This window comes from Corynebacterium riegelii, from assembly GCF_016728505.1.
Taxonomy (GTDB): domain Bacteria; phylum Actinomycetota; class Actinomycetes; order Mycobacteriales; family Mycobacteriaceae; genus Corynebacterium; species Corynebacterium riegelii.
The window spans coordinates 2,052,642-2,167,242 of the sequence record NZ_CP068159.1; the positions used below are offsets into that span (position 1 = coordinate 2,052,642).

Below are 114,601 nucleotides of genomic sequence, written 5' to 3' on the forward strand. Positions count from 1 at the left end.
TTTTGCCCTGGTAGTGAATTGCCCCTCCTAATTATCGCGTTTCCCCAGCTCGACGGCTTGATTGCGCAGGTCACTGACATTCGGTCCGTGGCGCAACACAGAACGCGAAACGTTTGGAAACACCAGGTGTGCACGCTTCCCAGCAATGCGGTCAACGTCTGCAAAGGTCGCGCCTTGCGCACCCACACCAGGCATCAGCACCGGGGCATTGAGGGATTCAAGGGCTGGAGGCGTATCGACGGTCGCGCCAACCACCACACCCACATCCCCCACTTCCCCACGCAAAGCGGCATCCGCGTTGAACTTCGCGCACTCATCAGCCATGAACTGCGCAACCGTTACCCCACCGTTCAAGGTGGAGCTCTGAAACTGCTCAGCCTCAGGGTTGGAGTTTGCAGACATCACGAACACGCCCTTGCCGTGTTGCTGTGCAAGCTCAATCGCCGGGGCAAGCGAGCCCACACCCAGATACGGCGTGAGCGTCAATGCGTCTGCCTCCAGCGGTGCGCCTGGTTCCAACCACGCGGCGGCGTAGCCGGCCATGGTGGATCCGATGTCGCCACGTTTGGCATCCGCAATCGTGATTGTTCCCAACTCACGCGCCGATGCAAGGGTCTCCTCCAGCACGGCGAAGCCTTGGGCGCCGAAGCGCTCGAAGAACGCCACCTGGGGCTTGATCGCCGCAACGTGACCGCCGAAGGCTTCCACACACGTCATAGCGAAGGTGCGCAAGCCGTCGACAGTGTTTGCAAGGCCCCACTGCTGAAGCAGCGCCGCATGGGGGTCAATGCCGACGCACAGGCGCCCATGCGTGCGGCCTGCCTCTACGAGACGGTTACCGAACCCCATTGCCAACCTTATGGTCGAGCTCCTGCAGGCTCATCACCGTGATCTCCTTAGCGCGAAGCGCCTCGATGCCCTGTACAGCGGCGGTAACGCCCTGCACCGTAGTCATGATCGGCACACCTGCTGCTACGGCGGCTGCGCGAATGTCATAGCCGTCATGGCGAGCACCCGCAGAGCCAGCAGGGGTGTTGAGCACCAGGTCGATCTCACCGTCGGTGATGCGATCAACCACAGACTTGCCCTCCGCACCCGCGCGGACCTCGGAGGCCTTCAGGACGGTCTCGCACTCGATACCGTTGCGACGCAGCATCTGTGCCGTCCCCTCCGTAGCCAGCACGCGGAAGCCCATGGTGGACAGGCGCTGGATTGGGAAGATCAGGGTGCGCTTGTCACGGTTAGCCACAGAGACGAACACCGTGCCCTCAACCGGCAGCGCACCAAAAGCTGCGGCTTCTGCCTTGGCGTATGCGACACCGAAGGACGGAGCCACGCCCATGACCTCGCCGGTGGACTTCATCTCTGGGCCCAGGATCGTGTCCAGCACAGCGCCTTCCGGCGTACGGAAGCGGCTAAACGGCAGGACAGCTTCCTTCACGGCAATCGGGTGTTCCAGCGGCAGCGAACCGCCGTCGTAATTGGACGGGATCAGCCCCTCCTCGCGCAGCTGCGCAATGGTTGCGCCCAGCATGACGCGGGCAGCAGCCTTGGCCAAGTGCACGCCCGTTGCCTTAGACACGAACGGCACGGTGCGCGAAGCACGCGGGTTGGCCTCGATGACGTAGAGAATGTCATCCTTCAGAGCGAACTGCACGTTCATCAGGCCCTTAACCCCAATGCCGTGAGCAAGCGCCTCAGCGGAGCGGCGCACCTTGGCAATGTCGTCCGGGCCGAGCGTCATCGGCGGCAACGCACACGCAGAGTCACCGGAGTGGATGCCGGCCTCCTCGATGTGCTCCATTACACCACCCAGGTAAACCTCGTTGCCGTCAGAGAGCACGTCTACGTCAATCTCAATGGCGGAATCCAAGAAGCGGTCCACCAACACCGGGTGATCCGGGGAAAGTTCCGTGGCACGGTCAATGTAGTCGTGCAGGGACGCCTCGTCGTACACAATCTCCATGCCACGACCACCCAGCACATACGACGGGCGCACCAGCACCGGGTAGCCGATGTTGTTGGCAACCTCGCGTGCCTCCGCAAAGGAGGTCGCCGTGCCGTATGCCGGGGCAGGCAGGTTGGCAGCCTCAAGCACCTTGCCAAACTCACCACGGTCCTCAGCAGAGTCGATGGCCTCAGGGGTGGTGCCGACGACAGGCACGCCAGCGTCTGCAAGCTTCTGTGCAAGACCCAGCGGAGTCTGGCCACCAAGCTGGACAATCACACCGGCAACGGTGCCGGATGCAGCCTCAGCGCGGTAGATCTCCATGACGTCTTCGAAGGTCAGCGGCTCGAAGTAGAGTCGGTCTGCCGTGTCGTAGTCCGTGGAGACGGTCTCCGGGTTGCAGTTGACCATCACGGTCTCGTAGCCAACGCGCGACAGCTCAAGGGCTGCGTGCACACAGGAGTAATCAAACTCAATGCCCTGGCCAATTCGGTTCGGGCCGGAGCCGAGGATGATGACCTTCTGCTTCTCGCTATCGCTCGAAGCAGAAGCGGGAGAAGCCGCTTCGCATTCTGCATCCGGATCCAGCTCGTACGCGGAGTACAGGTACGGCACCTTCGCTTCGTACATACCTGCGCAGGTATCGACCGTCTTGAACACCGGGTGGATGTTCAAAGACCAGCGCAGGGAACGCACGCCCTCCTCGCCCGCAAGCTCCGGGCGAAGTGCGGCAATCTGTGCGTCCGAAAGACCAAACGCCTTCGCCTCACGCAAAAGATCCGCATCCAACACAGGCGCAGACTCAAGGGTCTTGCGGAAATCAACCAGAGTTTCCATCTCACCCAAGAACCACGGGTCAATACCGGATGCGGCATAGACCTCATCCGCGGTTGCGCCCAGGCGCAGCGCCAACTCAGCGTCGTAAATGCGCTTGTCCGTTGGCACTTTCAGGTCTTCGAGTACTGCGGCAACATCTGTTGCGCGCTCGCCCGCAAAGTACTCATCCGGACGGGTCCAGAAACCGTTCGGCTTGTCCTCCATGGAGCGCATAACCTTATTCAGGCCCTGGATGTAGTTGCGGCCAATACCCATGGCCTCACCCACAGCCTTCATGGAGGTACCCAGCGTCTCATCAGAGCCCGGGAACTTCTCAAAGGCAAAGCGCGGCATTTTGACAATAATGTAGTCCAGCGTCGGCTCTTCAAGCGCCGTAATCGCCCCACCGGTCATGTCGTTGGAGATCTCATCCAGCGTGTAGCCGATGGCCAGAAGCGTTGCCACCTTTGCAATCGGGTAGCCAGTTGCCTTGGACGCAAGCGCCGAGGAACGCGACACGCGCGGGTTCATCTCGATCGTGATCAGGCGGCCATCCTTCGGGTTGATGGCGAACTGGATGTTGCAACCGCCCGTCTTCACACCAACCTCTCGGATAATGGCCTTACCCTGCTCAATCAGGCGGGTGACCTCAGGCTCCGTCAGCGTCAGCACAGGAGCAACCGTGACGCTGTCGCCGGTGTGCACACCCATCGCATCCACGTTCTCAATCGTGGCGATGGTGATGCAGTTGTCCGCCTTATCGCGGATCAGCTCAAGCTCGATTTCCTTCCAGCCAAGGATGGACTCCTCAATCAGCACGTTCGCCTCAGGGCTGGCGGTCAGACCATCACCGGCGATGCGGTGCAGGTCATCCATGTCATAGGCCAGGCCGGAGCCCAGGCCGCCCATCGTGAACGACGGGCGCACCACGCACGGGAACCCAAGCTCAGCAACGGTCTCTTCGACCTCTTCCATGGTGTAGCAGACGCGGGAGCGAGCGGACTCGCCGCCGATCTTTTCCACGATGTCCTTGAACTTCTGGCGGTCCTCACCACGCTCAATCGCATCAATGTCAGCGCCGATCAGCTCCACACTGTGCTTGGCCAAAATACCCATGCGATCGAGTTTGATCGCGGTGTTGAGTGCGGTCTGGCCACCCAGCGTCGGCAGGATTGCGTCAACCTTGTGGCCAGATTCTACCTCGCGCGCCAGAATCTTGTCAATGTAGGCCGGCTCGATCGGCTCCACATAGGTGTGGTCCGCAAACTCCGGGTCCGTCATGATCGTCGCCGGGTTAGAGTTCACCAGCGTCACACGCAGGCCCTCATCCTTGAGCACACGGCAAGCCTGAGTACCCGAGTAGTCAAACTCACAAGCCTGACCGATCACGATCGGGCCAGAGCCGATCACCATCACATGCTTGAGATCATCGCGCTTCATTTAGTTTTCCTCCTTGACTACGAGGGTGGCGACAACGCTTTCGTTGCCGGTCTGAGACAGGTGTCGGACCAGTTTGCGGGTGTCCACCCCGTAGATACCGCTGATGCCTTGCGCGGTCATCGCTTCCTCCAAGGTGCGCACCGAGCGGAAGTTGGAAACCCGTGCGGTGAGATCCCTCACCACGACGGCCCCAACGGTGATGCGACCCTCCGAGTTGGCTACGTCCTCATCGTTCCAACCAGCGTTGCCAACCTGCGGTGCAGCGAAGATAAGCACCTGGCCCTTGCGGGCCGGGTCAGTCATTTCGCGCTCATAAGCGAACATGTTCGTAGTTACAGTGGCGGCGCCAGAGATCTCTGCGGTGGGTGTTGCGCCGAAGAGGTATCCGGGGAAAGACGTGCCGTCGGCAAGCACAAGCTCTGCCTTCTTACGTGCGTTCATAATCGGTTCCTTAAATGTTGGTGTAGGTCGGCGTGCCGCGCAGCCAAGTGGCAACAACGCGGGCGGAAAACTCCATGCCCTCGTACGGGGTATTCGAAGCTTTCGACGCCATATCAGCGCCGCGAGCAGTCCAGGGGTCATTCGGGTTTACCAACGTCAGGTTCGCTGGCTCACCTGCAGCGATCGGGCGGCCCTGATCCGCCAGACGCAGAATCTCTGCGGGGCGCTCACTCATCACCTTGGCCACAAAGCGCCAATCCGCCAGACCAGATTCAACAAAGACCTGGTGGATTGCCGCAAGCGACGTCTCAAGGCCAAGCATGCCCGGCTTCGCGTGATCAAACTCCACGCACTTATCTTCAGAGCCGTGCGGAGCGTGATCTGTGGCAACAACGTCCACGATGCCTTCCAGCAGCGCGTCCCGAAGCGCCACCGCATCTTCGTGCTCACGAAGCGGCGGGTTAACGCGGTAGTTGCCGTCATAGGTAGCAAGCAGCTCATCAGTGAGCAGCAGGTGGTGCGGCGTCACCTCGGCGGTGATCTCAATGCCCTGCGCTTTGGCCCAGCGCAGCAACTCCACCGTGCCAGCGGTAGATGCGTGGCACAGGTGGTAGCGCCCTCCATAGTCGCGGGTCATGATCAGGTCACGCGCAACCACGGATTCCTCCGCAACACGCGGCCAACCAGTCAGTCCCAAACGCGCAGCCTGCTCACCTTCATGGGCAACACTGTGGGCGGTCATGCGGTGATCCTCAGCGTGCTGAGCCAACACCACGTCATACGCCTTGGCGTACTCGATTGCGCGGCGCATCAGCTGCGGGTCGTTGACGCAGCGGCCGTCGTCAGAAAACATGCGGACGTGTCCGCGGCTCATCAGGCCGATCTCAGTGAGCTCTTTGCCCTCCAAGTTCTTGGAGATAGAACCCACCGGGTAGACGTCACACTTGCCGTAGGCCTGGCCCTTGTCCCAGACACCATCTGCAATAAACGGCTGATCAATCACCGGGTTCGTGTTCGCCATGGTGAACACGGCGGTAAAACCACCCTTCGCCGCGGCGTCCGAACCAGTGGCAATAGTTTCGGTATCTTCGCGGCCCGGCTCGCGCAGGTGCACGTGCATATCCACCAGGCCCGGCAGCAAGACCAGACCGCCACAGTCCTTGACCTCATCGGCGCCGCTGATGTCAACGTCTGGACCGACCTGGGCAATCACACCGTCGCGGATCAGCACCGTCGTGACGTCCTCGCCATACGGGCACACATTTGTGAGAGCGGTGGTACTCACTTACTTCACCTTTCCTTCCAACGCGTCCTCACCCGAGGTCAACAAGGTAAACAGCACCGCCATACGGGTGTAGACACCGTTGGAGACCTGGTTGAGCACCACAGTGTTGTCGCGATCAGCCACGTCGAAGTTAATTTCCATGCCTCGCAGCATCGGACCGGGGTGCATGATGAGGGTTTCCGGACCCAGCTGGTCCGCGCGCTGAGCGGACAGGCCGAACAACGTGGCGTATTCTCGGTGCGTGGGGAAGAAGCCACCATCCATGCGCTCAGCCTGGACGCGCAGCATCATCACCACATCTGCACCTTGCGCAATCTCTGCGTCAAAGTCGTAGGAGACGCGCGCCGGCCAGTGCTCAACGCCCATGGGCAGCAGCGTCGGCGGTGCGACGAGCACCACCTCGGCTCCCAGGGTGGACAGCAAGTCCACGTTGGAGCGCGCCACGCGCGAGTGCAAAATGTCACCGACGATCAGGACCTTCTTGCCCTGCACATCACCGATGTGCTGACGCATGGTCACCGCATCCAGCAGCGCCTGCGTCGGGTGCTGGTGCTGGCCGTCACCCGCATTGATGATGGAGGTCTCCGGCAGCCACTTGCGCAGCAGATTCGGCGCGCCCGAGGACGGGTGTCGCATCACAATGGCATCAGCACCGATCGAGGCGATCGTGGACGCCGTATCTTTCAGCGACTCCCCCTTCTTCACACTGGAGGTAGCGGCCGAGACGTTAATCACGTCCGCACTCATCCACTTGCCAGCGGTCTCAAACGAAGACCTGGTGCGCGTGGAGTTCTCGTAGAACAAGGTAAAGATGGTGCGTCCGCGAAGCGTTGGCAGCTTCTTAATCTCGCGGCCATCAAGCGCCTCGCGGAAGCGGTCGGCCTCATCCATCAGGCCAACAATCTCCTCACGGCTTAAGTCTGCAATGTCAATCAAATGCTTCATTGCTTGAGCCTTAGCCCTCTCTGGTCAGGGTCACGCCGTCAACGGCATCAATGGGCGTGAGCGTGACAGTCACGTCCTCCGTCATAGCGGTTGGGATGTTCTTGCCCACGTAATCAGCGCGGATAGGCAGCTCACGGTGCCCACGGTCAACCAAGACCGCAAGCTGGATCGCTTTTGGTCGGCCAATATCTCGAAGCGAATCAAGCGCTGCGCGGATGGTGCGGCCGGAATACAGCACGTCATCCACCAGGATGACGGTGGTGCCATCAATGTTGGCCGGAATGCTGGTGGGCCTCAGCGCCCGGTGCGGCTTATCCCTCAAGTCATCGCGGTACAGCGTGACATCAAGGCTGCCTACTGGGATGGTTACGCCAGCGAATTCTTGGATGGCATCAGCAATACGATGCGCAAGTGGCACTCCCCCGGACGGAATCCCAAGCAGCATGACTGTTGGTGCGTCCTCGCCATCAAGCGCGGTCTTCTCAATTATTTGGTGCGCGATGCGTGCGATCGTGCGCCCGACGTCTGAAGCTGTCAACAGCTCAACCGTCGCGCGGTTCTCGTCGCTCATCGGTCCTCCTTCCCCGCCTCACAGTGCGGAATTTAAAGGTGGTGTCAACGACGCGTCCAAGCGTAGCACCGCGCAAGCCTAGCGGGATAGTGGTTTACCATCGCCTGAGAGAATAAGTACCCCCCGCAAACCCCGGTATCCAAGGAGAATATGGCTGTGACACACCCCGTCCCCATCACGATTGAGGCCGTCGCGGACGTGTTTCGCGGACGCGACCTCAACTTCCAGGTAGAAGACGACAAGCTCCTGTCAGGTTTTGAAAACTGCAGTATCTTCTTCGCTCTCAGTGATGACAGCCTGGTGTTTGAGTCCATCTGGCGTGGCATGGCCCCGCAGGATCTCGCCCCACAGCTGTTGTTCACCATCAACAACCTCAACCAGGCGCGTTTCGCCCCAACACTGCGCATGCTGGAAACCGCCGACGGCATGCTTGCCACCTCAGCCACCCGCACAATTGACGCTGCGGAAGGGTTGACTGATGAGCAGCTGGAGGTCTTTGTTATCAGCACCATCCAGATGACGCTGGAAACGTTTGCCCAGCTCGAGCAGTCCCTGCCCGCCCTTGTTGATTGGACGGATACCCACGATGAGCACCACTAATACCCCAACCCAGGTCACGCTAGATCGAATTATTGCCACCGCGGAAAACTTCGGCATTGAGCTGGAGGAAGCGATTACAGGTCGTTCCGCCCAGGCCAACGTCAACGGCATGCCGCTGTTTTTCGTGCTGTTGGAAACTGTGCTGGTGATCCGAAGCGACTTTGCCACGGATGAGCCCACCCAAAGCGCCCAGGCCAACTACTTTTTGGCCGCGAATCAGGCAAATGCGTCCTACGTACTGGCCCGCCAGCTGGTAGTCACCAACTTTGACACCCTGGTAGTGCGCTCAGAGCATGAACTTAGTGTTGCAGGAGGGCTCACTGATGCGCAGCTTGAGCATGCTTTCCGACGCGGCGTTGACGCCATCACCACCGGTCATCAGATCATGCTCACGCACTTCGAAGAACTCAACGACATGGAAGCTTCACCTGGCTCGGACTAACAGGCTCGGACTAACCCGTCCGCAGCTCATGACGAAGCGCCTCAAGCTCCTCCCCACCAGACATCTGACGAGTGAGCTCATCAATCGTGATAGCTTCACGCGGGGCGTCAAGCTCCTGGCGCCCCAACTTCAAGATGGTGAAGTGGTCACCCACCAGGTAGGCGTGGTGCGGGTTATGGGTCACCAACACCACGGCGACGCCACGGTCGCGGGCAGAGGCGATGAACTTCAGCACCACACCTGACTGCTTCACACCAAGAGCGGCGGTTGGCTCATCCAACACCACCACACGGGCGCCGAAGTAAACCGCCCTGGCAATTGCCACAACCTGGCGCTGGCCGCCAGAAAGGTTGCCAGCCTCAACGTTGACATCTGGGATGTCAATGCCCATATCCAGCAACTGCTCAGAGCAGATACGCTGCATCTCCTTCTGCTTCAGCGTCCCAAGCGGCCCAGTTAGCTCCTGGCCAAGGAAGAAGTTTCGCCACACGCTGAGCTCATCAACAATCGCCAGGTTTTGATACACGGTGGCAATCCCAGCATCGAGGGCGTCGCGGGGGGAAGAAAACGTGGCCGGTGAGCCGCAGATAAGCAGCTGCCCACTGGTTGGTGCGTGTAGACCTGCAAGGATCTTGATCAAGGTTGACTTGCCAGCACCATTGTCACCCAGCACACAGGTGACTTCGCCCTCTTCAATACGCAGGTTTACGCCGCGCAGTGCGTCAAACGTGCCGTAAGACTTGGTGATGTCGCGCAGTTCAATGATGGCCATGGCTTAGCGCCCCTTCGTAATCTTTGCGAATGACGTGTTGGTCAGCACCGCGAACAGCAGCATCGCGCCGAGGAAGAACTTAAACCAGTCCGGGTTCCAGCCGGCGTAGACAATGCCTTGATTGGTCATGCCGAAGATCAGCGCACCGATCATCGTGCCAACCGCTGTGCCGCGCCCGCCTTTCATCGCACAGCCGCCTATCACTGCAGCGATGATGTAAAGGAACTCATTGCCCACACCCTGGCCAGCTTGGATTGAGTCGAAGGCAAACAGCGTGTGCATGCCTACGAACCAGGCGGCAAAACCGACCGTCATAAACAGCACAATCTTGACCATGCGCACAGGCACACCGACAGCGCGCGCAGCCTCCTCATCGCCGCCCACGGCGGTAATCCAGTTGCCAAACTTCGTGCGGAAGAGCACGAAAGACGCAATGGCCACAAAGAGCAGCCACCAGATAACCGTCACGCTGATGCGCACGCTGCCGATGTAGAAGCTTCCCGCGAAAACAGTGCGGGCAGAGGCGAACCCCTCCATGTTCGCAATCGACGGGGTGGCCACCTGGCCGGTCACCAGCTTGGTCACTGCCAGGTTTAAGCCTTGCAGCATCAGAAACGCCGCCAGGGTGATCAGGAAGCTATCGATGCCCGTGCGAGTAACGAGGATGCCGTTCAGTGCACCGATAGCCAGCGCAATGATGAGCGCGAGACCCGCACCCACCCAGGAGTTCAAGTGCAGGTTGTAGTTGAGCATCGATGCCGCCAACGCCGCCGTGGTCACCGCGACACCGGATGACAGGTCAAACGCTCCACCAATCATGAGCAAACCCACCGCCAGAGCAACGATGCCCAGCGTGGAGCTGGCGTACAAAATGGTCGCCATCGCATCGAAGGAGCGAAACGCTGGGGCGACGGCGAGGAACAGGCCCAAAATGAGGAGGAAGCCAAGCAGGCTGGCAAGCTCCGGCCGGCGAATCAGTTTGGCTAACCCAGTGTGGCTACGGAGACGATCATCAGAGCCTGAATCTGTCGACTCATCTTCAATAGCCGTGGTCATCGAAGACCTGCCTTTGCAGCCTCAGCGATTTGTTCCACATTGTGCTTATCAACAAAGCTCGGACCCGTATACACCGGCTGGCCGCCGCCGAAGGTGCCACCGTTGCGCTTAGCCACCCACAACGAATCCACGGCAAGATAGCCCTGCAGGTACGGCTGTTGATCCACAGCCCACGCCACCCGGCCGTCTGCGATAGCGTCGACCAGCTCAGCGTTGGTATCAAAGGTGACCACCTGCGCTTCAGAACCGGACTGCGTGATGGCCTCCGTTGCGCGCATTGCCACTGGGGCCTGGAGCGCGAACACCGTATCAAAGGACTTGTCCTGCGAAAGCTTGGAGTTAATCGTCGACTGCACCGACGTTAGGTCTTGTCCGTTGACGTAGAGCAGTTCCACTTCCCCGCCGAGGCCCTCTTTCACACCGTTGCAGCGCGCCTCCTGGGAAGAATTGCCCTGTTCATGGATAACGCAGAGCACCTTGGATTTACCTTCCTCTTTAAGACGCTCACCCGCAGCGGTACCTGCAACAGTCTCGTCCTGACCGAAGAAGCCTGTCATGCCGTACGTGGTGTATTCGTTCATGCCAGCGTTTAAGCCGACAACAGGAATGCCCGCATCAACAGCGTTCTGAGCCGCTGGCCCGATTGCCTCAGCGTTAGGCAACGTAACGGCAATGCCGTCCACGTTTGCGTCCACGGCGGAGCGCACCAAGTTTGCTTGGTTGGGCGCCTGTGGATCAGAGGAATAACGCAGCTCAATATTGTCTTTCTTCGCCGCGTCTTCTGCCCCCTTACGTACAAGATCCCAATACGTGTCACCCGGCGCACCATGGGTAACCATCGCCACAACATATCGCGGGGTGTCTACCCCACCCGCGGTCTCCCCACTGGCGTCACCGTCACGCGGCGCGCCGCCCGTGGACGAGCAACCCACAAGAGTAAGACCCAACGCGGCCACCATTGCCGCTACTTTGTACAGCTGAGAGATTTTTTTCACCCACCCAGTCTGCCCGTTCAATTGCAGAAACCGGGCATCCGCATCACTCTTTACCGATCAAGTAGCCTGACCTCCCAGCTGGTTTTCCGTCCTAGCTAAGGTCTACGGTGTCTAGGATTCTGCGAGGCGCTTGAGTTCAATGTCGGGATCGAAGTCCGCCTCCGGCCACTCAAGGTCCAAGGCACCAAGAGCGTCTGCAAGCAAGGTCTTGACAACTGCACGGCAGTACTTCTTATTGTCTGAGGGCACGCAGTACCACGGCGCAACGTCGGTCGAAGTGCGCGTCATGGCAATCTGGTAGGCCGCCATAAACTGTGACCACAACTTGCGGTCTTCGATGTCACCGGGGTTGTACTTCCAGTGCTTCTTCGGGTTTTCAATTCGCTTGCGCAGGTTTTCAGCCTGAAAATCGCGGGAGATGTGCGGCATGATCTTAATAATCTTCGTGCCGCGGGCCGCAAGCTCCGCCTCAAAATCCACGATGGCACCGTAACGGCGCTCAATTTCCTCAGGCGGCGCCATCTGCTTCACACGCTGTACCAACACATCTTCATAGTGCGAGCGGTCAAACACAGCTATCTGACCTGGCTTGGGCAAGTGCGGCTCAAAGCGCCACAGGAAATCGTGTGCCGCTTCCTCTTCGGTCGGGCGGCCAAAAGCCTTAACGTGCACGCCCTGGATGTCCATCGTTGCGCCAATGACATGGCGCACAATGCCGCCCTTGCCCGCGGTGTCCATGCCCTGAAGCACGAGAAGCACTGACCCGGCCTGCTCATTGCCGGCACGGCCGTTTGCGTAGAGCTTCTCTTGCAGCTCATCTAGCTCATCGTCTCGGTCGTTGAAAACCTCATCCACATCGTCCGAGTCTGATAGCCCGGGCGTGGAAGCCGGATCAACGTCATCAAGTTGGAAGTTGGGCCCAACTAGGTGCGATTTTGCTTCCTCAACGGTGAGCTTTGCCACTGCTTCTCCTTAGCTTTGGTCAGTGTCTTCAGCCGCATCTCCCGGAGCGTCCGGGGAGTTGGCCTGCACAATGCCATCCAGCATCGCATGAATGTACGGCGGAGCCTGGTTGCCGGAGTACTCCGTAGCCATCTCCAACGCGTTGGCGATAGCGATAGCGGCATCAACCTCGTCGTTAAACAGGATTTCCCACGTAGCTACACGCAGAATCTGGCGATCTACCGCTGGCAGGCGGTAGAGCTCCCAGTCGCGGTCCAAGAACCGCTCAATCTGATCATCAAGATCATCCAGACGCTCAGCGGCACCGCTGATGATGTCGCGCGTGTACTGTGCAACCGGCGCTACAGCGTTGTTGGGATTCCGTGCCAGTTCAACCCGGTCCTCAACAATCGCCACCGGGTCGATATCGCGGGTTTCCGCCTCAAACAGAATGTCTACTGCACGGCGACGCGCACGATAGCGCGCGCCGTGGCGCTTGTGATCAGGCATTAGTTGTTCACGCGGGAGAGGTACTCGCCCGTGCGAGTGTCAACCTTCACCACGTTGCCGGTCTCTAGGAACAGCGGCACCTGGATCTCAGCGCCCGTCTCCAGGGTGGCCGGCTTCGTGCCGCCAGTGGAGCGATCGCCCTGGAGGCCCGGATCGGTGTGCTCAATCTTCAGGTCAACGGAGATCGGCAGCTCACCAAACAGCGCCTCACCCTCGTGGAAGGAAACCTGTACGCGCATGTTCTCCAGCAGGAAACGACCAGCGTCACCGAACGCGTCCGTCGGCAGTTCGTACTGCTCGTAGGTCTTGTCATCCATAACAACGAAGCTGGTGCCATCGTTGTACAGGTAGGTCATATCACGACGGTCAACCGTTGCGGTGTCAACCTTCACGCCAGCGTTCCAGGTCTTGTCCACGGTCTTGCCAGAGACGACGTCCTTGAGCTTGGTGCGCACGAATGCAGGGCCCTTACCCGGCTTAACGTGCTGGAACTCGACGATCTGCTGCAGCTTGCCGTCTACCTTCAGCACAAGGCCATTCTTAAAATCGGCAGTAGTTGCCACGGGTTTTGCCTCCTTGGGACATTGCGATCAAACACCGCAATGCTACAGCACGATCAATTCCTTGGGGTAACTGGTAATGATGCGAGGCGCACCGGAAGTGATGAACAACGTGTCCTCAATACGAACACCGCCCTCACCTGGCAGGTAGATACCCGGCTCAATGGTCAGCGTCATATCTTCGCGCAGCACGCCTTCGCCGGTCTTTGCAGCGGATGGCGCCTCATGCACATCCAGGCCCACGCCGTGGCCCGTGGAGTGCACAAAGTAGTCGCCATAGCCAGCGTCCGTAATCACCTCGCGGCAGGCAGCGTCCACATCAACAAGCGCGGTGCCCGGCGTGGATGCCTTCACACCAGCAAGCTGTGCCGCGAGCGTCACCTCATAGATCTCACGCAGTGTTGCACTGGGCTCACCAATGGCAAACGTGCGCGTCATGTCTGAGTTAAAGCCCAGGCGGTGCATACCAAAGTCAATGGTGACCAGGTCGCCCTTGGCCAGCACACGATCCCCCGCGGAGTGGTGCGGCATCGCAGAGTTCGGGCCCGAGGCCACAATCGTGTCAAAGCTCGGGCGCTCAGCACCCAGCATGCGCATGCGGAATTCAAGGTCAGCGGCGATGTCGCGCTCGCTGCGGCCTTCACGCACGCCGCCAGCCTCCACCATCTCTGTCAGCGCCTGGGTGGCCAGCTCCGCGGCTTCTGCAAGGCGGGTCAGCTCCAAGTTGTCCTTGGTCAAGCGGATCTGCTCAATCACACCGGTGACCGGCACCAGCTCAACGCCCTCAGGGCAGGCAGCCTTCATGCGTTCCAGCTGCGCAACACTGACGTAATCAGCCTCGAAGCCCACGCGGTGGCCCGGCACCACAGGGGCCAAAAGCTCCTTGGCCAGCTGGCGGGTAATCGTCGCCTCGATGTCAGGTACTTCGCTGGCAATCTGGGTGGTGTATCGCCCGTCCGTAGCAATGGCCGCGCTGCGGTCCTTCGACACCAACAGTGCCGCATTCGAACCAGTGAATCCGGAGAGGTAGCGCACGTGCGTGATGTGGGTGACCAACATGTCATCCACACGCTTGCCCGCAAGATCGGATGCCAGTTTGCGCCGGCGTGTTTCAAATCGAGTATCTGCCATTCCCATGGTTATGCCTCCTTATTGGCCCGCGCTACCAAGTGTTCCAGTGCCAGGGTGTAGCCGTGCACACCGAGGCCTGCGATCACGCCGATAGCAATCGGGGAAAGATACGAGTGGTTTCGAAATGCCTCACGCGCATGCACATTGGAGATATGCACCTCAATAAACCCTGCTCCGTCGGCCACCTCGGCCAGTGCGTCGCGCAGCGCCACTGACGTGTGCGTCCAGCCGCCTGGGTTGATAATCACCGCTGCCCCATCATCAGCCGCCTGATGGACCCACTCAATCATCTCGCCTTCGTGGTTGGTCTGCTTGAAGTCCACCTCCGCACCAAGTTCGGCGGCACGAGCTTTCACTTGCTTTTCGACGTCCACGAGACCCACCCTTCCGTAGACCTCCGGCTGCCGCTTGCCCAACCTATTCAGGTTTGGTCCATTGAGCACGACAATCTTTAAAGAATCTGGCATTGGTTTATGCCTCCTCTGCAGCTTGAGCGGTGATCGCCTCGTAGGCGGCGCGCATTTCGTCCACCGTGGCGTCTTCAAGCCTGGTGCACGATCCCATGCCGTTGAGTACTACGAAGCGAATGCGGCCGTCACGGTTCTTCTTGTCACGGCCCATTGCCTGGTACAGCTCATCAAACGCATCAGCGTCGTAGGTAGTGGGCAAGCCAACTGCGGAGAGGATCTCGTGGTGGAGGGCAAACAGGGCCTCATCAATCAATCCCCTATTCTGGGCAAGCTTTGCCGCAAACATCATGCCCACAGCTACCGCGTTGCCGTGGCGCCACGTGTAATCTTCCCGAAGTTCAACCGCATGCCCCAGCGTGTGGCCATAGTTGAGGATTTCGCGCAGGCCTGACTCCTTCAGATCCTGGCTCACCACATTGGCCTTGACTGCCACGGAACGGGTAACCAGTTCCTCCCAGTGCGCGTCGGCGCCGTCGCGGTAAAGCTCCAGAATCTGCGGGTCCGCAATAAAGCCCGTCTTGATCAGCTCAGCGGAGCCGGAGATGATCTCTTCCTCCGGCAAGGTGTGCATGCGCTCAAGGTCAATGAACACGGAGTCAGGCTCATGGAATGCACCGACGAGGTTCTTGCCTGCGTCTGTGTTGATGCCGGTTTTGCCGCCAACCGCCGCATCCACCATGGCAAGCAGCGTGGTGGGCACCTGGATGACCTTGATGCCACGCATCCACGCGGAGGCCACAAACCCAGCCAGGTCGGTTACCGCTCCACCGCCAAGACCGATAACTGCATCCTGGCGCGAAAAGCCACGGGCTCCAAGCATGTCCCACAGCTCACCGGCGACGGTGAGCGTCTTTGCATCTTCAGCATCGGGCACAGGGGCTAAGACGGCCTCAACGCCAAGCGCCTCAATGTCGTGGGCAACACCGCGGGCGACCGCGCTCAGCGGCTGCTGGTGAATAATGGCCACTTTGCGCGCGCCAATGTCTTTTACTCTTCCGGCAACCTCGCCGGTGATGTCATAGCCGATGTGGATGTTGTACGGGCTTTGTCCCGTCACCTGGATCATTGGCATCGCGTTAACCCCAACCTATTGTGTGCTTGTTGTACCTATTCAGTATCGATAAAACTCAAGACTTCAGCCACCACCCGCTGCGGCGGCCGCGAATCCGTCCGTACGCGGTGATCCGCTACTTCACGATAGAACGGTTCACGCGTAACTAGCAGGTTGCGGTAGTGCTCGTGCGGGTCATCTGCCTGCAGTACGGGCCGCGATGTGTCTTCTGCGGTACGGCGGATGCCTTCCTCTGCAGTGACATCGATCCACACCACCGTGTGGTTCTGCAAGAGGGCGCGGGTGGATTCAGTCAGCACTGCTCCACCGCCAAGGCTGACCACGCCGCCCGTAGCCAACGCACGTGCTACGTAGTCTGCTTCAACCTCGCGGAACGCTTTTTCTCCCAGCTCGCTGAAGATTTCGCTGCAGGACTTGCCTTCGCCCTGCTCAATCAACGTGTCCGAATCCACGACTGGCAGGTTCAGGGCACTGCCCAACCTACGACCAATTGTGGATTTTCCTGCACCGGGCGGACCAACCAGGACAACGCGCGGGGAAGAATTCACAACATGCGACGGCTCCGGCGCCGCGAGCGTGCCTTCAGACATCTAGTTCTCTCCCTCTTCGGAGTCGGCGAATGCAAGGCGCGTAGACACGTACTCCTTGTAGGAGTTGATATTGCGCTTGACCTCGTCCAAGCTGTCTCCCCCAAACTTCTCGGTAACAGCGCGGGCGAGCACCAGGGCGACCATGGCCTCGGCGACGACGCCACCGGCGGGCACTGCGCACACGTCAGAGCGCTGGTGGATACCGGTTGCGGCACCACCAGTCGACATATCCACAGTCTTCAGTGCACGCGGCACCGTGGAAATCGGCTTCATAGCTGCGCGGACGCGCAGCTGCTCACCGTTGGTCATGCCGCCTTCCAGGCCACCGGCACGGTTGGAGAGACGACGCAGCTGTCCGTTTTCACGCACCATTTCGTCGTGCGCTGCGGAGCCGCGACGGCGAGCTTCCTCAAAGCCGTCACCAATCTCCACGCCCTTGACACTCTGGATACCCATCAGTGCGCCGGCCAGCTGAGCATCCAAACGGTGATCACCGGAGATGTGGGAGCCAAGCCCGATCGGCAGACCATCCACAATCACCTCAACAATGCCACCGAGGGTGTCGCCAGCCTTCTTCGCTGCTTCAATGCACGCCACCATGTCTGCTTCCGCGTCCTTGTTAAAGGCACGCACCGGGGAAGCATCAATGGCCTCAATGTCCGCAAACGCCGGGGACTGCCCCTCATACGCCGCGGACTCACCAATGGAGACCACGTGGGAGAACACCTCCACCCCCAAGGTCTCACGCAGGAAGCTACGCGCGACCGCGCCCGCAGCAACGCGCGCTGCAGTCTCACGCGCTGAAGAGCGCTCTAGGACCGGGCGGGCAGAGTCAAAGCCGTACTTCACCATGCCAGCGAAGTCGGCGTGGCCAGGACGCGGACGTGTCAGTTTCGCACCGCGGCCAGAAGCCAGTGCCTTGGCAACCTCCGGATCCGATTCATCCACCGGCTCCGCGCTCATGATGGTGGTCCACTTCGGCCACTCAGTGTTGCCAATCTGGATGGCAATCGGGCTGCCAATCGTGCGCCCATGCACAACACCAGTGAGCAAGGTGAGCTCATCAGCCTCAAACTTCATACGCGCACCACGGCCGTAGCCGAGGCGGCGGCGAGCTAGCTGGTGGCCAATCTCGTCCTTGGTCACCGGCACCCCAGCCGGCAAGTTTTCAATAAGCGCTACCAGCGCCTGTCCATGGGATTCCCCAGCGGTAGTCCAACGAAGCATTGCAGCATTGTCTCACACATGCGCTAAGAAAACGCACAGACTGCTACAAGACACCACGTTGAAATAATCATCGACGGTCCATGCGCTACCGATTTACGCCGCAAAACCAACGATATACCTAGGGTGAGCAGGGACGATAGCGCAACAGCCGCAATAACCCCGCCGATGCCGCCCATCGCGGCCACCACCACCCCAAGTGGAACCGCAAGCTTGATGTCACCCCCGCCGATGCCACGCCCAAACGCCAGATAGGCCAACCCCCACAACAACCCCCACGCCCACTGCGGGTGCACCAAGCACGCGCCGAGTGCCAGCACTGCGGCTGGAAGGGTCAGGATGTTGGGAAGGATGTTACGCCATGCGTCGATAAGCAGAAGCCCCAACGACCATACAACAAATACCCCGAACCCCATGCCGGGGATTCTATCAGCGCTGAACGTGTGCGAACAGGGCCTCGCGCATCTTTTCACGCGGGGCCTCAACCCCAGTGAACTGCTCAAACTGGGAGTAAGACTGCCCGGCCAGCATGGATAGCCCGCCAACAGCGTGATACCCGTTGGAAGCGGCGCACACCGCAAGCGGTGTCGGCCAAGGGTCATAGATCACATCCAGCACCGGCGCATGCGCAAGTGCAGGCACATAGGGCTCGATGCCTGCCGACGGCACCGTGGAGACCACCACATCCGCAGCCATAGTGATCTGTGCAATATCAGTGCCCTCAAAAGGAACAAACGCAGCGTCCATCCCCTCAGTCAACCCAGCAAACTCATCTGCGCGGTCAGAGCGGTTCAAGATAGTCACCTGCTTCGCACCGAGCTGGCGCAACGCCCACACAGCAGGGCGAGCCGTACCACCTGCCCCCACCACCACAGCAGTGCGAATCGGCGTGCCACGCATCAGCTCTTCCAAGGCGATCAGCAGACCTTCGCTGTCCGTGTTATCCGCACGCCAAGACTTGTCGCCAATACGTACAAGCGTGTTCGCCGAGCCGATCTCGCGCGCACGATCAGTCACTTCATCAGCAAACTCAAGCGCCGCGAACTTCGCGGGCATGGTCACCGAGAAACCGCGGAAGGACTCGTCTGCCCCACCCACAATGCGTGGCAAATCCTCTGCCTTGCACTCAAAACGGGTGTATTCCCAGTTGTCTAAACCTGCGGCTTTAAAGCCCGCCGAGTGCAGGACCGGCGAAAGCGAGTGCTGAATGGGAAAACCCAGTACGGCTGCGCGCAAGATACTCATCGCCTTGACTCCTAGCGCTGGGAATCCAGCACGCCGCTTTCAATTGCGCGAACCGTATCAGCCATGTGCTGCTCAAACGTGTCGTTGAACACCGTGGTGCCGTCCTTATCCACGGTGACAAAGAACAACCAGTTGCCCTCAGCCGGGTTCTCCATTGCCTCAATAGCCTCGATCGACGGCGACGCGATCGGCGTCTCCGGCAGGCCGTCCTTGGCGTAGGTATTCCACGGGGTCACACGCCCACGGTCCTCATCCGTGGTCGCCACCTCTACAGACGGCAGCCCGTAGTTCACGGTGGAATCAAACTCAAGACGCATCGGAGCATCCAGGCGGTTCAAAATCACGCGGGCAACCTTGTCAAACTCACCAGCTGGGGCCTCGCGCTCCACCAGGGAGGCCGCAATCAGCAACTCATACGGCGACATACCGACTGCTGCTGCGCGTTCGGTGATTCCCGTTGCCTCATACTGTGCTGCAGAGCGGGTAATCAGGTCAGTCAGAATATCTTCTGCGCTTGCACCCGGATCAATGATGTACTCGCCCGGAGCAATAAGGCCCTCGAGGCGCTTTGCATCACCTGCGCGCTGCGTAACCTGCTCACGCGCCCACTCCGGCACACCTAGAGCTGCAGGATCCGCGTTCGCCGCAACCTTGTTCAGCTGCTCAATATCCACGCAGCCGCTCATATTCGTGCCGCCACAGGTGACGTCTTGAATCATGGACAAAATACCGAAGCGGGTCTGCCCACCAAGCACGTTGATGTCCATCAGCGTTGCACCGCCGTAAACCTTCAGCGGGGTGATCTTATTGGCGTCATTCACAAGCGCCGCAACCGCAGCCTTAGCGCTCATCTCACCCTGCAAGCGGTAGAAACCTGGGTGGATGTTGTCCGCGTCAGGGTTGTTCGCCGCCGCGGCCTGGAACGCGCTATTAGAAGCAACAATGCCGCGCTCCTCCAACTCAGGACCAAGAGCAGAGATAGTCGAGCCTTCAGGGATCTGCACGATCTCTTCCACGCCATTACCCTCCCCGGTAAAGTCCCTGGAACCGCTACCTCGTGACACAGCGATCACGGCGATCAGCCCGATAATGAGCAGGATCGAGGCGATAAGCACGGCGATGCTGCGCGTCTTGCGCTGTGCGCTTCGTCGGGTGGTCACGATTCGTTCTCCTTCAGATTGTTGTTGCGCCCATCTAACCAAGATTGGAGGATCTCCACAGCCGCCGCTTGGTCAATAAACTTGCGCCCCTGCTTCTCAGAAGTGCCAGCGGCACGCATTGCAGACGCAGCGACGACGGTAGTGAGCCGCTCATCCGCCATCCGCACTGGCAAACCTGTGCGCCGGCGGATGCGAAACGCGATCTCCTTGGCGTGTTTGACGCTGTTACTGCCGTTGCCTTGCAAGTCACGCGGCAGCCCAACTACCACCTCTACTGCTTCATACTCACTGGCCAGCTGAACAAGACGGTCAATATCTTCACCATCACGGTCCTTGAAGCCAGTGACGCGGGAAACAGTTTCTAGAGGCGTTGCCATACGCGCGTCACGGTCAGAGACAGCCACCCCGATGCGCACCGTGCCCACATCCACGCCTAAACGGCGGCCGGGGCCCGGGTCATCCACACCAGGTGTGTCTGGCTCTACCTTCATCGCATTGATCCTTCAACTGTCTTTACATAGCGCTATTCAGCAGTGCTTGTTGGCAGTGTTTTTACTGGTGTTTTTACTGGTGTTTTTACCAGCGCCTTCCAAGCATTGCTGGTGCATTACCGACGCTAATGCGAAAACACGCCGAAGCGCACCCAGCGCTCGGCGTGTCACGTAATCAATTCGTTATCTTAAGCATCCAACTGCTCGCGCAACGCTGCCAAACCAGCATCGATACCCTCTGGGTTGTTGCCAGAACCCTGGGCCAGGTCCGGCTTACCGCCGCCCTTTCCGCCCACGTGGGAACCAAATGCTGCGACCAGCTCACCAGCCTTGATGCCGGCGTCCACGGCTGCCTCAGTAGCGGCGATTGCGAATGCTGCCTTCCCGTCCGCCTTCGAGGCAAGCACCACCACAGCGTCGGCAGCGCCGAACTTGCCGCGGATGTCACTAGCCATCGTTCGCAGGTCACCGGTGTTAATCCCCTCCGGCAGGTGCACGGCTGCCAGCTTGCGGCCGTTAGCCAGCTCCTGAGCACCAGCAACAATGGCACCAGTGTTGGACAGCAGCTGCTGGCGGTGGAGGTTCTCTACTTCCTTCTCAGCCGCGCGCAAACGCTCAGTCAGCTGAGCAATGCGCTCCGGCAACTGATCAGTTGGGGTCTTCAATTCCGCAGCCAGGCCAGACGCCAACGCTGCTTCCTTGGAGAAGTAACGGAAAGATTCCAGGCCAGAGTAGGCCTCAATGCGGCGCGCACCAGAGCCAACCGATGACTCACCCAGCACTGCAACCGGGCCAATCTGAGAGGAGTGGCTGACGTGAGTACCACCGCACAACTCGATAGAGAACGGGCCACCGATCTCCACCACGCGCACCTGGTCGCCGTAGTTCTCGCCGAACAATGCCATCGCGCCCATGGCCTTGGCTTCTTCCAGGCTGGTCTCAATAGTGTTAACGGCAAAGTCCGCATCCACCGCCTGGTTGGTAATGGTGGCAATCTCTTCCAGCTGCGCATCCGTCAGCTGCTCGGTGTAGTTGAAGTCAAAGCGCAGGTAGCCCGGCTTATTCAAAGAACCAGCCTGGACTGCGGTTGGACCAAGCACCTCACGAAGTGCTGCGTGGATCAGGTGCGTTGCGGTGTGTGCCTGGCGGGCACCGTGGCGCCACGCCTCATCCACCTCAGCAGTGACCGTCTGGCCAAGGTCAAGGCCGCCATTTTGCACCGTCGCCTTGTGCACCCAGAGCTTCTTGCCAATTTTTTGCACGTCGTTGACGTTGAGCACGGTATCGCCCACGACGATGCGGCCACGGTCCGCCATCTGGCCGCCGGCCTCGGCGTACATCGGGGTGACATCCAGGATCACCTCAACCTCATCGCCTGCGGTGACCTCGCCAACCTTTTCGCCGTCACGGACAAGGCCGATCACATTCGCGCTGTGAGTGAGCTCATCAAAGCCAACAAACTGAGTCGGGTTGGCGTCAACCCACTCGCGGTAGAGCGAGTCATCGCGGTTGCCCATCTTCTTGGCCTTGTTGTCAGCCTTTGCGCGGGCGCGCTGCTCCTCCATCGAGGCGTGGAACGCGTCCATATCCACGTCCAGGCCGGCTTCACGAGCCATCTCAAGCGTCAAGTCAATCGGGAAACCGTAGGTGTCGTGCAGCTCAAACGCCTGCTCGCCAGAAATCTGGGTGCCGCCCGCGGACTTCAGCGCTGCCGCGGTCTCATCAAAGCGGTGGGTACCAGACTCCAGCGTCTTAGAAAACGCGCGCTCCTCAGCCATGGCCACGCGCAGAATACGGTCGCGGTTATCAGCAATCTCCGGGTACGACGGCGTCATCGTATCCATAATCGTCTCCATCAGCGGCTGCATCACCGGGCCGGTTGCGCCCAGCAGGCGCGCGGAGCGGATGATGCGACGCAGCAGACGGCGCAGGATATAACCACGGCCCTCATTAGACGGGGTAACGCCATCCAGGATGATCATCATGGATGTACGCGAGTGGTCTGCAATCACGCGGAAGCGAACGTCATCAGCTGGGGTTCCAGCGTCATACTTCGTACCGCTGAGCTGCTCGGCCACGTCAATCACAGGGCGCAGCAGGTCAGTCTCGTAGACGTTGTCTACGCCCTGCAGGATGCAGGCCACACGCTCAATGCCCAGGCCGGTATCGATGTTCTTGTTCGGCAGCTCGCCGAGAATCTCAAAGCCGCCCTTCTTGTCACCAGCGCCGCGGATGGATTCCATGAACACGAGGTTCCAGATCTCCATGTAACGGTTATCGTCCGCAATCGGGCCGCCCTCGTTGCCGTACTCCGGGCCACGGTCGTAGTAGATCTCAGAGCACGGTCCACACGGGCCGGGCACACCCATGGACCAGAAGTTGTCCTCCATGCCCATGCGCTGGATGCGTTCCGACGGCACGCCGATCACGTTCTCCCAAATCTGCGCTGCCTCATCGTCCTCAGTAAACACGGTTACCCACAGACGCTCCGGGTCAAGACCCAGGCCACCGTCTTCCACAGCACCAGTCAGCAGCGACCACGCGTGCTTGATCGCACCTTCCTTGAAGTACTGGCCGAAGGAGAAGTTGCCCGCCATCTGGAAAAACGTGTTGTGGCGGGTAGTAATACCCACTTCTTCAATGTCAAGGGTGCGCACGCACTTCTGAATCGAGGTAGCAGTGCCGTTTTCAAACGGCGGCGTCTGCTGGCCCAGGAAGTACGGCTTGAATGGCACCATGCCGGCGTTGACAAAGAGCAACGTCGGATCATCAAGAATCAGCGAGGCGCTGGGCACCTCAGTGTGTCCGCTCCTCACGAAGTGGTTGGTAAACCGCTCGCGAATCTCATGAGTCTGCACGACGTGCCTGTCCTTTCAACGAGAAAATCTCATAGCAAAATTACGTCCGGCAATACTCTACCCGCGACCCCGCACCATCCTGCGCAGCCGCCCAAGGTATTCACTGATCCGTTTCTCCGCACCGTGGTTTGTCGGCTGGTAGTACACCGCATCTTCCAACCCTTCCGGGATGTACTGCTGCTCGACCACACCACGCGGATCATCGTGGGGGTACTTGTAGCCCACCGCGTGTCCAAGGGCTTTCGCACCCTCGTAGTGTCCGTCGCGCAAGTGCGGCGGCACCGGCCCCACCTTGCCCGCGCGCACATCAGCTTGCGCCGCAGAGATCGCCTCGATAACCGAGTTCGATTTCGGCGCCGTAGCCAAATGGATCGTGGCTTGTGCCAAGGTCAGACGCGCCTCCGGCATGCCGATGAACTGCACGGCCTGGGCTGCGGCCGTTGCAGTCTGCAGCGCGGTGGGATCAGCCATGCCAACGTCTTCCGAGGCGTGAATGACCAGACGACGCGCAATAAAACGCGGATCCTCGCCCGCCTCAATCATGCGTGCCAAATAATGCAGCGCAGCATCCACGTCCGAGCCGCGAATCGACTTAATGAAAGCGCTGGTGATGTCGTAGTGCTGATCCCCATCACGGTCGTAGCGCACCACGGCACGGTTGACGTTGTTGCGGATCACCTCTTCCGTCACTTCCCCACCCGCGGGCACCGCCTCGGCGGCGGCCTCAAGATACGTCAAGGCACGACGTGCGTCGCCTGAGGCGAGGAGGGTGAGTTGGTTCAACGCAGCGTCGTCAAGCGAAATGCTCTTGGCAAGCCCCCGCTCATCAGCCACCGCACGGGTGAGCACCCCGCGGATATCCTCATCGCTCAGCGGCTCAAGCTTCAGCAGCAACGAACGCGACAGCAGCGGGGCAACCACGCTAAACGATGGGTTTTCCGTCGTCGCCGCAACCAGAAGCACCGTACGGTTTTCCACCGCCGCCAGCAGCGCATCCTGCTGGGTTTTGGAAAAGCGGTGCACCTCATCGATAAACAGCACCGTCTTTTCACCACGGGCAAGGTCGCGCCGAGCGGTATCAATCACAGCGCGCACTTCCTTAACCCCCGATGTCAGCGCGGACAGCCCAATGAAGTTCTGCCCCATCGTCGCCGCAATCAGCGAGGCAATCGTGGTTTTCCCCGTCCCCGGCGGCCCGTAGAGGATCACACTGGCGGCGCCAGAGCCCTCGATCAGACGGCGCAGCGGTTTGCCCTCCCCCAACAGGTGACGCTGGCCGGCGATCTCATCGATCGTGCGCGGACGCATGCGCGCAGCCAGCGGCGCGTGCGGTCCAACTTCAAAGAAGCTGGAGCCCCTATTGCTTATCGACGCCCCGCCGACCTCACCATCCCCGAACAAACCCTCCTGTGCCATAGTGCAACCTACTTCAGTTACTACTTCAGTCGCTGCGCAACATCGCTGGCAAACTGGGAAATGACCAGGTAGGCAGTGTCACGGCCAGTGCCGGCGTAAGCAGCAAGAGCGTTGAACGTCTCGTGCAGATCCTCACGGACAATGAGTTCCTCGTGGCTGAACGGACCTTCGCTTGCAGGACGCAACATGTCGCCACTGGAGATGCCAGCATCCGCGAATCCAAGCACGGACTCCGCAACCTCCTCGTTCACGTCCACGCCTGCGGCCGCAAACTCGGCAGCCAGCTCTTCATCCGTAGCCACCACCTCCGCAAGCGCCACTGGGTTGAGCACCGTCAAGCTGGACAGCGCCCACCCGATCATGCCTGCGGTGATACGCGCCTGAAGGGTGTCCTCGTGGTTGAGCAGCGGCCAGGTGCCACGGACTTCACGCAGCCAGGCCTCAATAAACGCACTGACCGCATCCTCGTGGTAGGCACGTGGAGACAGATACAGCGGGAACCCGGCGACCACAAACGCAACATCGAAGGTAGCGTCACGGAAACCGGCCCACTCATAGTCCAGAAACTGCGTCCCTGAATCCGTGTACATCACGTTGTCCGGGCTCAAATCAAACGGCGTAAACGCGCGCACACCACCGCGAAGCAGACGTGACTGCAGGTTTGAGGCAGTCACCTTCACCTCATTTGGCACCTCGAAGCCGGCCTGCTCAAGAATGGCCAGGCCCAAACGGATGCGGTGAGACAGCAGCCGATCACGCAACTGCTGGATCTTCTCCGCACCGGTGCGGGAACGCGTCATCCTTGCAAACAACGCGTTGTACTGCGCTTCCTTATCTGCCGTGCCGGCGTGCATCTTGCCAAGGGCCGTGCCCAAATTGCGCAGAATCTGCACGTGCTGGATGTCGTCAGCGCGTTCCAACATGGTCGCCAGCGTGTCAGCATCGCCAGCGTCCGAAAGAATGATCATCCGGGCGTCCAAGTCATAGCCCAACATCACTGGGCCAGGGCGCACGTCACTGCTTAGCGAGGTTGTGAATTGATAGGCCACGACCTCACGCAAAAACGCAGCATCATCAAACAGATTTCCCGTCTCCGGGGAGTGCTTCACCACTACCGTCCTGTGTTGCAGGAACGGGTTGGTAGCCACCTTCGCGCGGTACACACCGGCAACGCCGGAACCAGACAACGCAGTGACGTCGGTGAGCTTTTGGGCACCCCCGTAGCGCCGCGTGAGCACACTTACCGCGGCGGAAATTACGGCATCGCGATCCATATTGGGTCTCTACCGGCGTTAGGCGTTGTCGCCGTCTGCCTTCTCTGTGGATTTTTCGGTGTTCTTCTTCGGCTTGAAATCCACACCCGTCTCTGCACGCTGTGCTGCCGGAATTGGGGCCGGCGCATCCGTCAACGGGTCAACACCGCCACCGGACTTCGGGAACGCAATAACGTCTCGGATGGATTCAAAGCCACCGAGCAGCGAGACGATGCGGTCCCAGCCGAAGGCGATACCGCCGTGCGGAGGAGCGCCGAACTGGAAAGCATCAAGCAGGAAGCCGAACTTCTCGTCTGCTTCCTCATCGGTGATGCCCATGACCTCAAACACGCGCTTCTGCACGTCGTGCTGGTGGATACGGATGGAGCCACCGCCGATCTCATTGCCGTTGCAGACAATGTCATAGGCGTACGCGAGTGCTTCGCCAGGGTTGTTCTCGAAGTTATCCATAAACTCCGGCTTCGGGGAGGTAAACGCGTGGTGCACAGCCGTCCACTTGGAGTGGCCCAGCGCCACGTCGCCGGAAGCCGTTGCATCCGCAGCCGGCTCGAACAGCGGCGCGTCCACAACCCAGGTAAACGCCCAGTCGCCTTCCTTGATCAGGTCCAGCTTGCGAGCGATCTCACCGCGGGCTGCGCCAAGCAGTGCGCGAGAAGACTTCGTGTCACCGGCAGCGAAAAAGATTGCGTCCCCCGGCTTCGCGCCAACGTGTGCTGCAATGCCAGCCTTTTCTTCATCGGTGATGTTCTTAGCCACAGGGCCGGTCAGCTCACCGTCTTCCTGAATCAGGATGTAGGCAAGGCCCTTCGCACCGCGCTGTTTGGCCCACTCCTGCCAAGCATCCAGCTGCCTGCGCGGCTGAGATGCGCCACCGTCCATCACCACGGCGCCCACGTACTCAGCGTTGAATACGCGGAACGGGGTGTCCTTGAAAAACTCGGTGCAGTCCACCAGCGGGATGTCAAAGCGCAGGTCCGGCTTGTCAGAGCCGTACTTTTCCATCGCCTCCTTGTAGGTCATGCGCGGAATCGGCGTCTGAATCTCGTAGCCAATGAGCTTCCACAGCTCCACCAAGATTTCCTCGGCCAGCTCAATGATGTCATCCTGGTCAACAAAGCTGGCCTCAACGTCCAGCTGGGTGAACTCAGGCTGGCGGTCAGCGCGGAAATCCTCATCGCGGTAGCAGCGAGCGATCTGGTAGTAGCGCTCCATGCCGGAGACCATCAGCAGCTGCTTAAACAGCTGCGGCGACTGCGGCAGTGCGTACCAGGAGCCCGGCTTCAAACGTGCCGGCACCAGGAAGTCACGTGCACCCTCCGGGGTGGAGCGCGTCAGCGTCGGCGTCTCAATCTCTACGAAATCGTGGTTGTCCAGCACGCGGCGTGCAGCCTGGTTTGCCTTTGCACGCAGACGCATGGCATTCGCCTGACGCTCACGGCGCAAATCCAGGTAGCGGTACTTCAGGCGGGTCTCTTCACCGACCTCGGTGGAGGAAGCATCCTCAATCTGGAACGGCAGCGCCGCCGACTTGTTCAATACGGTCAGCTCGGTGGCGTTGACCTCGATCTCGCCGGAAGCCAGGTTCGGGTTTGCAGAGCCTTCCGGACGTGGCTCCACCACGCCGGTGACCTTGACAACGAACTCACTACGCAGGTCGTGCGCAGCCTCCGCCACATCAGATTCGCGGAAGACAACCTGGGCGATACCCGAACGGTCGCGCAAATCGATGAAGATCACGCCACCGTGATCGCGGCGTCGCGCCACCCAACCGGTGAGGGTGACAGTCTGGCCGTCGAGGTCTTTGTTGAGGTTCCCCGCAAGGTGAGTGCGCAGCACGGTGTTTTCCTAGTCCTTCCAAAAGGCGTTAAAACTTATCGCGCAAGAGTCTACCGCGACCGTCTCAAGACATGCGCTTAGGTTGTTTGGCACAATGCAAGCCATGACGTTTAGAGGAGATGCCAGCCAAGGCGCAAGCGGGCGTGTGCAAACCAGTTCAGGTTCCCGTGGCGGACAGCGAGGCGGTTCAGGCGGCCTGCTTGCACTGCCGTTGTTGCTTGGCGGCGGTGGCGGCGGAACCATCATTTTGATCTTGCTAGTGCTGCTCTTCTTCAACGGCGGCCTTGGCGGCCTAGGTCTTGGAGGTGACCAGCAGGGCCAGTACCAGTCGCAGGGCGACTACAACCTGGAGCACTGTGATCAGCCGAATGCGGCTAACGAATACTCCGACTGCCTTGCCGCCGCGACGGTCCTGTCTGTTGATGATGTGTGGTCCCAGGTACTGCCAGAGCAGGCCAACTTGGAGTACCGCCCGGCAGGTATGCACATTTTCAAGGGCGAAGTAGCTTCCGGCTGTGGTTACGCATCTTCTGCAACGGGGCCGTTCTACTGCCCGCGCGATGAGACGGCGTACTTGGATGTGTCCTTCTTCGATCAGCTGCAGCAGCTTGGCGGCAGCGCAGGTCCACTGGCTCAGGCATATGCCACCGCGCACGAGATGGGTCACCACATCCAGCACATCGAGGGCACCCTGGGGTTGAGCGACTACAAGAACCCTGGCGAAGACTCCGCTGCGGTTGCTATTGAGCTGCAGGCGGACTGCTATGCAGGCCTGTGGGCACATTACGCACAGCAGGGTGGGCGTTTGGAGTCTGTTTCGGACGAGCAGCTGCACGAGGCAATCCAAACCGCACAGTCCATCGGTGATGACAACATTCAGCGTCGCTCCGGCGGCGAGGTCGACCCAGACGCGTGGACCCACGGCTCCTCCGAGCAGCGCGGCACCGCTTTTATGGCTGGCTACCAGACCGGCAAGATGTCCGCCTGCGACACCCTCAACCGAGGCGTGTACAACGACTAATTCGCGTACGCTCGCGGTCATGGCTGATTCACCAAATCGCGCCGTTGCATTCCTTGCCGCGTTCAATGACGTGGAGGGGTTTCTGCGCGAGGCGTTAGGCGCGAAGAAAAGCGACTCTTTTAAGTGGATGTGCTCCCAGGCAGCCAAGCGTGGGTTGATTACCTGGGAACAGTCCACTGATCTGAAGGAATACGCTGAGCTGCGCAATGCGATCAGCCACGGCGAGTACCGGGACTTCAAACCAATCGCGGAGCCGTTGCCTGAAACCGTCGCAGCACTCGAGCATCTTCGGGACGTGTTGCTCAAACCCGTCACCGCATTAGAGGTGGTGGGCCAGAACCAAAAGGTGGTCACCTTCTCCCCCGCTGATGCGGTTCGCGATGCGCTGCATGCGATCCGGGAGTCAGGCCACACACAGTTTCCGATTTACGACGGTGGCGTGTGCGTCGGCCTACTGACCACCAATGCCATTGCGCGTTGGATTGCAGTCGTCTTACAAGATGACGACACTATCGGTTCAACGTCTATCAGCGAGGCGCTTAAACTTTCCGGACAACACGACCACCCGGTGTTTCTGCCGCGAACCGCACCGGCAGCCGCGGCCATCGAAGCGTTGACTACACCGCTAAAATCTGGCGCACTGCCACGTGTGGCAATCATTACGGAGCACGGCAACGCTGACCAGCGCCCCATTGCCGTAGTCGGCCCAACGGACATTCCGGCACTTGCTGCCGTTACCTAAGCCCACAACCAACCCACCTTGGAGGAGGAAGTTTCAATGCCAACCAAGTCAGCAACTGTTAGCGTTCTTGATCTGTTTTCTATCGGCATCGGCCCGTCTTCCTCACACACGGTGGGCCCGATGCGCGCAGCCCAGGCGTTTGTGAGTACCCTGCCGCAGCTGCCGGCGAAGGTGCGCGTAGCACTTCGTGGCTCGCTTGCCGCCACTGGTGTTGGCCACGGCACCGACCGCGCGGTCCTGCTTGGCCTTGTCGGATACACGCCGACGACAACCAGCGCAGACATTTCGCCGAAACCCGGCGAAGAAATCCCGCTGACTGGCACCATCTCGGGTCCTGTCGGCAGCGTGGAGTATGAGGTGGAGTTCAACCCCCAGCCGGTGCCAGAACACCCCAACTGCCTGATTTTTGACGCTTGGGATGCCCAAGGCAACCAGCTGGCAGAGAACGTGGAGTACTTCTCCATCGGCGGTGGGTTCATCCTTGACCGTGCGGGCATGTCCGCGCATGAGAACGAAGCTGGCGTGGTTGCTGTCGCGCACGAGAAGACCGTGCCCTACCCCTTTGACACGGGTAAAGAACTGATGGAGCAGTGCGCCACGCACGGTCTAACCATCGCCCAAGTCATGCGGGCAAACGAGGAAGCCTTGCACGGCAGGGACGCTCTCAACGAGCACTTGGACGCCGTGTGGGACGTCATGCAGGAATGCGTTGCCCACGGGCTGAAAACCGAGGGCACACTGCCAGGCGGCCTCAACGTCAAACGTCGCGCGAACCGTCTCCACCGCCTGCTAACCGCGGAATATCAAGCGTCAACGGCCCGCGGGCTTGACGCGATGGAGTGGGTCAACCTGTATGCGCTTGCGGTCAATGAGGAAAACGCTGCTCACGGTCAGGTGGTTACTGCCCCGACGAATGGTGCGGCAGGCATCATCCCGTCGGTGATGCATTATTGCCGTGACTTCACCGACGATTTTGACCGCGACCGCGTGCACGAATTCTTGCTCACGGCAGGCGCTATCGGCGTCATTATTAAAACCAACGCCTCGATTTCGGGTGCGGAGGTTGGCTGCCAGGGCGAGGTTGGCTCGGCGTCATCCATGGCTGCCGCTGGTATGTGCGCCATCCTTGGCGGCACCCCGCAGCAGGTAGAGAACGCCGCTGAGATCGCACTCGAGCATAACTTGGGGCTTACCTGCGACCCTGTCGGCGGGCTTGTGCAGGTTCCCTGCATTGAGCGAAACGCCATCGGTGGTGTGAAAGCCATCAATGCGGCGCGTTTGGGCAAGCTTGGCGACGGTACCAACATTGTCACCCTCGACGACGTCGTTGAAACCATGGCCTCCACTGGCCGCGACATGATGACGAAGTACAAGGAGACGTCTATGGGCGGCCTCGCTGTGCAGCTTGGTCTGCCGGTCAACATCATCGAGTGCTAGTCCAACTGGGCTCTACAAAACCTGCTCAATTTGCTCTTTTGCGTGCGTAAAGCGGTCCTCCATGACCGCCATACTGAATGCGTCCGCACCATGTGCGGTGGCTAATGCCGGCGCTTGTTCTAGGACGCTGCGCACCTGACGGAGCCATTCTGTGGTTTCGATATCGAGGGATACGCCGAAGAGGTCGAGTACTGCCGGCTCTGTGAAGTCTTCGAGGGATAGCTGCGACTTGCCGTCGAGTGTGAGCTCGTAGGCATCGCCGTCCCCAGGCGGGGTGGGGTTGACATCGAATACCGGTGATAGGACCCAGGACCCGCCATTCCGAAGAAAACCGTGGTTGCGGAGATGGTTGTCTACGTTGCCAACGAGGACCCCGAAAACGGCACGCCGACAATGACGGTGGTAACCGCAATCTTACTGTCGCCCACTACCTTCTCCCCTAGAAATCCGGTTTCGGGGTTCGAACCCGTTCGGGCAGCTGCTCTGCGGCCCGCAAGCGACCCACGTCTGTGAGATAGGGATCGCTTGCCGTGACCACGCGGTCGAGCAGTCCCAGCACGTTGAGGACCGCAAGCGTCGCGTCCAACCCGGCGCCCTGCCCGTTTTCCAGCTTGCTCAGCGTGGTCGGCGAAATGCCAGCACGCTCAGCAACCATGCTGCCGGTGAGCCCCAGCAGCTTGCGTTGAATGCGAACATGCTCACCTATCGCGCGCATTCCGCGGCGAACGGGCGTCGGCGTGTATCTCATGCGCTTGATTTTAGCAACAGAAACCTAACAGGAAAACCAGGTATCTTACAGATTTCTGTTACTTAAAAGTGTGCTAGCACTGTACAGCCGCAGCAACCGCCTCCGCGTTCAGAGCAACCGTCACCTGGGAGTGGTCCGCGAGGTTCTTCACAGTGACCTCCCCGGCCTCCAGCTCGCGATCCCCCAGCACGAGTGCAAACTTGGCGCCAGCGCGGTCAGCGCCCTTCATAGCGCCCTTGAGCCCGCGGCCGCCGTAAGCCATGTCAGTGGAGATACCAGCAGCGCGCAGCTCATTGATCAGCAGCGCCATCCGCTCTTGGGCCTTTTCGCCAATGCCAACGCCAAAGACGTCCACGCGACGCTCAACTCCTTCAAGCGTTACACCCTCAGCTTCAAGCGCGAGCACCGTACGATCCACGCCAAGGCCAAAGCCGATACCGGAGAGGTCCTGGCCACCGATCTGGGCCATGAGCCCGTCGTAACGGCCACCGCCACCGATGCCGGACTGCGCGCCCAGCCCGTCGTGGACGAACTCGAAAGTGGTCTTGGTGTAGTAATCCAAACCACGCACCATGCGTGGGTTGATCACGTATTCCACGCCCATGTTGTCGAGCATTCCGGTGACGGCCTCGAAGTGGGTGCGACAGCCCTCACACAGGTGGTCCAGCATCAGGGGCGCATCCGCCATCATCGCGCGGACGTCTTCACGCTTGTCATCCAGCACGCGCAGCGGGTTGATCTCCGCACGGTGGCGGGTCTCCTCATCCAACGGCAGTGCGAACAGGAAGCTCTGCAGCTTCTCGCGGTAGGCCGGGCGACACTCACGGCATCCCAGGCTGGTCAGCTCCAAACGGAAGCCGGTGAGCCCAACGGCGCGGTAGCACCGATCTGCAAGCGCGATAACCTCAGCATCCAAGTACGGGTCATCCACGCCGATGGCCTCTACACCCACCTGCTGCAGCTGGCGGTAGCGGCCAGCTTGCGGGCGTTCATAACGGAAAAACGGACCGTAGTAATTCAGCTTTACTGGCAGGTAGCCACGGTCCAAGTTGTGCTCGATCACCGCACGCATGACACCTGCGGTGCCTTCCGGGCGCAGCGTCACGGAGCGGTCCCCGCGGTCAGCAAAGGTGTACATTTCCTTGCTCACCACGTCCGTGGATTCGCCCACGCCGCGTGCAAACAGGGTCGTGTCCTCAAACACCGGCAGCTCAATGTGCTGGTAGCCGGCCTGGCGCGCCTGATGCGCAAACTCATCGCGCACACGAATGAACGTGGCGGATGCCGGGGGTACGTAGTCGGGTACGCCCTTAGGGGCAGACAGGGCCTTAAAAGAGTTCTGCTCAGTCACGGTTTTTGAGCTTAGCGCCCCGCATTGGCCCGCAGGATAAATGGGTTGGTTGCCCGCTCGTGCGCCATGGTGGTCACCGGCCCGTGCCCCGGCAGCAATGTGAGTGCATCATCAAGCTCCCAGACACACCCGCGTAACGACGCCACCATGTCCCCCTCATCCGAATAATCCAAATCAGTACGCCCCACTGAGCCCCGAAACACCACGTCACCACTAAAAGCGAACTCCTCGCCCACCACCAAAACGCTTCCCGGCGAGTGGCCGGGAGCATGGCGTACGTGAAACGTCTCCCCTGCAACGGTGATTGCTTCCCCGTCTTCCAGGTGGTGGATGGTGTCTGGGAGGGGGAGCGTGTGGGCGTCGAAAAGCAGCCGCGACTGCTGCGGGATACCTTCACTGAGCATGAACTCATCCGCCGGGTGAATGTAGACGGGTGCACCTAGCTCGGCGGCATCACGGATGTGATCAATGTGGCCGTGGGTCAACACGACTGCCTCAAGCTCAGAGTTGTTCTCCTCCAGCATCTTGCGCACAACTGGCGCAGCTCCCATACCTGGGTCTACAACAAACCCGCGGCGGGTTTCCTCATCGATGCAGACGTAGCAGTTGGTGCCGTACGGACCGGCGGCGAAACCCTGGATACGCAAAGTGCTCATGCGTACGAATCCTAGGGGTTGTCGTGGGAGCTGTTAGGATTTGAGCGAACTTTTACTCTTTTTAAGAAACGAGGCGATGGTGGCAAGCAACGAAGAGCGCGGCAAGCAGGCGCTGCAGAACCTGGAGAAGGAACTGGCAGCGCGCGACCGCAAACAGGCACGCAGCCCGTGGATCACCGCAGCTGCATCGCTGGCTGTAATCGCAGCGTTGGGCGGCGGCATCTACTTCATGGCCAACCAGGACAGCAGCGATGACGTGGACAATACTGCGTCCGAATCAGAGACGACCACGCAGGAAGCTGAGGAGTTTGACGCAACTTCCTACGAGGCGGTTGCTACCGCTCGCGCAACTGCCCTGCCTGCGACGGTGGACTGCGTCTACACCGAGGACGGCCGTGATGAGTACTTCAAGGGCCTGCCGCAGACCGAAGGCGTGTCCACTGAGGGCACCGTCATGGTCAACCTGGATACTTCCGCCGGCCCGATTGGCATGACGCTGGATCGCTCCGTGTCGCCGTGCACGGTCAACGCTATTGAGTACCTGGCGGAGGACGGCTACTTCAATGACACCGTCTGCCACCGCCTGACTACTTCTGATGGCCTGAAGGTGCTGCAGTGTGGTGACCCGTCTGGCACCGGCGCTGGTGGCCCGGGCTTCCAGTTCCCAAACGAGTTCCCCACCGATGAGGCGCTTGACGGCGTTGACCTGACGCAGATGGGCATTCCGGAGGACGCAAGCGATGAAGAAAAGCGCCAGTACGCCTCGATGATGCTGCAGGATCCGCAGCGCTATGACCGTGGCACGATCGCCATGGCACACGCTGGCATTGACACGAATGGTTCCCAGTTCTTCTTGAACTACGGCCCGTCCGTGCTGCCGCCGCTGTACACCTACTTCGGCCAGATTGATAACGCTGGCTTGGAAACACTTGACGCTATCGCCGAAGCGGGCGTTGAAGGCGGTGCCCCGGACGGTGCGCCTGCTAAGGAAGTGAAGATTAACAGCGCAACCGTTGAAAAGTAGATCTATTGCTAACGGTTGAATCCCTGTTACTATACTTCCCGTCACAATAGATATCCGTCACAGATTGGATTTTCGCATGCAGTTCCGTAAGGGCATCATCGCTGCCGCCACCGCCGCCGCTGTTCTGACCTCTGGTGTTTCCGTCGCCGCCGCTGAGGATGGCAAGACCGGCACCACTTCGCCGACCATCAACGATGGCAAGACGAAGAAGCCGACGGAGCCGAACCAGGCTTCTCCGGCAAAGAAGGACAGCTCCTCCAACGACAGCTCCTCCAAGGAGGGCGGCTCTTCTGCAAAGGACATGAGCCCGAAGGAAATCCAGGACTGGATCGCCGTGATCACCGCAGTCATCAGCCTGCTGGGCACCCTGTTCGCTTTCGGCCAGAAGTTCATGAAGCCGTAAGACAGCCCTGCTGCATTCATCACCGCCTTACCCTTTCGGGTGAGGCGGTTTTGATTTCTCTGGCCTGTCTAGAAGCGCCTGCAGCGGGCCATTGACCAGTGAGTGAACCCGTCACGTCCCGTGAGAATCCAATACGGAATGCTACCCTCTTTGTTGACACATCACTAAAAGAAGGGGTATCCAATGAAAGCTTTCGGTTTCTTGAGCTTCGGGCATTATGCCGTCGGCGGCCAGCGCGGGCCGTCTGCGGAGAAGATCGCCAAGATCCACCTGGAGATCGCCCAGGCTGCGGACGAGATCGGCGTGAACAATGCCTCCTTCCGCGTCCACCACTTCGTGCCACAGGCGTCCGCGCCGATGCCACTGCTTGGTGCGGTTGCCGCCACCACCAAGCAAATCGAGGTGGGCACCGGCGTGATTGACATGCGCTACGAAAATCCGCTCTACCTCGCCGAGGAGGCCGCATCCCTGTATCAGCTCTCCGGCGGACGTGTGGCCTTGGGAGTCTCCCGCGGCGCGCCCGAGGTTGCTGAGCGCGGCTGGGAGGCCTTCGGCTACAAGGGCGAGGCCCCCAACGGTGCTGACGTGGCGCGCGCCCATCTTGAGACCTTCATGGCTGCTGTCGACGGCACCGGGTTCGCCACCGCCGCACCGCTGGAGCGTCAGTACCCCAACATGTTCCAGCCCGGCTCGGCCCTGCCCGTCTTCCCCATGGCACCCGCGCTGCGCAGGCACATCTTTTACGGCTCGGGCACCCACGCGTCTGCGGAGCAGACTGCGAAGGACGGGCTGAACCTGATGTCTTCCACCCTGGTCTCCGAAACCACTGCTGAGACTCTAGGCGAGATCCAGGCTGACCAGATACGCCGCTACCGTGCCGTGTGGAAGGAAGTTGGTCACGATTGGACCCCGCGCGTGTCGGTGTCCCGCTCCATATTCCCCATCGTCGACGGTGCGGATATGCAGATGTTCGGCATGCACGCCTCCGGTTCCGATCAGGTGGGCGCTCTGCCCGACGTTGGCTCCACTACCTTCGGCCGCACCTACGCCGCCGAGCCGGACAAGCTCATTGAGCAGCTCAAGGCCGACCCTGCGGTCATGGCCGCCGACACGCTGCTCATTACCATCCCCACCGGAATGGGCGTGGACGTCAACGTAAAGATCTTGGAAAACTTCGCCACCCACGTCGCTCCCGCGCTGGGCTGGCAGCCGAATACCGAAGGCCCAGTCACCGGCTATCCCATCGACTAAGTCCTTCCGGTCGCCCATTGTCGCGTTGGCGCGCAATGCGTAAACCGCCGCCTCATGGCGAGGCGGCGGTCAGGCTCTCTGGCGTAGCACTAACGCAGTACTAGCGGGTTAGCCCAGGTAAGCCAGCGGGCCGAGGATCTGGTGGATTGGGAATGCGAACGCCAACGCCAGCAGGCCAAGGACGCCTACCAGGATGCCTACGATCGGGCCAGCGCCCAGGCTGGAGCCTTCAGGCTGCTCAGGTGCAGCCGGACGCTCCACACCATCAACGATCTCCTGCGGGACCGTGATTTCGGTACCTGCATCGGTGGTAATCACCAGCGGCTCGTCCTTGTAGGTGTCTGCCGGCAGATCAATGGTCACGGTCGCGCGGCCCTGTTCACCCAGGCCCTTATCTGCCTCAGTAACAGCGTTGTCCACGTCTGCGGTCACCTCGGTCTTACCAACCTTGACGGTGACAGTCTTGGCCTGCGGCTCGCCCTCGCTGGAGTAGCTCAGGGAGCTCAGCGCGATGGTGTTTGCCTGACCAGCCTTCAGACCGCCCTCCGGCAGCACAACGCCGACGTCCTTCTGGCCAGTGCGAACCTTTGCATCGCCGGTCTTCAGGTAGTCCACAAACGCCTCAAGGTCGTTGTAGCCAACCGTGTTGCGGTTGGTCACCTTCATCGGGTCAATGAAGGCGTCGCCGCCATCAAAGAGGAAGGAGGACGCTGCTACGCGGTACTCTTTGTCCATCTCCATCGGCTTGCCATCAATGGTGACGTTGGTGATCTTCTCGCCGCGCTGGGCATCCGGGTTGTAGGTGTAGGACACGTTGTCGGACAGGCCCATGTCCAGACGCGGACGACCAGACTTCGCCTCATCTTCTGCAGTCTGCCACTGATTCTCCAGGGCTTCCTTGATAGCAGCGCCAGTCATGGTAGCTACGTCGATGCTGTTGCCAAACGGCTGGATGCCGAATGCGGTCTGGTAGGTGACATCGCCTTTGAGCAGGTCTTCGCGCACACCACCAGCGTTCATCACGCCAAGGTCAAGGTCTTGGCCCAGGAACTTTTCCAGAGCTACAAGAGCGGACTGGGCGAGCATGTTGTTCGCGGTGGACTCAGTGCCACGGTTGGAGCCCGGTTCGGCGCCAGGGTTGGAACCGCGCTTAAAGTCGCCGTCGACCTTAGCCACAACCTCCTTGCCAAGCTCCTCGGACTTCTCCTTCGCCTTCGCAACAATCGCGGCGACATTCTCATCCGGGGTGATGTTCAGCGTCTCCAGGTCCGCAAACTTGTACTGCTTGGCATCCAGCTCCACAATCTTACCCGTGGCCTTGTCAAAGGTGAAGTCAAGATCGGTCACCATCTTGCCGTACTCGTGGGACTGCGCGTACGGCACGGCAGCGTCAAGGTTCAGGTCCTTGATGTGGGAGTCACCACCAAAGACAAAGTTCACGTAGTTTTTATCCAGCTTCTCGGATGCTTCCTTAGCTGGGTCGTGGATCAGGGCGATGACAACGTCAGCCTCGCCGGCGTCCTTGATCTTCTTTGCTTCCTCATTGACCTGCAGTGCCGAGTCCTTGATCTCAAGGCCCTTGACATTTGCCGGGTTCGACTTGGAAACAGTCAGGTTGGAGGTGGTGCCCACGAGTGCAACCTTGACGCCGTCGCGCTCCACGATGGTGTACGGCTTCACCTCACGGGTGCCGTCCTCCTTGAAAATGTTGGCACCCAGCTGCTTGTCGTTGGTCCCCGGAATGATGCGCTCGATCAGGTCCTTGTAGCCCTTATCAAACTCATGGTTGCCAACTGCAATGCCGTCGGTGCCAAGCGCGTTGACAAAGTCCATCGTGTACTTGTCATCCGAAATCGCGGAGATGAACGCGGAGCCGCCTTGGTTGTCACCCGAGTTGGTCACGATCGTGTTCGGGTTCTGGGAGCGGATGTAGTTGATGATTCCCGCAATGTTGGCGGCACCCATCTCCCCGTTGCGAGCATTCGCTTCCAAGCGGCCGTGGAAGTCGGTGATGTTGGCAACGCGGATCTTGACCTGATCAGCCTCAGCGGCGCCTGCGAACGGCGCGACGGTGATGACAAGTGCGGTGGTTGTGGTGGCAGCGATCAGCTGGCCGGCACGACGAAGGGAAAACATGCATGAGCTCCTTGAGAAAACATGAGGAAAGTTCAGCCATGTTTGTAACCCGTTGCCATGGTTTACGCAGGGTTAGCAGAGAGCTCAAATGTGTGCGAGCTGGGCTTTACACCCGAGCTTCGCCAAAAGTTCATGTTGTGGTAACCCACGTGCCGCCTGCACGCAACCGGCTACGCGGTGACACGGTAGATGTCGAAGACACCCTCAACGTTGCGGATCTGGTTCATGATCGCGCCGAGCTGCTTCGTGTCCGAAACCTCGACGGTGAGCCTGACGTTGGCAATCCGATCGTCGCTGACATGCGATGACAACGCGCTAATAGGCAGCTTTTGCTCCGCCAATACACCGGTGAGCTCAGTGAGTAGGCCGTTGCGGTCCAAGGCTTCCACTTGAAACGTGGCAATGGATGCACTTCCGCTGCCGGTGGTGTTGGACCACGCTACGTCGATAAGCCTCTCAGGCTCATCTTTCAACTTGGTGGCATTGGTGCAATCAGCACGGTGGACCGAGACTCCCCCACCGCGGGTGACAAAGCCGAAGATCTCATCGCCCGGTACCGGCTGGCAGCACTTCGCCAACTTGGCCATCACATCCGGCTGGCCCTGGACCAGGATGCCGGGGCCGTCCGCACGCGATGCGCGCGAGATGATCTCCGCGATCGGCGCGCGCGACGCCAACGCATCCACCGCGTCGTCCTCGCTGCCATACATGGCAACCAACGCCTTCGACACATGCTGCGCCGAAACGTTGCCCGCACCAATGGCGGTATACAGCGCGTCCACATCCGCGTAGTGGAGCTGTGTTGCTACACGACGCATCCCCTCTGCCGTAAACAGCTTGTGCATCGGCAGGCCACCACGCTGCACCTCAGCAGCCAACGCATCGCGGCCGGCCTCAAGGTGTTCTTCGCGGCGCTCCTTTGCAAACCACTGGCGGATCTTCGCCTTCGCGCGTGGCGAGACCACAAAGTTTTGCCAATCGCGGGAAGGCCCAGCGTTTTGGTCCTTCGAGGTGAAGATCTCAACCCTGTCCCCAGACTTGAGCTCACTTTCCAGGGCCACCAACTTGCCATTGACCTTGGCGCCAATGCAGCGGTGGCCCACTTCCGTGTGCACGGTGTAGGCGAAATCCACCGGCGTGGATCCTGCAGGGAGGTTCACCACATCGCCCTTCGGCGTGAACGCGAAAATCTGCTGGCTGGTCAGGTCATAGCGCAGCGAGTCTAAGAACTCGTTTGGGTCGGCGGCTTCCTTCTGCCAATCCAGAAGCTGGCGCATCCACGCCATCTGGTCAACTTCTTCTTGGTTGCCCTTGTGGGAGCCCTTCGTCTCCTTGTAGCGCCAGTGTGCTGCCACGCCGAATTCCGCGTTGTAGTGCATCTCGTGCGTACGCACCTGCACCTCAAGCGGTCGGCCCGTATCTGTCATCACCGTGGTGTGCAGCGACTGGTACACGCCGAAGCGTGGGTTTGAAATGTAGTCTTTAAAACGCCCCGGCATGGCCGAGTACAGAGCATGCACCACACCGACCGCGGCGTAGCAATCATGAACCGAATCCACAAGCACACGGATGCCCACAAGATCGAAGATCTCGTTGAACTCGTGTCCACGCACCACCATCTTTTGGTAGATGGACCAGTAGTGTTTCGGCCGGCCCATCACCTCAGCCTCAATGCCGTTTTCGCGTAACTCAGCTTGAAGCGCCCGGGTGATCTCCCCCAGCGCCCTGTCACGCGAAGGCGCACGGTCCGCAACTAGGCGAACGATCTCCTCGTACTTCTTCGGGTACAAGATGGCAAAAGCCAGGTCTTCCAGCTCCCACTTCACGCTGGCCATGCCCAAACGGTGCGCCAAAGGTGCAATAACGTCCAGAGTTTCGCGGGCCTTCTTCGCCTGCTTCTCCGGAGGCAGGAATCGCATGGTCCGCATATTGTGAAGACGGTCGCCGACCTTGATCACAAGCACACGCGGGTCTTCCGCCATGGCCACGATCATCTTGCGGATGGTCTCTGCCTCCGCAGCGGCACCTAAGGCCACCTTGTCCAGTTTGGTTACGCCATTGACTAGGCGGGCTACCTCTGGACCGAAATCGTTGGAAAGCTCCTCCAGGCTGTAGTCCGTATCCTCCACCGTGTCGTGCAACAGTGCGGCGACAATGGTTGTGGTGTCCATGCCCAACTCACCACAGATCGTGGCCACAGCCAGGGGGTGGGTAATGTACGGGTCTCCTGATTTGCGGTAGACGCCTTCGTGGAGACGCTCCGCGGTCTCATACGCACGGTTCAGCAGCTCAACGTCAGCCCTCGGGTGGTAGCGGCGATGGATGGACAAAAGCGGATCCAACACCGGGTTAATCTTCGGCCTACCACCACCGGTCAGCGACCGAGCAAGGCGAGCTGACATGCTACGCACACTCGGCGTCTGCCGCTTCACTGGTTTCTCATGCGTCACCGGCGCAACCTCCGATCAGGACCTCTATCGAGACCACTAGCCTAGGACGACTAGCTCAGCGTCACCGAGCTTTTCACGTCCGCCAAGGCCTGCAACCTCAAGCAGTACCACGTAGCCGACAACCTCGGCCCCAACTTGTTCAAGCAGATCGCGCGCGGCTACCAGCGTTCCGCCGGTAGCAAGCACATCATCTACAAGCACAACCTTCTTGCCTGCAAGATCAACGCCATCGGCCGGGATTTCCAGCGCTGCCGTGGAGTATTCAGTGGTGTATTCCTGCGTCACCACCGGAGGTGGCAGCTTGCCCTTCTTGCGGATAGCCAAAATACCCAGGCCCATCTCATAGGCAACGGCAGAGCCGAGCAGGAATCCACGGGCATCAAGACCGCCAATCAGGTCCGCGCCAAGGTCTTTGCTTGCTTGGACAAGGTCGTTGACCACAGCGCGCAGCGCGTCGGCGTCAGCCAGCACCGGCGTGAGATCTTCAAACAAGACCCCTTCTTCAGGAAAATCGGGCACACGTCGGATCTTGTCCGCAAGCGCCTCTTTAGCTGACTGGTAGCAAGTGTCAGAAGATTTCACAGTAGACATCTCAGTGTTTGTGTCCTTTTAAGAATGAGAGGGACCATGCTGCCATCGGTTCATGTTCCAACCAATGCCAGACAGTCCCGTGTACGGCACTACGTTACCCACGTTGCGGTCAATAGCGAACGTCACGGGCTGTGCAGTGAGTGGAAGAGACGGCAAAGCGTTCCACAAGAACCCTTCCTGTGCGCGAAGCACACTTAGGTTCTCAGGCCTGTTCAGCGCTGCCGGGTATGCCGACATGGGGTCTACGGCAAACAGCAAAGCATCGGCTTGGCCTTCAAGTTCAACACGCTCCGCTGCCTCGTTGATATAAATACGTGGAAGATCTGCAAGCGTCTTGCCTTCGCCTGTCACATCAACAATTCGCACTCCAGCCGGCTCACACGTTTTAGCCATTGAGGCAATCATTGCCGCGTAGCGTTCGCTCGGATATGGAGCGGCCACGCGAAACTCCATCCCGGAAGCCTCACGTGCAGCGTCAATGTCCACGTTCAAATACGGCTGGGCAACGTCTTCCACACGGGAGGCCAACGGGTCGTCGTTATTCAGCACATGCAACGGCGCTAGCGACACCGGGCTGCCTACAGCGTCAGACGCTGCCTTGGCCACTGAACGCGGATCGATACAGCGCGAAACAGCACGACGCTTCGCTTCATCACTCCACGGACCTATCTCAGGAAATACCAGCATATCCGTCAATTCGCCGGAAACCGTTGGCACTACCAGCCGGTTACCCTCGGCATTCGGGTCGTGCCAGGTCGGTGTCGCATCCCTGAGCTCGCCAACAAGCAACGTGCCGTCAAGCGCCAACTGCTCTGAGTCGTAGGAACCCGGGTAGACCGTCAGCTCGGTTTCTACAGGCGCATCGCCGTAGAAGAACTCATTAGCAACCAGATCCACTTCGCCGTGCTCACCTACGCCAGCGATCTTGTAGGGTCCAAACGACACCTGCAGCTGCGGATCAAACGCATCGAGGTTGAAGCCGCGCCGCCACACGTCTGCAATCGGGCGAAGCACCGCCGGATCTTCGGCGCGCAAACTCTGGTTCAGCTGCTCTAGGTTCATCCCCAGCTTGGCGGCAACCGCGTGCGCAGGCAACACGGTGCCAGCTTCGAAAAGCCCACGCCAACGTGCACCCCTGCCCTCTTTGAACACCACCGTGAATTCCTTGGAGCCGGGCGTGCACTGGAGGTCCGCGGTGTCGTCGAAAAGCAGCATGCTCGAGCCGAACACCTTTGGGTTAATCCCGGCGGTGAACGCCAACAAGTAATCAGAACACGTCACCGGAGTGCCGTCAGAAAACACGGCCTCCTGGGACAGTGTGTACTTCACTCGACGCTCCGGACCGGGAATCTCCTGGGTTTTCACCAGATCCGTGTTCGGAATCATCTGGCCGTTAGGGCCCGGGACGTACACCCCCGGATACAGCCTGCCGGAGAGCACCTGCGCCTGTAGCGAACGTCCCTCCAACGAGCCGGCGTTGGTGGTACGTAGGTCAGAGGCAACCTGGTAGCCAAAGCGCTCGCCTGCATCACCGTCCTCACCGGAAGCGCAGGCAACTGCGCCGAGCATGCTGACGCACGCTGCCAACACCCCCACCATGCGCTTGATGCGCCGCATGCGTAAAGCCTCCTTCAACCAACTGCGCGTCTAGCGCACGTTGGGTCTCCACGTGGTGGAACCACTGCCGGTTTCACCTGGATGAACAGCCTCTGTTTCTGCCTTGTGCGCAACCGGTGCGGTGACCGTACGCTTAGGCGCGACACTAACCTCATCTACCTCGTCGGTCTCGCCACTGCGATAGCGGGCAACCTCCTCATTGTGGTCGCGGTAGCGCTTCTGGCGCTCTACAAGCGAAACCAACAGCGGAGTTGCCAAGAACAGCGAGGAGAAGATGCCTTCGATCACACCAATGAGCTGGATTAACGCGAGATCCTTCAACGTACCCACGCCCAGCATCCACACGGCAACCACCATCAAAGCCACAATCGGCAGGGCCGAAATCACCGAGGTAGAGATAGAGCGCATCACCGTCTGGTTCAGCGCCAGGTTTGCTTCCTCGGCGTAGGTAGAACGACGCGAGCCCAGAACACCGGCAGTATTCTCCTTCACCTTGTCAAACACGATGACCGTGTCATAGATGGAGAAGGTCAGCACAGTCAGAAGACCGATGATCATCGCAGGGGTGACCTCAAGGCCGAACAGGGCGTAGATACCCATGATCACGATGCCGTCCACAATCAACGCCAACATCGCTGCAAGAGCCATCTCGCGCTGCAGGCGCAACGCCACGTAGACCGCCGCAGCAATCAAGAACACGCCCATTGCCAGCAGCATGCGCTTGGTAATCGTGTCGCCCCAAGACTCAGACACCGTCGAATCACCAATAGCATCGGCGGATGCCACACCCTCAGCGTCCTTCGGCTGGTGCACCTCGTAGATAGCCTGACGTGCAGCGTCAATCTGATCCTGCGTCAAGTGCTGAGAGTTGATCTCCAGGGTACGGGCATCGCCTGCACCCACGATCTGGGTCAGCTCCGGGGTCACCCCGGTGGCCTCAATGAAGGTCTCTTCCACCTGCTCAGCAACTAAGTCGCCCGCAGGCATGGCAATCTTCGTGCCGCCTTCAAAGTCAATACCCAAGTTGAAGCCGCGGCCAAGCATGGCAACCACAGAGATTGCAAGGAACGCAAGCGTAAACGCGTACCAGATCTTGCGACGGCCTACGAAGTCAATCGCACCCTCACGGGTGTAAATGCGCTCAAAACGCCCGCCGACATTTTCCGTTGTTTCCACGGTAGCGGTATTGGACATCTCTATGCCTCCTCGGATTCTACGTGGGCAACAGGGCGGGGATCATGGGCAGCAGCCTCAGCCGCTGCAGCGTCTGCCCCCGTCTTGGAAACAGCTCGGTTGTGCTCTCCCACTGCAAACGCCTTGCTCATACCGTTTACTGCAGGCTTGGACCAGAAGGAACTACGCGACGCCAAAATCAACAGCGGTGCCGTAATCAGGAAGGTGACCAACAGGTCGAACACGGTAGTCAGGCCCATGGTGAAGGCGAAGCCCTTCACATCGCCAACAGCCAGCATGTAAATAATCACCGCACCGATCAGGGTCACCATGTTGCCGGTAACAATGGTTTCCTTCGCACGCTCCCAACCAGATGCGGTAGCAGAGCGGAAGGTCTTGCCCTTGCGCACCTCATCCTTAATCCTCTCGTAGATCACCACGAAGGAGTCTGCGGTGGTACCGATACCAATGACCAGACCAGCAATGCCAGACAGATCCAGGGAGTAGCCGATCCAGCGGCCAAGCAGTACCAGCGCGCCGTAGACCAGCACACCTGCCGCTGCAAGGGTGAACAGGGAGATCAAACCAAACAGGCGGTAGTAAGCGAACACAAACAGCGCCACCAGCAAAATACCAACCAGGCCTGCGTAAATACCTGCCTGCAAGGAGGCCAAGCCCAGTGACGGCGGCACCGTCATAGCGGTACCACCTGGCTCACCATTCTCACCTGCAAATGACAGCGGGAGTGCGCCGTAACGCAGGTTGTTTGCCAGGCTGTCCGCCTCTTCCTGGGTGAACTGGCCGGTAATAGACGTTGCCGAGCCCACCGGGGTGGAGCCCTGGATCACGGGAGCGGAGATGATCTGGGAGTCCAGGGTGATGGCGATCTGCTGGCCAATCATGGCGCTAGTCAACTGCGCCCAGGTCTGGGAGCCGTTGAACTGGCCCTCCTGGCTAAACGCGAAGTTGATCTCCATCTGACCGGTCTGAATGTTCGGACCACCCGTAATCTGGCGGCCAGTATCAATCTGCTCACCAGTCAAACGCGGTCCATCCGGGCCGGTGACGCCGGCGAGCAGCGGCACCTCGTCCAAAAGCAATACCTGCCCACGCGAAGGGTCACACGCAACAAGCGGCAAGGTCTCATCATCAGAGCCTGCCAGCGGGTCAACGGTCTGCAGCAGGCAGCTGCCCTGCATCAGTGCCATCGCGGCGAACTGCTGCGTGGGATCAGTGGACTGGCGGGTAGCACGCAACGCCTCAGCAACTTCCTGCCTGCGCTCGGATGCCTCAACCGGACCGTTCGGCTCCGGCAGCGGGGTTGCTTCAAGCTGTGGTGCTTCAGCGGCTTCCTCTTCACCCTCAGTCTGTGGGGCAAACACCTGGTTGATCGCCAGCTGTGCCTGCTCCTTAGGCATCACACCGAGCTCAACCCACGTTGTAGCCGTATCAAGCAACGTCTGTTCAACACTGGCCGGATCCGCGGTTGGATTCTCCAGTACCGGGCGGAACAGCAGCTGAGAAGTCTGGCCGATGTTACGCACCTGAGACGTGTCATCACCCGCTGCGGTAATGACCAGAGTATTGCCGTCCACCACAACACTGGCGCCGGAAACACCCATACCGTTGACGCGGTTTTCAAGAATATTGCGGGCATCTTCAAGCTGTTCACGCGTCGGCTCAGCCCCTTGCGGGACCAAGGTGACACGCGTGCCGCCCTGTAGGTCAATGCCCAATTTTGGCGATGCAGTCTTATCACCGGTGAAAAACACCAGCGAATAGACGCCAATGACTACGAGCGCGAACAGCGCAATGGCACGCATTGGCCATCGCCGCGTCGAGTCATGAGATCGCCGAGCGCTGCTAGACACGTGGAATTCTCCTCTTGTTACAAAGTCTAAGGTTCGCTAACCGCTAACGAGACACCGGAACATGCTACGGCATGACCTCTGCGTCTTTCTTCATCACTCCGGCCAGCTCCATGGTGACCACTACACCCGGTGCGATCTCCACATCAATTGCGCCCTGCTCCTGGCCCTGCTCGCCCACGGCCACCACAGTGCCGTGAACACCTGCCACGCTTACAATGCGATCCCCCGGAACCAGCGAAGCACGCATGGCTTCTACTTCACGTGCCCTCCTGCGCTGGGAGCGCATCATGAGCAGCGAAGGCAGAAGAAAAAGGCCAAGAATAAGAAGAAGTGGCAAGAGTTCCATGCCGCTTATCTTCGTTGCTCGGCCTAGACAAAATCAAACTACGCCAAATCAAACTAATACAGCTCAAGCTGGCCCGGAGCCTCCGGCGGCGGAGTCATACCAAGGTGGTGCCACGCACTTGCCGTTGCCACACGTCCGCGCCCGGTACGCGCCATGAGGCCAGCGCGCACAAGGTAAGGCTCACAGACCTCCTCAACCGTGCCTGGCTCTTCACCCACGGCAATCGCCAGCGTGTTCACGCCGACAGGCCCACCGCCATGGCCACGGATCAATGAATCCAGCACCGCCCGGTCAAGGCGATCAAGCCCGCGTTCATCAACATCAAAGACATTGAGCGCGGCACGGGCAGCATCCAGATCTACATGCCCGTTGCCGTTAACATCTGCCCAGTCGCGCACACGACGCAGCAGGCGGTTTGCAATACGCGGCGTGCCACGGGAGCGCGAGGCAATCTCCACCGCGGCATCCTTATCAATGCTGACTCCCAGAATTGTTGCCGCACGCGTAACCACCCTGGTCAAATCTTCAACGTCGTAGAACTCCATCTGCGCTGTAAACCCGAAGCGGTCGCGCAAAGGTCCAGTCAGCATGCCGGCGCGTGTGGTTGCACCAACCAATGTAAACGGCGGAATCTCCAACGGAATAGAAGTTGCACCCGGGCCCTTGCCCACAATCACGTCAATGCGGAAATCCTCCATGGCCATGTAGAGCATTTCTTCGGCAGGGCGCGCAATGCGGTGGATCTCATCAATAAACAGCACGTCGCCCTCCATGAGGTTCGACAGCATCGCTGCAAGATCGCCCGCACGCTCAAGTGCTGGACCAGAGGTCATACGAAGCGAGGTTCCCAGCTCCTGGGCAATAATCATCGCCATCGTCGTCTTACCCAAACCTGGCGGGCCAGAAAGCAGAATATGATCCGGTGTCACACCACGACGCTTCGCACCAGCAAGCACCAGATTCAGCTGCTCGCGGACTTTCGGCTGGCCAATGAACTCATCCAGCGACTTTGGTCGCAGCGTCTTTTCAACGTCATGCTCTTCCGGCTGCGCTTGCGATGTCACTGGAGAATCCTGCGATCGCCCCGCACCTGTTCGGCGGGCAAGGTTATCCGGCAGCTGGAACTCAGTCTTTTCTATATCTGACACTGCCCTACTTCTTTCCAAGCTGCGTCAACGCCGCGCGAAGAAGCGCACTTTGGGCAATCTCCGGCTGCTCCGCCTGCAACGCCTCGACCACTGGGCGCGCGGACTTCTCTGCAAAGCCCAAACCGACAAGTGCCTCAACAACCTGCTCAGAGGCAAACGATGCCCCGCCCGCACCACTAGCCGCGCTAGGCGCCTGATCCTGTGCTGGGGCTACGGCAAAGCCCTCTAGCTTGTCCTTGAGTTCCAAGACCATGCGATCAGCCATCTTCTTGCCCACGCCTGGGATGGTCTGCAACGCCCTGGCATCACCAGCCGCGATGTGGCTCGCCAACTCGCCTGGCTGGAACACAGCAAGCGCGGCAAGCGCCAGCTTCGGGCCCAACCCGGTCACGGTCTGCAGCTTATGAAAAATCGTACGCGCATCGGCATCGGCAAAACCGTACAGCGTCATGCCATCATCTTTAACCACCATTGACGTCAGCACACGGCGCTTCTCCCCGCGCTGAAGCCCCCCAAGCGTTGGAGGCGTGGCAAGAAACCGGTAGCCAACCCCAGAGCACTCAATTACCGCGTGGTCAAGCCCAATCGCAATAACCTCACCATTGAGGGAATCAATCATGCCGTAGACATCCTTTCAATAAGCGGCGCACGCCAGCAGTGGCATACGGCAATCGCAAGCGCATCCGCTGCATCCGCAGGCTTCGGGGCTTCACTCAATCCCAAGATACGGGTAATCATGTTGGTCATCTGCTTCTTGTCCGCACGGCCATTGCCAGAAACAGCCTTCTTCACCTCTGAAGGCGTGTACTGATGCACCGGGATCCCCCGCTCCGCAGCTGCCAACACCAGCACACCCACCGCGTGAGCAGTGTGCATCACAGTAGAGACATTGCCACGTTCAAAAACCCGTTCCATGGCAACAACATCCGGACGGTAATCATCCATCCATTCCCCCACCGCACGGGACAAGCGAAGCAAGCGCTCCGCCAATTCCGCGTCCGAAGGCGTACGTGCAACTCCCACAGCCACAGGAAGTATCTGACGCCCGCGCCCGGCCTGGACCACGGACAGACCACATCGGGTCAGCCCGGGGTCAATGCCCATTACACGAAGCCCTTCAAGATTCACCACACGTATGTTCTACCACATGTGGTTTAGACGTAGTCGATGTACGTAAACCCGTCCAGATCGTGTCGACCGTGCTGGAAGACCTCTTCATCGGCTTTGCCCGAGAAGTCTCCTACCCAGTCACCGTCAACCCAGCGCATGCCAATACGGCCAACCAACAGTTCGTCTTCACGTTCAAGTTGGTCAGGCTCAAAGAAGATAGCCAACTCAACCTGCACGAAGTCTTTCTCACACTGCAGAATCTTGTACGCCACCGGCGCAGGCATGGTGAGGAAACGCGAAGTTGCGTACTGCTCAGGGTTTTCATGCCCGCCCTCTTCACGCAGCTGCTTTGCCAACGCTGAAGACTTAGCCAGCTGCTCATACGATTCTGCAGCTACCTCATCACCACTATTTGGGTGGAACGTTGCCGTGTTCATCGCTGCAACGAGGGCACCTGCGGGCGAATGTGCATAACCGCGAGGCACCGCGCGTACCGCCTTAGTGGGGCCAGCTTGGTCGTTGACCACCATGTAGCGAGCGTTGACGTACTGCTGCTGGGTTTGCCCCTCAAGACCCTTGAACGCGTCGCAGGATCCGTCCTTCAGACCAGCATCTCCTGGAAAATCGCCGTCGTGGCCAATTGGGGTATGCGCAGGGCGTCCCAAAAAGACGTCTGGATTCACCGTCCCTGGTTCCGCATGCACGGAGTCATCCACTCCACCCGGCCAGCTGCGTTGCTGGTTACCAACCAAGGCGCCAGCGTCAACCGGGGGTGAAACAGGACCAGGTTCTTGGCGCGGCTCTAAGGCGTCAGAGTCGGGTTCAGGTCCCGCAATGCTTGTAAACACCGGACTTTCGGGCACGGGCAGCGCCTGTTGGCTGCCCACTGCACTACAGCCCGCGGGCAGCAGCGCACCCGCGGCCAAAGCACACGCCGAGAGTGCGACAGTCAGCCGCTTGTTCACACTAATCCTCCAGTTGCTCAGCAACCTCGTCCGAGATGTTCATGTTGGTGTAGACGTTTTGCACATCATCCGACTCTTCAAGCGCGTCGATGAGCTTCATCATCTTCTTTGCGCCTTCAAGATCCAGATCAACCTCAACGTCGGCGCGGAACTCCTGCTCGGAATCTTCCACCTCAATGTTCTCGGCTGCTAGTGCCTCACGTACGGCCGGAAGGTCGGTCGGCTGGCAGGTGATCTCAAACAGCTCACCGAGGTCATTGACTTCCTCAGCGCCAGCGTCCAGGACGGCCATCAGCACATCGTCCTCAGTCAGCTCGCCCTTTTGGATGGTGACAATGCCGGTGCGTTCAAACATGTAGCCAACAGAACCGGACTCACCCAGGTTGCCGCCATTCTTCGTCATGGCGGTGCGGACCTCAGTTGCCGCGCGGTTGCGGTTATCCGTCAGACACTCAATCAGCACTGCGACACCGTTGGTGCCGTAGCCCTCATACATCACGGTCTCATAGTTAGAGCCGCCAGCAATCTCACCAGAGCCACGCTTACGTGCGCGCTCAATGTTGTCGTTGGGCACGGAGGCCTTCTTGGCCTTGCGGATCATGTCATCCAGCGTCGGGTTCGCAGCTGGGTCGCCACCGCCCGTACGGGCCGCAACCTCAATGTCTTTAATCAGCTTCGCCCACAGCTTGGAACGCTTCGCGTCATTTGCTGCCTTCTTGTGCTTGGTAGTAGCCCACTTTGAATGGCCTGCCATCTCGCACCCCTTTTCGCTCGGAAGTTTTGTTCTCGGCATGCCAGTATACGCTGCAGCCAATTCTGGCTAACCACGCATCACCGGCACGGATCACTAGCACCGATCATTTACCGCGCATCGGCACCTGGGTCGCGCCTTCGCGAAGGTTGCGTGCAAGCCCCTCCTGGACAATCACCGCAACGAGGTTGCCGGCAGCATCAAAAATTTTGCCCTGGGTCAGCGCCCGCCCACTGCCTGCTGATGGCGACGACTGCCTGTACAGCAACCAATCATCGACCCGCACCGGGCGCAAGAACCACATGTTGTGGTCCAACGACGCCAACTGAACCTTCGCCTCCGGGTGCGCCTGCAACGAGGTGTAGAGCAGCGTCATGTCCGTCAGATACGTCAGCGCCTGGGCATGAAAGACATCCGTGTCAGGCAGCTGGTGGCGGTAGCGAAACCACAGGCTCCGTCCGCTGACCGTGGTCGCGTCTTGTGCATTGCTTTCGATAGGTACGTCGCGGATGTCCCACTCGTGGAACTCCTTTTCCGCATCCGGCACACCGCTCGGAATCTTCCCTCCAGGGGCAATTGCCTCCGGGCGTGGGACATCCGGCATTTGCTCGGCGTGCTCCGGTCCCTCGTCCAGGTTGTGGTGGAAACTCGCGCTCAACACAAAGCACAACTTCTCGCCTTGGTAAGCCTGCACGGTGCGTAGGGCGTAGCTGCGGCCGTCGCGAAGCGGGAGCACCTCGTAGCGCACGGGCAAGTCAGCCTCAGCAGGCCGCAGGAAGTAACTGTGCAAAGAATGCACGTATTTGCCGTCTCCAATGGTTGCGCTTGCCGCTGCCAGCGCCTGGGCCGCAAGGTGACCACCAAACATGCGGACAAACACCAGGGCATTCATCGCGGGGCCCTCAAACGTGGTTGGGCCAACCTGTTTGAGTGTTAAGACTCGCTCTAACTCACGGATGCTTTCCATGACAGGCAAGCCTACAACGCATCACAGCTGGATCTACAGCGGCAGCGCAGCGTATTCCGGAAGCGCAGCTGTGCCGCCAAGCCGCAGCGTACGCACCACAGGTCGAAGGCGAAGCGCGCGCGTATCAGCTACGGCATCGTTGTAAAAGCGCAGCGCAAGCAGTACGCGTGTGTCAGCATCCTGCAGCTCTGCCCCCTCACAACCTGCCGCGCGCGGACGTAGCCCTGACTCAGCGTCCAGCCTGTCGGTGAGATTGCCAGCGCTCATCCGAATCTCTTCAACAGCATGGGCATCGGCTGCTAGCTCTGGGCAAGTCACGGCAAGTACGGCACAGCGTCTATCCAGGGCTGCTTGCAATGCCGCACGCGAGCGATCCAAGCGAATGTGCAGCCGGTCCAGACGGCGCGCAGTGAAATACGCCCATGCAGCAAACAGCGTCAGCAAGATCGCCACCACAACCCAGATCACCGTGGTGCTCACTTGGACACCGTCACAATCTGTCCTGTGGCAACCGTTTCGTACACGGCCAGCACTTGGCTCGCCACTCGCTCCCAGTCGTAGAGAGCTGCGCGGCGCTTACCTGCGGTGATGAGGGTGTTGCGGGTGCGTGGATCGTCGATAAGCAACTGCACCTGCCTAGCTAAACCATCAGCATCACCGATAGGAAACAACAGGCCAGCAGGCGTGTCACTCTGCGCATCAACCACTGCGGCAAACGCTTCCAAGTCACTTGCCACCACCGCACACCCTGCCGCCATGGCCTCAACCAGCACAATGCCGAAAGACTCCCCACCCGTGTTCGGCGCCACGTAAATGTCGGCTCGCCCCAGCACGCGGGCTTTCTCTTCCTCGGTGACACGCCCCATAAACTCCACCCCCGGGTGCGAGCGCTCAGCCCCACCCCCCATCACCGTCACCCGCAGTGATCCCTCGGGGCTTTTCAGCTTATCGACGCCCGCGAGCAACACCTCCAACCCCTTCCTCGGCTCATCCAACCTGCCGAGAAAGACGATCTCAACCTCACGCGAATCGTTCGGCTCACCACAGTGCGCGGCAAAACGCGAAGTATCCACGCCGTTGGGAATCACAACCGGGTCTGTGCCTACCTGTTCCACCTGCCAACGCCGAGCCATTTCGGAGACCGCAATACCGCCGCTGACCTTCTCCAAGTTGGCGCGAAGGATCGGCAGTGCGGCTTTCAGCGCCACCGAAGAAGCTGCAGACGCGTGGTAGGTAGCCACGATTGGGCCATCAGCGTAACGCAGTGCCGCCAACGAGAAGCTTGTCGCATTCGGCTCGTGGACATGCAAGACGTCAAACTCGCCTCGTGCAATGAACTGTCGGGTTACACGCCGCATATGTGGGCCGAGCGAAAGCCTGGCAACGGAACCGTTATACGGCACGGCAACAGCGGGCCCGCCGCGGGTGACAAAGTCGGGCAGATCCGTGTCCTCGGAGGCTGGACCGAGTACCCGCACCTCGTGGCCGCGGGCAATCAGGGTCTGCGCCAGATCCAACACGTGCGCCTGCACGCCACCGGGCTCATCAAAGGAGTAGGGACACACCATGCCAATGCGCATGTCTAGCTCCCCTCCTGTTTCCGCCTGCGGTCTTTATCCGCAGGCCACAGCGGCTGCAGCATGTGCCAATCTGCCGGGTGGGCGGCGATGTTGGCAGCGAAGTGGTCAGCGACGCGCTGGGTTGTCTTTTCAAGCGTGTCCACGGCAATCGGCGGGTCCACCTTCAACCCCCATCCGCCCTGACCACGCACACCGTCAGTGAACCAGGAGTGGGCAACCAGAAGTTCAGCGCCCGTATCCATCGCCAGCTTTGCAGGCCCTACCGGAAACGTCGTCTCCTCACCGAAGAACGTCACCGCAACGCCACGACCAGAAAAGTCGCGCTCCCCCATCAGACACACGATGCCGCCGGCTTCCAGAACCTCTTTCAGGCGCGCAAATGGAGTGACCGGCCCGCCTGTTAGCGGCACTACCTCGAAACCTAAAGACTCCCGGTAGTCCACGAAGGCATCAAACAAGACTTCAGGCTTGACACGCTCAGCGACGGTGGTGAAACTGCCGTAGTTGCGAGTAAGGAACAGGCCGGCAAAGTCCCAGTTGCCGGAGTGCGGCAGGGTGAGCACAACGCCCTTGCCCTTAGCCAGTGCCGCTTCGAGATGCTCCAACCCCTCGACGCCCGCACTGTAGCGGTTGAGCAGCGCATCATCGGTGGCAATACGTGGCAGGCGAAAGGCCTCCATCCAGTAGCGAGCGTAGGAACGCATGGCATCGCGCACAAGTCGGCGTGTGACATGCCCAGGGCCCACCACGCGGGCCAGATTTCTGCGGAGCTGCTCCATGCCGCGGCCGTAATCGCTGAGTTGGTCAGCGCCGAAGCGAAAGAGCGGCCAGGTCACGCGCCTCGGCAGTGCACCGACAAGGCGCCACCCTGCCAAGTAGCCATAAGCAACGAGATTTTCAGCCCCCATCTACGCCTCACGCTCCAGGCGGCGGTGCCAACGGAGCCATCGCTCGCGGATCACGCGCAGCAATCATCAAGCGTTGCACCACTGTGAACACGGATCCCACCAGCAGCAACCACACGGCAACTTCTACCGCGTGCGGCACCCCAAAGCCTTCAAGGCCCAAGCCCACCAGCGCCACAATCAGGCGCTCTGGTCGCTCCACCAGCCCACCGACAATTTTGATGCCGCCGGCCTCAGCACGCGCCTTGATGTAGCTGATGGTTTGGCTGAGCACCAGCACAGCCAAACACGCTGCGACGTGTGCCGGGTGTGCGTGGTCTACGTAGATCAGCCACATGGCGATAGCGCCAAACAGCGCTCCGTCTGTAATACGGTCACAACTTGCATCCAGCGTGGCGCCATAGGCCGTTCCCCCGCCGCTAAGGCGCGCCATCGTGCCGTCAACCATGTCAAACGCCGAAAACAGCCCAATGGCAATGGCCGCTGCCACCAAGTAGTCGGCCGGAATAAGCACCGCAGACAACGTCACTGCGACAACGGTGCCAACCACCGTGGTTATGTTCGCACTCACACCGGCATTCAGCAGGGCTTTGGCTACCGGTTCCACGAAACGGCGTGCCGGTTTACGCCCATGCACACTAAGCATTGTCTGTCTCCGATTCGGGTGTGTTCGATCGCGTCGGTGAAGTCTGCGGGGTCGATGCCACTTCCGCCCAGCCATCTGCAAGCAGCTGCCTCGTATCACGCAGCAGCTGCGGCAATACCTTCGTGCCGCCAACGACAGTCATAAAGTTACTGTCTCCGGACCACCGCGGCACAACGTGTAGATGCAGGTGGTCTCCCACTGACCCACCTGAGGCTTTGCCAAGGTTGAGCCCCACGTTGATCGCTTCGGGCCGTGACACATGCTTCAAGGTCCGCACTGCAAGCTTGGCAAACTCGCCGAGCTCTGCGGTCTCCTCATCGGTAAGGTTTTCCAGCTCAGCAACCTTGCGGTACGGCACCACCATCATGTGGCCAGAGTTGTACGGGTACAGGTTGAGCACCGCGTACACGTGCTTGCCGCGCGCAACAATCAGCCCATCCTCATCGTCCATCTTCGGGATGTCTAGGAAAGGATCGGAGCTTTTCTTGCTTGCAGACGCATGACGCGCAATATACGCCGACCTATACGGTGCCCAGAGGCGCACAAGGCGATCCTCGTCGCCTGCGCCCTGGTCAACGTAAGGCGGGTTATTAGCCGCGTCGCGCTGCAATTGCGGCCTCGTTCGGCTGATCGTTGATCTTCTCGCCAACCCAAGCGGCGATCAATTCCACAGCCTCATCAACGGGCACGCCGTTGATCTGGCTGCCGTCGAGGAAGCGGAAGCTCACCGCGTTCGCATCCACGTCACGCTCACCCGCGAGCAGCATGAACGGTACCTTGCCGGTGGTGTGGGTGCGGATCTTCTTCTGCATGCGGTCATCTGAATGGTCTACCTCAGCGCGCAGGCCACGAGCACGTAGCTGGCCAACAACGCCCTCAAGGTGATCCGCAAACGCGTCCGCCACCGGAATGCCAACCACCTGGTGCGGGGCCAGCCATGCCGGGAAGGCGCCAGCGTAGTGCTCCAACAGCACGCCGAAGAAACGCTCAATGGAACCAAACAGTGCGCGGTGGATCATTACCGGGCGCTTCTTGGAGCCATCCGAGGAGGTGTACTGCAGGTCAAAGCGCTCCGGCAGGTTGAAGTCCAGCTGCACCGTAGACATCTGCCACGTACGACCAATGGCGTCGCGGGCCTGCACCGAAATCTTCGGACCGTAGAACGCCGCACCGGCTGGATCCGGCACCAGCTCCAGGCCGGACTTCTCAGCCACAGACTGCAAGATGTTGGTGGAGCGCTCCCAGATTGCATCATCACCGATGTACTTCTCCGGGTCCTTAGTGGAAAGCTCCAGGTAGAAGTCATCCAGGCCGTAGTCCTGCAACAGCGAGATAATGAACTCCAGCACGCTGGTCAGTTCTTCTTCCAGCTGCTCCTCGGTGCAGTAAATGTGTGCGTCATCCTGGGTAAAGCCACGGGCGCGTGTCAGGCCATGCACCACACCGGACTTCTCGTAGCGGTACACGGTACCGAACTCAAATAGGCGCAGCGGTAGCTCACGGTAGGAACGACCACGGGAGTCGAAGATGAGGTTGTGCATCGGGCAGTTCATCGGCTTGACGTAGTAGTCAACCGGCTGCTTGGTCACATTGCCTTCATCATCTACCTCGCCGTCCAGCTTCATCGGCGGGAACATGCCCTCGGCGTACCAATCCAGGTGACCCGACTTCTTAAACAGGTCACCCTTGGTCACGTGCGGGGTGTTTACAAAGGAGTAGCCAGCAGCCACGTGGCGCTCACGCGAGTGCTGCTCCATCACCATGCGCACAATGCCGCCATCCGGGTGGAACACCGGCAGGCCAGAACCAACCTCATCCGGGAAGGAGAACAAGTCCATCTCATTGCCCAGGCGGCGGTGGTCACGCTTCTCCGCCTCGGCCAGCATGGTCAGGTACTCATCCAGCTTCTCGGTGGACTCCCACGCCGTGCCGTAGATGCGCTGCAAACCAGCGTTGTTCTGGTCACCACGCCAGTAGGCCGCCGAGGAACGGGTCAGCGAAAACGCCGGGATGTACTTGGTGGTGGGAATATGCGGGCCACGGCACAGGTCAGACCACTCAACCTCACCCGTGCGTGGGTTCAGGTTGTCGTAGTAGGTCAGCTCGCCAGCACCTACCTCGGTCGCCTCATCCGAGTCCGGGTCCACGTTGCCCTTGTCCTGGATCAGCTCAAGCTTGTAGGGCTCGTCTGCCAAACGCTCTGCGGCTTCTTCCTGGGAGGCGAACACGCCGCGAGCGAACTTCTGCCCCTGTTTGATGATCTTCTTCATCCGACGCTCAAGCGTCTTCAAGTCCTCAGGAGTAAACGGCTCGGCAACGTCAAAGTCGTAATAGAAGCCGTCATTAATCGCCGGGCCAATGCCCAGCTTGGTGCCGGGGAACTCGGCCTGGACAGCCTGGGCAAGCACGTGTGCGCAGGAGTGGCGGATCACGGAGCGGCCCAACTCAGTATTGGCCGGAACCGGCGTAAACGTCGCGGTTTCCTCCGGCACGTGCGACAGGTCCTTCAGGTTGCCCTCTACATCCTGGACAACCACGATGGCCTGCTCACCCTTGTTCGGCAGGTTGAGCTCCCGCATTGCGGCACCAACAGGTGTGCCGGCGGGAACCTCAAACGGCTCAAACTCCAAAATCTGCGTTGCTGTTGCTTCTGCCATAGCCAGGTGCGCTCCTTTGCGCCTCAAGGGGAACGTCATACCTGGACGCGCCCCGTTTACAATGCGGTTTGCAATCCTACCCCGGATGCTATGACAAAACCGACTGACCCCAGTAGGCCCGGTCTGCAGATTCCGGGTCAGTACCCGGCGCAATCCAGTACACGGCGGAACCAATCGCCGTAGTCCACTCGTTGAGCCGGTCGATCTCATCCAGCCGCTGCTGCACCGGCGTGAACTGTATGTCCGGGTCTTTCTGGAAGGCCACAAAGATCAGGCCAGCCTCCGGCGGCAGGTAATAGTTGTACGGGCGGCGCTTGAACTTCTGCTCCGGGTGGTCCGCAGGTGCAGCCGCTCGCGCCATGTGGGAATTCGGGTCAATCACACGCAAGCCAAAGTCATCGATTTTCTCGAAGTCGGCTGGGGTGAACTCGTCGCCACCGGAAAGCGGCGCACCGTCATCAAGCGTGCGGCCCACTGACTCCTCCCTGGAGACGCGGTCGAGCTTCTCCCAATCATCCAGGTCCATCTCAATGCGGCGGATCACCATGGAGGTGGAGCCATCATCGGCAAACACCTGCTCGGCGTATTCCTCTTCCGAGTAAGGGTTGACCGTGCCGTCAATCTGGCCGAAGAGGTTGCGCGGGGTCTGGCCCTTCGGAATGGCCCCGTACGCATTGGCAAAGCCTTGCTGCACCCAGCCAATGTCCACGTAATCCACGCTGGCACGCACCATATGGCGCATCGCCCAGGCACACATCACCGGGTCATCAGCGCAGATCTGCAGAACAAGATCGGTTTGTCCCCATTCCTCACGCAGCTGATCGTGCTGCATGTCCGGAATCGGGTGCAACCAGCTCGGCTTCTTCTCAGGCGCGGCGATATCGAAAACCCGCTCACCAAAGCCCACAGTGAACGTCAGGTTTGCCGGCCACTCCAGCATCTCGGGCTCCAGGCTGCCCAAGGGGTTACGGCCGGCGGCCATCTCACGAGCATCCTCAGTCCACAGCCGCATAAGGTTGCGAATCCCTTTCGCCTCCACCCCCTCGCGCAGGTTGAAGCCAATCATGTTCAGCGAAGCCTGCGTCGGCGTCGAAATACCCGCCTGGTGTGGCCCATCGAATGCAACCGTGGATTTCTTCAGCGGCTGATCGTTCGGCTCAGAGTTACTGGGAACACCTACGGGTGCATCAGTATCACCGCAGGCAGTAGCCATGCTTGCCGACGCCACGACAACCCCACCCGCGAGAAACCCCCTCCTAGAAACCGCCACTTTTACTGCCCCTGTCCTTTACGAAGTTTTCCAAGAGCCGCTACCGCAGCACCTGCAACAACGAGCAAGCCGACAATCGCCAACACGAGGCGCATGCTGGAGTTACCTTCATCGGCGGCTGTCTCGGTCGCTGTGTCCGATGTGGTGTCCGGTGTGGATTCAGCCGCTTCGGCCAGCGGCTCACCGGTCGGGTTAAACGTAAACGTGGTCATACCCTTCGTTGCGTGCCCGTCGGAAGAAATGATCTGGAAGCCAATGCGGTAATTGCCCGGCTCAACGTCCAAGCCATCGGGCAAATCGAGGCGAACGAAGTTCTGTTCAATCGTAGGCTCGCCGCTAAAAAGCACTTCCGGCTTACCGTCTACGTCTCGCGACAATGCGATGGTGCTAAAGCCCTCTTTAGGAAAACCGGAGAACTCCAGCTCAAGGGTGGTAGGAAATGCGGTAACCACCTCTTTATCAGCGGGTGAACCGCCGATAACTGCGTCATGCGCCAATGCCGCAGGGGTGCTGGCGGCTAGCGCACCAGCTACAACAGCTGCAGCTGCGAATTTGGAAACACGGCCTACACCCCGGCCTGAGCTCATGTGGTGGCTCATGTTGCGACTCATGTTGCGGTGAAATCCTTCCGGTCACTGAATCGTTTTCGCTTGCTACTCACCATAGTGCCCGGGGGTAGACACTTAGTACACCCCTATTGCGGGGTAGATCACCAGCAACGGCACCAAGATACGCAGCGGGAAACGGAAAAGCTCCGGCAGAACACTGTCTGTCGGAGCTTTTACATCTGGTGGTCCTAGCTGGGATCGAACCAGCGACCTTTCCGGTGTGAACGGAACGCTCTTCCACTGAGCCATAGGACCGAACAGATGGGTATGTTACACCGCAACGCCACTGCAGCCGAATCGCCAGCTCAGTAACCCAAACCCCGCCCCAAAACCCGCCTCATACCCTGCCTCAACAACCTACGACTAGCGCCGAGAAATGACACCGGTGTGATGCATTGGCTGCAAACAGCCCATCTTCACACCGAATCCCGCAACACAAACCCCGCCTAACCTGGCGATTTGTCTATTGGCAGCCAAAGGGGTTAATGTTCTATCTCGCACAACGCAGTCACCCAAACGGTGAAGCCGAAACGGTACAGCACAGTGCAATGCGGATGTAGCGCAGTTGGTAGCGCATCACCTTGCCAAGGTGAGGGTCGCGAGTTCGAGTCTCGTCATCCGCTCCAAGTCCCCTAGTGGGACTTTTCCCGCGCGATTAGCTCAGCGGGAGAGCGCTTCCCTGACACGGAAGAGGTCACTGGTTCAATCCCAGTATCGCGCACGCGGATGTAGCGCAGTTGGTAGCGCATCACCTTGCCAAGGTGAGGGTCGCGAGTTCGAGTCTCGTCATCCGCTCCACGGTGGATTGGTCGAGTGGTTAGGCAACGGTCTGCAAAACCGTGTACACGGGTTCGATTCCCGTATCCACCTCCAATCACACAGCCTCGGTAAAGCGAAAGTTTTACCGAGGTTATTCTTTTTCCATGCCCGCTTCCCCACACATGGCCCAGCTGATAGGCCCCACGCAAGCACCAGGCGAGCCAGAGCTACGCGCGGTGGCAATCAACACGCTGTTCGGGGCCTTCGCCCGCAAAGGTACATCCGGCGAGTTGGGCAACGCGACAGACTCCAAGCTGCTTGCAGCGCTTCGACAGTGGTCAGACTGTGTCCTGGTTGGCGCCGGCACAGTGGCCGCCGAGCAGTACGGTCCCTCTGCTACCCCCATTGCGGTGGTTACGCGCTCACTGGAGCTCGACCCCTCGCTTCCCATCTTTGGCACCGAGCGCCTCATCATTGTCGCCCCGGAGCGTTCGCTTGCCGACGCCACACGTACCCCCACCATCCGCCCCCTCGAGAATCTCGGCGCAACGATTGTGAGTTCTGGCGACGGATCGGCGGCCAGCATCGTGCGGGCGCTACGGAATCTCGGATTTGCCCGCATTCTTTGTGAGGGCGGACCGCACCTCTACGCACAGATGCTGGACGCGGATTTGATTGATGTGTTGCATGTGACGGTTGACGTAAGCGTCGGCAGTCAGGATGGCCCCTGGGGCCTTGAGCTTGACCGGAACCGTAACTACGTGCGGCGCTTTGAGGTGGAAGATGCCACCGTGGACCAGCGCGCCATGATCTTTACCCGGCTGCGGCGGGTACGGTAATGCGAGTGAAAGCAGCAAACGCCTTTGCCTGGCCCATCGCACTTTGCCTGATCCTGCACAGGCTCATTGTGCTTGCACGAACCGGGTCGGTGACAGACGATTTCACCACCGTGTGGTCGGCCGCCCGCCGCTTCGTGGAGCGTGTGCCGGTGTACAACGAGATCTATCACCACGTTAACCCCCACTACTTGTACAACCCGGGCGCTACCTTGCTGCTCTCGCCGCTGGGGCTGATCACCAGTGTGGATGCGGCGCGGCCGTGGTTTATCCTGGCCAACGCAGTTGCCATCATTGCTGCCCTTGCTCGGCTTACTCGTCTCAGCGGCTATGGGCTGAAACACCCGATGTTTCCCATCGCATTGGCGTTGGCCTTTGCCACGGAGGCCGTGACCAACACCCTTGTGTTTTCAAATATCAACGGCATCCTGCTGCTCGCACTGACGGCATTTCTTGCGCTGACGATGGCGCGCCGTGACATCGCTGCTGGTGTGGTCTTAGGTCTGGCGATCTTGGTCAAGCCAATGTTTCTGCCCCTTGTGGCGCTGCCGTTTTTCCTGTTCCGCTGGCGCAGCGTGATTGCCGCGGTGATTGTCCCTGTAGTGATGAACGCAATTGCCTGGCCGCTTACCCCCGGAGCAAACGATTACGTAACCAAACTCGTGCCGTACTTGGGCATTACGCGCGATTATGCCAACTCTTCCCTTGCCGGCTTTGCCGTCTACTTTGGCATGCCAGACTGGATGCACCGCGTGCTGTTCCTCTTCTTTGCGGCCGCTGTGGCTATTGCCGTGCTGGCCTTGTTGCGCTGGCGAAACGTTGATCAGTGGCTCTGGCTCACAGTGAGCTCTGCCGTGCTCCTTGCAGGTGTGTGCCTGTTGTCCTCGTTGGGGCAGGCCTACTACTCCATGATGCTCTTCCCCGCGTTGTTTACCGTGGTGCGTACGCATTCCCCCATGCACCTGTGGACTGCGTGGCTGGGAGCGTTCCTGTGCCTTTCCCCCTTAAACTGGTGGAGTCCCCACCACCCAGCGCTTGGGGGCTGGCTCAACACCTTCCTCCCTACTGCAGGGTGGGCGATCTTCATCCTTGCTGTCGCAACCTGGGCTGTGGTGACTACGCTTCAACACCATGACGGATTACAAAAACTGGACCGAAGCGCAGTGGCGCGAGAAGCTCACGCCTGAGGAGTTCTACGTACTTCGCGAGGCTGGCACTGAGCCCCCAGGGGTTGGCGAATACACCAACACCACTACAGAAGGCGTCTACCACTGCCGGGCGTGTGGCGAGGAGTTGTTCCGCTCTACCGAAAAGTTTGAATCTCACTGCGGCTGGCCGTCATTCTTCTCCCCCGCCGACAGCGATAAGGTCATCGAGCGCGAAGACCGCTCCCACGGCATGGTCCGCACAGAAGTGCTCTGCGCCACGTGTGGCTCCCACCTCGGCCACGTGTTTGCCGGTGAGGGCTATAACACCCCCACCGACCTGCGCTACTGCATCAACTCCATCTCAATGACGCTAGAGCCAAAGCAGTAGTTCGCAGCCCAGTTTGTAACTACGGCAGAATCTCAATGATCTCTGCAATGTCGCCAACACGACGGCCCGTCTGGAACGGGATCTCTTCACGCACGTGGCGGCGTGCCTCGGTGTGGCGCATCTTGTGCATCAGCTCCTCGATGCGCAGCAGGGTCGGCGCTTCGAATGCGAGCATCCATTCGTAGTCACCCAAGGTAAACGCCTCAACGGTGTTGGCGCGCACGTCTGCAAAGTCACGCGCTGCCATGCCGTGCTCCGCCAGGATGCGGCGGCGCTCCTGCGGGTCCAGCAGGTACCACTCGTAGGAACGCACGAACGGGTAGACCGTAATCCAGTCGCCCGGCTCCTCACCCATGATGAAGCTTGGCAGATGGGACTTGTTGAACTCTGCCGGGCGGTGGACACCGTTGCCAATCCAGCTGACCTCAACAAGCTGACCCAACGTCGTCGTACGACGGAAATCTGCCAGCGCCTTCTGCAGCTGGGAGAACTCTTCTGCGTGCCACCAGATCATGAAGTCAGCGTCTGCGCGGATTCCGGTGTTGTCATAGATACCGCGAACGGTCACAACACCCTCGTTCTCAAGGTTGGTGAAGAAAGCCTGAGCCTCTTCAATAACCTTGCTGCGGTCCTGCCCCAGTGCGCCGGGGATTGCGCGGAATACCGCAAACTGGAGGTAACGCTGCACAGCGTTTAGGGCATCAAAATCGAGCTTGGCCATGGGCACCCTTTCTCTAGGGATCAATCGAAAGTTCTACTTCACCCTACTACCGTACTACCCCTCAAGCGGCGCGCCTCCACGGCTAGCCGCCCGCGCACCGATAGCTTTGATTGCTGTGAAGCACTCGGACACCTCCTCTGCCCCGGTTTCAATCAGCGCCGCGCTCAGCGGGGCGACATCTGACTCCACCCCGGCGGCGACACCCGCGGAGTTCTCTGCGGCTGTTGAGTCAATGCATGCGGCTCGCCTGCGCCCAGAGATCACTCTTGGCACCATCCGCCCGCCACAACGCCCAGCGCCGTATTCGCACGCCATTGGCCTTGAGGTTGATCGCGGTGAGGATGTCACTGATTCCATGGATTCGGATGGCGATGCATTCGGCCGCCTTATCCTGCTGCACTCCCCTGACGCCGAGGAAGCGTGGGAGGGCTCGATGCGCCTTGTCGCCTACATTCAGGCGGACATGGATGATGCCGTGGCGTCGGATCCTTTGCTTCCCGACGTTGCGTGGCAGTGGCTCAACGAGTCATTAGCACAGCGCGGCGCTGGTTTTACCAACCTTGGCGGCACAGTAACTTCCACAGCATCGGTTCGCTTCGGTGAGATTGGAGGCCCGCCACGGGCATACCAGTTGGAGATGCGCGCCTCTTGGACTGCTGACAGCTTGGACCTCGCACCCCACGTTGAGGCATTTTCGCAGGTACTGGCACATGTGGCCGGGTTGCCTCCAGAAGGTGTGACAGAGCTGGGACAAAGGTAAACGTACGCTGTAAAATAGTCCTTCGTGACACTAAGACCAGAGTATGAATATGTGGATAGCCCAGCGGGCTTCCACCGCGTTGCCAGGGCACTTGCCCAAGGCCGCGGCCCGTTTGCAATAGATACGGAGCGCGCATCTGCCTATCGTTTTGATGACCGGGCATTCTTGGTCCAAATCTACCGTCGAGGCGCCGGCGCCTTCCTGCTTGCACCGGAGGGCCACCGCAAACACCTCACCGCCGCCCTTGCGCCCGTAATCAACGGCGAAGAATGGATCATCCACGCCGCCGGTGAAGATTTGCAAGCCCTAGCCATGATGCAGCTACACCCCGGCACGCTGTTTGATACTGAGCTCGCCGCACGTTTTGCGGGCTTTACGCGCCCCAACCTCGGCGCGATGGTGAAGCACTTCACCGGCGTGCACCTAGACAAGAGTCATGGCCGCGAAAACTGGTCAAAAACTCCGCTACCAAAGGCTTGGTTGGATTACGCGGCACTTGACGTGCTGTATCTCCATGATCTCGCGGAAGCACTTGCAGAGGTTCTAGACACCGCAGGGGTGCTCCCGTTTGCGGAAGCAGAGTTCGAGCACCTGATTGATACCCGCAGCCTCGAATCCCCCGTGGAGCGAAACTGGCTTGATTTGAAGGGGATATCCACGGTGCGTACCGCCCGTGGACTGCAGTTAGTCCGCGAGTTGTTCTCAATCCGTGAACGCCGCGCGTTTGGGTCTGACGTATCGCCGTCCATGATCATGCCGAACCAAGTGCTGATTGCTATTGGACGGGCTGAGCCCACCACCGAAGTTCAGCTTTCCCGCGTGCGGGGTTTTCCATCCCACGACGATGCCATCACCCGTACGTGGATGAGTTACGTTGAACGCGCGTTGAGTGATGAGGAGGTCACGTGGCCGTCCCCAAGGGAACGGAGAGCGAAAGTGGCTCCCTCCCCTGTGAAGTGGAAGCGCGAATACCCTGAGAGCTGGGCCAGGGTGCAGCTGGCCAAAGAGTACATTGAGGAAGCCGCAACGGAGCTTGGAATCCCCGGAGTTAACCTGTTGTCCTCCTCCACGCTGCGCGGGGCACTGTGGAATCAATGGGAAGCATCAGGTGGGCAGATACAAGGATTAGACACACACGCCCTGATCCCCATACTCGTTGACGCGGGTGCGCGCCAGTGGCAGGCAGAAACCGCGGCGCCGCTAGTAGCAGCCGCACTGCACGAGCCGATCGAGATCCCGCAGGCTTAGCACCGCAGGCCTAGCAGTCCTCCAGGCCGGCCACCCACTCGCACAGCTGCTGTGCGGCGGAGACTGGATCAAGTCCGTATTGGGCCAGCAGCTCACCGCGTGAGGCATGCTCTGGGAAAATATCCGGGAATGCCAGGTGGCGCACTGGTGTGGTTACCGATGCCGCGGCCAGGGCTTCCCCAATTGCAGAGCCCACACCGCCGCGCACGATGCCGTCCTCGTAGACCACCACCATGTCGTGGTCCACGGCCAGAGATACGATGTCGGGCGAAACCGGAACCACCCAGCGCGGGTCTATAACGGTGACACGGATCCCGTCGGCGGCAAGGTCGTGGGCCACCTGCATGGCGTACTCCGCAAACGTACCAACAGCGACCAGCAGCACGTCCACGTTGTCATCGCTGTCTTCATCTACCTCACCTGCGGGTACATGCAGCACATCGACGCCGCTATCCAAACGCTCAACGGCATCAATGTTGTCCGCCACCGTGCCCTTCGGGAAGCGCACAAGCGTCGGGCCGTCCTCCACCGCAATCGCCTCGCGGAACGTTTCGCGCAAACGCTCCGGATCACGTGGCGCAGCGATTCGAATGCCAGGCACGATCGAGGTCAGCGCCATATCCCAAACGCCGTTGTGGCTCGCGCCGTCAGTACCCGTTACACCTGCGCGGTCTAAGACAAGGGTGACGGGTTGGTTGAGCAACGCAACGTCCATAAGCAACTGATCAAATGCCCTGTTCAGGAACGTGGAGTACACCGCAACCACAGGGTGCATGCCGCCAAGCGCAAGACCCGCCGCAGACGCCACAGCATGTTGCTCCGCAATGCCAACGTCAAAGAAGCGGTCTGGGAACTCTTCTGCAAACGGCGCAAGGCCGGTCGGCCCCGCCATCGCCGCAGTAATTGCGACGATGTCATCGCGCTCACGGCCAGCCTTCAACAGCTCCTGGGTAAACACCGACGTCCAACCGGGGGCCGATTTGGACAGCGACTTCCCTGTCACCGGGTCAATCACACCAGTAGAGTGCATTTGGTCTGCCTCATTGTTCACCGCAGGGGCAAAGCCGTGTCCCTTTTCCGTCAGCACATGGATAATCAGCGGGCCGCGGTAGGTGCTGGCGTAATTAAACACGTTCAGCAAAGACTTCAAATCGTGCCCATCCACAGGGCCGACGTATTTCATGCCCAGTTCAGAGAACATCTCCGTGGGCACCACCTGGTGCTTCACGCCAGCTTTGAGTGCCTGGAGTGCGCCAAAGGTCCGCTCGCCTACCCAGCCCATAGACTTCAGGGTCTTCTTGCCGGACTCCATCACCTCGTCATAGCCAGGCTGGATCCGAATCTGCGCAAACTGATCACGCAGCCGCGCCAGGTTCGCCGCAAAACCACCGATGGTCGGCGAATAGGAGCGCCCATTGTCATTGACCACAATGACCACGTTGCGGTCCCCATCCGCAATATTGTTCAACGCCTCCCAGCACATACCGCCAGTCAACGCGCCATCTCCCACCACAGCAATCACGTGGTCATCTTCTTCACCGCGCAGCTGCTTCGCCTTTGCCAACCCATCCGCGTAAGACAAGGATGCAGACGCGTGAGAAGACTCCGTCCAGTCATGCTCTGATTCCGCGCGTGAGGTGTAGCCGGACAGGCCGCCGCGCTGGCGCAACGTATCAAACTGTCCCGCACGCCCAGTCAGGATCTTGTGCACATACGACTGATGCGACGTGTCAAAAATGAACGGATCCTGCGGTGAGTTAAACACTCGGTGCAGAGCAATCGTCAACTCAACCACGCCCAGGTTTGGGCCCAGGTGACCACCAGTAGCGGACACCTTTTCAATCAAAAGTTGGCGAATCTCATCCGCAAGCTGGCTCAACTCTTCCTGCGACAGCCCCTTAAGGTCTGCCGGCGAAGCGATTGTCTCGAGCAGTCTCACGGTTGATGTGCACTCCTATCGGTTACTAACTTCCCCGCAATCTTACACGCGGCGGCTAAGGCAAAGAATCGTTTGGGCTTAGCGCGGTTCAAGTACTGCGATCGTTTCAAAGTGGTGCGTATTCGGAAACGCATCGATCAAGCCGAGCCGCTTGACTTCGTAGCCGCCTTCGCGCCACGCTGCAACGTCACGAGCAAAGGTCGCCGGGTCACACCCAATGTGAATGACCCGCTCCGGAGCCTTCGCCGCGATCGCAGCCACCACCTGTGCGCCCGCACCGGTTCGCGGCGGGTCAAGCACTACAAGCCCTGGGGCTTCAAGCTTATCGACGCCCCGCTCAACCCTCTCAGCCACAACCCGCACATCAATGCCGTCTAGTGCTGGCTGCGTACGCGATGTTGCTGCTGGCGAGTAATCCACCGAAATTACGCTCGCACCGCCAGTCGCCGCATGGATAGCAGGTACAAACGCGCCGACACCGCCGTAGAGATCCCACGCCACGTCCGACTTGTAGGTGCCTTTACCCCACTGCTCGATGACTCTGGCGTAAGCGTTCGGCGCAGCTGTGTGCGCCTGCCAGAAGGCGGTTGCAGGAAACTGAAAGGTCGAAGACCCGTAACCTGCCTCAATGCGCTGCGTGACCTCACCGGATCCCTCGACCACGGTGTTAATGTGTTCCACCCTTTTGCCCCGCATAGCGCGAGTGGTCTGCACAATATGGCGAGCACCGGTGCTGTCCATAACAGCAACAACCTCGCTACCCGGGCTAAAACTCGGCAACGAATCCATAAGCCCCACAACCGGCTGCGTACACGTAGCGGAGGTAACAACCTCAGTCGAGCGGGCCTTGCGCACCCCGGCGCGGCCGTGGCCGTCCACGCCTAAGCGCACTCGGGTGCGCCAATGCGTCGACGGCGGAAGGCTCACTGCCTCAATCGGCAGTTCCTCTGCGTTTGCCGTTTGCGCGAGTGCGCGCAGCTGACCACGCAAAATCTCTGTTTTGAGTCCAAGCTGCGCTTCTGGGGCAATGTGGCTGAAGTCGCAACAGCCAGCACCAGCAGCGGCTGCCGGGCACGTGTGCGCCACGCGCATCTCAGACGGCGTGCGTACCTCCACCAGTTCTGCGCGCGCCCAGCGCTTCTTGGACTTCGTAATACGAGCCTCAACGGTGTCGCCGGGGATGGTGCCGGCGATGAAGACCACGCGACCGTCTTCAAGCTGGGCGATGCCCTCGCCACCATGGGCCATACGTGTCACCGTGACGGTGACGTGTTGCGCTTCAGCCACCACTAGTCGTTCTTGCGGCTAGCTTCGCTCTGCTCCAGAATCTGGCGCAGCGCATCCGACAAAGCATTCGGGCTCGGGGTTGCCGGAGCATCACCCGTAGTACCCGCAGCCTGGCCCTGCGCCTGAGCGGCACGAGCCTGAACTGCCTGCTGTACCTGGGCTGCCAACTGCTGCGGCAAAGTCACCGGAAGCGAGTTGCCGGAAAGGATTGCGTCCTGGCCACGGTAGATAAAGGAACGCGCGACAACCTCGCGGCCAAGTTGTGCGAGCTGCTCCTCGCGGCCAGTTGGCGCAGCAAGCGTCACACGGTAGAGCCAACGTGGGCCTTCCACACCAATAATGCGGATCAGGCCGTTGGTGCCCTCCCCAACAACCTCACGCCCCCACGGGCCCTCCTCAAAGTGCATTGGCATGCCCTCAGAACGCATCCCCTCACCGATCTCTTCGGAGGATTCCTCCCACAGACCACCGGTGCGCGGGGCTGCAAACGCCACTGGAGTCAGACGGCCAAACTCAGTAACAATGTGGACCATCTTCGGGCCCTGCTCCCCCATCTCAACCTGGACCTGAGAGCCCTTCGGCATCGGGATACGGACAGAACCAAGGTTCAGCGTTACATCCGAGAAATCAGTGAAGTCAAAGTCTTCGATCTCAACCGAATCACCGTCAAACGGGCCGGTGGAGCCACCAACTGGGTCGTAGTTTTCAATCTTGGTGGTGCCAGGAGCCTGAGCAACCGCCGCACCGGTGGCTGCCGGCGTCTCAGCCTCCGGCTGGGCTGCAGCCGACGAGACGTCTGTGTCCTCAGAGGTTGCTACAGCAGCATCTTCAGTCGTGGTCTCCTTGATCGACTGCTGCGCATCTTGCTCCTGCTTTGCCTTCTTTTTCTTACCAAACGGCCAAATCGCCATGGTTTTCATGCTCCTTCACGTGTTGCTTCTCAGCTGACTTTAGTGGGTGCCGGTAGAACCGTAACCGCCCGCACCGCGCTCTGTGTCATCCAGTTCATCCACTTCAACAAAATCAACCAGCTCCACTTTCTGCACCACCAACTGGGCAATGCGCATCCCGCGGGTGATCTCAATCGGGGTGGTTGTATCCGTGTTCAACAAGCACACCTTCAGCTCACCACGGTACTGCGCATCCACAGTGCCGGGGGCGTTCACAATGGTCAGACCCTGTTTTGCCGCAAGTCCAGAACGGGGATGGATCAACCCAACGGTGCCCATTGGCAACGCAACAGCAATGCCTGTGGAAACCAGCGCACGCTGCCCTGGCTGCAACGTAATGTCTTCAGCGGAGTGAAGGTCTGCGCCGGCATCGCCAGCATGCGCACGAAACGGCATTGGGATGTCCGGGTCGAGGCGCTTCACGCGCAAGGGGGGAAGGTCAGTCAGTACTAATTCGCTCACCCAGCCAACCCTACTAAGGTTTGATGGGTGACCGACAACAACGTTTCCCCGAACGCTTCCCCGCAAGTGCTCTACACGGAGCGCCAGTGGGTCCCTTGGTACTGGTGGGCCACCGGTTTAGGGTTGACGCTGCTGCTGGCGGGCCAATTTGGACTCAACCGCAATATCTGGTGGTTCATCATCCCGCTCATCCTCATCGGGGCGATGGTGCTGTGGTTCCTCATTTGGCTGTCAAAGACAGTGGTCCAAGTAGAAATGGACGCAGATGGCACACGCTGGCTCATCGTCGAAGACGCGAACCTGCCAGCAAACGTAGTAACGCGTTCAACCGTGGTGCCGGCATCTGCGCGCCAGAACGCACTTGGCCGTCAGCTTGACCCAGCCGCGTTCCTGGTGTCCCACACCTGGGTTCCGGAACACGTCCTACTCGTGCTCGATGATCCAGAAGATCCCACCCCGTACTGGATGATTGCCACCCGCAACCCGGAACGAGTACTGGAAACGTTCCTGCCCGAACAGGCAGCGGCCGCCCACCCCTAGCGGCCAGACCGCGTAATTAGCCGCAGTCAGTTCTACTCACAGTCCAGGCAGATCATGGCGCCGTTCGGCTCCTCGTATGCAAGGCGCTTGCGCTTTTGCACTAAGAAGCAGGACGAGCACGTGAACTCGTCATCCTGACGCGGCTTGACCTCAACGTTGAGCTCCTCACCGGAAATCTCCTGTGCGGGCAGTTCAAACGCTTCGACGATTTCACCGTCATCATCCATGCTGCTGCCAGCAACTTCCGCGGCTTTCAGGCCTTCGAGAGAGTCGGTCTCGATGTCGTCGTCCATCCGGCGGCGCGGCGCATCGTAGTCGGTAGCCATGGTGTGATTCCTCCAGCTGTGTTACGTGTTTACGGGCCTCCGAGAGGGCCCGGTATCAGCGGAATACTAAAACACACAAGCATTTCTGTCATCAAAGCTGGTAAATAGGGGTAACGGGGGTAATTTATTATCCCTCCATTGGTTGTGTAGCACCGCTGGATTCCAGGAGGTCTACAAAGCTATCCCACACACGCGGCGCAGCGGCAATCACCGGTGCCCCAATCGCCCCTTGATCCTCCAGGCCAGGGTGCTGGATTGTTGCTCCTGCTTCAGCCGCGATCACAGCTCCTGCAGCGTAGTCCCATGGATGTGTGCCGTGCTCGTAGTAGGCATCCACCCTCCCCTCTGCAAGATGGCATAGGTCCAATGCGGCGGAGCCGAAACGGCGAATGTCGCGCACGCGCGGCAAGATCCGCTGCAACAACACTGCCTGCTTTGCACGCCAAGCAGAGTCGTAGGCAAAGCCGGTAGCTACAAGCGAGGTCGCCGTGTCATCCGCACGGGAAGCTCGAAGCTGCACCGTCTCACCCTCACGCTCAACCCACGCCCCTGCCCCGGCTGCTGCGAAGTAGCAATCGCCGTTGGCAACGTTTACTACGCATCCGGCGACAAACTGGCCGTTAATCGCCGCCCCCACTGACACGGCATAGGCAGGAAGGCCGTAGAGGAAGTTCACGGTGCCGTCGATAGGGTCGACGACCCAACTCACGCCCGTGCTTCCCGCAACGTTTGCACCTTCCTCACCAACAATCCCATCGTCTGGCCGAAGCTGCCGAAGCTGGCGCACAATCTGGGCTTCGGATGCCTTATCCACTGCCGTAACTGGGTCTACTGCGGAGGATTTGGTTGAGGTGACCTGCGCAATCGAGCCGTGGCGCGAAAGGAAGTCACGCTGGTGGGCCACGAGTGCGGCCGCCTCACGAGCAAGCTGCACACAGAGGTCTTTGAGTTCTTCGGGGCTTGGGGTCGTGCTCTGGGTCTTAGGCATGGCCCCATCGTGCCAGAGGTGCAAGCAGCGCCGCGGTGGCGATAGACTCGCCGGTATGACAACTTCCAACTTAGGCGTGGGTATTGACGTCGGCGGTTCCGGTATCAAAGGTGCAATTGTTGATTTGGATACGGGTGAGTTCGTATCTGAGCGCGTGAAAATTGCCACCCCGAAACCGGCCACGCCCCAGGCAGTTGGTGAAGTGGTTGCAGAGGTCGTGCGTCAGCTCGAGTGGGACGGCCCAGTTGGCGTTGCGTTGCCAAGCGTGATCAAAAATCAGGTCGCGGTGACTGCTGCCAATATCGATAAAGCGTGGATTGGTACCAATTGCCACGACCTTTTGGCCACACACTTGCCTGGCCGGGAGCTCTCCATTCTTAATGACGCAGATGCGGCCGGCCTTGCCGAAGTCGCTTTTGGCGAGGAGCAGGCCAAGCAAAACGGTGCTATCTTCCTCACGTTTGGCACTGGCATCGGCTCGGCATTTTTCGCGGACGGCAAGCTGTTTCCAAATACCGAATTGGGCCATCTGCTTATCGACGGAGTGGAGGCCGAACACCTCGCGTCCTCCGCAGTCAAAGACAACGAGGACCTGAGTTTCAAGGACTGGGCTAAACGCGTAGATACGGTGCTGCACGAGTTTGATCGCCTGTTCAACCCGAGCGCGTTCATTGTTGGCGGGGGTATTTCCCGCAAGGCTGACAAGTGGGTGCCGCGTCTGACGGTGGATGTGCCGGTCATTCCGGCGAAGCTTCGCAACCGTGCAGGTATTGTGGGCGCCGCGATGGCGGCGTATGAACACGTCAAGCCATAACATGATTTGACGCTCTGCGCGGCGGGTCGGTGGAATATTATTTCTCGTCCGCTGTTACTATGGGCGTTCTGAATAGCGGGACCGTATTTGTTCAATAGGCGAAAGGGCGTACGTGGTAGCCAGGAAAGCTTCGGGCACTAATTCCGTCAATGACGCGGATGTGACTGCCTCCGGCGGCGACTCTGACAGCGCGGCTGGTAAGGCAGCAGCTAAGCCCGCCCGGAAAACTGCCAAGAAGACGGCGAAAAAGACGGCCAAGAAGACCGCGAAGAAAACCGCCAAAAAGGCTGTGAAGAAGACGGCGAAGAAGACCGCCAAGAAAACGGTCAAGAAGACTGCGAAGAAGGCAGTAAAGAAGACCACGCGTAAGGCGGCGGTAAAAGCTGCAGTTGATGAGGCACTTGAGTCAACTGATACTGAGCTGAACCTTGACAATGACGAGGTTGATGCGGAGGACGACGGCCGCGATATTGACTACGATCCTGATCTTCTTGATGAAGACGATGAGGATGACTTTGGCGAAGGTCTCGATGAAGACGACGTAGACGAAGACGACGTCGATGAAGATGATGTCGAACGCGATGAGGACGAAGAGGACGAAGAGGACGAGGAAGAAGACTCGGGCGCCTCTGTCTGGGACATCGAGGAGTCTGCTGCCCTACGCCAGGCGCGCAAGGACGCACAGCTGACTGCTTCCGCTGACTCTGTTCGCGCATACCTCAAGCAAATTGGCAAGGTTGCTCTGCTGGACGCTGAGCAGGAGGTGTCTCTGGCTAAGCGCATTGAGGCAGGTCTTTATGCCCAGTACCGCTTGGATGAGATGACCCGTGCAGCGGAAGAGGGAGATGCAGAGGCAAAGCTCACCCCCACCGTGAAGCGCGATCTGCGTGCTGTTGCTCGTGATGGACGCAAGGCAAAGAATCACCTCCTTGAGGCGAACCTTCGCCTGGTTGTGTCCCTTGCTAAGCGCTACACCGGCCGCGGTATGGCTTTCCTTGACTTGATCCAGGAAGGCAACCTGGGCTTGATTCGCGCTGTGGAGAAGTTCGACTACTCCAAGGGCTACAAGTTCTCCACCTACGCAACGTGGTGGATCCGCCAGGCCATTACCCGTGCCATGGCCGATCAGGCACGCACCATCCGTATTCCGGTGCACATGGTCGAGGTAATTAACAAGCTTGGCCGCATCCAGCGTGAACTGCTGCAGGATCTTGGCCGTGAACCGACGCCGCTTGAACTGGCGAAGGAAATGGACATCACCGAAGAAAAGGTCCTTGAGATCCAGCAGTATGCTCGTGAGCCGATCTCGCTTGACCAGACGATTGGTGATGAGGGCGATAGCCAGCTCGGTGACTTCATCGAGGACTCCGAGGCGGTTGTCGCGGTGGACGCGGTGTCCTTTACTCTGCTCCAGGATCAGCTGCAGGATGTGCTGCACACCCTGTCCGAGCGTGAGGCCGGCGTGGTTCGTTTGCGCTTCGGTCTTACCGACGGCATGCCGCGCACCCTCGACGAAATCGGCCAAGTCTACGGTGTTACCCGTGAGCGTATCCGCCAGATCGAATCCAAGACGATGTCGAAGCTGCGCCACCCGTCGCGCTCCCAGGTGCTGCGCGACTACCTGGACTAAGGACAAAGGACAAAGGACTAGGTAGGACCGCACTGGCGCAAAGCTAAAGCCCGAGCAATTGCTCGGGCTTTAGCTTTCTAGCTTTAGTGCTGGCAAACCGTCGGCAGCGGGTTCTACTTTCAGGTTAATTGCTCTCAAACTTTTCAAGCAGGCGCTCTTCAACACACTTCTCAAGTGCCGCAGGGTCATCAATGTACTGCTCACAGCCCTGCACCTGGTTCCAGATCCAAAAACCGAAAATAAGCAGCGCTGCGCCAACCAGGAGCGTAATGATACCGGTGACAAGACCACCAATGGCCATTCCCTTGCGGGTCTGCACTGGGTACCCGCCAGCAGCCGCCTGAATCTCCTTGGCCTTGCGCTGGCCCATCACGCCCAACACGATTGCGGCAATACCGCCAGGGACAGCAATCCACGGAAAGAGCAGGAGCAGTAGCAGGGAGACGATGCCAACGATCAACGCCGCAAGCGCGAGGTTGTTCACCGGTGCAGGGGCACCAGTGCTGTAGCCCGGCTGAGCGTACTGCTGGTTGTAGCCGTTGGCGCCGTATTGCTGGCCGTAAGCAGAGTCATAGTTCTGCTGCCCATAGCCACCCTCGCCGTAACCGTTTTCGCCGTAACCGTTTTCGCCGTAGCCATTAGCGCCGTAGTTATTGGCGCCGTAACTATTTTCACCGTAGCTGGTGTAGCCCTCTGGATGGTTGAAGCCGTCATTGTTCGGGTTATTGGTCATGATTTTCCTCACTTACGTTAGAGATTTGTATGAAGAAACTGTACCAGCCAGAAATTACTAGCCGCAGAGGTAGCTGATTCGCACACCGAGATTGTGAACAGTGGATGAGGTCTTGTGGTGGCCGGTCGTGCTCGTTGGCGCTGGGCGGTCTGGTTTCAACAAATATGCAGGGGAAGATATGCAGGTCCCCAGGTCACGAGCATTTTTCATTAACGGCGTCTTATTGAAAAAACGCTCTGACCATTACTCCTGCATATCTTGTCCTGCATATCTGTGTTTCGACGCTGCCCGCCGACCCCTCATTCTGGCGCCGCCCCCCCATTCTGGCGGTGGCCGGTAGGCGCCGGTGCCGTTCGGCGAAAATGCAGGGCTCCGATTCTGCGGAAACTACCAGCCGCGGAGGTAATTAATTCGCTCGCGCAGCTGCTCGGCGTTGCACAGCGCCGTCGGCGGTCCCCCGCAGGCCTTACGGGCCTCGGTATGAATCGCACCGTGCGGCCGACCGGTCTTGCCGGCAACAATGGCCACTCGGGCGTTGAGTTCCTTACGCAGCTGCGGGATTTCGTCGGCCGCCACACCGGCGCCACTATCCTCGCTCGCACCAGAATGCTCGGGCTCTGGCTGCTTGACGGGTTCGCCGTAGATTTTCGCGCGCTCAATCTCAGCACGCTCGGCAGCCTTGCGTGCCTTCTCCTCCGCCTCACGCGCGTCCAACTGATCGCTTTGGCGCTTGCGCAGCAGGGCTTTGACCTGCTCCGGGTCAAGCAGTCCCGGCAGTCCCAAGAAGTCTTGCTCCTCCGCGGAGCCGGCAAGGGTTGGGGTGCCGTACGTGGAGCCGTCGAAAATCAGCGAATCTAGCTCCGCCGAAGCACCGATGGCCTCGTAGTTGGACTCTTCGTCCGGTTCAGTTTGCGTCCGGTTCGCTTGTTCCAGAAGCTCATCGGACCACCCGGATTCGCGGTGTGGTTTGCCCAGAACATGGTCACGGGACACTTCCATCTCCTCGGCCAACTGCAACAGCACCGGCACAGAGGGCAAGAACACGGACGCGGACTCCCCCGGCAGGCGGGAGCGTACAAAACGGCCGATCGCCTGCGCGAAAAACAATGGCGTCGAGGCGGAGGTTGCGTAGACGCCTACCGCCAGGCGCGGCACGTCCACACCTTCAGACACCATGCGGACAGCCACCATCCATTCGTCGGTGGAGGCGGAGAATTCGTCGATACGCGCGGAAGCCCCCGGCTCATCTGACAAGACCACAGTGACTGGGGTGGAGCTGATCTTCTCCAAAATGCGAGCGTAGGCGCGCGCGGTGGTCTTGTTCGTAGCAATGACCAGGCCGCCAGCATCGGGCATGTTGACGCGCAGCTTCAACAAACGCGTGTGGGCCGCGCTCAGCACAGCCGCAATCCAGTCGCCCTTCGGATCCAGCGCGGTACGCCACGCCTTGGCGGTCTGCTCCGCATTCAACGGCTCACCGAGACGTGCCGAATACTCCTCCCCCGCGGAATCTTTCCACTGCGCCTCACCCGAATAGGCAAGGAAGACAACGGGGCGCACAACGCCGTCACGCAGCGCCTCGGCGTAGCCGTAGGTGTAATCCGACTCGGAGATCAGGTGGCCCTCGCCGTCCTCGACGTAGCGGACAAACGGGATCTGCGAGTCGTCGGAACGAAACGGCGTACCCGTCAGCGCTAAGCGGTGCTCAACATCGTTATAGGCCTCATACACACCATCTCCCCAGCTGCGGGCGTCACCGGCGTGGTGGATCTCATCCAAGATCACCATGGTCTTGCGCGCAGACGCCACCGCATGGTGCTTAAACGGGTGCATACCCACCTGGGCATAGGTCACCACAATGCCGTCATAGGACGCGTTGACGGCAGACGAGTTGGTGAAATTCGGATCCAGCGAAAGCCCAAAACGCTTCGCTGATTCCGCCCACTGGTGCTTCAGGTGCTCCGTTGGCACCACCACGATGATGCGCTGCACGGACTTCGCCTCATGGAGGCGAGACGCCAGCGTCAACGCAAAGGTGGTTTTACCCGCACCTGGGGTAGCCACAGCCAGAAAATCGCGTGGCATGGTGCGCATGAACTGGTCAAGCGCCTCCTGCTGCCACGCGCGCAGGTTGGAAGCGGTCACTTCCTGCGCAACCCCTTAAAAATCCGCTCGCAGTCCGGGCACACCGGGGACCCCGGCTTGGCCTGCTTTTTCACAGGGAAGGTTTCCCCGCAAAGTGCAACCACCATCTTGCCGGAGACAGCGGAATCAATGATCTGGTCCTTCTTTACGTAGTGGAAGAACTTTGGGGTTCCGTCGTCGGTGGTCGACGATGTGTCTTCTCGTATGTCTGTGCGCTCGAGCGTCTTCGTCGTCGTATTCACGCCAACCATCATGCCCCACGGACCCCACATTCGGACAACGGGCTGGGTGTAGCAATGCGTTAGAGTGAAAAGCCTATGGGCGCTACGGATAACCACTTCCACGATCAACAGCCGACGGTTGATGTGGATGTTGAGGATGTTGAGGCATCGTCGACAAAGCGGCGTGCGCGCAGGCGTCGTCGTGTGTTGATTACAGATGCGCAGCGTTCCCCTGAGCTCAATCGCCGTTCGCGCGAGAAGCAGTACATGATTTTGCAGGGCATCCGTATGCCGTTACTGGCGCTGTCGATGGTTTCTGCGTTTGCTTGGAACAATTGGTGGCTCGCCTCGATCCTGTTTGTGGTTTCTATTCCCCTGCCGTGGCTGTCAGTGATGGTGGCTAATGGCCAGGGTGAGAAGCGTGATGCACGTCAGCGCAATGTGTATAAGCCTGCGGTGATTCGTGAGGAGCAACGCTTGGAGGCGGCGCGGCGTGCTGAGTTGGAAGCTGGTTCCTCGGGCAGTGATGACAGCACGGGGGCGCTCAGTATCATCGAGCACGAAGAAAAGCCTGAGTAGCTGCCCTCAGACAGATAACCGCGTAAAGGAACTTGTGTGGTGAATTCCCCTATCCCCAATGCTTCGTTATTGCGTGAGCTTGCAGATGTTTTGTCAGCCGCCTCGTTTACCGCCGACGGCATCGCGGCACATTTGGGCCCGGATGCTACGGATGCCCTGTACCGCGGTGAACCGGGTGTGGTGTTGCACGCCACGCTCGGTGGCTCGCAGCTGGATCAGTTGATTCGGTTTTTCCTGTTGCGCCGCCCGTTTACGCCAGAGCAGATAACGCAGATGCTTGGTCGTGAGCTTGGGCTTTTGCTTATCGACGCCTCGTTGACCACCCCAACCCCCTCCGGCGAGGTCACCGTCGCTTTTGACATTCGTCCACATGTGATTGCGGGGCATGAGCGGCTGGTGGTGTCTGATTGTGATGCTTCGGTGACTGACGTTGTTCCCGGCCGTGATCACGTGTTGGGTGTGGGCGCTGCGTCGCTGTCACTGCTGTCTGCAACCCCCGTAACGCCGGTGGATCGAGTGTTGGATTTGGGTACTGGCTCTGGTGTTCAGGCGCTTGCGCAGGCTGACGTTGCGCGCAAGGTGGTTGCTACTGACATTCACCAGCGCGCGCTGGACCTCGCCGAGGTGACCTTGGCCGCGAACGGGGTGGATAACATCGAGTTGCGCCAAGGTGCGTGGTTTGCTCCTGTTGCGGGTGAACGGTTCGACCGCATCGTGGCAAACCCGCCGTTTGTAGTCGGGTTGCCTGAGGTTGGCCACGTCTATCGGGATTCTGGTTTGTCCCTGGACGGTGCGACGGAACTTGTGGTCCGTGAGACTCCTGACCACCTGGCTGAAGATGGCACCGCATACATCTTGGGCGCTTGGGTGCACACCGTTGATGAGTCGTGGCAGTCGCGCGTTGCGTCGTGGCTTTCGTCTCAAGGCGTCAGCGCCTGGGTACTGCAACGTGATGTGGTGGATCCAGGCATGTACGTGTCTACCTGGCTGAAAGATGAGTCGCTTGACCCACGCTCGCCCGAAGCCATCGAACGCACCCAAGCCTGGCTTGCCCATTTCGATGACAACAACGTTCACGCGATTGGGTTCGGTTGGGTATTTTTGCGAGACATTGGCGATCACCCCAGCGAAATCACCGCTGAGGAACTCAGCCATCCGTTTACCGATCCCCTAGGTCCTGAGGTAGAGGAGTATTTCCTCCGCGCCGCCTGGCTGCGCGACAAAGATGCAGACGATGTACTGGATTCGAGGTTTCTGGTGCGTCCAGGTGTGGCGATTGAAGAGGTCTCGGTTGCAGATACGGAAACCGGCATGGGCTTCACAGAAGAGGTGGTGCGCGTAACCCGCACCGACGGCCCACGTTTCTCCCACGAAATCAACGCCGATCTACGCACGGTGCTTGCCGGCCTACACCCGAATGGGTTAGTGCTACGAGATGTGGTGGGGATCTTCGCGTCATCACGCGGGATAGAGAGCGATCAGGACGTTACCGCGCTTGAACAAAGTGCCGTAGCCGCGATTACAGATTTGGTGCGCCACGGTGTGGTCATCCCCGCTGATATCACTGAAATCGACGACGGGATCAAAGAAGGAGCGAAGTCAAATGAAGGCAGTGCTAACGCGTGTGTCCAGCGCCTCTGTAACTGTGGACAGCGAGGTAGTTGGAGCAATCGACTGCCCTGAAACCGGAGGGATCCTCGCGCTTGTAGGCGTGGGCGTAAACGATGCAGAGGATGCGTGGGAAACAGTTGCACGCAAGATCGCCGAGCTGCGGATCCTTGACGGTGAGCGCAGCGTCACTGACGCTGCTGCCCCAGTGTTGTTAGTCAGCCAGTTCACGCTGATGGGTCGCACCGCAAAGGGGCGTCGCCCATCATGGTCAGACGCAGCCCCAGGTGAGCTTGCCAAACCCGTGATGGACAAGATTGCCACAGCGTTACGCGAAAGAAATATTCATGTTGAAGAGGGCATTTTCGGCGCTGACATGCAGGTTGCAAGCGTGAACCAGGGTCCGTTTACCGTCATTGTTGAGGCCTGATCCCGAAACGATAGACAACCCCTAGACCGCGTGGTAAAAATCACATAACGCGTGATCGGATCCCATGTTCATTCCATTGGACACCGGTCAACCCATAAGCCAGACTGTACATATTCTGCACGGATGCTGTGTGTCTGGAACTGCGGGAACATTTTCGCCTTTGGCGGCGTTAGCAAGATGGACTCAAAAAATTAAAGGGATCGAGGAGGCAGCACTTGACTCAGCCGGATCATGCCCCGGATCACGCCAATGCCGCAGAAACCCAAGAGGTTGACCGTGGCAGCCGCAGGAACCAGACCAACGATAACCCGTCGGCAGATCTTGTCCGCGTTTACTTGAACGGCATCGGCAAGACCGCACTCCTCAACGCGGAAGAAGAAGTTGAGCTAGCCCAGCAGATTGAGGTTGGTCTTTACGCCCAGCACCTGTTGGATGACCCTGAGGTCAAACTCACCCGCGCTAAGAAGCGTGATCTGAAGATCCTGGCCAAACAGGGCCGCAAAGCACGCGCACACCTGCTTGAGGCAAACCTGCGCCTCGTTGTTTCCCTGGCCAAGCGTTATACCGGCCGAGGTATGCCGCTGCTTGATCTGATTCAGGAAGGCAACCTGGGCCTTATTCGCGCTATGGAGAAGTTTGACTACTCCAAGGGCTTTAAGTTCTCCACGTACGCAACCTGGTGGATCCGTCAGGCCATTACCCGGGGCATGGCTGATCAGTCCCGCACGATTCGCCTTCCAGTCCACTTGGTAGAGCAGGTAAACAAGCTTTCACGCATTCGTCGTGAGATGTACCAGTCCTTGGGCCGTGAACCGACGAATGAGGAGCTTTCGGAAGAATCTGGCATTCCGGAGTCCAAGATTGAGATGCTGCTGCGCCAGTCCCGTGACCCGGTGAGCCTTGACATGCCGGTTGGTGCGGATGAAGAGGCACCGCTGGGAGACTTCATCGAGGACGCCGAGGCAACCGACGCTGAGGATGCTGTGGTTTCCGCCTTGCGGCATGATGACATCCAGGACATCATCAATGGTCTTGAACAGCGCGAGCAGGACGTTATCCGCCTGCGCTACGGCTTAACGGACGGTGTGCCGCGCACACTTGATCAGATTGGCCGCCAGTACGGGTTGTCGCGGGAACGTGTCCGCCAGATTGAGCGTGAGGTTATGGCGAAGCTACGCGTGGGTGAGCGCGCAGATCGCCTGCGTGATTACGCTCTGTAGCTGTGCATGGGCCCGTCGATAGTCCGATGGGTCCTTTCATATGTGCCGAGCGTTTGGCTGATTGGCTAAAGTATTTTCGTATCTACTGCGTTTGTTTTGAGAGGCAAAGATTATGCGTGATCTCGTAGACACCACGGAAATGTATCTGCGTACCGTGTACGAGCTTGAAGAGGAGGGCATCACTCCCCTGCGTGCGCGCATCGCTGAGCGCCTGGAGCAATCCGGGCCGACGGTGTCTCAGACCGTTGCCCGCATGGAGCGAGACGGACTCATTGTGGTTGAGCGGGACCGCTCCCTATCGCTCACGCCTGAAGGGCGGAAGCTTGCCACCGCTGTGATGCGCAAGCACCGTCTCGCAGAGCGCCTGCTGACCGACGTGCTTGGCTTGGACATTGCCAAGGTGCACGACGAGGCGTGTCGCTGGGAGCACGTCATGAGTGATGAGGTTGAACGTCGCGTCGTTGCGGTGCTGGAGGACCCCACTCGCTCACCGTTTGGCAACCCGATTCCGTCCCTGGAAGATGTTGGCGCAGCCTCCACAACTGATGCCCAGAACGGGACCCGCGCAGTTGACCTACGTCTGGATGAACCGGCAACCGTCAAGGTTGTCCAGATCAGCGAGATCCTGCAGCAAGGCACTGAGGTGCAAAACCCAGTGATCTCCCTTGGAGCTCTCGTTGGGCAGACGGTGACGCTTACCCCATTGGAAAACGGTGGCGTAACGCTGACTACCCAAGATGATGAGACTGTAGAGCTCGCACCTGAATTCGCCCACGCACTACGCGTAGAGCTGACCAAGTAGGAGAACCCCCTTTGAAACTGGTAGTAACCGGCGGCGCCGGCTATGTCGGCAGCGTTTGTACCGCAACTTTGCTTGAAGCGGGCCATGACGTTGTAGTTGTAGATGACTTGAGTACAGGCAACCGTGACGCGGTGCCCGCCGGCGCAACGTTTGTAGAGGGCCGTATCGAAGACGTCATTGATCACGTGCTTAGTGCTGGTGATGTTGACGGCGTGCTGCATTTTGCGGCCCGCTCCCTTGTAGGTGAGTCCATGACGGAACCTGCAACCTACTGGCACGACAACCTTGGCGTCTCTCTCCAGCTGCTAGACTCCATGCGCACCCATGGGGTGAACTCGCTGGTCTTCTCCTCCACCGCCGCAACCTACGGCGAGCCGGAGGAAGTGCCGATTGTTGAGACTGCGCCAACGCGCCCGACAAACCCCTACGGTGCGACCAAGCTATCCATTGATTACGCCATTACCTCCTACTGCCAGGCGTACGGGATGGCGGCAACCAGCCTGCGCTACTTCAACGTGGCAGGCGCCTACGGCTCAATCGGTGAAAACCACAAGACTGAAACGCACCTGATTCCGCTTGTGCTCCAAGTGGCAATGGGTTACCGCGACAAGATCATGGTTTTTGGCGATGACTGGCCGACCAAGGACGGCACCTGTGTGCGTGACTACATCCACATTCGAGATCTAGCGGATGCGCACCTGCTTGCCCTGGAGGCTAACACGGCTGGCGAGCACAAGATTTACAACCTCGGCTCCGGTGACGGCTACTCGGTGCTTGAGGTTATCGAGGCCTGCCGGGAAGTCACCGGGCATGAGATCCCAGCGGAGGTTGCGCCCCGCCGCGCTGGTGATCCTGCGGTGCTGATTGCGTCCTCGGAGAAGATCCAGGCGGAGCTCGGGTGGAACCCCACCCGTACGGAGCTTGGCCGGATCGTGCGTGACGCATGGGCGTTTACCCAGGAGTTGGGTGACGCCTCCCATAGCGCACGCTGATCCTCGTGCACTTGCCTTAGTATTCACGGGTTTCAGGCTCTAGGTCTGCCAGTTCTTCCCACATCTCATCGCAGCCAAAAGCTGCGGTTTCCAGCATGTTTTCGTGTTGCCCAGCGCGCAAGAGCTGTTTGAGGATGTAGGACAGCGAGTGATTGGGCAGTGCGTCTTCGGCGCTTTCTAAGGCTGCGGTTGCCCAGTTTGAGAGCTTGAGTTTCACGGCAATGACGGCCCAGATACTCAACGCATTGGCTCGGATGGCGCCGCTGTAGGCGCGGGCGATGGTGAGCATTGCTACTCCGGTTTCCAGCGGGTGTTCGAGTGCGACATTGAAAAAGCAATCGCGCAGTTTGGATTTGGTCAGCGTTGTAGCGATGAGTTCGGCGTTTTCTGTGGTGCCGAAGACCTCCTCGATTGTTTGGCGGCAGGTTTGACCGATGAGTGGCTGCGGGGTTACGTCTTTGAGGATTTCGCAGGCTCGCTCCATTTCGGTGCGGACTTTCTCTGGGTAGAGCGCGATGTGGGCGGCAAGGCGTGCACCGCGGCGTCGCAATTGTGTGCATTGTGCACTTGTGGCTTCCCACTGTCCTGCTTCGGGTTCGAAGTAGGCGCGGGTGTCTTCCCTGTCTAGTTCGGGGAGTGCGCCTTGTGCGATGAGTGCTTGCATGGTGGGTTGCGCCATGACGGAGCCAACAGTGCCTGATACCCAGCTGTCGGGTACTCCTGCACGGATGAGCTGGTCCATGGGTGGTCCGAAGATGAGGCTGTATGGGGTGTAGTTGGCTATTTCGGAGGCGTGCCAGCAGGCGTCGACAAGCGGGAGCCCACTTGGGTCGGTGAGTTCGAGCAGGGTGTTGATGGCTGCGCGGGCTGTTTTTGAGTTGGGAATGCGGGTAACCAGGATGGCGAAGTGGCCGACGGCTTCCATGATGTCTTCGGCTGGCACGCTGTCGAGTACGTCTTGGAGACGGTCGGCCAGGCTCAGGTCGACGCGGAAGACGGGTCCGTACAATGCCTCGCTGCTTCCTGGCTCGGCGTAGGCAGTGACGATAATGACGGACTCTTGGGGGTAGTAGCCCAAGACTCCGGGGATTGAGGCGATGAAGTTGCCTGGGTGGGTAATTGCGGTATCTGAATTCATAAAGTGTGTCATGCATATTCAGACCGCGTGTTGATAGCTTTGGTTCCCCACGGCTGCAAGATTTTTCCTTACCTCCTTTGCACCTTGGTGCCAGTGCTGGCGTTATGCGTTCACTGGGCAGCCGAGTGTGTTGGAATGGAGGCAATGCCCATGGCGTTGTAGGGAGCAGTTGTTAGGCAGCGATTGTGAAGGAGGCTGACCATGTCGGATGAACGCCGCATGTATGAACTTGAGTATCCCGCGCCCGCTGTCGGCGGGGATAGCCCGGCGGGGCCTACCCTGATCGTTGCGCTGCAGGGCTATGCGGATGCTGGCCACGCGGTGGAGAGCTCGGCTGATCACATTAAGGCTGCGCTGGAGTCGCGTACCGTAGCCACATTTAATAACGATGAGCTGATTGATTACCGTTCGCGCCGCCCGCTGGTGACGTTGCGCCACCATGAGATCGCTAACGTGGAGCCGCTGGAGTTGGATATGCGTGTGGTCAAAGACAACGCTGGCACACCGTTTTTGCTGCTGTCTGGGCCGGAGCCGGATCTTCGCTGGCAGGCGTTTTCGGAGGCTGTTGCGGATTTGGCGGAGCGGTTCGATGTTTCGGAGACCATCTGCCTGTATTCCGCACCTATGGCTACGCCGCATACGCGTCCGCTTGTAGTTTCGGCGCATGGTAATGACCGGGATTTGGTTGGTTCCATGTTTACGTTTGATGGCATGGTGACTGTGCCTGGGGCTGCGGCGATCATGATTGAGCGTGAGCTGCATAAGCGTGGGCGCAAGGTTGCTGGTTTTACAGCGCACGTGCCGCATTATGTAGCCGCCTCCCCGTATCCGCATGCCATGTACCAGCTGCTGCAGTCTTTGGAGGATTCGGTGAATCTGAAGCTGCCGCTGCGCTCCATTGAGCGGGATATGGCAAAAGTGTCGCGTCAGCTGGCGGAGCAGACGGCGCAGTCGGATGAGATTGCGCATGTGGTGCAGGCGTTGGAGAAGAACTATGACTCTGAGATGGCTGATTACCGTGAGCGTAATCCGCAGGCGATGATGCCTGGTGAGGCGGAACTACCCACGGGTGAGGAAATTTCTGAGGCGTTTGAGAATTTCCTTGCTGCGATTGAGGATAGGGACAGGGTCAGGGAGCTCCCGCTTGACGACGTTGCGTGGAACCCCACCAACGAAACCAGCACCAACGAAACCAGCACCAACGAGACGCCGACGGAGGATAGTGACGAGTGACGCTGGCTGATTACCTGACGGACCTGGAGGATGTGCCCGAGTCTTTATTTGAAGACGCGGTCTGGGATTCGTTTACCCGTTGGACCCAATCACGTGGCATCTCGCTCTACCCGGCGCAGGAGGAAGCGTCTGTTGCGCTTCTAGCGGGCGATAACGTTATTTTGGCTACCCCTACGGGGTCGGGTAAATCCATGGTGGCCAACGCGGCGCATTTCATTGCGATGGCGCGTGGCCAGCGCTCGTTTTACACCGCGCCGATCAAGGCGTTGGTGAGTGAAAAGTTCTTCGCTCTGTGCGAGATCTTCGGCCCGGAGAATGTGGGCATGATGACGGGCGATGCCACGGTAAACGGCAACGCCCCAATCATCGCTGCCACCGCGGAGATCGTTGCCAACATCGCGTTGCGCGAGGGCGCTAACGCGCGCATTGACCAGGTGGTGATGGATGAGTTCCACTACTACTCTGAGCCCGACCGTGGCTGGGCGTGGCAGGTGCCGCTGCTTGAGCTGCCGAAGGCGCAGTTCCTGCTCATGTCTGCAACCTTGGGCGATACGCAATGGCTGCAGGATGATCTCACGGAGCGCACTGGGCGCACGACCAGCTATGTAGGTGGGTCCGAGCGCCCTGTGCCGCTGGATTTCCACTACGTGTTTACCCCAGTGCACGAGACTATCGAAGAACTGATGGCCGACGGCAAGGCGCCGATTTACATCGTGCATTTCTCTCAGCGTGAGGCCACCGAGCGTGCCCAAGCACTGACCAGTATGACGTTTGTGACTGCTGAGGAAAAGGCGCGTATTGCGGAAGAGATTGGGGATTTCCGCTTCAGTACCACGTTTGGCAAGACGCTATCCAAGCTTGTGCGCCGCGGCATTGGTATCCACCATGCAGGCATGCTGCCGAAGTACCGTCGTTTGGTGGAGCGCCTGTCGCAGACTGGACTACTGAAGGTTATTTGCGGCACTGACACACTTGGCGTGGGTATCAACGTGCCTATCCGTACCGTGTTGATGACGGGCCTGGCCAAGTATGACGGCACCCGCAGCCGGATCCTGAAGTCTCGCGAGTTCCACCAGATCGCTGGCCGCGCAGGACGTGCGGGCTATGACACGGAGGGCACCGTGGTTGTGGAGGCCCCGGAGCACGAGATTGAAAACGTCAAGCTTCGCCGAAAAGCTGGCGATGACCCGAAGAAACTGAAGAAGCTTCGCAAGAAGGCGCCGCGTGATGGTGAGGTGTCTTGGTCTGAGAAGACGTTCCAACGTTTGACCACCGCTGAGCCGGAGGAGCTGACCAGCCAGTTCCAGGTGTCTAACTCAATGTTGCTGAATGTGGTTGCGCGCCCCGGTAATGGCTATGAGCACATGCGGCATTTGATCCGCACCAACCATGACACCCGTGCCAAGCAAAATCGCGACGTGTTGGCAGCGGTAGATCTCTTCCGTGGTCTGATCGCCGCAGGTGTTGTTGAGCGCACCCCGGATTCGCCTGCGTTCCGTCCCTACACACTTACGCAAGAGCTGGATCGAGATTTTGCGCTTAACCAGCCACTCTCCCCATTTGCGCTGGCGTTTCTTTCCCTGCTGGACCCGGAATCCGAGACCTACACGCTCGATGTCATCTCCACGTTTGAGGCGATTTTGGACGACCCCCGCCAGCTTCTGCAAGCACAGCAGAACAACGAGCGCTCTGAGGAAATCGCAGCGCTGAAAGCGGAGGGGGTGGATTACACCGAGCGGATGGCGATTATTGAGGACGTCACCTACCCCAAGCCCTTGGAAGAGGAACTGGAAGAAGCGTTTTCCACCTTCTGCGAGGGCAACCCGTGGGCGAAAGAGTTTGAGCCCTCACCGAAGTCGGTGGTGCGCGACATGATTGAGCACGCCATGACATTTTCTGACCTCATTGCTACCTACGGGCTGGCCCGTTCTGAAGGTGTCGTGCTGCGCTACCTTACGGATGCTTGGCGTACCCTTTCCCACTCCATCCCGGATGCCTACATGAACGATGAGCTCGAAGACATCACGGTGTGGCTGGGTGAAATGATCCGCCAGGTGGACTCCTCTTTGATTGATGAGTGGGCGCACATGGCTGATGAGGACTCCCCCATCTCGCGCGAGGCGCTTGACCGTGAGCTGGCGTTCGGCGTGGAAGATCCCAATGCGCTGACTGCAAACCGTCGCGCGTTTACCATCATGGTGCGCAACTTCTTCTTCCGCCTCACGGAGCTATTTGCCTACGAGAAGGAAGACCAGCTTGCCACCATGCTGGATTATCTCGACCCAGCGGATAGCGTTGACTGGCCCGCGGCGATGGATGATTACTTCGACGAGTACGACGATTTGGATCTTGGCGCTGACGCCCGCGGCCCGGACTATTTCCGCCTGGGAGATACCACAACGCGTACGTGGCGCGTCACCCAGATCATCAAAGATCCTGAGGGCGACAACGCGTTTCAGCTGCACGGCGTGGTGGATTTGGACGCTTCCGATGAGGCCGGAGAAGTTCGCCTCCAATCTCTAGAAATGAAGCAGGTCTAACCTGTAGATTCTGCCGTATGACTACGGCATTGGTTATCGGCGCCGGCATGACCGGCCTTGCCACGGCGTGGCACTTGCAAGAGTATGGCTATGAGGTTGAGGTTGTTGATCGTGTCGGCGTAGCCGGCGGTGCCTCTTGGGGCAACGCGGGCTGGCTGGCGCCAGGCAAGACCATTCCCCTCTCACACCCAAGTTTGTGGCGCTACGGCCCCACCGCACTGTTTGATAAGCACGCGGCACTCGATGTGCCGGTGCGTGTAGACGCCAAGTTGTGGGCGTTCGTCGCCCAGTTCATGGCGCATGCCACCCCACGCGCATGGGATACCACCATGGCGGGACTGACCCAGGCAGACCTGGCGGCGTTGGCTGCCTTTGATGAGCTTGAAGCCGGTGGTGTGAAAGCTACCAGCCACCCCGCCCCGTTCATTGTCGGGTTTGGTAATGAGAAGGACGCAAAGGGCTTCCTCGGCGAGGTCGAGGGCGCTATCCGCCACGGCCAGGACATCCCGTTTGAAAAGATTTCGCTTGAGCACGCACGCGAGTTCGCGCCTATGCTCACCGAGAAGGTCGGGGCCATCTACAAGCTGGATGGTCAGCGCTACATTGAGCCCGGGCCCTACTGTGAGGCGATCGCTGCCTCTATTGAGGAGCGCGGCGGCACGATCACCACTGGTGTAGAGGTTGTGGAGGTCCGTTCCACCCGCAAACCTGCGGTCAAACTTTCTACGGGCGAATGGCTCAACCCGGATGTTGTAGTTGTTGCTACCGGCGCGTGGCTGCCAAAACTGTCTCGCCAGCTAGGCGTAACCACGATGGTGCAGGCTGGCCGCGGATATTCCTTCAGTGTGGAAACGGACAAGCCGGCAACGTGCCCGGTGTACCTGCCGGAACAGAAGGTTGCGTGTACCCCCTACGAGGGCCGTTTCCGCGTGGCGGGCACCATGGAGTTCCGCGGACCGGACGAGCCGTTCCAGCCGGGGCGTATTGATTCGATCATCCACACCACCAAGCCCATGTTCCAGGGCGTGGATTGGGGCAGCCGCCAGGATGAGTGGGTGGGCTCACGCCCAGTTACCCCTGATGGTTTGCCGCTGGTTGGCCAAACGAAGGTGCCCAACGTGTATGTCAACGGCGGCCACGGTATGTGGGGCATTGTTTTGGGGCCGGTCTCCGGCAAGCTGCTTGCTCAGCAGATTGCTACTGGAAAGACCGACCCCATCTTGGACCCGTTTGACCCGCTGCGCGGGCACTGGGTTGGAATCTAGCGGGTGGATCTAGATCCACCCGCTAGGGTGCAGCTCTAGCGTGCGTCCTCAATAGTGATGGTCTGGGCGACAGCCTGGACCACGCTGGCAACCTTGACTGCTTCCCAGACCTGTTCCTTGGTCAGGCCGCCTTCACGGACCTCATTGGCGTGGGCGACAGCGCAGTGCTCACAGCCGTTGATAGAAGATACGGCCAAGGACCACAGCTCGAAGTCCACCTTGTCCGCACCCGGCTTGGAGATGATGTTCATGCGCAGGCCGAACTTCACCTGTGCGTAGTCATCGCCCAGCCAGTTCTTGGCGCGGTAGGCAACGTTGTTCATAGCCATGACGGTGGCTGCGCCAAACGCTGCATCGATAGCCTCCTCGGAGAGGTGCTCCTTCGCCTCGTCGGTGATCTCAGAGATCACGGTTGCGTTGCGGGTTGCTGCAGCGGAGGCCACCAGCGTGCCCCACAGCTGCTGCTCGTTGAGCTCAGTGGAGCGGGTGAGGGAACCCAGGTTGAGCTTCTGGTCCTTTGCGTACTCCGGAAGTGCGTTGCGCAGGTTCTCAATAGACATAGTTAATCCTCGTGTTTCGTGTCAGTGGGTATGAAAGGTTGTTATGGAAGCGCCCCGCCGCTCCAACGATGTGGTGCGGAGGGCGGGGCGTTACGGAAGCTAAAGCGCCTGAGCTATTTCAGGGCTACTTCAGGGACTCCTGGACCACTGCCATCTTGTCGATGTTCTTGGTCGGGTCGTTCTTCTGCCAGTCACATGCGCAGACTTCCTCGGACTGCAGTGCGTCGAGCACACGCAGAACCTCATCAACGTTGCGGCCAACAGCGTCCGGGGTCACGGACACGAACTGGATGATGCCGTCCGGATCAATGATGAAGGTTGCACGGTCTGCAACGCCGTCTGCGTTCTCAACACCGAGTGCGCGGATCAGGTCGTGGCGGATATCGGAGAACATCGGGAACGGGATGTCCAGCAGCTCTTCGTGGGTTGCGCGCCAGTTGAAGTGGGAGAACTCGTTGTCGGTGGAGCCGCCGAGCACCTGGGTGTCGCGATCCTCGAACTCCTCGTTCAGCTTGCCAAACGCAGCGATCTCGGTCGGGCAGACGAAGGTGAAGTCCTTCGGGTAGAAGAAGACGATCTTCCACTTGCCTTCGTACTTGTCCAGGGAGACACGCTCAAAGTAGTCATCCGGAGAAGATGCGTTAGCGGACTTCAGGTTGCCGCCCTTCAATGCGATGAGATCAAACTCAGGGAAACGCTCTCCAACGGTCATGATCGGCATAACAAACCTCCTGGTGTTGTGATTTGGGTGGTACGCCAACAAGTGTGCCACAACTCTCCGAGCTCTGCAAGAGAAACTTATAAAGTTGCGCTACGCTAATAGGCATGCCCAATAGAGAGTTCAGGCCAACCCTGTCGCAACTTCGATCTTTTGTCACCGTTGCAGAACAAAAGCACTTCGGTTCCGCAGCGGCCAAGCTCGGCATTTCCCAGCCCTCACTGTCCCAAGGACTCGCTGCGCTGGAAGAGGGATTGGGCGTGCAGCTCATTGAGCGCTCCACCCGCAAGGTGATTGTCACCGCCACCGGTAAGGCGCTACTGCCCGATGCCAAGGCCGCAATTCATGCCGCTGAAGCCTTAGTGGTGCGCGCTCGTGGCGCAGCTGACCCGTTTGCAGGTCCGTTGACGCTTGGCATCATCCCTACAATCGCGCCGTATCTTCTGCCCCACTTGCTTCCGCTGATTGCAGAAGAGTTTCCACAGACGCAGCTGCAGGTAGTTGAAGAAAAGACCGAGCGCCTGCTGGCGAAGCTGCGCGATGGACTTATTGATGTCGCGCTGCTTGCCCTTCCCGCCGACACTCCGGGTCTTGAGGAGATCCCGCTCTACACTGAGCCGTTCGCCGCTGTGATGCCCAAGGACCACCCGCTAGCCGGCAAGCGTGACTTATCGTTGGATCAGCTTGGCCAGTTGGAGCTTTTGCTGCTTGACGACGGTCACTGTCTCCGCGACCAAGTCATCGACCTGTGTAAGGCTGCCGGTGTTGCCAACACGGCCAACGCGCATGCTGTGGCGCGCGCGTCCTCACTGACGACCGTGGTGCAACTGGTCGTCGCCGGCATGGGAGCAACATTGCTGCCGGTCTCGGCGCTTGCCGCGGAGTGCTACCGGCCAAACCTTGCCGTAGCGCGCTTTGCCAAAGACTCGGGCGCGGGCAGGGAGGTCGGTGTGGTCTTCCGCACGGCGTCTATACGCAAAGAGCACTTCGCTGAGCTTGGGAGCATAATCAAGCGTGCCTACGAGTCTGCCGTAGACTCGTGGCCTGAATATGAATAAGACCAGGTTTGACCAGCTCACTATCGCGGATGAACGCCGATTTCGTCGGCGTTTGAGAAACGCAAAGTCTGATGCGGCACGCGCTCAGATTGCCAAGGATATGCAACAGGCTGCGGCAATAGTCGCAGGCCGTGACGCTTTGGTGCCCGAAATCACCTACCCGGAAAAACTTCCTGTCTCCGCGCGCCGCGATGACATCATGGCAGCCGTGCGCGACAACCAGGTTGTGGTGATCGCGGGTGAAACCGGTTCTGGTAAAACCACCCAGATTCCCAAAATGCTTTTGGAGATGGGCCGTGGTCGCCGAGGCATGATTGGGCATACCCAGCCGCGAAGGCTGGCCGCTCGAACCGTGGCGGAACGTATTGCTGACGAGCTCGGCCAGGACATTGGCCAGTCCGTGGGCTACGCCATTCGCTTTGATGATCGCGTATCTGACTCCACCGCCGTCAAGCTGATGACAGACGGCATCTTGTTGGCGGAGATGCAGCGGGACCGCTTCCTCAATGCCTACGACACGATCATTATTGACGAGGCGCACGAACGCTCACTCAACATCGATTTCCTGCTGGGCTACCTCAAGCGGCTTTTGCCGAAGCGTCCGGATCTCAAGGTGATCATCACCTCAGCAACGATTGATCCTGAGGCATTTGCGAATCACTTCAAGGACAAGCACGGCAACCCAGCACCAATTATTGAGGTCTCTGGTCGCACCTACCCTGTTGAGATCCGCTACCGTCCGCTGGAAGGTGAAGACGGGCTGGCAGACACTGACATGATTGACGGTGTGGTGGATGCCTGCGCGGAGCTTATGCGCGAAGGCGACGGCGACATCTTGTGCTTTTTCGCATCTGAGCGTGACATCCGTGACTGTATGGAGGCGATTGAGAAGAAGCACTGGCGTGGCGTCGAGGTTGTGCCACTGTTTGGTCGGCTCTCCAACGCGGAGCAGCACAGAGTCTTCTCGCCGCATTCCGGCAGGCGCATTGTGCTGTCTACCAACATCGCGGAGACTTCACTGACGGTGCCGGGTATTCACTACGTGGTTGATACTGGCCTTGCGCGTATTTCGCGTTACTCCACGCGCACCAAGGTCCAGCGTCTTCCCATTGAGGAGATCTCCCAGGCGTCTGCAAATCAGCGCTCGGGCCGATCGGGACGTGTGGCAGACGGTATTGCTATCCGCCTCTACTCGGAGGAGAACTTCAACGCGCGCGCAGAGTTCACGGACCCGGAGATTCTGCGTACCAATCTGGCCTCGGTGATTCTGCAGATGATCTCGCTGCGGCTTGGTGATGTTGCGGAGTTCCCCTTCATCCAGGCACCGGACCCCAAGGCGATTAGAGACGGCCTGCTGATCCTCCATGAGCTGGGCGCCATTGGGGATAAGGAGCGCGGCGGCGCGCCAGTGCTCACCAACATCGGACGCGACATCGCGCGTATTCCTGTGGACCCGAAGATGGCGCGCATGCTCGTTGAAGCTGACCGCCTCGGCGTGCTTAAAGACGTCACCGTGATCGTCGCCTACATGACCATCCAGGACGTGCGCGAACGCCCACTGGAGTTCCAGGCCCAGGCCGACCAAGCGCACGCGCGTTTTAAGGACAAGGAATCCGATTTCCTCTCAGCGCTCAAGCTGTGGGATTACATCAAGGATTCCCGCGATGAGCTTTCTGGCAACGCGTTTCGCAAGCGGATGAAGCGCGAATTTTTACACTACATGCGCATTCGTGAATGGTACGACTTGGTGCGTCAGCTCCGCGATGTGGAAAAGCAGCTTGGTTGGAAGGGCTGGAACAGCCAGAACGAGAATCGTGATGCTGACTCGATCCACCAGTCGCTACTGACCGGTTTGCTGTCCAACATCGGTGCACGCGATGGCAATTCTAAGGAATACAACGGGGCTCGGGGGACGAGGTTTGTGATCTTCCCGGGGTCGTCGATAAGCAAAAAGCCCCCAGAGTTTGTGATGGCCGCAGAGCTGGTGGAGACCTCGCGACTGTTCGCGCGTGATGTAGCCAAGATTGAGCCAGCGTGGGTCGAGCGAGCCGCAGGCGATTTGCTGCGCCGCAACTATTCGGAGCCGGTATGGTCCCGCAAGCGCTCAAGTGCAATGGTGCACGAAAAGACCATGCTGTATGGCGTAACCATCGTGCGCGATCGTCTTGTGCCCTACCACCGGGTGGATCCGGCGGGTGCGCGAAATATGTTTATCCGGCATGCGCTGATTGGCGGCGATTGGAACCGCCACCACATGTTCATCGAGCACAACGAGGCGATGCTGGCCGATGCCGCAGAGGTTGAGGAGAAGGTTCGCCGCCGCGGTTTGGTGGTGGATGAGGACACGCTGTTTGAGTTTTATGACTCAAAGCTGCCTGCCGATGTCACAACTGCACGCCACTTCGACTCATGGTGGAAGAAGCAGCGCAGCAAGGATAAGCACTACCTGGATTTTGATCCGGAGCGGCTGCTGGATTCAGACGGCATCGATACCTCCGAGGTTGCGTTTCCTGCGGTTCTCAAGCAGGGGTCAGTAGCTTATGAGCTGCGCTACAAGTTTGAGCCGGGTGACCCGTTCGACGGCGTCACCGTGCTCGTGCCAGTACCTCTGCTTGCTGGCCTTGACTCCGCTGGCTTTGAGTGGTTGGTTCCGGGTCTGCGCGAGGAGTTGCTTACGGAGCTGATTCGTACCCTGCCGAAGCAGCTTCGCAGGACGGTGGTGCCGGCCCCAGTTTTCGCTGCTCGTGCCCTGCCCCTGCTTGAAGAGGGCATCCCGCTTGACGACGCTTTGACGAACGCCCTGCGCTCCCTCGGCGCCAGCGGCATTAATGCCTCAGACTTCCGGCCGGACGCGCTGCCTGGACACTTGCGGATGACGTATGCGGCAGTGGATCGCCGCGGCGACATCATTGACAGTGATAAGGCTCTGGATGCGCTGCGTCGCAGGCAGGCGGGCGGTATCCGTTCCTCGGTATCCAAACGCGCACGTGGCAGCGAGTCCGAAACGGTAAAGGCCTGGACTGCGGAAACCTTGGGTGCCGTGCCGGAAACTGTAACTACGGTTATTGACGGCAATGAGGTGGAAGCCTACCCAGCGCTGGAGGCAACTAAGGGTGGCGTGAAGGTGACGGTGCACCCCACGAAGGCAGCGGCGGATGCGTCGATGACCACGGCAACGCTGACTTTGCTGCTTCGCCAGATCCAGGTGTCACCACAACAGATGACGAAGGGGCTACCGCTTCGCCACAAGGTAGCCGTGGACCACTACCCCCATGGTGGTGCTGAAGGTTTGGTGGAAGATGCCCGCGTGGCCGTCATCCGTGACCTACTGCTTGCCCACGGTGGTGCCGTGCGCACCCCTGAAGAGTTTGACGCGCTGCTTGCAGAGATTAAGCCGAAGGTAGCCGGCGAGGTTCGCCGCATCGTTGTCGGCATTGCCCCGGGCCTTGCGGACTTTGCCAATATGCGCGCAGAGCTTGCCAAATGGGAGGGCCCGGCGATTAATGATATGCGCAGTCAGCTGGACTTCTACCTACCAAAGCACGCGATTACCCTGCATGGCGCTGGCCACTTGCAGCACTTGCCGCGATATATCGAGGCGATACGGATTCGGCTTGAAGATATGAGTTTGGATCCGGACCGGGACGCGGATCGCCAGATGGTGATTGATGACGCGAAGCGTTACCTTGCCCAGAAGATGGCAACGCTTCCGGCGAACCGGAAAAAGTCGAAAGCCTACAAGGACATTCTCTGGCGGATTGAGGAGCTTCGAGTCAGCATCTTCGCGCAGCGCTTGGGCACACCGCAGCCGGTGAGCCAGCGCCGTATTGAGAAGATGACTGACGCGTTGCGTTAGAAGGTACTGCGCTAAAAGTCTTCGCGGTCCCTGCGGCGCATGAGACGAATCTCTGACTCAAAGTCGTCGGCGCTCTCAAAAGACTTGTAGACCGAAGCGAAGCGCAGGTAGGCCACCTCGTCTAAAGCGCGCAAGGGCTCAAGCACTGCCAAGCCGATCTGGTTGGCGGGCACCTGCGAACTACCTTGCGCGCGCACGGTCTCCTCCACCTGCTGGGCTAGCCGCTTGAGCGCGTCATCTGATACGTCACGGCCCTGGCAGGCGCGGCGCACACCGACAATGAGTTTGTCGCGGTCAAATGGCTCGCTCACCCCGTTTCGCTTGACCACCATCAACACGGCCTTTTCAACGGTGGTAAAACGTCCCCCGCATTCTGTGCACTCGCGGCGCCTGCGAATGGCTGCACCGGCCTCTACTGTGCGGGAGTCGGTGACACGAGAATGCGCGTTGTGGCAAAAAGGGCAAAACACAAGATCTAAGTCTAGCCCTGCCTGACAAAGCCCTAAGGCAGATTGAGACTAACGCGCCACAACAGGTGAAAGCTGCGCGATCTCTGCGGTAGTCGGTTCTTCACCACCACCGAACGCCCCACCGAACAGTGAGCCAATCAGTAGCGCCGCAGCCATCACCACCCCAACAAAGAGGCTTTCTCTACGTTCGTGCCCAGGTTCGAATCCATCTACAGCAGTCTCTTGAACCACCCGTGCAGGAGCGTTTTCTGCACGCAGTTGGCGGATGGAGCTGGTAGAAACCCGGCGGCCTTCCACAGGGGAAAGATCCCAGACCTCGGAAGCTACAGAGGTACGTGGGTGGGTATTGCGAATGATCGTGGTCATAGTTTTGTCTCCTTGTGATTATGTTTGGCTTCATCGTAGGAACGCAAGACACACGCCTTAGCTGGCTGCGCCCATACGTTCGAACGAGTACATGTTCGATTTATAGCAGGTGTTCGAACGCGTGTCCAGATTTTTCGCAAAATATCGAACAGACTTGCCTAACGTGGTAGTTTCACAACTAGGACCTTGGCTAGGACCTTTGCTAGGACCTTGACAATTGAGCTATACGGACAGACAAGCACCAAAGGAGCACAGAACGTGGCACGAAAGAAGACAGACCCAAACAGCCTGGACATGAGCAAGCTGAGCGACCGCCAGCGCCGAATCCTCCAAGTCATTCAGGACGCGGTTGTACTGCGCGGTTACCCGCCAAGCATCCGCGAGATCGGTGATGCTGCAGGGCTACAATCCACTTCCTCTGTGGCGTACCAGCTGAAAGAACTAGAGAAGAAGGGCTTCCTTCGGCGCGATCCCAACAAGCCCCGCGCAGTAGATTTGCGCCACTTGCCGGGCGCTCCAACTGCCCGTAAGAAGGCCACAGCTCCGGCTGCCCAGAATGCCCCGGAAGACGCGTCCAACGCCCGCTTTATCCCGGTTGTCGGCCAGATCGCTGCAGGCGCCCCAATCCTGGCTGAGGAGAATGTAGAGACCTACTACCCTCTCCCGGAGGAGCTGCTCGGCGATGGCGAGCTGTTTATGCTCAAGGTTGTCGGTGATTCCATGGTGGACGCGGCAATCCTAGACGGCGATTGGCTTGTAGTTCGCTCCCAGCCGGTAGCCGAAGAGGGACAGATCGTTGCCGCACTCATTGATGGTGAGGCGACCGCGAAGGTGTTCCACAAGGATTCTTCGGGTGTTTGGCTCATGCCGCGAAATGACGCATTCTCCCCCATCAAGGGCGATGATGCGGAGATCATGGGTCTTGTCGTTTCCGTGTTCCGTGCACTCTAGGTTGCCGGTTGACTCTAGTATTGAATAGCTAGAGATAACGAAAGGACTTGACCCCATGGCTTCAAAAACCGTGAAAGTGGGCTCCACAGTGGGCCTCCACGCCCGCCCCGCCACCGTCATCGCTGACGCTGCCAGCGAATATGATGACGACATTATTCTCACCCTTGTTGGAGGCGATGACGAGGACGTAACTGACGCCGCGTCCTCGCTGATGATTATGGCGATGGGCGCGGAGTTCGGTGACGAAGTCACGGTTACGTCAAACAATGCTGGGGCAGTTGACGCAATTGCCGCCCTTATCGCCCAGAACCTAGACGAAGCCTAGGCGCTTCGCTGATTCTTCACTCCTACCCGAATGTGTGGGGGTCGGCCACGTTGGCCGGCTCCCGCTTTTTCGTTGGGAAGCCCATGCGGTAACGCCCCTCGCCCACCGTGTTGTAGCACCAGCGCATGAGCGGGTACACGATGATCACACCGACAGAGCCGAGCGCAATACCCTCCAGCGCAACCGGACCCGCCTGCAGCGTGAGGTTGCCAATACCCACAATCAACGCAACTGCCGCAGCAGTGAGATTTACAGGATCGGTGAAGTCCACTCGGTTGTCTTGCCAGATACGGATGCCCAGCATGCCAATCAGTCCGTAAAGCACCAAGCACGCGCCGCCGAGCACGCCGACCGGGATGGTGAAGATGATGGCGCCAAACTTCGGAATAAATGCGAGCACGATGGCGAAGCAAGCCGCCACCCAGTACGCGGCAGTGGAGTACACCTTCGTCGCCGCCATCACGCCGATGTTTTCCGCGTAGGTCGTGGTGCCGGAACCGCCGAAACCGCCGGCGAGGGTGGTGGCGATGCCGTCGCCAATCAACGCCCTGCCCTGCATCGGATCAAGGTCCCTGCCCGTCATTTCAGAAACCGCCTTGACGTGGCCGACGTTTTCCGCAATCAGCACAACAAGCACCGGCAGCGTGACCAGAATTGCCGAGAGGTGGAACTCGGGGGTATGGAACTGCGGCAGGCCGACCCACGGTGCCGCCGAGATCGTGTCTAACGCGTCTTCTGCCAGTCCCCCGGTCAGCGCGGCAAAGACCCACCCAACAACCACGCCAATGAGGATGGACAGTCGCGCCGCCATACCGCGCGTAGCCACTGTGACAAGCACGATAGTAAGCAAGGTGACCCCGGCCACCCCAGGTTGAGCTTCCACATTTGCAACGGCAGTGGGCGCCAGGTTCAAGCCGATGAGCGCAACAATGGCGCCGGTGACAACAGGAGGCATGACCGCGTCAATGACGCGCTTACCTGCAGCTTGGACAATGAAGCCAACAACAATCAACGCGAGGCCTGTGACCAGCACACCGCCAAGCTGCGCGGCCATGCCGTATTGCTGTGACGCAGTAAGTGGCGCGATGAACGCAAACGAGGAACCGAGATAGCTTGGCAGCTTGTTCTTCGTCAACGTAAGGAAGATGAGCGTACCTAGACCCGAGAACAGCAGCGTGGTGTTGACTGGGAAGCCCGTGAGTGTGGGGACAAGCAGCGTGGCGCCAAACATTGCAACCACGTGCTGCATGCCAATGCCTATGGTGCGCAGCCAGCTCAGCCGCTCATCGGGAGCGACGACAGCGCCGGGGAGCACCCGTTTGCCGTCGCCGTGAAGTTTCCAGCCGAAGCCGCTATCCGTGCTCTTTGAAGTCGCGTTATCCACGCAGATCATTATGCACCTTTGCCAACTTTAGGAACGAAACCGCGATCGCGTAATCTCAAAATCATGCAGATCATCATCCGTAGCAACTCAGAGGAAGTCGGCCGCGCCGCTGCTGACATCATTGAGCCGTTTATCCGCCGTGGCTGCGTCCTCGGCCTTGCTACCGGCTCCACTCCGACACCGACGTACCAGGAGCTCATCCGTCGCCACAATGAGGACGGCCTGAGCTTTGCTAACACGCAAGCGTTCCTGTTGGATGAGTACGCAGCACTGCCGCATGACCACGAGCAGTCCTACTACGCCACGATTCGTCGTGAGCTGACCAGCCACGTGGATATTGATGATGCAAAGGTGCACTCCCTCGACGGCATGTCCGCTAACCCGCAGCAGACTGCGGATAACTACGAGCAGGCGATTAAGGACGCTGGCGGCGTAGATATTCAGATCCTGGGCGTCGGCGCGAACGGCCACATTGCGTTTAATGAGCCAGGCAGTGCACACGACTCGCGCACTCGCGTCATTGACCTGCACCCGCAGACAATTGCGGATAACGCCCGCTTCTTCGACAGCGAAGACGAGGTACCGCGCCAAGCGCTGACCCAGGGCATCGGCACCATCTTGGACTCACGCAACCTGATTTTCATCGCCACCGGCGAAAACAAGGCTGACGCAGTCAAAGCGCTCATCGAGGGCCCCGTCAATACCGACAGCCCCGCAAGCGCCATCAGGGAGCACCCAAATGTCACCGTGATCCTGGATGAGGCAGCAGCCAGCAAGCTGGCAAAGAACTAGATCACGAACTAAACCACAAACTCGCGGTGTTGTTCGACGAGGACGCGGGGCAGTCGGACGTCGATAAGCGTGCCTTGCTCCTGATATTCCTCTGAACGCACCGTGCCGTGCTCATGCAAGAGCGACACGACATCGCCGCGGGTAAACGGCACCAGCATGGTCACATGCTCGTCGAGAGTGTTGAGGAACATCTCGATCTTGGATTCCAGCTCCGCAATCCCCTCGCCCGTCAGCGCGGACACAAACACCACATCACGACCGGCATGATCGAAGGCGTGGCGTAGCTCCGCAAGCACGACTGGGTCGGCCTCATCGATCTTGTTCACCACAACAAGCTCAGGCGGCAGAGTCTCGCCGCTTTCGCGGGTGATCTCCGAAAGGACCTCGTTGACCGCCTCGATCTGCTTGAGCGGGAACGGGTCAGAGCCGTCCACAACGTGCAGCACCAAATCCGCCCCGGAGACCTCTTCAAGCGTTGATTTGAACGCCTCCACCAGCTGAGTTGGCAAGTGGCGGACAAACCCGACAGTGTCGGTGAGCACCACCGAGCGGCCGTCTGCCAACTGGGCTTTGCGTGTGGACGGGTCGAGGGTGGCAAACAGCGCGTCCTCTACAAGCACACCCGCATTAGTCATCGCGTTGATCAGGGAGGACTTTCCTGCGTTGGTGTAGCCCGCAATCGCAATCTTCGGCGTGGTTGAGCGCGCGCGCTGCGCACGCTTGATCTCGCGGGCCGTGGCCATGTCACGCAGCTGGTGGCGCAGCTTCGCCATCTCAGTGCGCAGGCGGCGACGATCCGCCTCAATACGCGTCTCACCAGGACCACGCAGGCCCACACCACCGTTGGAGCCGGCGCGACCACCCGCCTGGCGCGAAAGGTTGCCGCCCCAACCACGCGTACGGGTGTAGAGGTATTCCATCTGCGCCAGGCTGACCTGGGCCTTACCTTCCTTGCTCTTCGCATGCTGGGCGAAGATGTCCAGGATCAGCATGGTGCGGTCAATCACCTTGACCTTCAGCGCTTCCTCCAGTGCCACCATCTGGCCTGGGGAGAGCTCACCGTCAAAGATGACGGTATCCGCACCGGTCGCCTGCACAATCTGCGCCAGCTCTTTGACCTTGCCGGAGCCGATGTAGGTGCCCGGATCCGGCTTGTCGCGCTTTTGATAGAGAATGTCGAGCACCTCGGCGCCTGCGGTATCTGTCAGCGCGGCGAGCTCCATCATGCTGGCTTCCATCTCGGCAGTAGTACCTTCAGTCCACGCGCCGACCAGGATCACCTGCTCCAGGCGGAGTTTGCGGTACTCAACCTCATAGATGTCTTCATGGTCTTCGGAACGGATGCTGGTGTCGCGCGTGAGGCGCCGCAAAGCATTGCGATCCTCTAGATCCAGCGAACCAACAGTGGGGTCATCCGCGCCCACACCAGGCTGCGGGGAGTTGTGGCGAAATGCACGGGCCAAAAGCTCATCGTGAAGCTCATCGTGCTCATTGTCAAACTCAGTCATTGTCATACATCCTAACCAACACGCACGCCTCCGCCTTTCTTCCCACTGGCTGCGGCGAGTAGGCTGTGTGCCCATGAACACAACGACGGATCTGGCCGCGATCGGCCTGAGTTTCCCCCGCTGGCAGGATGCAGTTGAGGCAGCTATCGCTTCTGGGGCCTTGGCGGTGACAGGTGAGGTCCGCGGTGGCCAGCTCATCCAGTACTCGGATGCTTCCGGCGCGCAGCTGAACATCCTGGCGGTTGAGCCGTTTGCCACCTTCGCTGGTTTTGATGGCGTGACCCGCACGTATGCGCACATCACGCCGCTTGATGATGTTGTGGCGTTAGCCGACATCATCGATCCCCACGGCAATTCCATGGCCCAGGTGACTATTAACTTGGCTCAGGAGCCTTTGCTTGTAGACGACGCGCCGCTTTCCTGGCAGGAAACCTCCCTAACCGCGCTGACTCTTGAGCACACCCGCCACGATTCTGTGGATGCGTACCTTGAGGCGAACCCGGGCAAGGTTGTTGGCGAGGTTGTCTCCCCTGGCGCTGAGGCTGTGGCCAGCGGCGCGCCGAAATCGCCGGATGCTCGCGCGGAGTTCACCGCGCGCGTGTTGAGCGCGGAGTACCGCACCTCCCAGCTGACGGGCCAGCGTTTCATCCACGTGTCTGTGGACGCCGCGTTCCCGTTTGACGTATGCCTGCCTGACGGTGAGCTTCCGGAGCGCAACAGCGTTATCGCCGGTACTGCCGTGATGGTTGGTTCTATCCCGACTCCGCAGGGCGGCGGCTGCGGTGGGTGTGGTGGTTCCTGCGGCTGTGGGGGCCATTAGCGGAAGGCGCGGTAGATGAGTAAGCCGGACAGGGATTTCTCCATCGCAATCGTCGGTGCGTTGGTGCTGGCGGCTGTGGTGATGCTTGTGGTGCTTTTGCGGGTACCCGGGCTAGTTCTGTCCGCATTGCTTGTAGCCATTGTCGGTTTGATCGCACGGAGATACCAGCCGCATCCGGAGGTTGAGGCGATGCGCGCGAGCTTGGGGTACGCGCGCGATGATATTTGCGAGATCCTGGATGCGTACAACCAGCTGCTCAATGGGGCTTCTGCCGCCGATGTTGCAGACCGCACGCTGCACTTCCCCGCACTGGCGAACCCGGATAACTCGGTATCCGAAATCAACGAATTTTTATTGCGCGCGTCTTCTGCGCGCCGGTTCCTCTCGCGTATCGACGCCTACCTGGAAGACCCCACCGTCGACCGCGCACAGCTCGAACGCCTTCTAACTATCGCGGATCAGCGCGCCGCCGAGCTTGAGATCGCCTGGGACGACGCACGCCGCGCCGCCCGGGAAATCGGCCCGAGCTAACGCGACAACGCCTACATATCGGCAACCAGCTCGCCGCGGGCGACAACCGTGGAGGGACCAGTCATGGTGGCAACGCCGTTCTCCAACTCCACCTCAATTGCGCCACCGGGCACGTTGACGGTGACGCTGCCGTTTTCAATGCCGGCGTCTGCAAGCGCAGCCTGTGCTGCCGCAACAGTGCCGGTGCCACAGGAGCGGGTCTCCCCTACGCCGCGCTCCCACACGCGCATGTGTACTGCGCCTTCGGCAAGCTCGGTGAGCACCTCAACGTTGACGCCCTCGGGGAAGAACTCCGGATCAAACTCCGGCTGTACAAAATCGAGCCCAGCCAGCTCATCGGCGGTCAAACCTGGGATCACACATGCTAGGTGCGGATTGCCCACATCCACGCCGATACCGGCGAACTCGAAGGACCCCATGCGAGCCGTAGACACACCGGTAACTTCGACCTCCCCCATGCCGACAGCCACCACAGCATGCTCAGCATCGACGGATAGCACTTTGATGGTTTTCACGCCGGCGCGGGTGTCCACCTCGAACTCGGAGGAATCTTCTAGGCCCTCCGATACGAGGACGTGGGCAAACGCACGAATGCCATTGCCGCACATCTCCGCAATAGAGCCGTCGGCGTTGCGGTAATCCATAAACCAACGCCCCTCATTGCGCACCACCCGCAGCAGGCCGTCGCCGCCAATGCCAGCGCGACGGTTGCACAAAAATGCGACCTGCTCGGGGGTGATGTCCAGCTGACCGTCAACGTCAACGATCACCACAAAGTCATTCTCAGTTGCGTGGGCTTTAATGAATTTCACGCATGCGAGTCTAGCGCCGCCAGCGCGTCCGCAACCAGTGACGGCGATGCAGCATCCAGCCACACAATCCGCGGATCACGGTTAAACCACGACCGTTGGCGTCGCACGTACCGGCGGGTGCCGGTGATGGTTTGCGTAATGGCGTCGGCAAGCAAAAGCCCCCCATCGAGATATTGCAGCACCTGTGCATACCCGATCGCGCGTCCTGCGGTGGATTCCCGGACCAGTCCTTGGGTGGCAAGGGTACGGACCTCATCAACAAAGCCGGCGTCAAACATCTGCTGGGTACGCAGCTCAATGCGCGGGTTGAGCCACTCAGGTGTGGTGCGAAGGCCCAGGATGCGGGTCCCCCAGCGCGGTGGCGCGTCCTTCGGCGGCTGGGATGCCTGGAAAGGTTTGCCGGTCAGCTCAATTACCTCAAGTGCGCGGACGGTGCGGCGCGGGTCTTTGTCCTCAATAATGCGCGCGGCGGCAGGATCTACCTGGGCAAGCTCCGCGTGCAGGGCATCTACTCCGATTGCGGCCAGACGCTCCTCATAGCGCGCACGCACGGCGGGGTCAGTGGGTGGGAACGACCAGTTATCAATCAGCGACTGGACATAAAGCATCGAGCCACCCACCAAAATTGGCACGTGTCCGCGCGCCATGATGTCTTCTACCGTGGCCACGGCCTGGGACTGGTACTCAGCAACCGACGCCACACGGGAAACGTCCCAAATATCCAACAGATGATGCGGGATGCCCTCACGCTCATCTACCGGCAACTTCGCCGTGCCAATATCCATGCCGCGATACAGCTGCATCGAATCAACATTGACCACCTCACCGCCAAGCTTGTGTGCGAGCGCAATGCCAAGCGCCGACTTACCCGAGGCAGTCGGGCCAACCACAGCAATCGGAGTCACAGTCTCTACCACGTCCACACCCCCACATAGCGGCCAACGCCAAGCGAATCATCCGCAGCCAACAACGTCTGCTTAACCGGCGAAAGTGCAGCGAGCTCGTGCCACAGCTCAGGCTGTAACACCCCGCCTTCAAGCGGCGGCAGCGGCGCGTTACCTGCGATAAACGCTTGCAAACCTTCGTGCGTCTCACCCGCGCCGGGCACAAGCGCCAGGGGCGCTCGCGGGGTTACACCCGCCGGGCCATCCACCACCACAACGGTCAGCGCCTCTGGGTCGACCTCACCGATCTTCTCACGCGCGGGCCGGTAGTCACGGTCCCCCAACACGTAACGCACCACGAGCTCACCCAAGTGGTTACCGCCGCCCACCTGCACCTGTGGCGCTCCCCACGCACGCAGACTGCCTGTGTGCGCGGTGTAAGAGCCCTCATCTAACGGGCAGACAATGTCTACCGGCACACCATCTGGCACAGCATCTAGCACAGTGTCGCGGATGGTGCGGGTGAGGTGGTGCGACGCGGCGTTGGCAAGCGAAAGCTCCTGCACCAACGCCGGCGAGCCCGGAACAATGAATAAGGTAGGCACACAAACCACCCTAGCCAGACGCCAGGCGCGGTAAAGTTCAGGGAACGACCTTATGGCAGCCGCGTCGCGCGGCACTGGAGAAAGGATCCGCCGTGACCACCCCAACCACACCCTCCCCTACTGGCAACAGCCGTCCCTCACCGGCAGCAATGCCTGGCCGCACGCCCAAACCAGGGCCGGGACCACGCCCACAGGCACCAGTCGCCGCGGCAACGCCGCAGATAAATACCGAGGAAGCAGCAAAGTTTGGGCGCGTGGATGAAAACGGCACCGTCTTTGTCACCCGCGGCGGCCAAGAGCGCGAGATCGGTTCTTGGCAGGCAGGTACCCCTGAAGAGGGGTTGGCGCACTACGTGCAGCGCTTCGCGGACATTGTGACTGAGGCAGAGGTTCTGGAAACCCGCCTGGTTGCCCACCCGGAGGACGCCAACCAGATCGCCAAAAACGCCCAAGACCTGAAGGAATCGCTGGCTACGGCTGCGGCAATCGGTGATTTTGATGCGCTTGAGGCGCGCCTGGATACCGTTATTGCCAACACCGCTGAGGCTGGCGAGAAGGCCAAGGAAGCCAAGGCCGCACGCCGTGCAGAGGCAATCTCTCGCAAGGAAGCACTTGCCGCTGAGGCTGAGGACCTGGCGGAAAACTCCACCGACTGGAAGGCTGCGGGCGATCGCATCCGCGACATTTTGGAAGAGTGGCGCACCATCCGCGGCATTGACCGCAAGACGGATGACGCATTGTGGAAGCGCTACTCGCGTGCCCGCGACGGCTTCAACCGCCGCCGCGGCAGCCACTTCGCTGAGCTGGACCGTGGCCGTGCGGCTGCAAAGAAGGCGAAGGAAGAGCTGGTGGAGCGCGCCGAAGCACTGAAGGAGTCCACCGATTGGAACGAGACCGCGCGCGCGTTCCGCGACCTGATGAAGGAATGGAAGGCCGCAGGCCGTGCCCCGCGCGATGTGGATGACAAGCTGTGGGAGCGTTTCCGCAGCGCGCAGGATCACTTCTTTGATGCCCGCAACGCGGTCAACGCTGAGCGCGACAAGGAGTTTGAGGCCAACGCCCAGGCCAAGGACGCGCTGCTCGCTGAGTATGACGCACTGATTGACCCGGAGAAGGGCCTCGGCGCGGCAAAGGCGAAGCTGCGTGAGCTGCAGGATAAGTGGGAAGAGATCGGCTTCGTGCCGCGCGGCAAGGTCCGTGAGTACGAAGACAAGATTGCGCGTGTGGAAAAGCGCGTGGCTGACGCTGAGGATTCCCGCTGGCGGCGCAGCGATCCGGCTGCCCAGGAGAAGGTCAACCAGTTCCAGGTCAAGGCTAATGACTTGGTCAAGCAGGCCGAGGATGCTGAGGCGAAGGGCGACGCGAAGAAGGCTGCTGAGCTGCGTGAGCAGGCGAAGCAGTGGCAGGAGTTTGCAGACGTAGCTGCGAAGGCAGCAAGCGACCGCTAGTGCAGGCTCTGCAGTATGTGCCCCGGCAGGGCGGCGAGTTTGATGAGGCCGTTGTCGGGGCTTACGCCTTTTCCGCAACGCTGGCGATCCAGGACATCACCGGCCTGGCCACCTCTGGGGTAACGCCGGCGCACATTGCGAAGCGTATGGAGGGCTCCGCCGAGTCCAGGGCGCTGCTCTTCGCGTTGACTTCGCGCGAGACACTGCGCCCGGTTGGGCCACTTGGCTTCCCGCTTTTAACCAGCGACGACTTGTTTGATGTCGAGGCCTGGGTGTTCATCTCCCTGCCGCTGCTGGAAGACGTCACAGTACTCGAAGCCAACGTCACCCTCGACGCATCCATCGCCCCGCTTCCCGGCGAGGAAGTACCTGCCGCACCGTGGCAAGGGGCTTTCATGCTTATCGACGCCTTATCGCACGCCCTCAACCGCCCCACCCGCCAAATTTGGGTCACACATTCCCCAGGCGCGTGGACTCCCCCAGGTGCAGTGGAGGCTGGCTACGCGCAAGCGTTTCGGGAAGACCAGGCGGTGTTTGAAGCGGAAGCGGTAGAGAAGCTGGCGGCGTTGAAGTATCCGGCAGCATCGGAGTTTTCCATCAATGTGGCAGAGGGCCCGGGCTTTGCCGGGTTCGAAGCACCCGTTGGTTCTGATAGCAGGGACGCCGCAGGGTTTGGCGCGCTGCTCTCGGCGGCCTCTCGCGATTACCCGCGGGGCGAGCTACAGCTTGAGCCAATTGAGTGGGATCTGCAACGCATCACCGATGCGGGTGCGCGGCTTAAGGATCGTGGTGGTGCGCAGTTGACCGGTATCGCCTTGGTCAATGATTCTCGCGCCGATGGCAGCGGCGAGCGCCAGTACGTGGGTCTTTGCGAGGCCGTGCATTACACACACGACTCCGACGCCGTGTGCGAGCTTGGCCTGATCTACGTCCTGCCGGAATTCCGCGGGCGCGGCATTGGCGAAGCGCTGGTTAGGCAGACAGTTTCCGCCGCGCGGAAACAGTGGGAAGATCTAGAAACCGTCTACGTCTCTTATCCTGCGGAATCCGCAGGTGCTCGTGCGATCGCGGAAACACTCGGCGCCAGTGTGGTCTCCTCCACCACCGCCTGGCAGCGCCTAGCCCGCGGCTAACGCTGCGGCTCGCTGGTAGGAGACGCCCAAGAGCTGCCCCATTTCACGAACGGAGAACCCTTCCTCCTTCATGCGAGCCGCGAATCGACGATTTGCCGTACTTGCTCGTTCGGCAATCTCATTTGCTTCGCGTTTCAGTTCCAACGCCTCTTCCCTGAGCGAATCAAGTTCAGCTCCGAGTACCGGCTGAATCTCAATTGTGAACTCAGATTCTTCAAGGCCCGATTGGTATGCAATTGCTTCGCGTACTTCCTCTTCAGCATCCCCAAGCCTCTTCGTCTGCGAGACCACCCCAAGCTCACGGCATTCCAACACCCAAACCGGGCTTTTGCCGCGTTCGGCTGTCACCGTAAACGTCTTCATTTTCTCCACCACCCTTTGCCTAGCTCATTCGCAAACTGATCAAAAAACTTGCGCGCAGTAACGTCATCAGATTCGTAATTACAGCACTACGCTTCACCGCGTCAACCCCCCACTCCTTAATCTGTCAATAGCCATTTACACACATGTTGCTAAACGTGCGTAACCCTCTAGGTATTTGACTGTTTTAGGAATGGGTTGGTTCCCTACCGTGAAGACTTTTCTTAACCCTGCTCGTGCGTCCGCTTGTGGCGTTCGGCGGCGCGGGCGCGTCGGTCGTCCACAAGCAAAGGGTTCACGGGTTTGGTGGCAGCTTCGCGCTGCAGCAGCGAAAGCTCATCGGATTCCTGTACGGCGGCGCGCTCCACGGTGATCGCCTGCTGCTCGTCCGAACGTCGGATAATTGCTGGAGCGTAAGCCAGTGCTGCGACGAGCACAGCGACCATGGCTAGGTATGCGCCAACACCGTGCGACTCGCCGCCACTAGCAGCTGCCGCATTTCGCAGCCACACCGAAAACACGGCAAAGCCGAGGGAAATAACCGTAAGTACCCACCCCAGCGCAGCCAGTCCGTAGCGGCGGGCAAGCATGGCGATCGTGGTCACCACACCCAGGCCCGCGAAGGAAATCCACGTAAACAGGTACTCAGTCATGTTGACATTGGATGCCTGCGCGGCACTACTCCGGATCAGCACCTGCACGCCCGAAGTTGCGCCGACAAACGGCAAGAACAGCGCAACCAGGTAAATGGCAGCGCAGGCGATAAGGACCCAGCGGTACGGGCCATCGGCTAGGCGAGCGCCCGTGCGGCGCTCCTCTGCGGCCAGGGCATCTGCGGTGGAATTCATAGAAGCAGTGGAAGTCATGGTGTCTTTAGCCTACGCGGAACAGCAACCGTCGTTATTCGCCTGCACCTTCGGCGCGCCGACGGACGGCAAGCCTAGGCCCACGCCGATCGGCGCGGTGGTTGGCACCTGACCAAGCTCAGAGTTATCGCCGGCCTTGGTGCGGCGGTGGTTATGCACACCGGAGTCGGCGATGAGGAAGTGCGTCTTGGCGTCCGTAATAGTGACGGTGACATAGTCGCCCGGGCGAATCTCGCCATCAACCTCCCCCTCAGGAGCGAAATGCACCAGGCGGCCATCGCGAGCGCGGCCAGACATGCGGTGCGTGCGATCGTTCTTGCGCCCACCGTCGGCCTGGACCAGCAGCTCCTGCTCAGTGCCCACCAGCTTGGCGTTTTCCTCCGCCGAGATCCGGTCCTGCAGCGCGATGAGACGCTCGAAGCGCTCCTGCACCACTTTCTTCGGCACTTGGTTTTCCATCTCCGCGGCGGGGGTGCCGGGGCGCGGCGAGTACTGGAACGTATACGCCGAGGTAAACCGGGACTTCTCCACAACGTCCAAGGTGTCCTGGAAGTCCTCCTCGGTCTCACCGGGGAAGCCCACGATGATGTCCGTAGTAATGGAGGCGTGCGGGATCTTTTCGCGCACCTCGTCCAGAATGGCCAGGAACTTCTTCGAGCGGTACGAGCGGCGCATCTCTTTGAGCACCTTGTCAGAGCCCGACTGCAGCGGCATGTGCAGCTGCGGGCAGACATTTGGGGTTTCCGCCATCGCATCGATCACGTCAGAGGTGAACTCTGCCGGGTGCGGGGATGTGAAGCGCACACGCTCAAGGCCTTCGATGTCACCGCAGGCACGCAGGAGCTTGGAAAACGCCGAACGGTCACGCTCCACGTCGGGGTCTGCAAAGTTCACACCATAGGCGTTGACGTTCTGGCCGAGCAGGGTGATTTCGGACACGCCACCGTCGACAAGCATCTGCACCTCCGACAGAATATCCCCCGGCCTGCGGTCGAGCTCCTTGCCACGTAGGGACGGCACAATGCAGAACGTACACGTGTTATTACAGCCCACCGATACCGAAACCCAGCCGGCGTACGAGCTCTCGCGCTTCGCTGGAAGCACCGACGGAAACGCCTCAAGCGCCTCAACAATCTCTACCTGCGCTGCCTCTTCCACCCGAGCGCGCTCTAACAAAGTCGGCAGTGCGGCGAGGTTGTGCGTACCAAACACGGCATCCACCCACGGTGCTTGGGAAATCACCGCGTCTTTATCTTTTTGCGCAAGGCAGCCACCCACGGCAATCTGCATCCCCGGGTGGGTTTCCTTGGTGTGTTTCAGCGCCCCAAGTGTGCCGTAGAGACGCTTGTCCGCGTTCTCACGCACGGCACAGGTGTTAAACACCACAAGGTCCGGAGTATCGCCTTCAGGCACGGCGATATAACCAGCATCCTCAAGCATGCCGGAGAGACGTTCAGAGTCATGCACATTCATCTGGCAACCAAACGTGCGGACTTCATACGTACGGGCAGTAGGTTTCATCGGCGTAGACACGGCAAGAAGTCTAATGCTGCACATTGAGGGGAGGAAAATGCCAGCGAATTATAAAGATTTGGTCAAACTTGTCATTCAGCTCACTTTCATCCGGTATATGTATTCGACATGACACAGGCGAGTACGCAGCCAATGATCCGTATTGCCGGAGTGGAGAAACACTTCGGCGATTTTCATGCACTGAAAAACATCAACCTCGAAGTTCCTCGCGGGCAGGTGATTGTGGTGCTGGGACCGTCGGGCTCCGGTAAATCCACCCTGTGTCGCACGATCAACCGTCTCGAAACTATTGATGACGGCGTGATCGAAATCGACGGCGAGAAGTTGCCGGAGGAAGGTAAAGACCTGGCACGCCTGCGCTCTGAAGTGGGCATGGTGTTCCAGTCGTTCAATCTCTTCCCCCACCTGACTATTCGTGACAACGTCACCCTGGGCCCAATCAAGGTCCGCAAAACGAAGAAAGCAGACGCCGCACGCCGTGCCGATGAGCTGCTGGACCGCGTGGGCATCGCCGCACAGGCCAGCAAGTACCCGGCGCAGCTTTCCGGTGGTCAGCAGCAGCGCGTAGCTATTGCTCGTGCGCTGGCCATGGAGCCGAAGGTCATGCTTTTCGACGAGCCGACGTCCGCCCTCGACCCCGAGATGGTGGGCGAAGTGCTCGACGTTATGTCCGAGCTGGCAGCCTCCGGCATGACCATGATCGTGGTCACCCACGAGATGGGCTTTGCCCGCAAGGTGGCTGACCGCATCATCTTCATGGCTGACGGCGAGATTGTTGAAGACACGGACCCTGAGTCCTTCTTCACCAACCCGCAGTCCAATCGTGCCAAGGACTTCCTGGGCAAGATTCTGCACTAATCGCTTTCCAAACATTTCTGTTTCACAACAAGGAGTTTCCTGATGAACCGTGCATTCCGCGTATTGGCAGCTACCACTGCCGCTGCATTGAGCCTGTCCCTCGCCGCCTGCGGTGGTTCTGACAGCTCCGATTCCGCCGACGGTGCTGGCGGCGGCCTGCTGGCCAACATTGAGGCTGGCAAGGTCACCCTGGGCACCAAGTTTGACCAGCCGGGTCTTGGCCTGCGTGAGCCGGACGGCTCCATGACCGGCCTGGACGTTGACGTTGCTACTTACGTGGTCAACTCCATTGCTAAGGACAACGGTTGGGCTGAGCCGGAGATCACCTGGCGCGAGACCCCGTCCGCACAGCGTGAGACCCTCATCTCCAACGGCGAGGTGGACATGATCACCGCCACCTACTCCATCAACAAGTCCCGCGCTGAGAGCGTGAACTTCGGCGGCCCGTACCTGCTGACCCACCAGGCTCTCCTGATCCAGGATGCCAACACCGACATCAACGGCCTGGATGACCTTGACGGCAAGATCCTGTGCTCCGTAAGTGGCTCCACCCCGGCTCAGAAGGTTAAGGACGCTCTCCCGGGCGTTCAGCTGCAGGAGTATGACACCTACTCCTCCTGTGTTGAGGCTCTGCGCCAGGGCAACGTTGACGCTCTGACCACCGACGCAACCATTCTCGGCGGTTACGCAGCACAGTCCCCGGGCACCTTCAAGCTCGTTGAGCTGGAGAAGGACGGCGAGCCGTTCACCAACGAGTACTACGGCATCGGCCTGAAGAAGGACGACGCTGCAGGCACCGAGGCAATCAACAAGGCGCTGCAGGCAATGTACGACGACGGTTCCTTTGACAAGTTCGTTGACGAAAACATTGACGGCGGCACCGGCGTTACCAAGGAAACCCCTGGTGACCTCTCCTTCCTGGAGAAGTAAAACGCCACCTTTCACCCGCATCGTTAGTCTTTAGGGAGAACAAGCAATGGATGCACTCTGGGCAGATCTTTTGCCCAAACTTTGGCCAGCTTTCTGGACCACGATCAAGCTGACGGTGTACTCCGCCATCGGGTCGCTGGTATTCGGAACCCTGTTGACGGCGATGCGGGTCTCCCCCGTTGGGATTTTGCGTTCCCTGTCTGCTTTCTACATCAACACAGTGCGCAACACCCCACTGACGCTGGTTATCATCTTCTGCTCCTTTGGTCTGTACCAAAACCTGGGATTGCAGTTGGCGAGCCGCGATTCCAGCACCTTCCTTGTGGATCAAAACTTCCGCCTGGCAGTACTGGGCTTTATTCTCTACACCTCGTGCTTTGTTGCAGAGTCCTTGCGAAGTGGCATTAACACCGTCCACTTCGGCCAAGCTGAGGCAGCTCGCTCCTTGGGGTTGAGCTTTGGACAGACTTTTTCCACCATTATTTTCCCGCAAGCATGGCGTGCAGCACTCGTACCACTGGGCAACACGCTCATCGCGTTGACAAAGAACACCACTATTGCTTCCGCAATCGGCGTAGCCGAGGCATCGCTGCTGATGAAGTCCACCATTGAGTTCCACGCCAATGAGCTGTTCATTATCTTCGGCGTGTTCGCTGTTGGCTTCATCATCCTGACCCTGCCCATCGGCCTGATCATTGGCCGCGCAGCTGAGAAAATGGCGGTGAAGAAGTAAATGGCTACCTCTAACGCAGTACGCGCAACAGTTCTTTATGACGCGCCAGGCCCGAAGGCCATCCAGCGCAACCGTATTTACACCGTCATCACCATTGCCCTCATGGCACTTGCGTTGTGGTGGGTGCTTTCCACACTGGGTGAAAAGGGCCAGCTGGACGCAGCCAAGTGGCGCCCGTTCCTTGACGGCAACACATGGAACACCTACATCCTCCCCGGTCTTTGGGGCACGGTTAAAGCCGCTGTAACAAGCATCATCTTCGCCATTGTTTTTGGCGTGGTCTTCGGCCTTGGACGGCTGAGCGAAAACCGCCTCGTGCGCGGTTTCTGCGCTGTGGTTGTGGAGTTCTTCCGCGCTATCCCAGTGCTGCTTCTGATGATCTTCGCCTACCAGCTCTTCGCGCTGTACAAAATGGTGCCGCCAAGTGGTCTTGCGTTTTGGGCGGTTGTGGTTGCGCTGACGCTGTACAACGGCTCTGTTATCGCAGAGATCCTGCGCGCCGGCATCAACTCTCTGCCCAAGGGCCAGACTGAGGCGGCCCGTGCACTTGGTATGTCCCACTGGCAGACGATGTGGACCATCCTTCTGCCGCAGTCGGTGGCCGCGATGCTGCCAGCGCTGATTGCCCAGATGGTGATTGCGCTGAAGGATACCGCGCTTGGCTACCAGATTGGCTACATCGAGGTTGTTCGCTCCGGCATCCAATCTGCGTCTGCGAACCAGAACTTCCTGGCTTCCCTGTTTGTGGTCGGCGTGATCATGATCCTGATCAACTTCGCACTTACCGCCCTGGCGGAGCGTGTGGAGCGCCAGCTGCGCGCAGGCCGTGCACGCCGCAACATCTTTGCCAAGGTGCCCGAGGCTGCCGGCGCAGGTGTCGGCTTAGACACCAAGGACACAGTCAACGTGGACTGGAAGGCACCGGGCTACAAGCAGATCGAGAACCCGGACGAGTAGCTTCTCGACGAACAAGCTCCCGTGATGCGCGCATCAGTCGAAAGACTCGATGCGCGCTTTTAGTTTGACTTGGTGCACAGTTTGTGCGGTGAAGATCACTCTTGTCGTTGTACCCTGTGGGTTTTACCTGACTTAGGCCATGGGTGGGTGAGCAACGTCACTCTTGACACTGCTACCTGGTGGTTTTCTTTGTCAGGGTGAGAATTTTCCGCACTAAGTGGGTAGTGGCGGGGGTGATCAGTAGTCTGATTTTGTGAGTCCTTATATCCGCACCGTCACAACCGCCTCCGGGGCAACAGCGGTGCAGACAGATCACTAAGAAGGGTGCGAGCGTGCACTTCATCAAAGAAGGACTGACCTTTGCGACGGGTCGGGAGAACTCCTGAGACAACCTCATGCTGAGCATCCTCGGCTCGTTCGCTCAGTTTGAGTGATCGATTATTCGGGAGCGGCAGGCTGAGTTCAGCCTGGGTGACTTCGGCCAGGCTCGCATCGGGGTATCGGAATTTTGCCTGGGCGATGGCTTTGGCAATGTTGCAGTTGCCGTTGTGTATAGGCTTCTTCGACTGCGGTGTCGATTTGGGGTAGTTGGTACCGCGAGTCCGCGTAGTTGGTACCGGTGTTCCGCGTACCCGGTACTGCGAGGGGGTTTCTTTCATAGTTGATGTTGGCGGCGCCGTACTTCGATGGTGCCGCGTCAACTTCTACTTGGAAGGAGCCGGTCTTTGTGGCCAACTTCAAACAAATCGTCGCGATGTGCCTTGACGGTGCTAGCTACGCACGCACAGATCACACATGCATTGGGGTGTCAATTGGGGTGTTCACGACGAGAAGTATCCCGCGCAAAGATGATCATCGCTGAGGAGTCACTGAGTTTAGAGACGTTCCGTCAGCTTCCACCGGAGGGTTCGATGAGCGATTCAGCGA

At 59.6% G+C, this 114,601-nt stretch carries 111 protein-coding genes, 5 tRNA genes and 1 pseudogene (1 of these 117 running past the window's edge); 42 read left to right on the forward strand and 75 right to left on the reverse strand.

All coding sequences use genetic code 11. The features are described from left to right. Positions 1-27: 27 nt before the first annotated feature. Genes pyrF through pyrR form a run of 6 tightly spaced genes read right to left on the reverse strand, consistent with a single transcriptional unit; the run spans position 28 to position 7,446 of the window. Positions 28-849 carry an orotidine-5'-phosphate decarboxylase gene (gene pyrF / locus I6I71_RS09725; protein WP_052204132.1) on the reverse strand — a complete coding sequence of 274 codons (822 nt, stop codon included), beginning with the start codon at positions 847-849 and terminating at the stop codon, positions 28-30. Continuing rightward, positions 836-4,204 carry a carbamoyl-phosphate synthase large subunit gene (gene carB, locus I6I71_RS09730; protein ID WP_201820726.1) on the reverse strand — a complete coding sequence of 1,123 codons (3,369 nt, stop codon included), beginning with the start codon at positions 4,202-4,204 and terminating at the stop codon, positions 836-838. The genes pyrF and carB overlap by 14 nt, the downstream gene beginning before the upstream one ends. Continuing rightward, positions 4,205-4,645: a carbamoyl-phosphate synthase domain-containing protein gene (locus I6I71_RS09735; protein ID WP_201820728.1), complete on the reverse strand. Its 441-nt coding sequence runs from the start codon at positions 4,643-4,645 to the stop codon at positions 4,205-4,207. It lies immediately after the preceding gene. 10 nt (positions 4,646-4,655) lie between these two features. Next, entirely contained in the window at positions 4,656-5,930 is a 1,275-nt protein-coding gene (locus tag I6I71_RS09740; RefSeq protein ID WP_201820730.1) for a dihydroorotase, read from the reverse strand. Beyond that, positions 5,931-6,875, reverse strand: coding sequence for an aspartate carbamoyltransferase catalytic subunit (locus I6I71_RS09745; protein ID WP_052204125.1), 945 nt, complete (start codon positions 6,873-6,875; stop codon positions 5,931-5,933). A 10-nt stretch (positions 6,876-6,885) separates the two neighbouring features. Continuing rightward, complete coding sequence (gene pyrR, locus I6I71_RS09750; protein WP_201820731.1) at positions 6,886-7,446, reverse strand: bifunctional pyr operon transcriptional regulator/uracil phosphoribosyltransferase PyrR; 561 nt, start codon at positions 7,444-7,446, stop codon at positions 6,886-6,888. A gap of 156 nt (positions 7,447-7,602) precedes the next feature. Between pyrR and I6I71_RS09755 the strand changes: the two genes are divergently transcribed. Next, positions 7,603-8,046: a YbjN domain-containing protein gene (locus tag I6I71_RS09755; protein ID WP_201820733.1), complete on the forward strand. Its 444-nt coding sequence runs from the start codon at positions 7,603-7,605 to the stop codon at positions 8,044-8,046. Continuing rightward, positions 8,033-8,488 carry a YbjN domain-containing protein gene (locus tag I6I71_RS09760; RefSeq protein ID WP_070462194.1) on the forward strand — a complete coding sequence of 152 codons (456 nt, stop codon included), beginning with the start codon at positions 8,033-8,035 and terminating at the stop codon, positions 8,486-8,488. The genes I6I71_RS09755 and I6I71_RS09760 overlap by 14 nt, the downstream gene beginning before the upstream one ends. A 10-nt stretch (positions 8,489-8,498) precedes the next feature. Here I6I71_RS09760 and I6I71_RS09765 read toward each other — a convergent pair whose 3' ends face one another. The 19 genes from I6I71_RS09765 to aspS form a co-directional block, all read right to left on the reverse strand. Continuing rightward, on the reverse strand, positions 8,499-9,260 hold the full coding sequence (locus I6I71_RS09765; protein WP_201820735.1) for an ATP-binding cassette domain-containing protein: 762 nt from the start codon (positions 9,258-9,260) through the stop codon (positions 8,499-8,501). A 3-nt stretch (positions 9,261-9,263) separates the two neighbouring features. Continuing rightward, entirely contained in the window at positions 9,264-10,316 is a 1,053-nt protein-coding gene (locus I6I71_RS09770; protein ID WP_201820737.1) for an ABC transporter permease, read from the reverse strand. Further along, on the reverse strand, positions 10,313-11,311 hold the full coding sequence (locus I6I71_RS09775) for a substrate-binding domain-containing protein (RefSeq protein ID WP_375712814.1): 999 nt from the start codon (positions 11,309-11,311) through the stop codon (positions 10,313-10,315). The genes I6I71_RS09770 and I6I71_RS09775 overlap by 4 nt, the downstream gene beginning before the upstream one ends. A 111-nt stretch (positions 11,312-11,422) precedes the next feature. Beyond that, entirely contained in the window at positions 11,423-12,274 is an 852-nt protein-coding gene (locus tag I6I71_RS09780) for a PPK2 family polyphosphate kinase (RefSeq protein ID WP_201820738.1), read from the reverse strand. A gap of 9 nt (positions 12,275-12,283) precedes the next feature. Beyond that, positions 12,284-12,763 (reverse strand): transcription antitermination factor NusB, encoded by a 480-nt coding sequence (gene nusB / locus I6I71_RS09785; RefSeq protein ID WP_070462190.1) that lies wholly within the window; start codon positions 12,761-12,763, stop codon positions 12,284-12,286. Beyond that, entirely contained in the window at positions 12,763-13,326 is a 564-nt protein-coding gene (gene efp, locus I6I71_RS09790; RefSeq protein WP_052204104.1) for an elongation factor P, read from the reverse strand. Before efp ends, nusB begins: the two co-directional genes overlap by 1 nt. Positions 13,327-13,368: 42 nt before the next feature. Next, complete coding sequence (locus tag I6I71_RS09795) at positions 13,369-14,460, reverse strand: aminopeptidase P family protein (RefSeq protein WP_201820740.1); 1,092 nt, start codon at positions 14,458-14,460, stop codon at positions 13,369-13,371. Between the two features lie 2 nt (positions 14,461-14,462). Beyond that, positions 14,463-14,921, reverse strand: a complete 459-nt coding sequence (gene aroQ / locus I6I71_RS09800; RefSeq protein WP_070494885.1) for a type II 3-dehydroquinate dehydratase — start codon at positions 14,919-14,921, stop codon at positions 14,463-14,465. 4 nt (positions 14,922-14,925) lie between these two features. Continuing rightward, the gene (aroB, locus tag I6I71_RS09805) at positions 14,926-15,996 is read right to left on the reverse strand and encodes a 3-dehydroquinate synthase (protein ID WP_201820742.1); all 1,071 of its coding nucleotides are present in this window, start codon (positions 15,994-15,996) and stop codon (positions 14,926-14,928) included. 35 nt (positions 15,997-16,031) lie between these two features. After that, complete coding sequence (locus I6I71_RS09810; protein ID WP_201820745.1) at positions 16,032-16,586, reverse strand: shikimate kinase; 555 nt, start codon at positions 16,584-16,586, stop codon at positions 16,032-16,034. Next, positions 16,587-17,813, reverse strand: coding sequence for a chorismate synthase (aroC, locus tag I6I71_RS09815; protein ID WP_201820752.1), 1,227 nt, complete (start codon positions 17,811-17,813; stop codon positions 16,587-16,589). A gap of 23 nt (positions 17,814-17,836) precedes the next feature. Continuing rightward, complete coding sequence (locus I6I71_RS09820) at positions 17,837-18,226, reverse strand: A24 family peptidase (RefSeq protein WP_201820753.1); 390 nt, start codon at positions 18,224-18,226, stop codon at positions 17,837-17,839. 13 nt (positions 18,227-18,239) lie between these two features. Beyond that, positions 18,240-19,055 carry a shikimate dehydrogenase gene (locus I6I71_RS09825; protein WP_201820754.1) on the reverse strand — a complete coding sequence of 272 codons (816 nt, stop codon included), beginning with the start codon at positions 19,053-19,055 and terminating at the stop codon, positions 18,240-18,242. Positions 19,056-19,066: 11 nt separating this feature from the next. Next, entirely contained in the window at positions 19,067-20,215 is a 1,149-nt protein-coding gene (mltG, locus tag I6I71_RS09830) for an endolytic transglycosylase MltG (protein WP_052204091.1), read from the reverse strand. Further along, positions 20,212-20,706 (reverse strand): Holliday junction resolvase RuvX, encoded by a 495-nt coding sequence (gene ruvX, locus I6I71_RS09835; RefSeq protein WP_052204089.1) that lies wholly within the window; start codon positions 20,704-20,706, stop codon positions 20,212-20,214. The genes mltG and ruvX overlap by 4 nt, the downstream gene beginning before the upstream one ends. 188 nt (positions 20,707-20,894) lie before the next feature. Next, a complete protein-coding gene (gene alaS, locus I6I71_RS09840) occupies positions 20,895-23,564 on the reverse strand; it encodes an alanine--tRNA ligase (protein ID WP_201820755.1) in 2,670 nt (889 codons plus the stop codon). Between the two features lie 57 nt (positions 23,565-23,621). After that, a complete protein-coding gene (locus tag I6I71_RS09845; protein ID WP_201820756.1) occupies positions 23,622-24,980 on the reverse strand; it encodes a replication-associated recombination protein A in 1,359 nt (452 codons plus the stop codon). Positions 24,981-25,000: 20 nt separating this feature from the next. Further along, complete coding sequence (locus I6I71_RS09850) at positions 25,001-26,254, reverse strand: protein kinase family protein (protein ID WP_201820757.1); 1,254 nt, start codon at positions 26,252-26,254, stop codon at positions 25,001-25,003. Positions 26,255-26,272: 18 nt separating this feature from the next. Then, positions 26,273-28,090, reverse strand: a complete 1,818-nt coding sequence (gene aspS, locus I6I71_RS09855) for an aspartate--tRNA ligase (protein ID WP_070494876.1) — start codon at positions 28,088-28,090, stop codon at positions 26,273-26,275. Between the two features lie 103 nt (positions 28,091-28,193). Here aspS and ypfJ point away from each other — a divergent pair, with 103 nt between their 5' ends. The 3 genes from ypfJ to I6I71_RS09870 are packed head-to-tail and all read left to right on the forward strand — an operon-like array spanning position 28,194 to position 31,290. Further along, positions 28,194-29,111 (forward strand): KPN_02809 family neutral zinc metallopeptidase, encoded by a 918-nt coding sequence (gene ypfJ / locus I6I71_RS09860; RefSeq protein WP_101734308.1) that lies wholly within the window; start codon positions 28,194-28,196, stop codon positions 29,109-29,111. A gap of 19 nt (positions 29,112-29,130) precedes the next feature. Then, on the forward strand, positions 29,131-29,853 hold the full coding sequence (locus tag I6I71_RS09865) for a CBS domain-containing protein (protein WP_070494875.1): 723 nt from the start codon (positions 29,131-29,133) through the stop codon (positions 29,851-29,853). A 36-nt stretch (positions 29,854-29,889) separates the two neighbouring features. After that, positions 29,890-31,290: an L-serine ammonia-lyase gene (locus I6I71_RS09870; protein ID WP_052204076.1), complete on the forward strand. Its 1,401-nt coding sequence runs from the start codon at positions 29,890-29,892 to the stop codon at positions 31,288-31,290. 12 nt (positions 31,291-31,302) lie between these two features. Here the strand turns inward: I6I71_RS09870 and I6I71_RS09875 are convergent. The 4 genes and pseudogenes from I6I71_RS09875 to I6I71_RS09890 form a co-directional block, all read right to left on the reverse strand. After that, positions 31,303-31,629: pseudogene (locus tag I6I71_RS09875) on the reverse strand (hypothetical protein); the annotation flags it as partial. 100 nt (positions 31,630-31,729) lie between these two features. Further along, positions 31,730-32,038 (reverse strand): helix-turn-helix domain-containing protein, encoded by a 309-nt coding sequence (locus I6I71_RS09880; protein WP_052204071.1) that lies wholly within the window; start codon positions 32,036-32,038, stop codon positions 31,730-31,732. 73 nt (positions 32,039-32,111) lie between these two features. Continuing rightward, the gene (gene hisS, locus I6I71_RS09885) at positions 32,112-33,389 is read right to left on the reverse strand and encodes a histidine--tRNA ligase (protein ID WP_201820758.1); all 1,278 of its coding nucleotides are present in this window, start codon (positions 33,387-33,389) and stop codon (positions 32,112-32,114) included. An 11-nt stretch (positions 33,390-33,400) separates the two neighbouring features. Further along, a complete protein-coding gene (locus tag I6I71_RS09890; protein WP_070494803.1) occupies positions 33,401-34,045 on the reverse strand; it encodes an MBL fold metallo-hydrolase in 645 nt (214 codons plus the stop codon). A 79-nt stretch (positions 34,046-34,124) separates the two neighbouring features. On the opposite strand from I6I71_RS09890, the gene I6I71_RS09895 reads away from it, so the two are divergent. The 3 genes from I6I71_RS09895 (at position 34,125) to I6I71_RS09905 (ending at position 36,723) form a co-directional block, all read left to right on the forward strand. Then, on the forward strand, positions 34,125-35,069 hold the full coding sequence (locus I6I71_RS09895; RefSeq protein ID WP_201823652.1) for a peptidylprolyl isomerase: 945 nt from the start codon (positions 34,125-34,127) through the stop codon (positions 35,067-35,069). A gap of 76 nt (positions 35,070-35,145) precedes the next feature. Beyond that, positions 35,146-35,472 carry a hypothetical protein gene (locus tag I6I71_RS09900; protein ID WP_052204064.1) on the forward strand — a complete coding sequence of 109 codons (327 nt, stop codon included), beginning with the start codon at positions 35,146-35,148 and terminating at the stop codon, positions 35,470-35,472. A 183-nt stretch (positions 35,473-35,655) separates the two neighbouring features. Then, a complete protein-coding gene (locus I6I71_RS09905; protein ID WP_201820760.1) occupies positions 35,656-36,723 on the forward strand; it encodes an LLM class flavin-dependent oxidoreductase in 1,068 nt (355 codons plus the stop codon). 108 nt (positions 36,724-36,831) lie between these two features. Here the strand turns inward: I6I71_RS09905 and I6I71_RS09910 are convergent, their stop codons facing one another. The 22 genes from I6I71_RS09910 to I6I71_RS10015 form a co-directional block, all read right to left on the reverse strand. Then, positions 36,832-38,859 (reverse strand): bifunctional metallophosphatase/5'-nucleotidase, encoded by a 2,028-nt coding sequence (locus I6I71_RS09910; protein ID WP_201820762.1) that lies wholly within the window; start codon positions 38,857-38,859, stop codon positions 36,832-36,834. A 170-nt stretch (positions 38,860-39,029) separates the two neighbouring features. Further along, positions 39,030-41,261, reverse strand: coding sequence for a RelA/SpoT family protein (locus tag I6I71_RS09915; protein WP_052204058.1), 2,232 nt, complete (start codon positions 41,259-41,261; stop codon positions 39,030-39,032). 84 nt (positions 41,262-41,345) lie between these two features. Continuing rightward, a complete protein-coding gene (locus I6I71_RS09920) occupies positions 41,346-41,900 on the reverse strand; it encodes an adenine phosphoribosyltransferase (RefSeq protein WP_070494798.1) in 555 nt (184 codons plus the stop codon). 18 nt (positions 41,901-41,918) lie between these two features. Beyond that, positions 41,919-43,517: an ABC transporter substrate-binding protein gene (locus I6I71_RS09925; RefSeq protein ID WP_236587304.1), complete on the reverse strand. Its 1,599-nt coding sequence runs from the start codon at positions 43,515-43,517 to the stop codon at positions 41,919-41,921. Positions 43,518-43,547: 30 nt separating this feature from the next. Next, positions 43,548-44,711 (reverse strand): protein translocase subunit SecF, encoded by a 1,164-nt coding sequence (gene secF, locus I6I71_RS09930; protein ID WP_052204053.1) that lies wholly within the window; start codon positions 44,709-44,711, stop codon positions 43,548-43,550. Positions 44,712-44,713: 2 nt separating this feature from the next. Continuing rightward, positions 44,714-46,561 carry a protein translocase subunit SecD gene (secD, locus tag I6I71_RS09935; protein WP_070494795.1) on the reverse strand — a complete coding sequence of 616 codons (1,848 nt, stop codon included), beginning with the start codon at positions 46,559-46,561 and terminating at the stop codon, positions 44,714-44,716. A 64-nt stretch (positions 46,562-46,625) separates the two neighbouring features. Further along, complete coding sequence (gene yajC, locus I6I71_RS09940) at positions 46,626-46,907, reverse strand: preprotein translocase subunit YajC (RefSeq protein ID WP_052204050.1); 282 nt, start codon at positions 46,905-46,907, stop codon at positions 46,626-46,628. A gap of 53 nt (positions 46,908-46,960) precedes the next feature. After that, positions 46,961-47,971: a Holliday junction branch migration DNA helicase RuvB gene (gene ruvB, locus I6I71_RS09945; RefSeq protein WP_414017456.1), complete on the reverse strand. Its 1,011-nt coding sequence runs from the start codon at positions 47,969-47,971 to the stop codon at positions 46,961-46,963. Positions 47,972-48,059: 88 nt separating this feature from the next. Then, a complete protein-coding gene (gene ruvA / locus I6I71_RS09950) occupies positions 48,060-48,674 on the reverse strand; it encodes a Holliday junction branch migration protein RuvA (RefSeq protein WP_201820766.1) in 615 nt (204 codons plus the stop codon). After that, complete coding sequence (gene ruvC, locus I6I71_RS09955) at positions 48,671-49,183, reverse strand: crossover junction endodeoxyribonuclease RuvC (RefSeq protein ID WP_083439891.1); 513 nt, start codon at positions 49,181-49,183, stop codon at positions 48,671-48,673. Before ruvC ends, ruvA begins: the two co-directional genes overlap by 4 nt. Before the next feature lie 26 nt (positions 49,184-49,209). Next, a complete protein-coding gene (locus tag I6I71_RS09960) occupies positions 49,210-50,130 on the reverse strand; it encodes a hypothetical protein (protein ID WP_201820768.1) in 921 nt (306 codons plus the stop codon). Between the two features lies 1 nt (position 50,131). Then, entirely contained in the window at positions 50,132-50,884 is a 753-nt protein-coding gene (locus I6I71_RS09965) for a YebC/PmpR family DNA-binding transcriptional regulator (protein ID WP_052204039.1), read from the reverse strand. A gap of 103 nt (positions 50,885-50,987) precedes the next feature. Next, positions 50,988-51,848, reverse strand: a complete 861-nt coding sequence (locus tag I6I71_RS09970) for an acyl-CoA thioesterase (RefSeq protein WP_201820770.1) — start codon at positions 51,846-51,848, stop codon at positions 50,988-50,990. Between the two features lie 33 nt (positions 51,849-51,881). Then, on the reverse strand, positions 51,882-52,328 hold the full coding sequence (locus I6I71_RS09975) for a hypothetical protein (RefSeq protein WP_201820772.1): 447 nt from the start codon (positions 52,326-52,328) through the stop codon (positions 51,882-51,884). After that, positions 52,325-53,428: a glycosyltransferase family 4 protein gene (locus I6I71_RS09980; RefSeq protein ID WP_201820774.1), complete on the reverse strand. Its 1,104-nt coding sequence runs from the start codon at positions 53,426-53,428 to the stop codon at positions 52,325-52,327. Before I6I71_RS09980 ends, I6I71_RS09975 begins: the two co-directional genes overlap by 4 nt. A gap of 2 nt (positions 53,429-53,430) precedes the next feature. Then, the gene (locus I6I71_RS09985; protein ID WP_201820775.1) at positions 53,431-54,336 is read right to left on the reverse strand and encodes a phosphatidylinositol mannoside acyltransferase; all 906 of its coding nucleotides are present in this window, start codon (positions 54,334-54,336) and stop codon (positions 53,431-53,433) included. A gap of 7 nt (positions 54,337-54,343) precedes the next feature. Next, positions 54,344-54,979, reverse strand: coding sequence for a phosphatidylinositol phosphate synthase (pgsA, locus tag I6I71_RS09990; RefSeq protein ID WP_201820776.1), 636 nt, complete (start codon positions 54,977-54,979; stop codon positions 54,344-54,346). Then, positions 54,972-55,589, reverse strand: coding sequence for an ATP adenylyltransferase (locus I6I71_RS09995; protein ID WP_052204025.1), 618 nt, complete (start codon positions 55,587-55,589; stop codon positions 54,972-54,974). Before I6I71_RS09995 ends, pgsA begins: the two co-directional genes overlap by 8 nt. Beyond that, positions 55,570-57,636 (reverse strand): threonine--tRNA ligase, encoded by a 2,067-nt coding sequence (gene thrS / locus I6I71_RS10000; RefSeq protein ID WP_052204023.1) that lies wholly within the window; start codon positions 57,634-57,636, stop codon positions 55,570-55,572. Before thrS ends, I6I71_RS09995 begins: the two co-directional genes overlap by 20 nt. 88 nt (positions 57,637-57,724) lie before the next feature. Beyond that, positions 57,725-58,849 carry a Dyp-type peroxidase gene (locus I6I71_RS10005; RefSeq protein WP_052206346.1) on the reverse strand — a complete coding sequence of 375 codons (1,125 nt, stop codon included), beginning with the start codon at positions 58,847-58,849 and terminating at the stop codon, positions 57,725-57,727. 59 nt (positions 58,850-58,908) lie between these two features. Then, positions 58,909-59,517, reverse strand: a complete 609-nt coding sequence (locus I6I71_RS10010; RefSeq protein ID WP_236587305.1) for a copper resistance CopC family protein — start codon at positions 59,515-59,517, stop codon at positions 58,909-58,911. 177 nt (positions 59,518-59,694) lie between these two features. Continuing rightward, positions 59,695-59,769, reverse strand: a tRNA-Val gene (locus I6I71_RS10015). A gap of 295 nt (positions 59,770-60,064) precedes the next feature. On the opposite strand from I6I71_RS10015, the gene I6I71_RS10020 reads away from it, so the two are divergent. The 7 genes from I6I71_RS10020 (at position 60,065) to msrB (ending at position 62,645) form a co-directional block, all read left to right on the forward strand. Continuing rightward, a tRNA-Gly gene (locus I6I71_RS10020) sits at positions 60,065-60,140 on the forward strand. A 23-nt stretch (positions 60,141-60,163) separates the two neighbouring features. After that, positions 60,164-60,235, forward strand: a tRNA-Val gene (locus I6I71_RS10025). A 1-nt stretch (position 60,236) separates the two neighbouring features. After that, positions 60,237-60,312, forward strand: a tRNA-Gly gene (locus I6I71_RS10030). 1 nt (position 60,313) lies between these two features. Further along, a tRNA-Cys gene (locus tag I6I71_RS10035) sits at positions 60,314-60,387 on the forward strand. Between the two features lie 50 nt (positions 60,388-60,437). Beyond that, the gene (locus I6I71_RS10040) at positions 60,438-61,112 is read left to right on the forward strand and encodes a dihydrofolate reductase family protein (protein ID WP_201820777.1); all 675 of its coding nucleotides are present in this window, start codon (positions 60,438-60,440) and stop codon (positions 61,110-61,112) included. A gap of 5 nt (positions 61,113-61,117) precedes the next feature. After that, entirely contained in the window at positions 61,118-62,296 is a 1,179-nt protein-coding gene (locus I6I71_RS10045; protein WP_236587306.1) for a glycosyltransferase family 87 protein, read from the forward strand. Further along, entirely contained in the window at positions 62,241-62,645 is a 405-nt protein-coding gene (gene msrB / locus I6I71_RS10050) for a peptide-methionine (R)-S-oxide reductase MsrB (RefSeq protein WP_101734326.1), read from the forward strand. The genes I6I71_RS10045 and msrB overlap by 56 nt, the downstream gene beginning before the upstream one ends. Before the next feature lie 19 nt (positions 62,646-62,664). Here msrB and hemQ read toward each other — a convergent pair whose 3' ends face one another. Beyond that, entirely contained in the window at positions 62,665-63,366 is a 702-nt protein-coding gene (gene hemQ, locus I6I71_RS10055) for a hydrogen peroxide-dependent heme synthase (RefSeq protein ID WP_101734327.1), read from the reverse strand. A 151-nt stretch (positions 63,367-63,517) separates the two neighbouring features. On the opposite strand from hemQ, the gene I6I71_RS10060 reads away from it, so the two are divergent. Then, complete coding sequence (locus I6I71_RS10060; protein ID WP_052206343.1) at positions 63,518-64,126, forward strand: DUF3000 domain-containing protein; 609 nt, start codon at positions 63,518-63,520, stop codon at positions 64,124-64,126. Positions 64,127-64,150: 24 nt separating this feature from the next. Next, a complete protein-coding gene (locus I6I71_RS10065; protein ID WP_201820779.1) occupies positions 64,151-65,374 on the forward strand; it encodes an HRDC domain-containing protein in 1,224 nt (407 codons plus the stop codon). Positions 65,375-65,384: 10 nt separating this feature from the next. Here the strand turns inward: I6I71_RS10065 and dxs are convergent, their stop codons facing one another. The 4 genes from dxs to dut form a co-directional block, all read right to left on the reverse strand. Then, positions 65,385-67,313, reverse strand: coding sequence for a 1-deoxy-D-xylulose-5-phosphate synthase (gene dxs, locus I6I71_RS10070; RefSeq protein WP_201820780.1), 1,929 nt, complete (start codon positions 67,311-67,313; stop codon positions 65,385-65,387). Between the two features lie 78 nt (positions 67,314-67,391). Continuing rightward, positions 67,392-68,600: a class I SAM-dependent RNA methyltransferase gene (locus tag I6I71_RS10075; RefSeq protein ID WP_330910976.1), complete on the reverse strand. Its 1,209-nt coding sequence runs from the start codon at positions 68,598-68,600 to the stop codon at positions 67,392-67,394. A gap of 2 nt (positions 68,601-68,602) precedes the next feature. Further along, the gene (locus I6I71_RS10080) at positions 68,603-69,511 is read right to left on the reverse strand and encodes a DUF3710 domain-containing protein (RefSeq protein WP_201820782.1); all 909 of its coding nucleotides are present in this window, start codon (positions 69,509-69,511) and stop codon (positions 68,603-68,605) included. A gap of 39 nt (positions 69,512-69,550) precedes the next feature. Continuing rightward, the gene (dut, locus tag I6I71_RS10085) at positions 69,551-69,997 is read right to left on the reverse strand and encodes a dUTP diphosphatase (RefSeq protein WP_083439890.1); all 447 of its coding nucleotides are present in this window, start codon (positions 69,995-69,997) and stop codon (positions 69,551-69,553) included. Positions 69,998-70,039: 42 nt separating this feature from the next. Here dut and I6I71_RS10090 point away from each other — a divergent pair, with 42 nt between their 5' ends. Then, positions 70,040-70,552, forward strand: coding sequence for a DUF3093 domain-containing protein (locus I6I71_RS10090; protein ID WP_052204012.1), 513 nt, complete (start codon positions 70,040-70,042; stop codon positions 70,550-70,552). Positions 70,553-70,584: 32 nt separating this feature from the next. Here I6I71_RS10090 and I6I71_RS10095 read toward each other — a convergent pair whose 3' ends face one another. Both I6I71_RS10095 and I6I71_RS10100 read right to left on the reverse strand, forming a co-directional pair. Further along, positions 70,585-70,878 (reverse strand): DUF4193 domain-containing protein, encoded by a 294-nt coding sequence (locus tag I6I71_RS10095; protein WP_052204010.1) that lies wholly within the window; start codon positions 70,876-70,878, stop codon positions 70,585-70,587. Between the two features lie 127 nt (positions 70,879-71,005). Further along, on the reverse strand, positions 71,006-71,866 hold the full coding sequence (locus I6I71_RS10100) for an inositol monophosphatase family protein (RefSeq protein ID WP_101734331.1): 861 nt from the start codon (positions 71,864-71,866) through the stop codon (positions 71,006-71,008). Between the two features lie 55 nt (positions 71,867-71,921). On the opposite strand from I6I71_RS10100, the gene ppgK reads away from it, so the two are divergent. Both ppgK and I6I71_RS10110 read left to right on the forward strand, forming a co-directional pair. Then, the gene (ppgK, locus tag I6I71_RS10105; protein ID WP_070494776.1) at positions 71,922-72,680 is read left to right on the forward strand and encodes a polyphosphate--glucose phosphotransferase; all 759 of its coding nucleotides are present in this window, start codon (positions 71,922-71,924) and stop codon (positions 72,678-72,680) included. Between the two features lie 112 nt (positions 72,681-72,792). Continuing rightward, the gene (locus tag I6I71_RS10110) at positions 72,793-74,310 is read left to right on the forward strand and encodes an RNA polymerase sigma factor (protein ID WP_083278958.1); all 1,518 of its coding nucleotides are present in this window, start codon (positions 72,793-72,795) and stop codon (positions 74,308-74,310) included. Between the two features lie 124 nt (positions 74,311-74,434). Here the strand turns inward: I6I71_RS10110 and I6I71_RS10115 are convergent, their stop codons facing one another. The 3 genes from I6I71_RS10115 to I6I71_RS10125 all read right to left on the reverse strand — a co-directional run bounded on the left by I6I71_RS10115 (position 74,435) and on the right by I6I71_RS10125 (position 77,442). Beyond that, a complete protein-coding gene (locus I6I71_RS10115; RefSeq protein WP_201820784.1) occupies positions 74,435-75,043 on the reverse strand; it encodes a DUF4190 domain-containing protein in 609 nt (202 codons plus the stop codon). Between the two features lie 387 nt (positions 75,044-75,430). Beyond that, positions 75,431-77,137: a DEAD/DEAH box helicase gene (locus I6I71_RS10120; RefSeq protein WP_101734382.1), complete on the reverse strand. Its 1,707-nt coding sequence runs from the start codon at positions 77,135-77,137 to the stop codon at positions 75,431-75,433. A gap of 47 nt (positions 77,138-77,184) precedes the next feature. After that, positions 77,185-77,442: a DUF3039 domain-containing protein gene (locus I6I71_RS10125; protein WP_371327056.1), complete on the reverse strand. Its 258-nt coding sequence runs from the start codon at positions 77,440-77,442 to the stop codon at positions 77,185-77,187. A 63-nt stretch (positions 77,443-77,505) separates the two neighbouring features. On the opposite strand from I6I71_RS10125, the gene I6I71_RS10130 reads away from it, so the two are divergent. From I6I71_RS10130 to galE, 6 genes are all read left to right on the forward strand, one after another. After that, the gene (locus I6I71_RS10130; RefSeq protein WP_201820786.1) at positions 77,506-77,988 is read left to right on the forward strand and encodes a DUF3099 domain-containing protein; all 483 of its coding nucleotides are present in this window, start codon (positions 77,506-77,508) and stop codon (positions 77,986-77,988) included. Positions 77,989-78,027: 39 nt separating this feature from the next. Continuing rightward, positions 78,028-79,671 carry a DUF7782 domain-containing protein gene (locus tag I6I71_RS10135; RefSeq protein WP_236587307.1) on the forward strand — a complete coding sequence of 548 codons (1,644 nt, stop codon included), beginning with the start codon at positions 78,028-78,030 and terminating at the stop codon, positions 79,669-79,671. Further along, the gene (dtd, locus tag I6I71_RS10140) at positions 79,592-80,026 is read left to right on the forward strand and encodes a D-aminoacyl-tRNA deacylase (RefSeq protein WP_201820788.1); all 435 of its coding nucleotides are present in this window, start codon (positions 79,592-79,594) and stop codon (positions 80,024-80,026) included. The genes I6I71_RS10135 and dtd overlap by 80 nt, the downstream gene beginning before the upstream one ends. Before the next feature lie 215 nt (positions 80,027-80,241). After that, entirely contained in the window at positions 80,242-81,246 is a 1,005-nt protein-coding gene (locus I6I71_RS10145) for a sigma-70 family RNA polymerase sigma factor (protein WP_052204000.1), read from the forward strand. Between the two features lie 112 nt (positions 81,247-81,358). Next, positions 81,359-82,048 carry a metal-dependent transcriptional regulator gene (locus I6I71_RS10150; RefSeq protein ID WP_052203998.1) on the forward strand — a complete coding sequence of 230 codons (690 nt, stop codon included), beginning with the start codon at positions 81,359-81,361 and terminating at the stop codon, positions 82,046-82,048. A gap of 11 nt (positions 82,049-82,059) precedes the next feature. Continuing rightward, the gene (gene galE, locus I6I71_RS10155; RefSeq protein WP_201820790.1) at positions 82,060-83,040 is read left to right on the forward strand and encodes a UDP-glucose 4-epimerase GalE; all 981 of its coding nucleotides are present in this window, start codon (positions 82,060-82,062) and stop codon (positions 83,038-83,040) included. A gap of 16 nt (positions 83,041-83,056) precedes the next feature. Here galE and I6I71_RS10160 read toward each other — a convergent pair whose 3' ends face one another. Continuing rightward, complete coding sequence (locus I6I71_RS10160) at positions 83,057-84,178, reverse strand: DUF4192 domain-containing protein (RefSeq protein WP_201820792.1); 1,122 nt, start codon at positions 84,176-84,178, stop codon at positions 83,057-83,059. Between the two features lie 201 nt (positions 84,179-84,379). On the opposite strand from I6I71_RS10160, the gene I6I71_RS10165 reads away from it, so the two are divergent. From I6I71_RS10165 to I6I71_RS10175, 3 genes are read left to right on the forward strand one after another with little or no spacing between them, the layout of a single operon-like run. After that, positions 84,380-85,411, forward strand: coding sequence for a PAC2 family protein (locus tag I6I71_RS10165; protein ID WP_201820795.1), 1,032 nt, complete (start codon positions 84,380-84,382; stop codon positions 85,409-85,411). After that, positions 85,408-87,951, forward strand: a complete 2,544-nt coding sequence (locus I6I71_RS10170) for a DEAD/DEAH box helicase (protein ID WP_052203990.1) — start codon at positions 85,408-85,410, stop codon at positions 87,949-87,951. The genes I6I71_RS10165 and I6I71_RS10170 overlap by 4 nt, the downstream gene beginning before the upstream one ends. 17 nt (positions 87,952-87,968) lie before the next feature. Beyond that, positions 87,969-89,216 (forward strand): NAD(P)/FAD-dependent oxidoreductase, encoded by a 1,248-nt coding sequence (locus I6I71_RS10175; protein WP_201820797.1) that lies wholly within the window; start codon positions 87,969-87,971, stop codon positions 89,214-89,216. Between the two features lie 35 nt (positions 89,217-89,251). Here I6I71_RS10175 and I6I71_RS10180 read toward each other — a convergent pair whose 3' ends face one another. Then, positions 89,252-89,776: a carboxymuconolactone decarboxylase family protein gene (locus I6I71_RS10180; protein ID WP_070494767.1), complete on the reverse strand. Its 525-nt coding sequence runs from the start codon at positions 89,774-89,776 to the stop codon at positions 89,252-89,254. Positions 89,777-89,900: 124 nt separating this feature from the next. Continuing rightward, a complete protein-coding gene (locus I6I71_RS10185; RefSeq protein WP_052203982.1) occupies positions 89,901-90,497 on the reverse strand; it encodes a peroxiredoxin in 597 nt (198 codons plus the stop codon). Between the two features lie 104 nt (positions 90,498-90,601). On the opposite strand from I6I71_RS10185, the gene I6I71_RS10190 reads away from it, so the two are divergent. Then, positions 90,602-91,552, forward strand: a complete 951-nt coding sequence (locus I6I71_RS10190) for a hydrogen peroxide-inducible genes activator (RefSeq protein ID WP_201820799.1) — start codon at positions 90,602-90,604, stop codon at positions 91,550-91,552. Next, a complete protein-coding gene (hrpA, locus tag I6I71_RS10195) occupies positions 91,545-95,408 on the forward strand; it encodes an ATP-dependent RNA helicase HrpA (RefSeq protein WP_201820807.1) in 3,864 nt (1,287 codons plus the stop codon). Before I6I71_RS10190 ends, hrpA begins: the two co-directional genes overlap by 8 nt. Positions 95,409-95,419: 11 nt before the next feature. Here hrpA and nrdR read toward each other — a convergent pair whose 3' ends face one another. Next, entirely contained in the window at positions 95,420-95,878 is a 459-nt protein-coding gene (gene nrdR / locus I6I71_RS10200; RefSeq protein WP_052203978.1) for a transcriptional regulator NrdR, read from the reverse strand. Positions 95,879-95,926: 48 nt separating this feature from the next. Continuing rightward, positions 95,927-96,244 (reverse strand): hypothetical protein, encoded by a 318-nt coding sequence (locus I6I71_RS10205; protein WP_052203975.1) that lies wholly within the window; start codon positions 96,242-96,244, stop codon positions 95,927-95,929. 258 nt (positions 96,245-96,502) lie between these two features. Between I6I71_RS10205 and lexA the strand changes: the two genes are divergently transcribed. Both lexA and I6I71_RS10215 read left to right on the forward strand, forming a co-directional pair. After that, positions 96,503-97,195 (forward strand): transcriptional repressor LexA, encoded by a 693-nt coding sequence (lexA, locus tag I6I71_RS10210; RefSeq protein WP_414017436.1) that lies wholly within the window; start codon positions 96,503-96,505, stop codon positions 97,193-97,195. A gap of 55 nt (positions 97,196-97,250) precedes the next feature. Next, complete coding sequence (locus I6I71_RS10215) at positions 97,251-97,520, forward strand: HPr family phosphocarrier protein (RefSeq protein WP_201820809.1); 270 nt, start codon at positions 97,251-97,253, stop codon at positions 97,518-97,520. 22 nt (positions 97,521-97,542) lie between these two features. Here the strand turns inward: I6I71_RS10215 and I6I71_RS10220 are convergent, their stop codons facing one another. Then, on the reverse strand, positions 97,543-98,904 hold the full coding sequence (locus I6I71_RS10220; protein WP_236587308.1) for a uracil-xanthine permease family protein: 1,362 nt from the start codon (positions 98,902-98,904) through the stop codon (positions 97,543-97,545). Positions 98,905-98,967: 63 nt separating this feature from the next. On the opposite strand from I6I71_RS10220, the gene nagB reads away from it, so the two are divergent. Then, positions 98,968-99,696, forward strand: coding sequence for a glucosamine-6-phosphate deaminase (gene nagB / locus I6I71_RS10225; RefSeq protein WP_201820813.1), 729 nt, complete (start codon positions 98,968-98,970; stop codon positions 99,694-99,696). 8 nt (positions 99,697-99,704) lie between these two features. Here nagB and hflX read toward each other — a convergent pair whose 3' ends face one another. After that, positions 99,705-101,204: a GTPase HflX gene (hflX, locus tag I6I71_RS10230; RefSeq protein WP_201820815.1), complete on the reverse strand. Its 1,500-nt coding sequence runs from the start codon at positions 101,202-101,204 to the stop codon at positions 99,705-99,707. 73 nt (positions 101,205-101,277) lie between these two features. Between hflX and I6I71_RS10235 the strand changes: the two genes are divergently transcribed. Together I6I71_RS10235 and I6I71_RS10240 are read left to right on the forward strand one after the other, a co-directional pair. Next, positions 101,278-102,024 carry a hypothetical protein gene (locus tag I6I71_RS10235; protein WP_052203965.1) on the forward strand — a complete coding sequence of 249 codons (747 nt, stop codon included), beginning with the start codon at positions 101,278-101,280 and terminating at the stop codon, positions 102,022-102,024. 15 nt (positions 102,025-102,039) lie between these two features. Continuing rightward, positions 102,040-102,555 carry a hypothetical protein gene (locus tag I6I71_RS10240; RefSeq protein ID WP_201820818.1) on the forward strand — a complete coding sequence of 172 codons (516 nt, stop codon included), beginning with the start codon at positions 102,040-102,042 and terminating at the stop codon, positions 102,553-102,555. Between the two features lie 11 nt (positions 102,556-102,566). Here I6I71_RS10240 and dapF read toward each other — a convergent pair whose 3' ends face one another. Genes dapF through I6I71_RS10255 form a run of 3 tightly spaced genes read right to left on the reverse strand, consistent with a single transcriptional unit; the run spans position 102,567 to position 104,856 of the window. Continuing rightward, the gene (dapF, locus tag I6I71_RS10245) at positions 102,567-103,367 is read right to left on the reverse strand and encodes a diaminopimelate epimerase (RefSeq protein ID WP_201820820.1); all 801 of its coding nucleotides are present in this window, start codon (positions 103,365-103,367) and stop codon (positions 102,567-102,569) included. Beyond that, positions 103,364-104,272 (reverse strand): tRNA (adenosine(37)-N6)-dimethylallyltransferase MiaA, encoded by a 909-nt coding sequence (gene miaA / locus I6I71_RS10250; protein ID WP_201820822.1) that lies wholly within the window; start codon positions 104,270-104,272, stop codon positions 103,364-103,366. The genes dapF and miaA overlap by 4 nt, the downstream gene beginning before the upstream one ends. 5 nt (positions 104,273-104,277) lie before the next feature. Continuing rightward, positions 104,278-104,856, reverse strand: coding sequence for a hypothetical protein (locus I6I71_RS10255; protein WP_201820824.1), 579 nt, complete (start codon positions 104,854-104,856; stop codon positions 104,278-104,280). Between the two features lie 149 nt (positions 104,857-105,005). Between I6I71_RS10255 and I6I71_RS10260 the strand changes: the two genes are divergently transcribed. Next, positions 105,006-106,304, forward strand: a complete 1,299-nt coding sequence (locus tag I6I71_RS10260) for a DUF349 domain-containing protein (RefSeq protein ID WP_201823678.1) — start codon at positions 105,006-105,008, stop codon at positions 106,302-106,304. After that, entirely contained in the window at positions 106,304-107,437 is a 1,134-nt protein-coding gene (locus I6I71_RS10265; RefSeq protein ID WP_236587309.1) for a GNAT family N-acetyltransferase, read from the forward strand. The genes I6I71_RS10260 and I6I71_RS10265 overlap by 1 nt, the downstream gene beginning before the upstream one ends. Here I6I71_RS10265 and I6I71_RS10270 read toward each other — a convergent pair. The 3 genes from I6I71_RS10270 to miaB all read right to left on the reverse strand — a co-directional run bounded on the left by I6I71_RS10270 (position 107,423) and on the right by miaB (position 110,184). Then, positions 107,423-107,800: a hypothetical protein gene (locus I6I71_RS10270; protein WP_101734357.1), complete on the reverse strand. Its 378-nt coding sequence runs from the start codon at positions 107,798-107,800 to the stop codon at positions 107,423-107,425. The two genes, I6I71_RS10265 and I6I71_RS10270, sit on opposite strands and share 15 nt — an antisense overlap. Positions 107,801-108,021: 221 nt before the next feature. Continuing rightward, entirely contained in the window at positions 108,022-108,663 is a 642-nt protein-coding gene (locus I6I71_RS10275; RefSeq protein WP_201820826.1) for an Rv2732c family membrane protein, read from the reverse strand. A gap of 12 nt (positions 108,664-108,675) precedes the next feature. Continuing rightward, positions 108,676-110,184, reverse strand: a complete 1,509-nt coding sequence (gene miaB / locus I6I71_RS10280) for a tRNA (N6-isopentenyl adenosine(37)-C2)-methylthiotransferase MiaB (protein WP_236587455.1) — start codon at positions 110,182-110,184, stop codon at positions 108,676-108,678. 144 nt (positions 110,185-110,328) lie between these two features. Here miaB and I6I71_RS10285 point away from each other — a divergent pair, with 144 nt between their 5' ends. The 4 genes from I6I71_RS10285 to I6I71_RS10300 are packed head-to-tail and all read left to right on the forward strand — an operon-like array spanning position 110,329 to position 113,674. Next, positions 110,329-111,054 (forward strand): amino acid ABC transporter ATP-binding protein, encoded by a 726-nt coding sequence (locus I6I71_RS10285; protein WP_070494744.1) that lies wholly within the window; start codon positions 110,329-110,331, stop codon positions 111,052-111,054. A gap of 42 nt (positions 111,055-111,096) precedes the next feature. Further along, positions 111,097-111,984, forward strand: coding sequence for a glutamate ABC transporter substrate-binding protein (locus I6I71_RS10290; protein WP_201820831.1), 888 nt, complete (start codon positions 111,097-111,099; stop codon positions 111,982-111,984). 46 nt (positions 111,985-112,030) lie between these two features. After that, the gene (locus I6I71_RS10295; protein WP_070494743.1) at positions 112,031-112,717 is read left to right on the forward strand and encodes an amino acid ABC transporter permease; all 687 of its coding nucleotides are present in this window, start codon (positions 112,031-112,033) and stop codon (positions 112,715-112,717) included. Continuing rightward, positions 112,718-113,674, forward strand: a complete 957-nt coding sequence (locus I6I71_RS10300) for an amino acid ABC transporter permease (RefSeq protein ID WP_201820833.1) — start codon at positions 112,718-112,720, stop codon at positions 113,672-113,674. Positions 113,675-114,563: 889 nt separating this feature from the next. On the opposite strand, the gene I6I71_RS10305 is transcribed toward I6I71_RS10300, so the two are convergent. Continuing rightward, positions 114,564-114,601, reverse strand: the end of a protein-coding gene (locus tag I6I71_RS10305) for a hypothetical protein (RefSeq protein WP_201820835.1). Its footprint extends 277 nt past the window's final position; 38 of the gene's 315 nt are visible here — the last part of the coding sequence; its start codon lies off the right edge, out of view; it ends in the stop codon at positions 114,564-114,566.

What these genes read in the sequence shown, in the direction of transcription:
- pyrF (WP_052204132.1), bottom strand. Translation starts at nt 849, where the DNA reads ATGGGGTTCGGTAACCGTCTCGTAGAGGCAGGCCGCACGCATGGGCGC.
- carB (WP_201820726.1), bottom strand. Translation starts at nt 4,204, where the DNA reads ATGAAGCGCGATGATCTCAAGCATGTGATGGTGATCGGCTCTGGCCCG.
- I6I71_RS09735 (WP_201820728.1), bottom strand. Translation starts at nt 4,645, where the DNA reads ATGAACGCACGTAAGAAGGCAGAGCTTGTGCTTGCCGACGGCACGTCT.
- I6I71_RS09745 (WP_052204125.1), bottom strand. Translation starts at nt 6,875, where the DNA reads ATGAAGCATTTGATTGACATTGCAGACTTAAGCCGTGAGGAGATTGTT.
- pyrR (WP_201820731.1), bottom strand. Translation starts at nt 7,446, where the DNA reads ATGAGCGACGAGAACCGCGCGACGGTTGAGCTGTTGACAGCTTCAGAC.
- I6I71_RS09760 (WP_070462194.1), top strand. Translation starts at nt 8,033, where the DNA reads ATGAGCACCACTAATACCCCAACCCAGGTCACGCTAGATCGAATTATT.
- I6I71_RS09765 (WP_201820735.1), bottom strand. Translation starts at nt 9,260, where the DNA reads ATGGCCATCATTGAACTGCGCGACATCACCAAGTCTTACGGCACGTTT.
- I6I71_RS09770 (WP_201820737.1), bottom strand. Translation starts at nt 10,316, where the DNA reads ATGACCACGGCTATTGAAGATGAGTCGACAGATTCAGGCTCTGATGAT.
- nusB (WP_070462190.1), bottom strand. Translation starts at nt 12,763, where the DNA reads ATGCCTGATCACAAGCGCCACGGCGCGCGCTATCGTGCGCGTCGCCGT.
- I6I71_RS09795 (WP_201820740.1), bottom strand. Translation starts at nt 14,460, where the DNA reads ATGGGAATGGCAGATACTCGATTTGAAACACGCCGGCGCAAACTGGCA.
- aroQ (WP_070494885.1), bottom strand. Translation starts at nt 14,921, where the DNA reads ATGCCAGATTCTTTAAAGATTGTCGTGCTCAATGGACCAAACCTGAAT.
- aroB (WP_201820742.1), bottom strand. Translation starts at nt 15,996, where the DNA reads ATGCCAATGATCCAGGTGACGGGACAAAGCCCGTACAACATCCACATC.
- I6I71_RS09810 (WP_201820745.1), bottom strand. Translation starts at nt 16,586, where the DNA reads ATGTCTGAAGGCACGCTCGCGGCGCCGGAGCCGTCGCATGTTGTGAAT.
- aroC (WP_201820752.1), bottom strand. Translation starts at nt 17,813, where the DNA reads ATGCTTCGTTGGACTACCGCTGGGGAATCCCATGGACAGGCGCTGGTA.
- I6I71_RS09820 (WP_201820753.1), bottom strand. Translation starts at nt 18,226, where the DNA reads ATGGGGTTCGGGGTATTTGTTGTATGGTCGTTGGGGCTTCTGCTTATC.
- I6I71_RS09825 (WP_201820754.1), bottom strand. Translation starts at nt 19,055, where the DNA reads ATGAGTATCTTGCGCGCAGCCGTACTGGGTTTTCCCATTCAGCACTCG.
- ruvX (WP_052204089.1), bottom strand. Translation starts at nt 20,706, where the DNA reads ATGAAGGTAGAGCCAGACACACCTGGTGTGGATGACCCGGGCCCCGGC.
- I6I71_RS09845 (WP_201820756.1), bottom strand. Translation starts at nt 24,980, where the DNA reads ATGGCACAGGAGGGTTTGTTCGGGGATGGTGAGGTCGGCGGGGCGTCG.
- I6I71_RS09850 (WP_201820757.1), bottom strand. Translation starts at nt 26,254, where the DNA reads ATGGATCGCGATGCCGTAATTTCCGCCGCGGTAAGTGTGCTCACGCGG.
- ypfJ (WP_101734308.1), top strand. Translation starts at nt 28,194, where the DNA reads ATGACGTTTAGAGGAGATGCCAGCCAAGGCGCAAGCGGGCGTGTGCAA.
- I6I71_RS09865 (WP_070494875.1), top strand. Translation starts at nt 29,131, where the DNA reads ATGGCTGATTCACCAAATCGCGCCGTTGCATTCCTTGCCGCGTTCAAT.
- I6I71_RS09870 (WP_052204076.1), top strand. Translation starts at nt 29,890, where the DNA reads ATGCCAACCAAGTCAGCAACTGTTAGCGTTCTTGATCTGTTTTCTATC.
- I6I71_RS09880 (WP_052204071.1), bottom strand. Translation starts at nt 32,038, where the DNA reads ATGAGATACACGCCGACGCCCGTTCGCCGCGGAATGCGCGCGATAGGT.
- I6I71_RS09890 (WP_070494803.1), bottom strand. Translation starts at nt 34,045, where the DNA reads ATGAGCACTTTGCGTATCCAGGGTTTCGCCGCCGGTCCGTACGGCACC.
- I6I71_RS09900 (WP_052204064.1), top strand. Translation starts at nt 35,146, where the DNA reads ATGCAGTTCCGTAAGGGCATCATCGCTGCCGCCACCGCCGCCGCTGTT.
- I6I71_RS09905 (WP_201820760.1), top strand. Translation starts at nt 35,656, where the DNA reads ATGAAAGCTTTCGGTTTCTTGAGCTTCGGGCATTATGCCGTCGGCGGC.
- I6I71_RS09910 (WP_201820762.1), bottom strand. Translation starts at nt 38,859, where the DNA reads ATGTTTTCCCTTCGTCGTGCCGGCCAGCTGATCGCTGCCACCACAACC.
- I6I71_RS09915 (WP_052204058.1), bottom strand. Translation starts at nt 41,261, where the DNA reads ATGTCAGCTCGCCTTGCTCGGTCGCTGACCGGTGGTGGTAGGCCGAAG.
- I6I71_RS09920 (WP_070494798.1), bottom strand. Translation starts at nt 41,900, where the DNA reads ATGTCTACTGTGAAATCTTCTGACACTTGCTACCAGTCAGCTAAAGAG.
- I6I71_RS09925 (WP_236587304.1), bottom strand. Translation starts at nt 43,517, where the DNA reads ATGCGGCGCATCAAGCGCATGGTGGGGGTGTTGGCAGCGTGCGTCAGC.
- secF (WP_052204053.1), bottom strand. Translation starts at nt 44,711, where the DNA reads ATGTCCAATACCGCTACCGTGGAAACAACGGAAAATGTCGGCGGGCGT.
- yajC (WP_052204050.1), bottom strand. Translation starts at nt 46,907, where the DNA reads ATGGAACTCTTGCCACTTCTTCTTATTCTTGGCCTTTTTCTTCTGCCT.
- ruvA (WP_201820766.1), bottom strand. Translation starts at nt 48,674, where the DNA reads ATGATTGATTCCCTCAATGGTGAGGTTATTGCGATTGGGCTTGACCAC.
- I6I71_RS09965 (WP_052204039.1), bottom strand. Translation starts at nt 50,884, where the DNA reads ATGGCAGGCCATTCAAAGTGGGCTACTACCAAGCACAAGAAGGCAGCA.
- I6I71_RS09970 (WP_201820770.1), bottom strand. Translation starts at nt 51,848, where the DNA reads ATGGAAAGCATCCGTGAGTTAGAGCGAGTCTTAACACTCAAACAGGTT.
- I6I71_RS09980 (WP_201820774.1), bottom strand. Translation starts at nt 53,428, where the DNA reads ATGCGCATTGGCATGGTGTGTCCCTACTCCTTTGATGAGCCCGGTGGC.
- I6I71_RS09985 (WP_201820775.1), bottom strand. Translation starts at nt 54,336, where the DNA reads ATGGGGGCTGAAAATCTCGTTGCTTATGGCTACTTGGCAGGGTGGCGC.
- pgsA (WP_201820776.1), bottom strand. Translation starts at nt 54,979, where the DNA reads ATGCTTAGTGTGCATGGGCGTAAACCGGCACGCCGTTTCGTGGAACCG.
- thrS (WP_052204023.1), bottom strand. Translation starts at nt 57,636, where the DNA reads ATGGCAGAAGCAACAGCAACGCAGATTTTGGAGTTTGAGCCGTTTGAG.
- I6I71_RS10005 (WP_052206346.1), bottom strand. Translation starts at nt 58,849, where the DNA reads ATGGCTACTGCCTGCGGTGATACTGATGCACCCGTAGGTGTTCCCAGT.
- I6I71_RS10010 (WP_236587305.1), bottom strand. Translation starts at nt 59,517, where the DNA reads ATGAGTCGCAACATGAGCCACCACATGAGCTCAGGCCGGGGTGTAGGC.
- I6I71_RS10040 (WP_201820777.1), top strand. Translation starts at nt 60,438, where the DNA reads ATGCCCGCTTCCCCACACATGGCCCAGCTGATAGGCCCCACGCAAGCA.
- msrB (WP_101734326.1), top strand. Translation starts at nt 62,241, where the DNA reads ATGACGGATTACAAAAACTGGACCGAAGCGCAGTGGCGCGAGAAGCTC.
- hemQ (WP_101734327.1), bottom strand. Translation starts at nt 63,366, where the DNA reads ATGGCCAAGCTCGATTTTGATGCCCTAAACGCTGTGCAGCGTTACCTC.
- I6I71_RS10080 (WP_201820782.1), bottom strand. Translation starts at nt 69,511, where the DNA reads ATGGCGATTTGGCCGTTTGGTAAGAAAAAGAAGGCAAAGCAGGAGCAA.
- I6I71_RS10095 (WP_052204010.1), bottom strand. Translation starts at nt 70,878, where the DNA reads ATGGCTACCGACTACGATGCGCCGCGCCGCCGGATGGACGACGACATC.
- I6I71_RS10100 (WP_101734331.1), bottom strand. Translation starts at nt 71,866, where the DNA reads ATGCCTAAGACCCAGAGCACGACCCCAAGCCCCGAAGAACTCAAAGAC.
- ppgK (WP_070494776.1), top strand. Translation starts at nt 71,922, where the DNA reads ATGACAACTTCCAACTTAGGCGTGGGTATTGACGTCGGCGGTTCCGGT.
- I6I71_RS10115 (WP_201820784.1), bottom strand. Translation starts at nt 75,043, where the DNA reads ATGACCAATAACCCGAACAATGACGGCTTCAACCATCCAGAGGGCTAC.
- I6I71_RS10120 (WP_101734382.1), bottom strand. Translation starts at nt 77,137, where the DNA reads ATGCGCACCATGCCACGCGATTTTCTGGCTGTGGCTACCCCAGGTGCG.
- I6I71_RS10125 (WP_371327056.1), bottom strand. Translation starts at nt 77,442, where the DNA reads ATGATGGTTGGCGTGAATACGACGACGAAGACGCTCGAGCGCACAGAC.
- I6I71_RS10130 (WP_201820786.1), top strand. Translation starts at nt 77,506, where the DNA reads ATGGGCGCTACGGATAACCACTTCCACGATCAACAGCCGACGGTTGAT.
- dtd (WP_201820788.1), top strand. Translation starts at nt 79,592, where the DNA reads ATGAAGGCAGTGCTAACGCGTGTGTCCAGCGCCTCTGTAACTGTGGAC.
- I6I71_RS10150 (WP_052203998.1), top strand. Translation starts at nt 81,359, where the DNA reads ATGCGTGATCTCGTAGACACCACGGAAATGTATCTGCGTACCGTGTAC.
- I6I71_RS10160 (WP_201820792.1), bottom strand. Translation starts at nt 84,178, where the DNA reads ATGAATTCAGATACCGCAATTACCCACCCAGGCAACTTCATCGCCTCA.
- I6I71_RS10165 (WP_201820795.1), top strand. Translation starts at nt 84,380, where the DNA reads ATGTCGGATGAACGCCGCATGTATGAACTTGAGTATCCCGCGCCCGCT.
- I6I71_RS10175 (WP_201820797.1), top strand. Translation starts at nt 87,969, where the DNA reads ATGACTACGGCATTGGTTATCGGCGCCGGCATGACCGGCCTTGCCACG.
- I6I71_RS10180 (WP_070494767.1), bottom strand. Translation starts at nt 89,776, where the DNA reads ATGTCTATTGAGAACCTGCGCAACGCACTTCCGGAGTACGCAAAGGAC.
- I6I71_RS10185 (WP_052203982.1), bottom strand. Translation starts at nt 90,497, where the DNA reads ATGCCGATCATGACCGTTGGAGAGCGTTTCCCTGAGTTTGATCTCATC.
- I6I71_RS10190 (WP_201820799.1), top strand. Translation starts at nt 90,602, where the DNA reads ATGCCCAATAGAGAGTTCAGGCCAACCCTGTCGCAACTTCGATCTTTT.
- hrpA (WP_201820807.1), top strand. Translation starts at nt 91,545, where the DNA reads ATGAATAAGACCAGGTTTGACCAGCTCACTATCGCGGATGAACGCCGA.
- I6I71_RS10205 (WP_052203975.1), bottom strand. Translation starts at nt 96,244, where the DNA reads ATGACCACGATCATTCGCAATACCCACCCACGTACCTCTGTAGCTTCC.
- I6I71_RS10215 (WP_201820809.1), top strand. Translation starts at nt 97,251, where the DNA reads ATGGCTTCAAAAACCGTGAAAGTGGGCTCCACAGTGGGCCTCCACGCC.
- nagB (WP_201820813.1), top strand. Translation starts at nt 98,968, where the DNA reads ATGCAGATCATCATCCGTAGCAACTCAGAGGAAGTCGGCCGCGCCGCT.
- hflX (WP_201820815.1), bottom strand. Translation starts at nt 101,204, where the DNA reads ATGACTGAGTTTGACAATGAGCACGATGAGCTTCACGATGAGCTTTTG.
- I6I71_RS10235 (WP_052203965.1), top strand. Translation starts at nt 101,278, where the DNA reads ATGAACACAACGACGGATCTGGCCGCGATCGGCCTGAGTTTCCCCCGC.
- I6I71_RS10240 (WP_201820818.1), top strand. Translation starts at nt 102,040, where the DNA reads ATGAGTAAGCCGGACAGGGATTTCTCCATCGCAATCGTCGGTGCGTTG.
- I6I71_RS10260 (WP_201823678.1), top strand. Translation starts at nt 105,006, where the DNA reads ATGCCTGGCCGCACGCCCAAACCAGGGCCGGGACCACGCCCACAGGCA.
- I6I71_RS10270 (WP_101734357.1), bottom strand. Translation starts at nt 107,800, where the DNA reads ATGAAGACGTTTACGGTGACAGCCGAACGCGGCAAAAGCCCGGTTTGG.
- I6I71_RS10275 (WP_201820826.1), bottom strand. Translation starts at nt 108,663, where the DNA reads ATGACTTCCACTGCTTCTATGAATTCCACCGCAGATGCCCTGGCCGCA.
- miaB (WP_236587455.1), bottom strand. Translation starts at nt 110,184, where the DNA reads ATGAAACCTACTGCCCGTACGTATGAAGTCCGCACGTTTGGTTGCCAG.
- I6I71_RS10285 (WP_070494744.1), top strand. Translation starts at nt 110,329, where the DNA reads ATGATCCGTATTGCCGGAGTGGAGAAACACTTCGGCGATTTTCATGCA.
- I6I71_RS10290 (WP_201820831.1), top strand. Translation starts at nt 111,097, where the DNA reads ATGAACCGTGCATTCCGCGTATTGGCAGCTACCACTGCCGCTGCATTG.
- I6I71_RS10295 (WP_070494743.1), top strand. Translation starts at nt 112,031, where the DNA reads ATGGATGCACTCTGGGCAGATCTTTTGCCCAAACTTTGGCCAGCTTTC.
- I6I71_RS10300 (WP_201820833.1), top strand. Translation starts at nt 112,718, where the DNA reads ATGGCTACCTCTAACGCAGTACGCGCAACAGTTCTTTATGACGCGCCA.